Genomic DNA, 96673 nt, shown 5'->3' with positions numbered 1-96673 from the left:
GGTCCGGGTACGCCGCCGCCTCCGCCTCCGCCGCCGGGTGTTCCGGGTGGGGGTACGCCTCCGGGCGGGGTCGCGCATGCCGCGACGATGCTCGCGCAGCCCAGCCAGATGGGTGGCCCGGCCGGGCCGCCTCCGCCGCCGGGACCCGCGCCCGCGCCGCTCGGGCAGCCCGGGCCGCCGCCCGGACCGCAGCAGGCGGGCCCCGGTGGTGCGTACGGCTATCCGCAGCCGCAGCCGACCGGTCTGCCGACCGTCGGCCCCGGCTACCAGGCGGTGCTGCGCTACCGCGCGCCCGACGGTTCGGAGCAGCAGATCATCCGCCGCTCTGCGCCGGGCACCCCGCACCCCGAGTGGCAGATCCTGCACGAGCTGCGCGCCATGAACGTGCCGCCGCAGCAAGTGCTCGAACTGCACACGGAGTTGGAGTCCTGTGAGCTGCCGGGCGGTTACTGCGCGCGGATGATCCGGGAGACCTGGCCGCAGGCGCGGATCACCAACATCGCGCCGTACGGCCGGGATCACGCCGGACGCCAGCAGGGCATGCGCCAACTGCTCACCCATCAGGGCGAGTTGCACCAGGTCGCGGACGGCCCGGCGCGCCCCGCGCCGGTGCGGGCGCCGCTGCCGCAGGTGCAGCCGGCCCCGCCGCTGCCGCCGGACGGCGTGGCGCAGGAGCTGGCCGGGGCGTTCGGCCCGGGCGTCCTGCGCTTCGACCAGCGCGCGGTGTCCCGGCAGGGTGTGCCGGAGGTGGTGGCGGTGACGCTCGTGTGGGCGGGTCTGCCGGCCGACTTCGGTCCGTTCTTCTGGGCGCAGCCGGCGATGCCGGTGGTGCCGACGCTGGCGGAGCTGGCGGCGCAGCGGCAGGTGCAGCCGGCGCCGGACGCGAGCTCGTACCTGGTGCTCGGTTCGGACTTCGGCCGGGCGATCTGTGTCCAGTACGGGACGGCGAACATCGTGGCCGTGCGGGTGGAGGCCGGTCCGGGCGGGCAGTCGGTGCCGCCGCAGTTCGTGAACACCGGGCTTCCGGAGTTCACGCGCTGCCTGGCGCTGCTCGGCCGGATGTGGCGGCTGCGGTTCGGGCTCAACCCCGAGCAGGCGGGCCGCTGGACGGTCGACTTCCAGGCGCAGCTGGCGATGCTGGACCCGGCGGCGCTCGCGTCGCCGGAGAACTGGTGGTCGGTGCTCCTGGAGCAGATGTGGGACGGTCTGCTCTGACCAGGACCGCCGCGTCGTCGTAGACGCAATGTGACGAAAGGCGCTCGATGCGTATCCGTATCGAGCGCCTTTTGTCCGTTCTGATGCCGCATCCTTGATGTTTGAGGACATAAGGGAGTCGAAGGGGCGTCAGGAATGAGTTTCTCCGTCGGATTCTCCGGAGCATTCGGGCGCGGGCGCGGCTACCGGCCCGAGCAGGTCGACCGCTTCCTGGCCGCCCTGTCCGCGGAGCGCGACGCGGCCCATGAGCGGGCGGCCCGGCTCGCCGTCCTCGCCGAGGAGACGGAGGCGGAGGCGGCCCGGCTGCGCGAGGCGGTCGCGGCGCTCGCCCCGCAGCGCTACGAGTCCCTGGGGGCGCGGGCCCGCGAGATCCTGGAGCTCGCGGAGGCCGAGGAGGAGGCGCTCGTACGGGACGCGGAGGCAGCGGCGCGGGAACTCGTCGGGGCGGCTGAGGCGGCCGGCCGGGAGGCGGCCGAGGCGGCGCAGGCGTACGCGGAAGGGGTCCGCTCGGCGGCCGACGCGGCGGCCCGGGCGACCCTGAAGGCCGCCGCCGGGCGCGCCGAGGCGCTGACCACGGCCGCCCGCCGCGACGCCGAGGAGCAGCGGGAGGAGGCCCGTACCGCCTTCGAGGCCACCGAGCGCGAGGCCGCCGCACTCCTGGCGAAGCAGCACGAGGAGCACACGGCCCGGCGGGAGGAGGCCGACCGCGCGGCGGCGGCCCGGCTGGCCGCGCAGCAGGCCCGGCACGCGGAGCTCGACGAACGCGCCGAGGCCGTACGGGCCGAGGCCGACCGGCAGCTCGCGGAGACGGCGGAGGCGGCCCGGCACGGGCAGGAGGACGCGGAGGCCGCCGCGGCGGAGCTGCTCGCCGCGGCGCGGCTCGAACGGGAGCGGATCGAGCGGGCGACGGAGCGGGTGCTGCGCGAGCACGAGGAGGCGCGGGACGAGATCCACGCGCACATGGAGCACATCCGCGCCTCCCTCGCGGCCCTGACGGGCCGGGTGGCGGGCCCGGACCCGGACCCGGAGCCGGGGGACTGAGGCTTACGGCTTGGGGCCGGCCGGCTCGGGATCCGCGGTCTGCTCCTTCAGGACCGGGAAGCGGCGCGGCGCGATCGTCAGGAGGACGACGAGGGCCAGGGCGGCCGCGCCGGCGGCGCCCAGGTAGACGTAGTCGACGGCGGTGTCGACCGCGCGGCGGATCCGGTCGGTGGTGTTCAGGGCGCGGGCGAGGGTGTCGAGGTCCGTGTCGGCTCCCAGGCGCGCGGCCAGGACGCCGTTGGCGACGGCGCCGAAGAGCGCGGCGCCCACGCTCTGGCCGACCTGGCGGACGAAGAGGACGGAGGCGGTGGTGGTGCCGCGCTCCTCGTACGGGACGGTCGACTGCACGCCGACCATCAGCGGCAGCTGGAACAGGCCGAGGGCCGCGCCGAGCAGCAGCATCAGGAGCGTGGGCTGCCAGGGTTCGCCGGGGAACGGCAGCAACGGGAAGGCGAGCAGCAGGAGCAGGGCGAGGGAGATGCCCAGGATCGCCGTGTTGCGGAAGCCGATGCGGGTGTAGACCCGGTTCGAGAAGGCGGCGCTGATGGGCCAGCTCAGGGTCCAGGAGGACAGGACGAAGCCGGCGGCGATCGGGCCGAGGCCGAGCACGGACTGCGCGTACGTCGGCAGGAAGACGGTCGGCGCGACCATGAGCAGGCCGAGGGCGCCGAGGGAGAGGTTGACGGCGGCGATCGTGCGGCGGCGCCAGACCCAGCCGGGGATGATCGGTTCGGCCGCGCGGCGCTCGATCACGACGGTGAGGGCGGCGAGGGCGGCGGCCGCGCCGAGCAGGCCCAGGGACGGCGCGGACAGCCACGGCCAGGCGACCCCGCCCTGCACGAGCGCGGTGATGAGCACGGCTCCGGTGGCGAAGATCGCGAGCGCCCCGGCCCAGTCGATCCGCACGCGCGCGTGGGACGGGGTGCCGGCCACGCGCGCGTGGGGCGCGGTGTGCGCCTGGGGCGTGGAGGGTGCGGTGCGGGCGGGTGCCGCCAGGTGGCGGGCGATCAGCCAGAGGGCGAGCAGGCCGACGGGCACGTTGACGAGGAAGATCCAGCGCCAGTCGGCGTAGCCGGCGAGCACGCCGCCGACGGCCGGTCCGGCCACCGAGGAGGCGGCCCACACGGAGGACAGGCGTGCCTGGATCCGCGGGCGTTCCTTCAGCGGGTAGAGGTCGGCGGCGATCGTCTGGACCGTGCCCTGGAGGGCGCCGCCGCCGAGGCCCTGGACGACGCGGAAGGCGATCAGGGAGCCCATGTTCCACGCGGAGGCGCACAGCACGGAGCCGATCAGGAAGAGCACGATGCCCGCGATCAGCACCGGCTTGCGGCCGAAGGTGTCGCTGAGCTTGCCGTACACCGGGAGCGTCACCGTCACGGCGAGCAGATAGCCGGAGAACAGCCAGGAGAAGACGGAGAGCCCGCCGAGGTCGCCGACGATCTGGGGGACGGCCGTGGCCACGATCGTGCCGTCGAGCGCGGCGAGCGCCATGCCCAGCATCAGGGCCGCGACGACCGGCCCGCGCCGGGTGCCGTCCGCCCCCGCCGTCGTCCTCGCCTGCCGTCTCGTGGTCGCCTCGGACACCCGGACCGCTCCTCTCCCGCCCCGTACGCCAGACGGATGCTTCGTACATCTAAGTGCGCCCGGATCAGCCTCTCACCCCGACCAGGGGTGGAGGAACCCCTAGGGGCTTCTCCCCCATACAGCCCAGGGGCGCTTCGTTCCGGCGGAGGACGAGCCGGAGCCCGTTCCGTCCTTAGCTTGTTCTTACGAAGAGCGGTGCTCCGCCGGTGCGGCCCTGTGGATATCCCCAGGACGAAAAGTGCGCCTGGCACCAGTGCCCCGGCCCCCGCTCCCCGACCAGACTCGAACGCGGAACACCAGCGCGTATACGCAGACATAGGAGACATACCGTGACTTCGGCTGTGACCATCCCCGCGCACGGGGGTACGGGAGGGCGGACGGCCGTCGCCGCGCGGGCGCGACAGGTCGTCAAGGCCTACGGGACCGGCGAGACCCGGGTCGTCGCGCTCGACCACGTCGACGTGGACATCGACCGCGGCCGGTTCACCGCGATCATGGGGCCCTCCGGCTCCGGCAAGTCCACCCTCATGCACTGCCTCGCCGGCCTCGACACCGTGTCCTCCGGGCAGATCTTCCTCGACGAGACCGAGATCACCGGGCTCAAGGACAAGAAGCTCACCCAACTCCGGCGCGACCGCATCGGGTTCATCTTCCAGGCCTTCAACCTGCTGCCCACCCTGAACGCCCTGGAGAACATCACGCTGCCCATGGACATCGCGGGCCGCAAGCCGGACCGGGAGTGGCTGCGGCGGGTCGTCGACACCGTCGGCCTCGCAGGGCGCCTCAGCCACCGGCCCAGCCAGCTCTCCGGCGGCCAGCAGCAGCGCGTCGCCGTGGCCCGCGCGCTCGCCGCCCGGCCCGAGATCATCTTCGGCGACGAGCCGACCGGAAACCTCGACTCCCGCGCCGGCGCAGAAGTCCTCGGCTTCCTCCGCCAGTCCGTCGACGAGCTCGGCCAGACCATCGTCATGGTCACCCACGACCCCGTCGCCGCCTCCTACGCCGACCGGGTCCTCTACCTCGCCGACGGGCGCATCGTCGACGAGATGCACTCCCCGACCGCCGACCAGGTCCTCGACCGGATGAAGGACTTCGACGCGCGCGGGCGGACCTCATGAGCGGCACCGTCCTCAAGACCTCGCTGCGCAACTTCTTCGCGCACAAGGGCCGCATGGCGCTCTCCGCCGTCGCCGTCCTCCTCTCCGTCGCCTTCGTCTGCGGCACCCTCGTGTTCAGCGACACCATGAACACCACCTTCGACAAGCTCTTCGCCACCACCGCCTCCGACGTCACCGTCAGCCCCGCGAACGCCGCCGCGAACGACGAGATCCCGCAGACCGGCCGCCCCGCCACGCTGCCGGCCGCGCTCGTCGAGCAGATCAAGGGCGTCCCCGGCGCCCGCGACGTCCGGGGCGCGGTCAACTCGATGTCGGTCACCGTCGTCGACGCGGCCGGCGAGAACGTCGGCCCGACCTCCGGCGCCCCCACCATCGCCGCCAACTGGACGCCCAACGAACTGCGTTCGGTCGAGATCGCCTCCGGCCACGCACCGCGCGGCCCCACCGAGGTCCTCGTCGACTCCGGCACCGCCGACAAGCACCACCTGAAGATCGGCGACGAGCTGCGCACCATCGCCGTCACCGGCGACTTCACCGCGAAGATCTCCGGCATCGCCGAGTTCAAGGTCACCAACCCCGGCGCCACCCTCGTCTGGTACGACACCGCCACCGCCCAGCGCGAACTCCTCGGCAAGGAGGGTCTGTTCACCCAGATCACGGTCGAGGCGGCGGACGGCGTCAGCGACGAGACCCTGAAGGCCGCCGTCGCGAAGAAGCTCGGCGACGCCAAGGGCGGTCCCCAGGGCGGGCACTACAAGCTGCAGACCGCCGCCGAGGCCACCGACGCCGGCCGCGAGGACGTCGCCGGCTTCCTCGACGTCATGAAGTACGCGATGCTCGGCTTCGCCGGAATCGCCTTCCTCGTCGGCATCTTCCTCATCGTCAACACCTTCTCCATGCTGGTCGCCCAGCGCACCCGCGAGATCGGCCTCATGCGGGCCATCGGCTCCAGCCGGCGCCAGATCAACCGCTCCGTCCTCGTCGAGGCGCTGCTCCTCGGCGTCGTCGGCTCGGCCGCCGGTGTCGCCACCGGCGTCGGCCTCGCCGTCGGCCTGATGAAGCTGATGTCCCAGATGGGCATGGAGCTGTCCACCCAGGACCTCACCGTCCGCTGGACCACCCCGGTCGTCGGCATCGTCCTCGGTGTCGTCGTCACCCTCCTCGCCGCCTTCGTGCCCGCCCGCCGGGCCGCCAAGGTCTCCCCGATGGCCGCCCTGCGCGAGTCCGGCACCCCCGCCGACGCCCGGGCCGGCAAGGTCCGCGGCGTCCTCGGTCTCGTCCTGACCGCCGCCGGCGCCGGCGCGCTGTTCGCCGCCACCCGCGCCGAGGAGTCCGCCCCCGGCTCCATGTGGCTGGGCCTCGGCGTGGTCCTCTCGCTGCTCGGCTTCGTCGTCGTCGGACCGCTGCTCTCCGGAGCCGTCGTCCGCGCCCTCGGCGTCGTCGTCCTGCGGATCTTCGGCCCCGTCGGCCGGATGGCCGAACGCAACGCCCTGCGCAACCCGCGCCGCACCGGCGCCACCGGCGCCGCCCTGATGATCGGCCTCGCGCTGGTCGCCTGCCTCTCCGTCGTCGGCTCCTCGATGGTCGCCTCCGCGACCGAGGAGCTCGACAAGTCCGTCGGCGCCGACTTCATCGTCCAGTCCACCAACGGCCAGCCCGTCGTCCCGCAGGCCCAGGCCGCCGTGGAGAAGGCCGCCGGCCTCGACCACGTCACCGAGTACAAGTGGGTCGAGGTCACCGTGACCGACCCGCGCGGCAAGGCCGAGAAGACCGGCCTGGTCGCCGCCGACCCCTCGTACGCCCAGGACGTGCGCCGCGACACCACCGCCGGCACGCTCTCCGACGCGTACGGGCCGGGCGCCATGTCCGTCGGCAGCAAGTACGCAGGCGAGCACGGCGTGAAGCTCGGCGACCGCCTCACCGTCGCCTTCCCCGGCGGCCGGCAGGCGACGCTGCGGGTCGCGGCGATCACGTCCGACGACAACAACATCGACAAGGGCGTGAAGTACACCAGCATCGCCACCGCGGCGCAGTACGTGCCGGCGGAGCAGCTGCCCCGCAGCATGATCGTCTTCGCCACGGCCGAGGACGGCCAGGAGGAGGCCGCCTACAAGTCCCTGAAGGCCGCCCTCAAGCCGTACCCGCAGTACAAGGTCGCCGACCAGGCCGACTACAAGAAGGACCTCCAGGACCAGGTCGGCCAGCTCCTCAACATGGTGTACGGGCTGCTCGCCCTCGCGATCGTCGTCGCCGTCCTCGGGGTCGTGAACACCCTCGCCCTCTCGGTCGTCGAGCGGACCCGCGAGATCGGCCTCATGCGCGCCATCGGCCTCTCCCGCCGCCAGCTGCGCCGCATGATCCGCCTGGAGTCGGTCGTCATCGCCCTCTTCGGCGCGCTTCTGGGCCTCGGCCTGGGTCTCGGCTGGGGCACGGCGGCCCAGCAGCTCCTCGCCCTGGAGGGCCTGGGCGTCCTGGAGATCCCCTGGCCGACCATCGTCGGCGTCTTCGTCGGCTCGGCCTTCGTGGGCCTCTTCGCCGCCCTGGTCCCGGCCTTCCGGGCGGGCCGGATGAACGTCCTCAACGCGATCGCGACGGAGTAGATGACGGAGTAGGTACGGACGGGGTACGACCCCGAGGCCCCGGTCCCGCCCCCATGCGCCGCGCGCGTACGGGGGCGGGACCGGCCCCGTTCCTCGGCGGGTGTCGGTGGGGCGACGTAGGCTGGGAACCCCCGGCCCGTACGACGTGTCGGGCGGTTCGCGTTGCCCACACGCCGGGATGGCGTAGCCCACACGCCGGGATGGAAGACCCATGAGCCTGCACGGTCTGCTTGACGTCGTCGTCCGAGACGCCGCCCTCGCCGAGGCGGTGACGGCCGCCCGCGACGGCAACCGCATGCACGTCGACCTGGTCGGCCCGCCCGCCGCCCGCCCCTTCGCGGTCGCCGCGCTCGCCCGCGAGTCCGGTCGTCCGGTGCTCGCCGTGACGGCGACCGGCCGGGAGGCCGAGGACCTGGCGGCGGCGCTGCGCTCGCTGCTGGACCCGGACACGGTCGTCGACTACCCGTCCTGGGAGACCCTGCCGCACGAGCGCCTGTCGCCCCGCTCCGACACCGTCGGCCGCCGCCTCGCGGTGCTCCGCCGGCTCGCCCACCCGTCCGCCGACGACCCGGCGGCCGGGCCGGTCAGCGTCGTCGTCGCGCCCATCCGCTCCGTACTTCAGCCGCAGGTCAAGGGCCTCGGCGACCTGGAGCCGGTGGCGCTGCGGACCGGGCAGACCGCGGACCTGGAGGAGATCGTCGCGGGCCTGGCGGCCGCCGCGTACTCCCGGGTGGAGCTGGTCGAGAAGCGCGGCGAGTTCGCCGTCCGCGGCGGCATCCTCGATGTCTTCCCGCCCACCGAGGAGCACCCGCTCCGGATCGAGTTCTGGGGCGACGACGTCGAGGAGATCCGTTACTTCAAGGTCGCCGACCAGCGCTCCCTCGAAGTCGCCGAGCACGGCCTGTGGGCCCCGCCCTGCCGTGAGCTGCTGCTCACCGATGTCGTACGGGAGCGGGCGGCGGCGCTCGCCGAGCAGCACCCGGAGCTGGGCGAGCTCCTCGGCAAGATCGCCGAGGGCATCGCCGTCGAGGGCATGGAGTCCCTGGCGCCGGTCCTCGTCGACGACATGGAGCTGCTGCTCGACGTCCTGCCCAAGGGCTCGATGGCCGTCGTCTGCGACCCCGAGCGGGTGCGGACCCGGGCCGCCGACCTGGTGGCGACCAGCCAGGAGTTCCTGCAGGCCTCGTGGGCGGCGACGGCCGGCGGCGGCGAGGCGCCGATCGACGTCGGCGCGGCCTCGCTGTGGGGGATCGCGGACGTACGGGACCGGGCGCGCGAGCTGGACATGATGTGGTGGTCGGTGTCGCCGTTCGCGGCGGACCTCGCCGACGAGACCGTCGGTGCGGACACCCTCAAGCTGGGCATGCACGCCCCGGAGACGTACCGCGGCGACACCGCCCGCGCGCTCGCCGACACCAAGGGCTGGCTGGCCGACGGCTGGCGCACGGTGTACGTGACGGAGGCGCACGGCCCGGCCTCCCGCACGGTCGAGGTGCTCGGCGGCGAGGGCATCGCCGCCCGTCTCGACGCGGACCTGGCCGAGATCGCCCCGTCCGTCGTGCACGTCGCCTGCGGCTCGATCGACTACGGCTTCGTCGACCCGGCGCTCCAGCTCGCCGTCCTGACGGAGACCGACCTGTCCGGGCAGAAGGCGGCCGGCAAGGACGGCCAGCGGATGCCGGCCAAGCGCCGCAAGACGATCGACCCGCTGACCCTGGAGGTCGGCGACTACATCGTGCACGAGCAGCACGGCGTCGGCCGCTATCTGGAGATGGTGCAGCGCACCGTCCAGGGCGCCACCCGCGAGTATCTGCTCGTCGAGTACGCCCCCGCCAAGCGCGGCCAGCCCGGCGACCGCCTCTACATCCCCACCGACCAGCTGGAGCAGGTCACCAAGTACGTGGGCGGCGAGGCCCCGACCCTGCACCGGCTCGGCGGCGCCGACTGGACGAAGACCAAGGCGCGCGCGAAGAAGGCGGTCAAGGAGATCGCCGCCGACCTCATCAAGCTCTACAGCGCCCGGATGGCGGCCCCCGGCCACGCCTTCGCCCCCGACACCCCCTGGCAGCGCGAGCTGGAGGACGCCTTCCCGTATGCGGAGACGCCCGACCAGCTGTCGACGATCGCCGAGGTGAAGGAGGACATGGAGAAGACGGTCCCGATGGACCGCCTGATCTGCGGCGACGTCGGCTACGGCAAGACGGAGATCGCGGTACGGGCGGCCTTCAAGGCCGTCCAGGACGGCAAGCAGGTCGCCGTCCTCGTGCCGACCACGCTGCTGGTGCAGCAGCACTTCGGCACCTTCTCCGAGCGGTACTCCCAATTCCCGGTCAACGTACGGGCGTTGTCCCGCTTCCAGACCGACACCGAGTCGAAGGCGACCCTGGAGGGGCTGAAGGACGGCGCCGTCGACGTCGTCATCGGCACCCACCGCCTGTTCTCCTCCGAGACCAAGTTCAAGGACCTGGGCCTGGTCATCGTCGACGAGGAGCAGCGCTTCGGCGTCGAGCACAAGGAGCAGCTGAAGAAGCTCCGCGCCAACGTCGACGTGCTGACGATGTCCGCGACCCCGATCCCGCGCACCCTGGAGATGGCGGTGACCGGCATCCGCGAGATGTCGACGATCACCACCCCGCCGGAGGAGCGGCACCCGGTGCTCACCTTCGTCGGCCCGTACGAGGAGAAGCAGATCGGCGCGGCCATCCGCCGTGAACTGCTGCGCGAGGGCCAGGTCTTCTACATCCACAACCGCGTCGAGTCCATCGACCGGGCGGCGGCGCGGCTGCGCGAGATCGTGCCCGAGGCGCGGATCGCGACCGCGCACGGCCAGATGTCGGAGCAGGCCCTGGAGCAGGTCGTCGTCGATTTCTGGGAGAAGAAGTTCGACGTGCTCGTCTCGACGACGATCGTCGAGTCCGGCATCGACATCTCCAACGCCAACACCCTGATCGTGGAGCGCGGCGACAACTTCGGCCTCAGCCAGCTGCACCAGCTGCGCGGCCGGGTCGGCCGTGGCCGCGAGCGCGGCTACGCGTACTTCCTCTACCCGCCGGAGAAGCCGCTCACCGAGACCGCGCACGAGCGGCTCGCGACCATCGCCCAGCACACCGAGATGGGCGCGGGCATGTACGTGGCGATGAAGGACCTGGAGATCCGCGGCGCGGGCAATCTGCTCGGCGGCGAGCAGTCCGGCCACATCGCGGGCGTCGGCTTCGACCTGTACGTACGGATGGTCGGCGAGGCCGTCGCCGACTACCGGGCGTCGCTGGAGGGCGGTGTGGAGGAGGAGGCCCCGCTGGAGGTCAAGATCGAGCTCCCGGTCGACGCGCACGTCCCCCACGACTACGCGCCGGGCGAGCGGCTGCGCCTCCAGGCCTACCGCGCCATCGCCTCCGCCAACTCGGAGGCCGACATCAAGGCCGTACGGGAAGAGCTCACCGACCGCTACGGCAAGTTGCCCGAGCCCGTCGAGAACCTCCTCCTCGTCGCCGGCCTGCGCATGCTGGCCCGCGCCTGCGGGGTCGGCGAGATCGTCCTCCAGGGCCCCAACATCCGCTTCGCCCCGGTGGAGCTCCGCGAATCGCAGGAGCTGCGCCTCAAGCGCCTCTACCCGCGCACGGTCATCAAGCCGGCCGTCCACCAGATCCTGGTGCCGCGCCCGACGACCGGGAAGATCGGCGGGAAGCCGGTGGTGGGGCGCGAACTGCTGGCGTGGACGGGCGAGTTCCTGACGGAGATCCTGAGCTAGGCGGTGGTGTACGAGGTACGGCGAGGGGGCGCCCCCGCCGTACCTCGTACGTCCGTACGGTCAGAGCTCGTCGAGGTCCAGCGCCCCGGCCATCGCGGTGTACCCCGCGTCGCCCGGGTGGAGGTGGTCGCCGGAGTCGTAGGCGGGCAGGATGCGGTCCGGGTCGGCGGGGTCGGCGACCGCGCGGTCGAAGTCGACGACCGCGTCGTAGGCGCCGGAGGTGCGGACCCAGTCGTTGAAGGCCTCGCGCTTCGCCTCGTTCTCCGGGGTGAAGTAGAAGGAGCCCTTGATCGGGGTGAGGGTCGCGCCGACGACCTTGATGCCGTGGGCGTGGGCCTGGCGGATCAGGGCGCGGTGGCCCTCGATGAGCCGGTTCACGGAGACGTCGGGGGTCGGCCCGCCGGGGAAGGACGGGCCGCTGCCGCCGATGTCGTTGATGCCCTCCAGGAGGACCACCGTGCCGACGCCCTGCTCGGTGAGCACGTCCTTCCGGAAGCGCGCGACCGCCGCCTCGCCCGCCCAGCTGACGTCGTTGGTGACCTGGTTGCCGCCGATGCCGTGGTTGAGGACGGGGCGCGGGCGGCCGGTGGCGGCGAGGCGCTCGGCGAGCTCGTCGGGGTAGCGGTCGTCGGCGTCGTTCGTGGCGCCGACGCCGTCGGTGATGGAGTCGCCGAAGGTGACGATGCCGTCGCGGCGGTGCGGCCGGGCGGCGGCGGGGCCGCCGGAGACCTCGACGCCGGACAGGTAGTACCAGGAGGTGCTGGTCTCGGTGAAGGCCGCGCCGGACGCGTCGGAGCGGTGGTCGCCCGCCGCGCGGTAGCTGGTGGCGCCCGCGAAGTGGTGGAAGGTGGCGGGGCCGGTGGGCCCGGCGAGGTAGAGGGTGACGGTCACCGACTCCAGGGCCCGGGTCCTGAACGGCACGCCGTCGCTGAGCAGGGTGCCGCCGGCCGGGATCGTGACGGAGCCGCGGCCCCCGCCGAAGGTGAGCGGCCGGACCGAACCGGGCTCCACCGCACCGCCCTTGGCGGTGCGGGCGACCGTGGCGCCGGTGATCCGCAGCGGGGTGGAGCCGTAGCGGTTGGTGAGCTCGATCCGGGCCTTGGTGCCGCCCGCCGTGAGCCGTACGGTCTGGCGCAGGGTCTGGTCGGCGAAGCCCTCCGTCGACCAGTTGGGGCCGAACGGCGCCGTCGGCGCCTGCGGGGAGGCGGCCCAGACGCCGTGCCAGGCGGGCTGTGCGGCGGGCTGCGGTGCGGGCTGCGGTGCGGGCTGCGGGGCCGCGGTGGCGGGTGCGCCGGTGAGGGTGAGGCCGGCGAGCAGGGCGATCCCCGCGCTGCGAAGGGTGGTGCGGCTGCGGTTGGTCATGTCTGGTCCCCCGTTGCTGTCGTGACTGCGTATGACAGGGAGAAGGCATGATCGACTCGGGCTATTCCCGTTCGATGTCGGCGAGTTGACCGGAACCGAGCAGTCCGGCAAGGGCCCGGAACACCTCGCCGGGATCCCGTCCGTCCAGCGGGGCGTCGAGGTTGTGGGTGAGCAGCAGGGTCGCGAAGCCGTGGGCCATGGACCAGGCGGCGACGCCGGTGTCGCGCGGGTCGGGGGAGCCGGGGGAGCCGGGGGAATCGGATGACCGGGCGGCGGGAAGTGTGACGACGCCGGCCCGGAGTTCGGCGGCGGCCAGCTCCTTGGCGGCGAGCAGCTCGGGGTCGTCGGCCCGGTCCCGGTACAGCTCGGGCTGGAACATCACCTGGAAGTGCGCGGGGTGCGCGACGGCGAAGCGGACGTACCGCACTCCGCGCTCCCGTAGATCGGGCGCGTCGGTGAGGGCGGCGGCGAGGAGCTCGTACCCCTGGGCGGCGATCGCGGTGAGCAGCCCGGTGCGGTCCTTGAAGTGGTGCGCGGGGGCGGCGTGCGAGACGCCGGCGCGGCGGGCGAGGTCGCGCAGGCTGAGCGCGCCGGGGCCGTCGGTGGCGATGACGTCGAGGGCGGCGGCGAGGACGGCCTGGCGCAGGTCGCCGTGGTGGTAGCCGCGGCGGATGCTCCCGGTGGTGGTCATGACAGCAGCGTACGCCGGATCTAGTCATTGACAAGTTGGGGGCGGCGGAGCAATCTAGTCGCTGACAAGATGTTCGGGACTGCCGAGGAGAGCGAGGCGGCGTCATGACCGTGGAAACCCTGGCTGTGGAACCGGGCCGAGTCCGGCAGATGTGGCACCTGCTCGAACCGCTGCACGCGGTGCTCTACTACGCCCCCGAGGCCTTCGAGGAGGCCGCCGCGCTCGGGTACGACGTGACCGAGCGCTGGCCGAGCTACTTCGCCTGGCGCGCCGCACCCCTCGGGCCGGCCGGGGCCGGGCCGGTCGCCTCCGCCTTCTACTCCTTCAGCCCGCAGACGGTCGGGCGGTACGTGCCCGGGGTCTGGGCCACCGCCGCGCCCGAGGCGGTGCTCGCCGCCCGGCTGCGCGCGGTGGACCGCACCTACCGCGCGCTGCTCGGCGACGAGGCGGTCGCAGGGCCCGAACTCGCCGAGGCCGCCGCCCTCGCCCGCCGGGCCGCCGAGGCCGCCAGTACGGCGGGGCGCCCGCTCGCCGCCGCCAATGCCGCGCTGCCCTGGCCCGAGGCCCCGCACCTCGTCCTCTGGCAGGCCGCCACGATCCTGCGCGAGCACCGCGGCGACGGGCACCTCGCGGCACTGCTCGCCGCCGGGCTCGACCCGGCCGAGGCCCTGGTCTCCTTCGCCGCCGTCGGCGCCGCCGCCGAGACCACCTTCGCGAGCCGCGGCTGGCCCCCGGCCGAGTGGACCGCCGCCCGCGCCCGCCTCGCCACCCGCGGCCTGGTCCACCCGAACGGCACCGCCACCGACGCGGGCCGCGCCCTCCGCACCGAGGTCGAACACCGCACCGACCTCCTCGCCACCACCCCCTGGTCCACCCTCGGCCCCGACCCGACCGCCCGCCTCGCGGAACTCCTCGGCGGCCCGTGGCTCGCGGTCATCGGCTCCGGCCTCCTGCCGTCCGAGAACACGCTCGGCATCGGCAAGGTGTGACCCCGGAGGGCGACTTGGGCTCCTCGGGGAAAAATCGTTACGCCTGCTCCTGGACGCGCCGTTAGCCTCGCCCGCATGGACGTGCACATCACTACGCTCGCCGAGCGCCCCGCCCTCGCCGGGAAGCTGTGGCAGATGAAGGACCTCTGGCCGGAGTTCATGATGTACGACCCGGTGGGGTGGAGCCACATCGGGCGGATCGTGGCCGAGTTCCCGGAGTACGTGCTCGTCGCGACCGACGGGCCGGACGGTGAGGACGTGGTGGCGCGCGGGTTCAGCGTGCCGTTCCAGCTGGCGGCCGAGGGGCGCGGGGAGCTGCCGGACACCGGGTGGGACCAGGTGTTGCTGTGGGCGTTCTCCGATCTGCGGCACGGGCGGACGCCGGACACGGTGAGCGCGATCGAGATCACCGTCGACACCAGCGCGCTCGGCAACGGGGTCTCGCACCGGATGCTCGCGGCCATGCGCGACAACGCCCGCCGCCTCGGGCACACCCAGCTCGTCGCCCCGCTGCGGCCGAACGGCAAGCACCTGGAGGCCGAGGGCTCGATCCACGAGTACGCGCTGCGCACCCGCGAGTCCGACGGGCTGCCGCACGACCCGTGGCTGCGTGTGCACGTGCGCGCGGGCGGCGCCGTCGTGAAGGTGGCGCCGGCGTCGATGACCATCGGCGGGTCCGTGGCGCAGTGGCGGTCCTGGACCGGGCTGCCCTTCGACACCGACGGACCGGTCGAGGTGCCCGGCGCCCTGGTGCCGGTGCACTGCGACACCGCCCGCGGCTACGCGGTCTACGTCGAGCCGAACATCTGGGTCCGGCACCAGCTCTGAGAGCGACACACACGAAAAGGCGTGACGGCCGCCCCCCTCCGGAGGCCGTCACGCCTTTCGCTTTCCGCCGGCCGACGCTCGGTCAGCCGAGGTCCTTCTCGTCCAGCACGTCCTTCTTCGCCGGCGCCGTCGCCGTGACCGGCTTGTCGTAGCCGGACAGGGCGATCGTGCCCGGCTCCTTCCCGCCGGTCGTGACGATCTTCAGCAGGTACGGCTTGCCCTCCGTGGCCACGTAGAACGTGTCCTTCTCGCCGCCCTTGTACGTCTGCGTGAGCGTCAGCGCCTTCTTGCCGCCGACCATCGTCTCCTCGCCCTGCACCGTGCCGGCGGTGTCCTGCTCGAAGTCGGCGAGCAGCGCCTTCAGGTCGCACAGCTCGACCATGTCCTTGGTGTCCGGGTCCTTGGCGTCGGTCTTCAGCCAGCGGCCCTTCATCTGCTTGAGCACGGCCGCCTGCACCTCGGGGGACTCGCCCTTGGACTGCTCCTTGAGGAACGCCTCGTCGTAGCGGAGGTAGACCGCCTTGTCGTCGGGGCGGATCAGTTCGGCGGTGCCGGTCGTGTCGATCGTCATCGTGCCCGCGCACCTGCCCTGCAGGTCGGTCGACACGAAGGCCTTGATCGGGCCGTCGGTGGTCTTGAGGTCGAGGTCCATGCTCAGGGACTTCGCGGTCTTCGTCGTCGCGATCGCCTTGTCGACGATCTGCGGGCCGGTGAGTTCCCCGAAGGGCCCGGAGGCCTTGGGCTCGGCGTCCCCGAAGGGCCCGCAGGCGGTCGCGCCGAGCGCGACGGCGGCGCAGAGGGTGGCGGCGAGGGCGGCCCGGCGGCGGATCCGGTGGCGGGCGGGGGCGGGGACGGTGGCAGACATGGTGAATCTCCGAGGGGGATCGGGGTGGTGCTGGGTTACGGGGTGGTGCGGGGGTTACGGGGGAGCGCTGGGCTTACGGGCCGGGGTCCGGCTCCGTGGCCGGGGCGGCGGGTCAGCCGATCTTCAGGTCCCACTGCGCGGCGTCGTGCTCCAGGCCCATGGCGGGCTGGATCTCGACAGTCAGCACCTTGGCGGCGGCGGGCGCGTCGAAGGCGAAGGTCTTGGTGACCTTCTTGCCGGGCAGGACCGAGCCCTCGAAGGCGACGTCGAGCTTCTCGCCGAGGATCATCTCCGCGTCCGCGCCGTCCTTGCCGGCCCGGGCGTTGGGCAGGGTGCCCGAGGTGTCGAAGGCCTTCTTGCCCTTGTTCTCGATGGTGACGGTGACCTTGTACGCCTTGTTGCCCTCGGTGTGGCCGACGGCGAACTCGTCCGGGGTGAACGCCTTGGGCGCGGAGACCGTGACCTCCAGGCCGTCCTCGTACGCGGCGGTCTCGTCGGCCGCGAGCGGCTTGTCCTTCTTGCTCTCGCCCTTGCCCTTGGCGCTGCCGCCCGGGGTCGCCGGGGCGCTGGTGGCGCTGTCCTTGAGCGTCTTGTCGATCTCGTCCACCGCGTCGCTGACCGCGGTGAAGGTGATGACCGCGCCGACCACCGAGAGGACCAGGGACGCGAGGCCCAGGATCGTGCCGGTCACGGCGACGCCCTTGTTGTTCGCCTCGCCGCGCTTGACCCGGCCGGTGCCGACCAGGCCCAGGATCAGCGCGATGACGCCGAGGATGCCGGCCAGCCAGAAGAACAGCGGGATGAAGCCGGACAGGGTGCCGATGATGCCGAGGATCAGGGCCGCGGTGCCGAGCCCGTTCCGCATGACCGCCGGGGCGGGCGTCTGCGGGTGCGGGAGCTGCGTGTCGTACGACATGAGTGTGTCCTCCCGGACAGTGAGTTTGTCTGGCGCGATGGATCAATGACAGCAGAGCCTGTGAACCGAGTCAACACGGTTCACGAAAAACAGATCCGCTCACGCTGTGAAGGGACGCCTCTTGCGTTCGTCGGTAGGATCGGCGTCACACGCCAGGCGGGACTGAAGCGGGCTGACGAAGCGGACTGAAGAGGAGCGGCCGGTGCCGGACAACGCAGCAGAGGTGACCGCCGCGGGGATCGCCCGCCTCGCGGGCGTCGGCCGGGCGGCCGTGAGCAACTGGCGCCGCCGCCACGCCGACTTCCCCCGGCCGGTCGGCGGCACGGAGACCAGCCCGTCCTTCGCCCTCGCCGACGTCGAGGACTGGCTGCGCGCCCAGGGCAAACTCGCCGAGGTCCCGCTCGGTGAGCGGGTCTGGCAGCAGATCGCCGCCCACCCCGCCGGCGCCGTCACCGCGCTCGTGCACGCGGGCTGCGCCCTGCTCCTGGTCCGCGACCGGGCCGCCGCCTGGCCCACCCTCGCCGCGGCGCCCGACACCCGCCTCGCCGAACTCCTCCCCGTACCCCTGGAGGAGACGCTGACCGAGCGGTTCGGCGTCGAGCGGGCCGTCCGCACCCCCACGGCGCGGGCCCTCGCCCCCTCCGTCCCGCTCGTGCGCGGCGCGGCCGAACTGGCCGCCGAGAGCAGCCCCGGCGAGGCCTTCGAGTTCCTGCTCGGCCGCCACCTGGACGCCAACCCCCGGCAGTACACGCTCACCCCGCCCGGCCCGGCCGCCCTCATGGCCGCGCTCGCCGGACCCGCGGCCACCGTCCTCGACCCCGCCTGCGGCACCGGCGCCCTCCTCCGCGCCGCCACCACGGCCACGGTCGTCCACGGCCAGGACGCCGACGGCGACCTCGCCGCGCTCACCGCGCTGCGCCTCGCGCTCACCACCGACCGGACCACCGACGTCCGCGTGCTCCCCGGCGACACCCTGCGCGCCGACGCCTTCCCCGCGCTCACCGCCGACGCCGTGCTGTGCCACCCGCCGTTCAACGAGCGCAACTGGGGCCACGACGAACTCGCCTACGACCCGCGCTGGGAGTACGGCTTCCCGGCCCGCACCGAGTCCGAACTGGCCTGGGTCCAGCACGCCCTGGCCCGGCTGCGCCCCGGCGGCACCGCCGTCCTGCTCATGCCGCCCGCCGCCGCGTCCCGCCGCTCCGGCCGCCGCATCCGCGCCGACCTGCTGCGCCGCGGCGCGCTGCGGGCCGTCGTCGCCCTGCCGGCCGGCGCGGCACCCCCGTACGGCATCCCGCTGCACCTCTGGGTGCTGCGCAGGCCCGTCCCCGGTGAACGTCCGCCCGCCGAACTGCTCCTCGTCGACACGGCGACCGAGACCAGCGCCGCCGGCCGCGACCGGCTCGACTGGCCCGCCGTCGAGACCGCCGTCCTCGACGCCTGGCGCCCCTTCCTCCAGGACGGCACGCTCGCCGAGACCCCCGGCGAGAGCCGCTCGGTCCCCGTCATCGAACTCCTCGACGACGACGTCGACCTGGCGCCCGCCCGCCATCTGCCGCCGCCCGCCGCCGCCGAGGGCGCGGCGCAGCTGGCCGGCGTGCGCGAGCGGCTGACCGAGACCCTGCGCCGCACCCGCGAGCTGACCCCGCCGCCCGCCACCGACTCGGCTGCCGGCTCCGGAGCCCCTGGTCTCCCCGGCGTGCACCGGACCGCGACGACCGTCGGCGAACTCGCCCGCGCGGGCGCCCTCACGCTGCACGCCGGGGGCGCCGGTTCGGCCGCCGCCGGCGCCCCCGTACGGGTCCTCACCGACACCGACGTCCTCGCCGCCCAGGCCCCCTCCGGCAGCCTCCCCGAGGCCCCGCCCGGCGGGCCCGCCGAGGAGCCGGTGCTGCTCGCCGCCGGGGACGTCGTCGTCCCGGTGCTCGGCGGCGGCGCGGTCGCCCGCGTCGTCGACCCGGCCACCGCCGGCGCCGCCCTCGGCCGCAACGTGCACCTGCTGCGCCCCGACCCGGCCGCCGTCGACCCCTGGTTCCTGGCCGGCTTCCTGCGCGCCACCGCCAACAACCGGCAGGCCAGCTCCTACGCCTCGACCGCCACCCGGCTCGACGTACGGCGCCTCCAGCTGCCCCGGCTCCCGCTCGCCGAACAGCGGCGCTACGGCGCCCGTTTCCAGGCGCTCGCCGAGTTCGAGGAGGCGCTGAGGCTCGCCGGACGGCTCGGCGAACAGCTGGTGCAGGGCATGTACGACGGGCTCGCGGACGGCACGGTGACGCCCTGACCGACGGGCCGCGCAACGGCCCGAACACGGTTATGCACAACCCCTGGGTGGCTGTCGGAGTCGGTGTATACGCTCATCTCCGACAGTCGGGCTTTTCAGGTCACCAGGAGCAGGAATGTACGGCCAGGGCTATCCGCCGCCCGCCACACCGCCGCAGCGGCAGGGTGTGCCGGCGTCGGTCATTGTGCTGCGGGTGCTGTTCGCCATGCTGCCGCTGCTCAGCATCGGGTTTCTGACGTGGGCGACGGCGCTGCGCATCGCCCTGCTGACCCGCCGGGTGGTCGACTGGATCCTGTTCGTCGCCTCGATCGTGCTGATCATCGTCTGCATGGTGCTGATGCCGGACGACGTCGAGACGACCCGGGCCGACGTCGTCATGGCGACGATCCTGCTCAGCGCGGCCGCCTTCACCGGGTACTACCTGGCGGTGGACATCCGCCACGACCGGATACGCCTGCACGGCCCGGTCCCGCCGCCCGCGCCGTACAACCCGTACGCTGCCACCGTGCCGCCGCACCGGCACCAGGTCCCGCAGCAGCCCCAGCAGGGTTATGGCTTCCCGCCCGTCCAGCCGCAACCGCAGCCCCAGCCCCGCCCCCAGCCCCAGCCCCAGCCCCAGCCCCAGATCACCCCGCCCAGCCCCCGCATCGACCAGGTCCGCGCCGAGCTCGACGAGCTCAGCGACCTGCTCCGCAAGGACAAGGACCCCCGGGACGGCGGTAGGTGAACGGCCGGGTCGTCGGCGGGCGTTACGAGCTGGCCACCCTGATCGGCCAGGGCGGCATGGGCCAGGTGTGGACGGCGTACGACGGCCGGCTCGACCGCCGGGTGGCCGTGAAGCTGCTCAACCCGGCTGCCATCAGCGGCCCGGCGACCGCCGCCGACGAGCTGCGCCGCCGCTTCGTGCGCGAGTGCCGGGTGACCGCGCAGGTCGACCACCCGGGCCTGGTGACCGTCCACGACGCCGGCAGCGACGGCGACGAGCTGTATCTCGTCATGCAGTACGTGGAGGGCGCCGACCTCGCCGACCACCTCGCCGAGCACGACCCGTACCCCTGGCCGTGGGCGGTGTCCGTCGCCGCCCAGCTGTGCGCGGTGCTCGCCGCCGTGCACGCCGTGCCGATCGTGCACCGCGACCTCAAGCCGCGGAACGTGATGGTCCGCCCCGACGGCACGGTCACCGTGCTCGACCTGGGCGTCGCGTCCGTCCTCGACAGCGACACCACCCGCCTCACCCACACCGGCTCGCCCATCGGCACCCCCGCCTACATGGCGCCCGAGCAGGCGATGGGCGGCGCCGTCGGCCCGTACACCGATCTGTACGCGCTCGGCGTGCTGCTCCACGAACTCCTCAGCGGAAACGTGCCGTTCGCCGGCTCCACCGCGCTCGGCGTGCTGCACCGCCACCTCCACGAGTCGCCGCTGCCGGTCCGCCGGCTGCGGCCCGAGGTGCCGGACGCCCTGGAGGCGCTGGTGCTGCGGCTGCTCGCCAAGGACCCGCAGGACCGCCCCTCCGACGCGCAGGAGGTCTACGAGCGGCTGCTGCCGCTGCTGCCCGCGCCCGGTGTGGCCGCCGCCGGGCCGGGCGCCGGGCCGCTGGACCCGACCCGCCCGTTCCGCCGCCCGCACGCCCCCTGGCCCGACCGGGCGGCCGCCCAGGCCGCCGTGCCCGCCCCGCCGCCGGTGCCCCCGGCGCCCGGCAAGCCCGATGTGGCCGCCGCCGTCGACGAGGTGAAGCGGCTCCTCGGCGAGGGTTCCATCACCCAGGCCGTGGACGTCCTCGGCGGCATCCTCCCGGCCGCCGCCGCCGAGCACGGCGAGCGCTCGCCGGTCGTCCGCATCCTGCGCAAGCAGTACGCGACGACGCTGATGGACGACGGCCAGTACCGCCGCGCCCTGCCCGAGCTGCGCCGCCTCGCCGAGGACCGGTCCGCCGAGGCCGGCCCGTACGACCCGCAGACCCTGCGCTTCCGCTACGACGCGGCGCTGTGCCTGGAGCAGCTGGGCGACCCGGCCGCCGCGCTCGCCGAGTTCCGTGCCCTCCTGCCGTACCACGACCAGGGCGGCGCCGCGGACCCCGAACTGCGGCAGCGCGCCTTCGACATCCGCCACCGCATCGGCCTGCTGATGCTCGCCACCGGCGAGCAGGCGGGCGCCGTCTCCCACCTGGCGACCCTGCTCTACGACGTGGAGCGCGACCAGGGCCCGTACCACCCGCTCGCCGCGGACCTGCGCCGAGTGCTCGACCGCCAGCGGCAGATGGACCCGCGGCTTCCCCGGGCCTGACCTCGGGCTGCCCCTAGGGCTGCCCCTAGGACTGGAGCGCGGGTACGGCGGGGGAGGACACCGGCATCGGGTCGTGGCGCAGGCGCTCCGGCGGCAGGCCCGCCTCGGTGAGGTGCCAGGCCGTGGCGGCGACGAGGCCGGTGGGCCCGCTGACGTAGACGAGCTGCCGGGACCGGGACCAGTCCGTGGGGGACGTACGGGAGCCGAGAACGGCGTCCAGGAGGGCGCCACGGCCGTCGGGGCCGCTCGGACCGCCGTCGACCACACGGGTGACGCCGAGCCACGGGCAGCGGGCCTCCAGGCGCTCCAGGGCGGCCTCGTCGTAGAACGCGCCGGCGTTCCGGGCACCGAGGAAGAGACGGGCCGTCAGACCGGCCGGGCGGCGCCGGGACAGCTCGTCGAGGAGCGCCTTGGCGTGCGCCCAGCCGGTGCCGCCCGCGACGATCAGGACGTCGTCGGTCAGCTCCTCGTCGAGCGTGGCGGTGCCCTGCGGCGGGCCGAGCCGCAGCACGTCCCCGACCCCGGTGTGCTCGACGAGCGCGTCGCTGACCCCGCCGGGCGCCGTGCGCCGTACATGGAACTCCAGCTCGTCGCCGGGCACACCGGCCGGGGTGTACGGCCGCCAGGTGTGCGGCAGCAGTGGCGTCTCCACGCGCGCGTGCTGCCCGGCGCGGTACGGATACGGCTCGGCCGGCCGTACCCGCAGCAGCGCCAGGTCGGGGTCGACGCGCTCGTGCGCGGTGACGGTGGCGTTCCAGGCCACGGGCTCGCCCAGGGCCTCGTTCGCGCCCGCCACCATGGCGGCGGAGACATGCCGGTGCATCCGCACCCACGCCGCCTCGGCCGCCCCGCTCCACGCGCCGCCCGCGCACAGCCGCAGCCCCTCGACGAGGGACGACTCGAACACCTCGTAGTGCACCGGCAGCACGCCGAGCCGGCGGTGCTCGCGCCCCAGGCGGGCGAAGTCGGCGGCCAGTTCGGCGGGCCGGTCGAGGTGGTCGATCATGTGCCAGAAGGCCCGCTCCAGGTGCGAGCGCTGGAACTCCATGGAGTCGGGGAAGAGGCGCCTCAGATACGGGTGGCGGCCGAACATCGACTCGTAGAGCCGGTCGATCAGCTCCCCGAAGGGGGTGACGGCCGCCAGGTGCCGCAGGATGAGCGCCTGGTCGGCGGCGCCGGCGTCGTCGTCGTACGCCCCCGGGACCGCCCCCGGCCCCGGCGCCGACCCCGGCGTCGTCGCTCTCGTGCCGCCCGCGGGCGAGAGCAGCCGGTTGCGCAGCCGCATCGCCTCGTGCCGTGCGACCAGGGCGTGGTAGTCGTCCTGATGCCCGCTCGTCCCCACGGTCAGAGCCTCCTGAATGCGTTCCGGTGGACAGTTCTCCGTCGTGATCCGATCACGGGGGAGGGGGTCGGCGGGGAGGGCCGTTCGGCCCTGGCCGGGGGCTTTTCGGCGGTTTCCTGACGGGTCGGCAGAGTCACGAGTCCGTACCGGATTGGGAAACGAGGCAGAACCGTCCGATTTACCTATTTTGCACTGTGTAACGTGCCCGTTCGATCATGTCCACGCCGTTCCCCCGTCAAGGATCCGAGATGACCACGCCTCAGCCGTCCGACCCGTTCGCCGCTGCCCAGGGTGCCCCGGTGCCCCAGCCCGAGCAGAAGAAGGGCGGCCTGCTGAAGAAGATCGGTGGCTTCGTCGTCCTCGTGATCGTCGCCGTCGCCGTCAAGGTCGGCCTCCCGCACCTGACCGGTGACGCCCCGGTCCACGCCGAGGTCAACGACTGCGTGACCGTGACCGGCCCGGAGAACGACCCGAAGGTCGACACCCAGGACTGCGCCTCGGGCAAGGCCGACCTCTACAAGGTCCTCCAGGTGGTGGACAACACCTTCGACGTGAACAAGTGCGAGGTCGGCGAGGTCGCGCTCGCGCAGCAGCTGAACTCGGACAAGTTCGTGCTCTGCCTCGACCCGGTCAAGAAGGCCTGACGCCCGTCCGTCACGCCACTCACGTAAGGGGCCGTCCCCAGGGGACCGGCCCCTTACGCATGCGCCGGGTAAAGGGGTTGCGGGGGGCGGTGGCCCCTTCTTAGGTTGGGCTACATGTCAGCCTTCAGCACCGCCGCCATCGGCGGCTTCGGCGCCGTCTTCATCCGCCTGCGCAGCGACCGGCCCCAGGCCCGCTAGCGGACGGACGCACACCCTTCACACGTCCGCGGGCGTGCCCAGGGCCCTTCGAGATTGCGATCCTCATTCCTCTCGAAGACCCCGAAAGGGCAGCCGCAATGGCGAACAACTTCAACTCCCGCAAGCACGGTTACGGGAACTTCTCGCACAACACCCGGGGCAGGGCCGTCCCGGGCGCCCAGCGCAGCCCGCGCGACCGCGCCCACCAGGCCGTGTCCCCGTACGTGCTCGTCGACCCGGCCACGATCGGCCGGCTCGTGGCGACCGCCGCACCGGCGGCCCACGGCCACGTCCTCGTGCCCGCCGCCGGCGACGCCGCGCTCCTCCGAGCCCTGGCCGCCCACGGCGCCCGGGTCACCGCCTACGAGCCCGACCCGGCCGCCGCCGGAAGGCTTTCGGCGCGCACCCGCGACGAGCCCGGCATCCGCGTGCTCCGCGCCGACTTCACGAAGGCGAGGACCCCGCGCGAGCCCTTCGCCGTGGTCGCCGTGGCCCCCACCACGGCCCCCGCGATCCTCGACTGGTGCCTGCGCGCCCCGGCCCTGACCTCGGCGACCCTCCTCGTCACCCAGGAGTACGCCGACGCCGCAGCCGACCAGGCATCAGGCTTCACCGGAACCCTCACGCCCCCCGTCCCCGCCGACGCCTTCCGCCCCGCCACCCCGACGTCCTGCACGATCCTCCACCTCACCCGCCCCTGACACCCCACGACCGGGCGCCCCACTCCCGGGGCGCCCGGCCCCTATTCGTGCTCACCCTCGCTGCCCTGCTGCTTGCCCCGTTCTCTCAGCCCCAGTCCTGCAGCTGCTGGAGCAGGTCGACGTCGCCCTCCATCCGCAGCGAGCCGGCCGGGATGCGCATGTACATGAGCAGGGCCATCTCGCTCGCCGTGCCGTAGAGGGCGGCGGTGGGTTTGCTCTCGGCGGCCTCCGCCGCAGTGAGGCGGGTGAAGCGGGAACCGGCGGCGTCCACCGTCTGGCGCCAGGAGCCGGCCTCCGCTGCGTGGTAGTCCATGGTGGCGGGCTCGCCCGGCCACGGGACGGTGACGGTGCAGACGGTGGCGAGGAACTCCTCGATGGCGTCGACCGCCTCGGTCGTCGGCAGCTCCTGCGGGGCACCGGAGGCCAGCTGGGCGTCGTAGGTGTGGATCAGCGACTCCGGGACGCGGCGGCGGGCCACGGCGGCCACCGTGTGCGGCGAGGCCAGCGGCTCCCACCAGGCCCAGCAGCCCCGGTCCGGGCCGGCCTCGCGCAGAGCGGTGAGCAGCTGCTCCGTCGAGTCGGCCAGCCAGGTGATGAGGGCCTCGCGCTCCCTGGGCGCCGCCAGCCCGTCCTTGCTCGGCCGCTCGTCGCCCGGCGCGGTGTTCAGCACGATGTGGGCCCAGAAGCGGTCCCCCTCGCTGAGGTGGTTCGCCAGGTCGTACAGCGTCCAGCCCGGGCAGGACGGGACGTCGGCGTCGAGGCTGGGGGCCGCGGCGACGGCGGCGCGGAACGCGGCGGACCGCTCGTCGATCATCCGCAGCAGGGTGGGGAAGGAGGGATGCTCAGTCACGCGGACCTTGTATCACCCGGACCGGGAGTCTCACACTCGATTAAGACCGCCCAGCACGCCTACTGCCAGGCGCTCTAGGCGAGTTCGGCTTCGGCAGGGTAGAAAATTTTGGCTGACAGTGCGTGCGCTGCGCGCCGTGCTCGTGGCGGTGCTCACCGGCACGGCTTAGGTCTTCACCCTCATCCGCCTGAAGGAGGCGCCCTGACAGAGCTCTGGGATCCGCACGGCAGCCTGCGCCGGATGCTGTGGATCGGCGGTGCGCAGTGGGCCGGCAAGACGACCGTGTCCGAACTGCTGGCGCGGGACTTCGGCGTGACGGTGTATCACTACGACTACCACGATGCCCGGGGCCATCAGGACCGCCGGATCGCGCGGCGGGTGGCGCTGGGGGAGCCGGTGGCGGACCCGGAGCCCGAGCAGGTCTGGACGGGGCGGAGTCCGGAGGAGATGGCGGCCGAGACGCTGGCCGGTTTTCCGGTGCGGTTCGAGTGGGCCCTGGACGACCTGCGTGCCCTGTCGACCGGCCGTTCGGCGATCGCCGAGGGGTGGGGCCTGCGGCCCGAGCTGGTCGCGCCGTTGATCGACTCGGTCCGGCGGATGGTCGTCCTCGTACCCACCGAGGACTTCCGGCAGCACCAGATCCGTACCCTCCGCCGCGCGGGCGCCCTGGGCGTGCCGGTCGGTGACCCGGCGCGCGCCCAGGCCAACCGGATCGCCCGCGACCGCCTCGTCGCCGAGGACGTGGTGCGCGGCGCCCGGCGCCTGGGCATCCGCGTGATCGAGGTCGACGGGACGCGGGACGCGGCGGGTGTGGCGACGCTGGTCGCCGAGCAGTTCGGCCCCTGGCTGCGGGCCTGATCCGCGGGGCGGGCGGCCCGGGGCGGCCAGGCCGGCCAAGGGCGGCCAAGATGAGGACTTGAACGTGTTCAAGTTTCGTGTCAGGGTACGGCATGCGTTCTTGAGCCCAGAGGTGAAGCGTGTCGCGCTACCGTCGAACAACAGCCCTGATCCTGCCCGCCGTGGCCCTCGCCCTGACGGCCTGCGGCAGGCTCTACGAGCTTCCGCCGCCCGAGGGCGACCCCATCATCCTGAAGCCCGCCGAACTCGCCACCACGTGGACCGACGCCGACGACGGCACCCTCACGCTGAAGCCGGACGGCACGTTCGTCGCCGACAAGATCTGCGTCGCCGTCAGCTGGGAGGAGGGCTTGACCTGGTCCGGAACAGGCACCTGGAAGCAGGGTTCCAACACGAAACAGAGCATCCTCGCTCTGTCCTTCGACGCCGATCACCCCGTCAACGCCTATCACCCCGAAGAGGTCGAGCGGGAGCCCGACCCCTACGCCGCCTTGAAGTACGGCAAGGTCCTGAAGCTCTGGACCCGCGTCGGCGATCCGGACCACGACCTCCCGCACTGCACCCTGACCAGGCCGGCGGGCTGACCCGAGGCGGGGTGTGCGAGCATCCGCGCGTGAACGATCTTCGTATCCGCCTCGCCGCCGAGTCCGACCTCCCCACCCTCGTACGCCTCCGCGACGCCGCCGCCCGCTGGATGCTCGCGCGCGGCGTGACCCGCCAGTGGCAGCCCGGAGAGCTCGACGAGGACCACTTCCGCCGTGTCATCGCCGGGGACGGCGAGGTCTGGCTCGCGGAGTCGGAGTCGGAGTCGGCGGACGGGGGCGCGGTCGTCGGGGCCTGGGAGCTGTGGTGGGACGACGAGGCCGCATGGGGCGCCCAGCCGCCCATGGCCGGCTACATCCACCGCCTCATGATCGACCGCACCACCGCCGCTCCCGGCACCGGCCGCCGCCTCCTGACCGCCGCCGAAGCCCGCGTCGCGGCGACCGGCCGCACCCACGCCCGCCTGGACTGCCTCGCCGACAACGCGCCCCTGAACGCCTACTACCGGGACGCCGGTTACCGCCCCGTCGGCCTCGTGGAGGGCAAGCCGCAACCGGGCGGCCCGCCCAAGTCCTTCACCCTGATGGAGAAGGCCCTCACGTCGTAAGGGGGGGCACATTCAGGCGGACAGTGCGCTTCCCACGAGCCAGTCGAGCAACCTGATCAGCACCAGAACGTTGAACACCACCGCGCAGATGAGCGCGCCGCTGCGTACGCGCCGCAGGAACAGCCGGACGCCCAGCCACACCCCGTATCCCGTCAGGCCGGTCGACACCAGCAGGATGAGGATCTCAACGGCTGCCCCCGCACCGTTCTCCTTCGCGATGTACGCGACGGTGTAGGCCAGCATCGCCTGCGGAAACCCGAGCAGCAGAATGTTCCGCACGTCCGCCGCACGCGGCACCTGGACGGGAGCGGCGGCGGGCCGGGGAGGGTACGACGGCGGCGCGGGAGCCGAAGCGGCGCGCCGACGGGCGGCCGGCTCAGGCGGCAGCGGGCTGCTGCTCTGCGGCGCCTGAAGGGCCCTGGCCACGCGCTCGGCGAACTCCGGGTCCGCCCGCAATTCGTCGGCGAGTACGGAGGCCACGATGCCCGCCGACCCCTCGCCGGGCTGCTCATGCAGCCGCGCCAACGCCGAGGCGCCCAGAGTGCTTCCCCCGAGGCGGCCCCAGACCAGTTCCTGCACCGCCTTCTTCTGCGCCGCCGCGACCGGAGCCCCTCCGGTCGCCACCCGGACTGCCGCGGTGGCTAACTCCGATGCCTGCATCGCCGATCCCCCCGGACTACGTGGCCGACTTGATCCCGTCCATGAAAGCGGACCAGGCGGCGGCCGGGAAGAGGAGGACGGGGCCGGTGGGGTTCTTGCTGTCCCGGACCGGGACGAGGGGGAGGTCGTCCGCGACCTCCAGGCACTCGCCGCCTTCTGCGTTGCTGTACGAGCTCTTGCGCCAGGTGACCGTGCTCAGATCGACGGCTCGCACTGTGCTTCCTCCAACGTACGCATGATGAACTTCCGTGAATCCGCCGGGGAGAGGGCCAGATCGCGAACCCGATCGTAACGGAGCTGCAGGAGGTCCACGTCGGCTGATTGTTCGACCAGGCTTCCCGAGTAACTGGTCTCGACCCAGGCCACCACGCGGCTGTCCGCGAGCCTCAGGAACGTCGTCTGGGCGCTGTGCAGCGCGTATAGCCCAGCGGAGTGTGGAACTACGTGGATGGTGACGTTTCGGCGATCGTCCATCGCGAGGAGGTGCTCCAACTGCTCCTGCCACTGAGTCCGGTCCGGAAGCGGTGTGCGGAGCACGGTCTCCGACAGGATCGTGCGGAAGTTGAGCGGGTTGGGCCCGGTCAGCAGCTCGTGTCGCCCGACGCGTGCTTCGACCTGGCGGTCCAGTTCTTCGCCCTTGTGGAGGCCCGTCTCCATCAGCGTGCGCGCGTAGGCCTCCGTCTGGAGCAGGCCCGGCAGCACGCAGGTGGCGTGCTGCCAGAGGCTCACCGCCTCCGCCTCCAGAGCCATGTACTGGCGGTACTTCTCGCGGAACTGCGACTGGTCGCCCGCCGCCAGCTCCCACAACACCAGTAACAGGTCCGACGTTCCGTAATACGTGTCCAATGCCTGGGCGACCTCAGGCCCACCGATCGTCTCGCCCTTCTCCATCTTCGAGAACAGCGTCGCGTCCCAGCCCAGCGCCGACCCCAACGCCCGGAAGCTCAGCTTGCGTTCCAGCCGCAGCTTGCGCAGCTCCTCCGTGAAACGCTTGCGCGGCTCCTGGCTGCGGCCGGTGACCACTCGTCTCGGCGGCATCAGCACTCCTTCCCGGAAGGTGTGGAAGTACCGGAACGACGACGGGGAACAACGGCCGCGAAACCGGCCTCCCCAACCTGCCCCGGGTTCATCCTCGACATGCCCCATTACGGAGGGTAGTCCAACACCTGGAGCTGTTGTCATGGAATGCGGCGCTTTTGTGTACGACGAAGTCGCTGGCGTGGTAGGGGAGTTCCGGGGTCACGCCGGGCCTCACGTGATGCTCCGGCCCCTCGGTGGCGGGCGCGAATGGCAGGCCGACCCCGCCCACATCCGGCTCGCGACGCAGGACGAGCGGCTGAGCGCCGGGGTGCGGGCGGTGAACGAGCGGGCGCGGGCGGCGGCGGTGGCGTTCCTGGACGTGGCGTTGCCGCCCGCGCCCGTCCCCGTAGCGGGGTGTGCGGAGTGTGACGGTCTGGCGGGCCGTCGCCGCGCGGCGCGGGTCGCGTACGACGGGAGTGCGGAGGCGGACGCCAACGTGCTCCTCCGCCGGCATCTGGCGAAGGAGCACGAGGGCGTCACGGGTGAGGGGGGCGGTCAGGCGAACTGGCCGACCTGGTAGTCGCCGCCCGGGACCTGGAGCAGGACGTTCATGCGGTTGAAGGCGTTGATCAGGGCGATCAGGCCGACGATGCCGAGGAGCTGCTCCTCGTCGTAGTACTTGGCCGCGTTCTGCCAGACGTCGTCCGGGATGCCCGTGCCGTCGGCGATACGGGTGCCCAGCTCGGCGAGTTCGAGTGCGGCGCGCTCGGCGTCGGTGAAGACCTTCGCCTCGCGCCAGGCGCCGACCATGATCAGCCGCTGTGTGGTCTCGCCGGCCGCCTCGGCCTCCTTGGTGTGCATGTCGAGGCAGAAGGCGCAGCCGTTGATCTGGCTGGCGCGGATCTTCACCAGTTCCTGGGTCAGGACGGGCACTCCGGACGCGGTGACGGCGTTGCCGGCGGCTGCGAGGTGCTTGATGAGCTTGCCGGCGGTCGGGCTGGTGAAGGGGTTGAGGCGGGGTTCCATGATGGGCTCCTTTTGTGCCGTTCTCATCGTCGCTACACCCCTATGACGAGACGGCCGGAGCGTCTGTGACAGGCTCTGGTGTGACCTGAGTCACACTGTCGGGCGATGTGCTCCTCCGACTTGAGGACTATTGGTCGCGGCGATGTATGCGGCGGTGTGTCCGCATGCCTCGTGTCGGCTCGGTGTGGCTTGATCGGCGGAGTTTCCGGTAGGGACCGGAACGTCCCCCCCGTGCGGCACCCCCTTGTCGAGGAGTCCCGAGCGTGAGACTGACCATGCATCATGCGGTATCCCCACGACGTGGCGCCCTGCTGCTCGCCGCGGCGGCGCTGCCGGCCGCGCTGGTGGGGCCCCTGGCGGCACCCGCCCAGGCGGCGCCCGTGAGCGTCACCTTCACCCCCGGCGCGAACCAGCCCTTCACCGTCCCGGCAGGCGTCACCCAACTGACCATCTCCGCCACCGGCGCCGCAGGTGGGAACGGGGCCTTTGGAGGAGTGGGCGGAGACGGCTCAACCGTCACCGGCACCGTCAACGTGCCGTCAGGCACGACCACCCTCTATGTCAACGTCGACACAGGCGGAGGCGCATCGGGTGGCGACGGCAACGGCGGCAGGGGCGGCGGAGCCAGCGACGTGCGCACCTGCGACTCCACCAGCCCCGGCTGCAACCTCACCGGCGTCAGCGCCACCGACCCCCGGCTCATCGTCGCGGGCGGCGGCGGAGGCGGCGGAGCCGGCGGCGACTCCTCCCCCGCTCCCGAGTTGACCGGAGGAGACGCCGGAGTCACCGGTCAGACGGGTGGCAGCAGGCCCAGCAGCGGCGGAGGGGGAGGCGGGGGAACCCAGACGACCCCCGGCGCGGGTGGAGCGGCATGCCCCGAAGACGGCCCCCTGCCCGGCCCCCCTGTGCCCGGCACCCCCGGCGGCGCCGGTACGGGCGGCAACGGCGGCGAGCCCTTCTCCGGCGGAGGCGGCGGAGCCGGCTGGTTCGGTGGCGGCGGAGGCGGCGGCTGCGAGGGGATTACTGACGGGGCCTTTGGGCCCGGCGGCGGCGGTGGCGGATCCAACCGCGTCCCGGCGGGCGGTACGTCCGGACCTGCCACCGGCCCGGCTTCGGTGACCATCACCTACGAACAGACGGGAGGGAACAACGGAGGAGGCAACGGCTCCGGGTCGATCCTGCCCATCAACCTCAGCGGCGTCCTGCCGATGTTCAACAACATCAGCGTCAACAACAACATCAAGAGCCCCGGCGCCAGCAACACCACCACGCAGAACCTGAACACGCCCTGATGCACGCATAGGGTGTCGGCATGTCACTGGGTCGCATCGTCCTCACGTCCGGTCGTTCGATCGAGCTCACCGAGCTGCGGATGTCCGAGACGTACGGGGGGATGCTGGAGGGCTACCCGTGCAAGCGGGTCAACGACCGCAGGGTCGACTGGTTCCAGCGGCTCGCGGAGCGGGCGTATTCCTCCCTGCCGGTGCACCTCGTGGAGCCCTCCCGCGAGTACCCGGACGATTCCGTCGGCGGCGGCGCCTTCGGTCCCGTCGAGGTGCTGCCCGGCGTGGCCTGTATCGGTGTCTTCGATTCCGCGGCGCTCGACCGGGCGATGGATGGTTCCTCCCTCGTCGTCGTCTGGTTCCAGCCGGAACCGGTGGTGCCGGCGGGCGAGGACGCCGATCTTGCGCTGCGCGGCATTCGCTGGGAGGAACTGGCCCAGGACTACGAGCTGTAGCGACGCCGTGTCCACAGCACCCACCCCGCCAGCGCCAGTACCGACGCCCCCGCCGCCGCCAGGCCGAGCCGCAGGCCCGGCGGGCGGAAGGCGCACGTCACCTCACCCCGGTCCGGTGTCACCGGGACGGCGACCAGGCCGCCGTACGACTCCGCCGACCGGCCGTCGCAGTGCCAGCCGGGGATGCTCGGCGCCGACAGGACGAGGGTGCCGGTCGTGCCTGGGCGCAGGGTGGCGTGGAAGCCGGTGGAGGTGACGTCGACCGTGGGCGGCGCGGAGGCCCGGAGCGCGGTGACGGCGGCGCGCAGGCGGGTGTGGTCCAGGCAGGCGAGTTCGCCCTTGGCGGGGATGCGGGGCTTCAGGCCCGGCACCCGCTGGACGCCCAGCGAGACCAGGGCCGCGCGCCACTTCAGCAGCTGGCCGCGCAGCTTCACCGTACGGCCGGCGAGGGAGGCCGGGCCCGTGTAGTCGGGGGACCAGAAGAAGACCTCGGTGCCGACGCGGCAGGCGCCGGAGGGCGTCGGGGGCTCGTACACCCGGGCGCCCAGGAGGAGTTCCTGGTTGCGGAAGGGGGAGGGGCCGTAGGCCGGGGGCGGGCCCGGGGGCCGGAGGGTCACCAGGGGCGCCGGCGGGGTGGCCGTACGGACGAGGCCGCCGTCCCGCAGGCGCGCGCCGACCGCGAACAGGGCGTCCGTGACCGGGTTGTCGAGGCTCTGCAGGTTGCGCCCGCGCGAGGTCCAGCCGACGCCGAGCGCCGCCATGGTGCGGGTGAGGACGTCGGGGGTGAGGCTGCTGTAGTAGGCGCCGCCCTGGCCGCCGAGCATCATCGGCTCGTTGCCGGTGGTCTGCGGCCGGCCGGAGTCCACGCGGTACGCCGGCCAGCCGTCGGCCCGGTCGAGCGCCTTGTACCGTCGGGTGTCGGCGGCGCTCCACGCCGGGTAGTCGTCGAGCCGCCGCAGCCGCTCCTTGTCGCCCCACGCCGTGGTCGCGGCGGCCTGCGCGACGAGGACGGCGGCGAGGAGGGGCAGGGCCAGGCGCCGGTGCCGTACGAGCACGACCGCGAGGCCCGCCGCGAACAGCGCCCAGCCCCACGGCGTCGCCTCCCCGCTGCCCAGCGCGCCGAGCGCGAGCACCCCGACGACGGCGACGCCGCCGAGCAGCGAGCGCCGGTCCGGCGGGCCGTCGGCGACCGCCGCCCACGCGGCGATCACCAGGACGCCCGCGAGGACGAAGGTCTGGCGGTACGGGCTGCCGTTCGGCGTCGCAAAGACGTGCCACACCAGGTGCGTCGGCCCGAACTGGAAGGACAGCGCGACGCCGGTCACGACCGCCGGCCACAGCCACTCGCGCCGGAAGAGGAGGGAGGCCGCAAGCACCGGGACGGCCGTGAAGACGAACAGGGCCGGCGTGGAGAAGCCGTACGTGGCGGGCATCAGGCGGGCCGCGAGGTCCGCGCCGCCGGCCGGTGCGAAGTCCCGGACGACGCCGGGGTAGGCGTACCGCGTCCCCAGGGACACCGGCACCAGGACCGGCGTCGCGAGGCCCACGCCGAGGAGCACGGTGAGGGCACCGCGCAGGATCACCCGCCGGCGCGGGGCGGTGACGATCAGAACGAGCGCTGCGCCGAGGGTCGCCATGTAGGCGGTGTAGAAGTTGGCGGTCCAGCAGAGCGCGACGACCAGCGGGCCGAGCAGCGGCCGCCGCCCCTCCCGTACCCACACCCCCACGAGGCAGAGCAGCGGGAACGCGATCAGGCCGTCCATCCACATGGGGTTGTAGACGGCCTCCAGGATCGCCCAGCCGCACAGGCCGTACGCCGCGCCGAGCACCCCCGGCACCCACCACGGGGTCCGGCCCCCGGCCACCGGCCGGAGCCTGGGCAGCAGGAAGGCCATCGCGGCCGCGGCCGTCGCCGTCTTCAGGACGGTGATCGCGTACAGCGCGTACGCCAGGTCGGCGCGCGGCGCGAGCGCCACCAGAGGGGCGAACGGGCTGGTCAGATAGGTGCCCAGATCGGGCAGGAAGCTGGTGCCCCAGCCCGACTGCCAGTTCAGGAGCAGCCCGCCGTCGGCCCGCCCGTGCAGCAGGTCCCACAGGCGCGCGTGGAAGGGCAGGAACTGGTTGCCCAGGTCGTTCACGCTGCGCCGGTGGTGGCCGAACGGGAAGGTGGTGGCGACCGCGTCCCCGGCGCACACGGCGACGACGGTGAGCAGCGCCGCGAGCGCCGAAGGGCCGCCGCGGCTTTTCCCGATCCTGTTCCCGATCCGGTGCCTGATTCTGTTCCCGCTGATGTTCATCGTGGTGTCGAATATGGCAGGGCAGATCATGAAATCGTCCCCGGCGGCGGGCAGTTCATTCAATGGTCGCCTCGTGGTCACCGGTGGAATCCGGCGGCGACATCCGGACCGGTTGTCGTGTGATCCGTGCTGCTCTCGATCGTGGTCCCGTGCTTCAACGAAGAAGAGATCATCGGTCGCTTCCACGACCAGGTGACGGCCGAACTCTCCCGTTTCGACGGAGAATTCGAGATCGTTTACGTGGACGACGGAAGCCGTGACCGAACGCTCCCCCTTCTGGAGGGGATCGCCGACGGCGATCCCCGGGCGCGCTATGTCTCCTTCAGCCGCAACTTCGGCAAGGAGGCCGCCATGCTGGCCGGCCTCCGGGCCGCCGCCGGCGACGCCGTCGTGATCATGGACGCCGACCTGCAGCACCCGCCGGAGCTCGTGCACCGCATGCTGGCGCTGCACACCGAGGGATACGACCAGGTCATCGCCCGGCGCACGCGCACCGGCGACCGGGTCACCCGCACGCTCACCGCCCGCGCCTACTACTGGGCGATCAACCGCCTGGTGGACGTCGAGCTGGTCGACGGCGTCGGCGACTTCCGGCTGCTTTCCCGCCGCACGGTCGACGCCGTTCTCGAACTGACCGAATACAACCGTTTCTCCAAGGGGCTCTTCGCCTGGGTCGGATTCAAGTCGACGACCTTCGAGTACGAGAACGCGGTGCGCGAGCAGGGCCGTTCGAAATGGACGTTCGGAAAGCTGCTCAACTACGGTCTCGACGGCCTTCTCTCCTTCAACAACAAGCCGCTCCGGGCCGCCGTATATCTCGGAATGATCCTGGTCGCGGTGGCATTCGCGTACGCCGCCTGGATCGTCGGTGTCGCCTTGGTGAACGGCGTGGACACGCCCGGTTATGTCACCCTGCTCGTGACGGTCACGGCGCTCGCCGGCGTCCAGATGGTGATGCTCGGCCTGGTCGGCGAGTACGTGGGCCGCATCTACTACGAGGTGAAGCGCCGCCCGCACTATCTGGTCAAGGCCACCAACACGCGCGTCCCCGCGCCCCGGGAAGAGCAGGAACTCGTCCGCCGATGACGACACGGCCCATGACGCCGAGTACCACGAGGAACACCGTCGGGCAGGTGGTGCGGTTCGGCCTGGTCGGCGTCGTCAACACCGGCACGTACTACGGGCTCTACCTGCTCTTCGGGCTGTGGGTGCCGTACATCACCGCCCATGTCCTCGCCTTCGCGCTGTCCATGGTCGGCTCCTTCTTCCTCACCTCGTACTTCACCTACCGCACCCGCCCCACCTGGAAGAAGTTCCTGCTGTTCCCGCTGACCAACGCGGCGAACTTCGTCATCACGACCGTCGGCGTCTACGTCCTCGTCGACCTCATGGACGTCGACAGCACCTACGCACCGCTGATCGCCGCGGCGGCGGCGATCCCGGTCACCTTCGTGCTCTCCCGGACGATCATGCTGGGACCCGACACCACCCGAACACGTGAGTCGTTGACCGAAACAGTCGTCACGAAGTAGTGGCCCGCGCCACGACGACTGCCTAACATCGATCACCGCACGGTCGTTCCACTGACGCACGACCCACGCCGGGAGGCTCCTTTGCACCGCCGCACTGCGCTCTCCGTCTCCGCCGCCGCGACGCTGCTCGCCGCGGCCCCGCTGCTCACCGCCTGCGGCAGTGACGCCCATCCGGGCGCGGCGGCCGTCGTCGGCGGACAGCGGATCGACGTGTCCAGCCTCCAGGCCCAGGTCGCCGACGTGCGCACGGCGCAGCAGGCCTCGCCCAACGCGGAGCAGCTGATCCGCGAGACCGGCGACCTCAGCCGCCAGAAGCTGCACGACATGATCTTCGACCGGGTGGCGCGGAAGGTCGGCGAGGACAACGGGGTCACCGTCAGCCGCGCCGAGGTCCAGCAGGCCCGCAGCGACTTCGTCCGGCAGAGCGGCGGCGAGCAGCAGATGGCGACCGCCCTGCTGCAGCAGCGCGGGGTGGCGCCGGACCAGATCGACGACGTGGCCCGCCGGGCCGTCCTCATGAACAAGATCGCGTCCAAGCTGGGGATCACCAACACCCCGGAGGGGCAGAAGAAGCTCACGGAGGCCTTCAGCAAGGCGTCCAAGGAGCTGAAGATCGACGTGAACCCGCGCTACGGCAGCTGGGACGACGAGAAGATCCAGCTGGGGACGTACACGGCGCCGTGGGTACGGCAGATCACCAAGCCGGCGGCCGTGGAGGCCGGGGCCTGAGCCTGGGCCTGGGCCCGAGGCGCCTTCCGGCGACGGGGTAGGTTCGAGGTGTGAACGCTGAGAACCGTGGTCGTGTCGTCCTGCTCACCGCCAGCCACCGGGTGGCGCCGGGCCTGCTCTCCTGGCCGGCCTGGCAGGCGCTGCACGGGGCGGACCGGGTGCTGTGCCCGGACGCGGACCACCCCCAGCTGCCCTACCTGAAGGAGGCCGGGGTCACCGTCGAGGTGCTGCGGCCGACGGCCGAGGAGCTGGTCGAGGCCTGTGCCGGGGGCCGTACGGTGCTCGTGCTGCCGTCCGGCGAGGGCGACCGGGCGCTCACCGACGGGCTCGCCCGGCTCGCCGGTTCGGGCCGGGTCGCCATGCCCGACCTGGAGCTGCTGCCCGGCTCGTACGACCTGCCGGGCGCCCGGTTGCTCGACCTCGTCCAGGTCATGGACCGGATCCGCCGCGAGTGCCCCTGGACCTCGCGGCAGACGCACCCGGGCCTCGCGAAGTACGCCATCGAGGAGGCCTACGAGCTGGTCGAGGCCATCGAGGACGAGGACCGGGAGGCGCTGCGCGAGGAGCTCGGCGACGTGCTGCTCCAGGTGGTGTTCCACGCCCGGATCGCGGAGGAGGACGCCGAGGAGCCGTTCTCGGTGGACGACGTGGCCGGGACGATCGTGGAGAAGCTGATCCACCGGCACCCGCACGTCTTCGGCGACGCGACCGCCGAGACCCCGGAGGACGTCAAGGAGCACTGGCTGCGCACCAAGGCCGCGGAGAAGCGGCGCGACTCCGTCACCGACGGCGTCCCGCTCGGCCAGCCCGGCCTCGCGCTCGCCGCCAAGCTCGCGGGCCGCGTACGGACCGCCGGGCTCGACGTGCCGCTCCCGGCCGCCGACGGCATCGGCTACGAGCTCCTCGCCCTGGCCGTACGCGCGGAGGCCGCCGGCGTCGACCCGGAGGCCGCCCTGCGCGCGGCGGGCCGCCTCTACCGGGACGCGATCCGCGCGGCGGAGGGCCTGGAAACCCCGTAGGACATTGCTAGGGCTCGCGCGGGGCGCGGGCGTCCGGGTTGTGCCACTGGAGCTGCGGCGGGCTGAGGAGCCACTCCGCGCGGGTGGCCGGGCGGGTCCGGAAGCGGCCGACGGACGGCAGCCGGTCGTGGAAGATCCGGACCGGGTCGGTGCCGAGGCGGGCCAGCTCCTCCGACACCTCGTCGAGCAGGCCGGGCGGGCCCGCCAGATAGACGTCGTGGGCGGGCCAGTTCACGCCCGCCCGCAGGACCTGGACCAGGCGCTCGGTGGCCTGGTCGCGGGGTCGGCCGGGGGCCGCGGTGATGTAGGTGACGTGCAGGCCGGGGAGCAGCCCGCACAGGCGCTGCGCGTCGGCCCGCCCGTACAGGTACTCCTTGGCCCGGGCGACCACGAACAGGCGCCCCTCAAGGCCGGGTTCGTCCCGCGCCGCCTCTTCGAGCAGCGCCCGCACCGGCGCCCAGCCGGTGCCGCCGGCGATGTACGTACGAGGCTTGCCGGGCGGGGTACGGGCGGTCAGCGCGCCGCCCGGGGAGCTCAGCCGGACCGTCTCGCCGACCCGTAGCCGCTCGGTCAGGGCGGTGCTCATCAGCCCGCCCCGGATCCGGCTCACATGCAGCTCCAGGGTGCCGTCCGGGCGCGGCGCGTTGGCGAGGGAGTAGGTGCGCCAGACCCGGGGCAGGTGGAGCGTGCTCACGCTCGCGTACTGCCCGGCGGCGTACGGGTAGGGGCGGCGCGGGCGCAGCGTGAGCAGCGTCAGGTCGTCCCCGTACCGCTCGTGGCCCACGACGTCCGCGTCCCACCAGGCCGGCTCCCCCTCCGCGACGGCCTCCTCGGCGCCCGCCTGCATCAGGTCGGCGACCCGCCCGTACGCCTCGGTCCACGCCTTCTCGGCCTCGATCGTCCACGCGGCGCCGGCGGTGTGCGCGAAGGCGGCGAGCAGGCTCGCGCCGACCGCGCAGTAGAGCGGGGGCGTGGCGAGGAACTTGCGGTGGTCCCGGCCCAGCTGCCCCAGGTAGTGCGCGAGCCCGGGGTCCTCCACATGCGTCACCACATGGGTGAGCGCGGCGAACAGCCGGTCCCGCTGGGGTGCCAGGTCGGCGGGGAACAGCTCGCGCATGCCCGGGTTGTGCCAGAAGAGATGCGAGTAGAAGAAGGCGACGGCGTGCTCGGCACGCCGCTCGACGACCGCGAACACGCTTCTGAGCAGCTGGGCATCCACGCGGTGAATCTAAGCCCCGGAGTGTCACCGCACGGGTGGACTTCGGCATTCGCCTGCGGATCGGCCCTCCGTATGTCAGCTCCGGCGTCAGCCCTGTGGCGGCGAGCTGCCGGGCGCCGGGGCTCAGGCCTGAGCGCCTCGCCGCCGGTTCACGGCGGTGAGATCGATGTCGATCTCGAACGGGAGGGTGACCTTGAGCCGGTCGTGGTGGATGCCGGTGACCGCGTAGTTGTTGGTTCCCGGGTCGAGCTCGTAGACGTACACCACGGGCAGCCCGTAGTTCTGCTCCACCCGCCAGAAGTGGGGAATGCGGGCGGCGGCGTACTTACGGGGCTTGATCTCCCGGTCGCGCTCCACCGACTCCTCGGAGACGATCTCGACGGCGAGGAGAATATGGCTCGGGTCGTACCAGGTCTGCTCGGGGCCGGTGAGGGCGCCTTCCCTTACCACCATCAGGTCGGGCTCCGGCCGGTCCCGCTCGCCCAGCTTGGTGGTCATCTCGCGGATGACGCACAGGTCGTCCGGTGCGCAATCCAGCAGGGCGTTCTCCAGCAGGCGCAGGGTGGCCATGTGGAAGTAAGTCTGCGGACTCACGAAGAACAGTCCTCCGTCGATCAGCTCGGTGTGCGGCGGGAGACCCGGAATCCGGTCGAGGTCGTCCGCAGTCCACCCACCGGCCGGCGGCGTCGGAAATGCGTACTGCTCTGCCCGCTCGTCATCGGCTGCGGCACTCATCAGCGCTCCCATGCGACGGAGTCTGGCGCGTACGGTAAGCCTACCCACCAGGAACGCGAGGGGGTCCGCCGAACGAGTGAACGGTCGGCGGGCCGGTTACGGTCGGGGCATGCACGAGCAGCCGTCGACCCCCGCGCCCGAGCTCTTCACCTGGGAGTTCGCCACCGATCCGTACCCGGCGTACGCCTGGCTGCGCGAGCACGCGCCCGTGCACAAGGCCACCCTGCCCAGCGGGGTCGAGGCCTGGCTGGTGACCCGGTACGCGGATGCCCGGCAGGCCCTCGCCGACCAGCGGCTGTCGAAGAACCCGGCGCACCACGACGAGCCGGCGCACGCCAAGGGGAAGACGGGGATCCCGGGGGAGCGCAAGGCCGAGCTGATGACGCATCTGCTCAACATCGACCCGCCGGACCACACCCGGCTGCGCCGGCTGGTGTCGAAGGCGTTCACGCCGCGCCGGGTCGCGGAGTTCGCGCCGCGCGTGCAGGAGCTGACCGACCGGCTCATCGACGGCTTCGTGGAGAAGGGGAGCGCGGACCTCATCCACGAGTTCGCCTTCCCCCTGCCCATCTACGCGATCTGCGACCTGCTCGGCGTGCCCGCCGAGGACCAGGACGACTTCCGGGACTGGGCCGGGATGATGATCCGGCACGGCGGCGGGCCGCGCGGCGGGGTGGCGCGCTCGGTGAAGAAGATGCGCGGCTATCTCCTCGAACTCATCCACAAGAAGAGGGAGGAGCCGGGCGAGGACCTGATCTCCGGGCTGATCCGCGCCTCGGACCACGGCGAGCACCTCACCGAGAACGAGGCCGCCGCGATGGCCTTCATCCTCCTCTTCGCCGGTTTCGAGACCACGGTGAATCTGATCGGCAACGGGGTGTACGCGCTGCTGCGCAACCCCGGGCAGCGTGCCGTGCTCCAGGACTCGCTCGCGGCGGGGGAGACGGGGCTCCTGGAGACCGGGATCGAGGAGCTGCTGCGGTACGACGGTCCGGTCGAGCTGGCGACCTGGCGGTTCGCCACCGAGGCGCTGAGCATCGGCGGGCAGGACATCCCGGCCGGCGATCCGGTTCTGGTGGTGCTCGCCGCCGCCGATCGGGACCCGGCGCGCTTCGCGGAGCCGGACACCCTGGACCTGGCACGGCGCGACAACCAGCACCTGGGGTACGGGCACGGCATCCACTACTGTCTGGGCGCCCCGCTGGCGCGTCTTGAGGGACAGACGGCGCTCGCGACCCTGCTGACTCGCCTGCCGGACCTGCGACTTGGGGCCGATCCGGCCGAACTGCGGTGGCGCGGCGGGCTGATCATGCGTGGCCTGCGCACGCTTCCGGTGGAGTTCAGCGCTTCCCACAAAACCGCGCGGAACTGACGGACCATCAAGAATGTGATCTTCGCGTGATCTGCGCTGCATCGACTTGTGACGTGCGTTCGAATGCCGCTACGTTCACCCGCAGTCTCAGCAGTCACGCGAAAGGCACTCCGCATGCGCTCCGGGAACGGACGACACCGCAGACCCCGCCAGGCCCCCGCACTCGTCGTCGCGGCGGGAGTCACCGGCTCGGCCATGGCACTGCCGCTGCTCGCCACCGGCTCCGCCTCCGCTGCCGACGCCCAGACCTGGGACCGGGTGGCCGAGTGCGAGTCGGGCGGCGCGTGGAGCGCCAACTTCGGCAACGGGCTCTACGGCGGCCTGCAGTTCACCCAGGAGGGCTGGGAGCGGCACGGCGGTCTGGCCTACGCGCCGAGCGCGGACCAGGCGAGCCGGGCGCAGCAGATCGCCATCGCGGACAGGGCGTTCGCGGCCGGTGACAATCAGTGGGCCACCTGCGCCCCGATCGCCGGCCTGAAGAAGGACGGCAGGACCCCGGCCGTCGACCCGGGCCCGGGCGTCACGCCCGAGGAGTCCACCGGCCCGGCGCCGGAGTCCAACCGCACCGACGGTCTGCCCGCCACCGGCTCCACAGGTTCCGCCGACGCCACCGCCGACCCCTCGGCCGGCGCGACCGCTCCGGCGACGCCGGCGACCCCGGCCACCCCTTCCACCGGTACGCCGACCACGCCCGGGTCCTCGACCGCCCCCGCCACCCCGGCGACCCCCGCCACGCCCGCGACCCCCGGCGGCTCCGTAACGCCGGGCACGCCGGACGAGTCCCTTCTGCCCGGTCTGCCGGGAACGCCCGGTGCGACCGGTACGCCCGGATCGCCGGATGCGACCACGCCCGGCACCGGCAAGCACCGTGGTGACGCCGCGACAGATGAATCGGGCGCAGCGGACAGCTCGTCCGATTCCGGACGGCATGCCGCGCCGGCTGACGGGGCGACGGACGGCACGGCCGGCGGCGCCACCGGTGGCGGCGAGACGGGTGATTCGGGCACCTCGGACAATGTGGACGAATACACCGTCAAGCCGGGTGACAGTCTGTCGGGCATTGCGCGGGACAACGGTCTCGACGGCGGCTGGTCCGCCCTCTATGACGCCAACAAGAAGACGGTCGGCTCCGACCCCGACCTCATCCTCCCTGGTCAGAGCCTTGAGTTGAGGCTCGGACTCGGCGACGCCGAGAAGTAGTTCGCGGCTGAATGTCCGGTTCTGTCCAAGTGAGACATGGGTCTCTCTTGCCGAACTGGCGTGTCACGTCCGCAAACTTTGCTCACCGCACTCCTCACCTGCGCAAACAGGGCCTGACGGAGTGCAAGTAGGGGCGATTTTTCCGGGTTGATGGTCTTTGAACTTCTCCCGGGTCTATGTCTACGGTCGTCACCGCTCGCCACCGCGGGCCCCGTCGACCGGTACGCCGAATCCTGCCGCCGACCGATGGGAACAGTCGTCGCGTCGAGCGCCGAAGGCAGGAGCGGGGGACCCAAGGTACGTGCCGGCCCCGGCCGCCCAACACGGGCGGCCGGCGAACGGCTTGGGGTGGAGTCGCGTGCTAGGACACGCGGCCGGGCAACTCACTCGCCCGAACCCGACAGCTCACCTCGTAGGCGTCGGTGAGGAGAACTTCCATGCTGCTTTCCGGCAAGGGCAAACACCGTCGTGCCGCCAAGGCCACCCGCGCCGTCGCGCTCGTCGGCGTCGCCGGCGTCGCCGTCGCCGCCCCGCTGATGACCGCGGGCTCCGCCTCGGCCGCCACCAGCTCCGAGTGGGACGCCGTCGCCCAGTGCGAGTCCGGCGGCAACTGGTCCATCAACACCGGCAACGGTTACTACGGCGGCCTGCAGTTCTCGGCCTCCACCTGGGCCGCCTACGGCGGCACCGCCTACGCGGCGCGCGCCGACCAGGCCTCCAAGTCGCAGCAGATCGCCGTCGCCGAGAAGGTCCTCGCGGGCCAGGGCAAGGGCGCGTGGCCGAGCTGTGGCGTGGGCCTCTCCGGCGCCTCGTACGACGGCGGCTCCGCCGAGGCCCCGACCTCGGCCCCGGCTCCGAAGCGCACCGCCGAGCAGCCGACCACCCGCAGCGAGCAGCGCACCGCGCCGAAGCCCGCCGCGCCGAAGAAGACCGAGTCGAAGAAGACCGTCACCACCCCGACCGGCAAGAAGGTCAAGAAGGGCGACGGCGAGTACAAGGTCGTCGCCGGCGACACCCTCAGCAAGATCGCCCAGGCGCACCACGTCAAGGGCGGCTGGGAGAAGCTCTTCGAGCTGAACAAGGACATCGTCCAGGACGCCGACCTGATCTACCCGGGTCAGCAGCTCCACCTGAAGTAAGGCGAGATCCGGGAGCGAAACCCGGAGTCAAGGAAGGACGGGGACGGTCCGGCGGTCGTCCCCTTCCCCCGCCCTCCCCGCGGTGACCGGGAGACCGGCCCGGAGCAGCCCGCTCCGGGCCGGTTTCGTACCGGTAAGTAACCGACTCGACCGCGGGGTCTTTCGTCCTCGTATGCATGCCCTCGGGTCCTTTTTCGTCCCAGGGGGCGGGCGCCCGGCTGGCCGGAGGCCCCGAGCCGGTTAGGCTCTTGTCGCAAGGCGAACGAGACCTTGCCGCATGCGTCACAACCAGCGTCACATCCCAGAAGGAGATGCTCGTGCCGTCCATCGACGTCGTCGTAGCCCGGGAAATCCTGGACTCCCGAGGCAACCCCACGGTCGAGGTCGAGGTCGGCCTCGACGACGGCAGCACCGGCCGTGCTGCCGTTCCCTCCGGTGCCTCCACCGGTGCGTTCGAGGCCATTGAGCTCCGCGACGGGGACCCCAACCGCTACCTCGGCAAGGGCGTCGAGAAGGCCGTCCTCGCCGTCATCGAGCAGATCGGCCCGGAGCTCGTCGGCTACGACGCCACCGAGCAGCGGCTGATCGACCAGGCGATGTTCGACCTGGACGCGACCGAGAACAAGGGCTCGCTCGGCGCCAACGCCATCCTCGGCGTCTCGCTCGCCGTCGCGCACGCCGCCTCCGAGGCCTCCGACCTCCCGCTCTTCCGCTACCTGGGCGGCCCGAACGCGCACCTGCTGCCCGTTCCGATGATGAACATCCTGAACGGCGGCTCGCACGCCGACTCCAACGTGGACATCCAGGAGTTCATGATCGCCCCGATCGGCGCGGAGTCCTTCTCCGAGGCGCTGCGCTGGGGTGCCGAGGTCTACCACACCCTCAAGAAGGTCCTGCACGCCAAGGGCCTGTCCACCGGCCTGGGCGACGAGGGCGGCTTCGCCCCGAACCTGGAGTCCAACCGCGCCGCGCTCGACCTCATCGTCGAGGCCATCAAGCAGGCCGGCTACACCCCGGGCAAGGACATCGCGCTCGCGCTCGACGTCGCCGCGTCCGAGTTCTACAAGGACGGCAAGTACGAGTTCGAGGGCCAGTCCCGTTCGGCCGCCGAGATGACCGAGTACTACGAGGAGCTCGTCTCCGCGTACCCGCTGGTCTCCATCGAGGACCCGCTGTACGAGGACGACTGGGCCGGCTGGAAGGTCATCACCGACCGCCTCGGCGCCAAGGTCCAGATCGTCGGCGACGACCTCTTCGTCACCAACCCGGAGCGGCTGGCCCGCGGCATCGAGGAGGGCACCGCGAACGCCCTGCTCGTGAAGGTGAACCAGATCGGTTCGCTGACCGAGACCCTCGACGCCGTCGAGATGGCCCAGCGCAACGGCTTCAAGTGCATGATGTCGCACCGCTCCGGCGAGACCGAGGACGTCACCATCGCCGACCTCGCCGTCGCCGTGAACTGCGGCCAGATCAAGACCGGCGCCCCGGCCCGCTCGGACCGCGTCGCCAAGTACAACCAGCTGCTGCGCATCGAGGAGATCCTCGACGACGCCGCGGTCTACGCCGGCCGCAGCGCCTTCCCGCGCTTCAAGGGCTGAGCCTCTCCGTAAGGCAGCTTCCGTACGTCCCCGCACTCGGTCCCGTACCGTGTGCGGGGACGCACGTTTGATGAGGTGATCTGGGGAGGCACTGGACATGGCCGTGAAGAACCGGGACCGGGACCGGTTCTCGACCGCGACCCGGATCAGGCTGCTCGGCGAGCAGACCGCCGCCCGTGTCTACCGCTCCCAGACCCGCCGCCAGGCCCGCCGCTCCCGGCTCACCGGCCGCGCGGCCTTCCTGGCCCTCGTGGTCTGCTCGCTCGTGGTGGCGCTCGCCTATCCGATGCGGCAGTACGTCTCCCAGCAGGGCGAGATCGCCGACCAGGAGCGCAAGGCCGCCGAGGCGGCGAAGCGGGTCGAGGAGCTGCGGGACGAGAAGGCCCGTCTGCAGGACCCGGCCTATGTGCGCCGGCTCGCCCGCGAGCACCTGCACTACGTGCTGCCCGGCGAGACCGGCTTCACCGTGAACGACCCCGAGGCGGAGCACCGGCCCCGCACCGACCAGGACGCGACGGACGACCGCCCCTGGTACGACAACCTGTGGGACGGCGTCGACAACGCCGACCGCCGCTGACTCCTCCGTATCGACATCACCGACGACACCGACGACACCAACGACGACGAGCAAGGCAGACATGGAAACGCCCCCTCCGCAGACCGCACGCACCGAGCCCACCGACGTGGACGTCGCCGCGTTCGAGGCCCAGCTCGGCCGGCCGCCGCGCGGCCTGCGCGCCATCGCGCACCGCTGCCCGTGCGGCAACCCGGACGTCGTCGAGACCGCGCCGCGGCTGCCCGACGGCACGCCGTTCCCGACCACGTACTACCTGACCTGCCCGCGGGCCGCCTCCGCCATCGGCACCCTGGAGGCCAACGGGGTCATGAAGGAGATGCAGGCCCGGCTCGCGACCGACCCCGAGCTCGCCGCCGCCTACCGGGCCGCGCACGAGGACTACATCGCGCGCCGCGACGCCATCGAGGTCCTGGAGGGCTTCCCCTCGGCCGGCGGCATGCCCGACCGGGTCAAGTGCCTGCACGTGCTCGTCGGCCACTCGCTGGTCGCCGGCCCCGGCGTGAACCCGTTCGGCGACGAGGCCCTCGCGATGCTGCCCGAGTGGTGGGCCAAGGGCCCGTGCGTGAACCCGTGCGCGGAGAAGAACGACGAGGGCGGGGCAGACAAGTGACCCGGGTCGCCGGAATCGACTGCGGTACGAACTCCATCCGCCTGCTCGTCGCGGACCTCCACCCGGAGACGGGCGAGCTCGTCGAGCTGGACCGGCGGATGACGATCGTCCGGCTCGGCCAGGGCGTCGACAAGACCGGCCGGCTCGCGCCCGAGGCGCTGGAGCGGACCTTCGCCGCCTGCCGCGAGTACGCCGAGGTGATCAAGGAGTTCGGGGTCGGCACCGACCGGCTGCGCTTCGTCGCCACCTCCGCCTCCCGCGACGCCGAGAACCGCGAGGACTTCGTCAGGGGAGTCGTGGAGATCCTGGGCGTGGAGCCCGAGGTGATCACCGGCGACCAGGAGGCCGAGTTCTCCTTCACCGGCGCGACCGGCGAGCTGCACGGCGCCGACCGGCGCCTGGTGGTGGACATCGGCGGCGGCTCGACCGAGTTCGTGGTCGGCAACAAGCACGTCGAGGCCGCCCGGTCCGTCGACATCGGCTGCGTACGGCTGACCGAGCGGCACGTCCGGCACGACCCGCCGGCCGCCGAGGAGGTCGCCGCGATCCGCGCCGACGTGCGCGCGGCGATGGACCTGGCCGCCGAGACCGTGCCGATCACCGAGGCCGAGACCCTGGTCGGGCTCGCCGGTTCGGTCACCACGGTCGCCGCGATCGCCCTCGGGCTGCCGGAGTACGACTCCGAGCGCGTCCACCACTCCCGGATCTCCCGCGCCCAGGTCGACGAGGTCGTCGCCCGGCTGCTCGGCTCCACCCACGACGAGCGCGCCGCGATCCCGGTGATCCACCCCGGGCGGGTCGACGTGATCGTCGCCGGAGCCCTGGTCCTCGCCGAGATCATGGAGCGCACCGGTGCCGCCGAGGTCGTCGTCAGCGAGCACGACATCCTCGATGGGATCGCGCTATCCGTCGCATAGCGGGCGGCTATGAGCCCCTGTGAGAGGCCTGCGAGGGGCCTGTGACGGCCCTCCGGGGACCCTCTTGGGGCCCCTGGAGGACCCCTTCGCCAAAAGGTTCGTGAAGTTCTTCACAAGGAAAAGGGCCCTGTGGGGGCCGTTGGAGGGCCTTTGGTCCCTCCGAGGGGTTCCGCGGGGCCCTTTCGCAGGCGTGGAGGCCACTTCGCTCGTTGTTTCCATCGTGTGAACGTGCCCTGCGGTTCAGCGTTAAAGAAGGCTCTCCGGTCCAGTTCACAGGGGGTGAACAACGTTCTCCCCGGCACCGTGGTTCCTTTGCTGGACCATGACCTGGGTCACGTGGGCGGCGGAGTGTAGCAGAGGTGCCTCGGAACCTTGTGAAGGGGCGCACGAGCCACCCCTCCCAAGGGGGTGGATACTCGGATGCATGAGCACCACGGAGCGTCCCAGGATCCTCGTAGTAGGCGGTGGGTACGTAGGCCTGTACGCAGCTCGGCGCATCCTCAAGAAGATGCGCTTCGGCGAGGCGACCGTCACGGTCGTCGACCCGCGGTCGTACATGACCTACCAGCCCTTCCTCCCCGAAGCCGCCGCCGGCAGCATCTCCCCGCGTCACGTCGTCGTCCCGCTGCGACGCGTCGTGCGCGGTGCGGAGGTGCTCACCGGCCGGGTCACCACCATCGACCAGGACCGCAAGGTCGCCACGATCGCGCCGCTCGTCGGCGAGGCGTACGAGCTGCCGTTCGACTACCTGGTCATCGCGATGGGTGCCGTCTCCCGCACCTTCCCGATCCCCGGCCTCGCCGAGCAGGGCATCGGCATGAAGGGCATCGAGGAGGCCATCGGCCTGCGCAACCACGTCCTCGAGCAGCTCGACAAGGCCGACTCGACGACCGATGAGGAGGTCCGCCGCAAGGCGCTGACCTTCGTCTTCGTGGGCGGCGGCTTCGCCGGTGCGGAGACCATCGGCGAGGTCGAGGACATGGCCCGCGACGCGGCGAAGTACTACACGAACGTGAAGCGCGAGGACATGCGCTTCATCCTCGTCGACGCCGCCGACAAGATCCTTCCCGAGGTCGGCCCGAAGCTCGGCCAGTACGGCAAGGAGCACCTCGAGGGCCGCGGCATCGAGATCTACCTCTCGACGTCGATGGACTCCTGCGTCGACGGCCACGTCGTGCTGAAGAACGGCCTGGAGGTCGACTCCAGCACCATCGTGTGGACCGCCGGTGTGAAGCCGAACCCGGCGCTCGCCCGCTTCGGTCTGCCGCTCGGCCCCCGCGGCCACGTGGACACCTCCGCGAAGCTGCAGGTCCAGGGCATGGACTACGTCTGGGCCGCGGGCGACAACGCCCAGGTCCCGGACCTGGCCGCGATCAAGGCCGGTGTCCCGGCCGAGCGCGCCTGGTGCCCGCCGAACGCCCAGCACGCCCTGCGCCAGGCCAAGGTCCTCGGCGACAACGTGGTGGCCGGCATGCGCGGCTTCCCGCAGAAGGAGTACGCGCACTCCAACAAGGGCGCCGTCGCGGGTCTCGGCCTGCACAAGGGCGTCGCGATGATCGTCATGGGCAAGATGAAGATCAAGCTCAAGGGCCGGCTCGCCTGGTACATGCACCGTGGCTACCACGGCATGGCCATGCCGACCTGGAACCGCAAGATCCGCATCTTCGCCGACTGGACCCTCGGCATGTTCCTCAAGCGCGAGGTCGTCTCCCTGGGTGCCATGGAGACCCCCCGCGAGGAGTTCTACGAGGCGGCCAAGCCCGCCCCGGCGCCGGCCGCCCCGGCGCAGGAGAAGGCCAAGGCCTCGTAAGACCCCGCAGGACCGGCAGTACCAGCAGGACCAGCAGTACCGGCAGTCCCGTACTGCCCCGTAGTACACGCAAGGCCGTAAAAGGGCCGTCCGCCATCCGTGGTGCGGACGGCCCTTCGCGTGTTTTTCACGCTGTTTACGCACGCGGCGGGATGGCATCGCCTACGGACGGTGTTCCCATGGTGACGAGCATTTCTGGGGCACGAGATCACGGAGGTGTTGCACCATGGCCGACGCCGCGTCGCGGCTGACCGCCCTTGCCGAGGACGTCCTGGGAGCGAAGCTCCCGGTGCGCCTGCGGGCCTGGGACGGCAGCGAGGCCGGTCCTGCGGACGGCCCCGTACTGATCGTGCGCGAGCGCCGCGCCCTGCGGCGGTTGCTGTGGAAGCCGGGGGAGCTGGGGCTCGCCCGGGCCTGGGTGGCCGGGGAGATCGATGTCGAGGGCGACCTCTACACGGTCCTGGACCGGCTGGCCGGCTTCCTCTGGGAGCGCGACGCGGAGACCCGCGGCGCCCTGGAGACCGTGCGCGACCCGAAGGTCAGGGCGGCGGCGAAGACGCTGCTCAAGCTGGCCGGCCCGTTCCCGCCGCCGAAGCCGCCCGTGGAGGAGATGCGCGGGCGCAGCGGCACCCGGCACAGCAAGCGCCGGGACAAGCAGGCGATCAGTCACCACTACGACGTGGGCAACGAGTTCTACGAGCTGGTCCTCGGCCCGTCGATGGTCTACTCGTGCGCCTACTGGACGGACACGGGCACCCTTGAGGAGGCCCAGCGCGACAAGCTGGACCTGATCGCCCGCAAGCTCGCGCTCAAGGAGGGCGACCGGCTGCTCGACGTGGGCTGCGGCTGGGGCTCGATGGCGATCCACGCGGCGAAGGAGTACGGGGCGCGGGTCGTCGGCATCACCCTCTCCCGCGAGCAGGCCGCCTACGCCCGCAAGCGGATCGCCGACGAGGGCCTGACCGACCGGATCGAGATCCGCGTCCAGGACTACCGGGACGTCAGCGACGGGCCGTTCGACGCCATCTCCTCCATCGGCATGGCCGAGCACGTCGGCGCCGTGCGGTACCGGGAGTACGCGGACATCCTCTTCCGGCTCCTGAAGCCCGGCGGGCGGCTGCTCAACCACCAGATCGCGCGCCGCCCGGAGCCCGACGAGGAGGCGTACGAGGTGGACGCCTTCATCGACGCGTACGTGTTCCCGGACGGCGAACTGGCCCCGATGGGCCGCACCCTGACGACCCTGGAGGAAGCCGGGTTCGAGGTGCGGGACGTCGACGTGCTGCGCGAGCACTACGCACTGACGCTGCGCCGCTGGGTGGCCAACCTGGAGGCGCACTGGGACCAGGCGGTCCGGCTGACCTCGCCCGCCCGGGCCCGGATCTGGCGCCTGTACATGGCGGCCTCGGCGGTCTCCTTCGAGCGCAACCGGATCGGCGTCAACCAGTTCCTGGCGGTGAAGACCCCGGCCTCGGGCGCGAGCGGGCTTCCGCGGCGCTCGCGGGAGTGGACGGAGGCGTAGGACGACGTACGCGTGAGGGCCGGGCTCCCCCAGGGGAGCCCGGCCCTCGTCGCACCACGCGTGTGCTACTCGGCCTTGATCGCGGCCAGCATGTTCAGCTTCGCCGCGCTGCGCGCCGGCCACAGGGAGGCGAGCACGCCCACCAGTCCGGCGAGGAGCAGGAAGATCCCGATCCGGCCCCACGGCAGGACGAGGGCGTAGTCCGGCAGGCTGGCCCTCAGGGTCTCGCCGATCGCCCAGCCCAGGAAGGAGCCGAGGGCGATGCCGACCACCGCGCCGAACAGCGAGATGACCACGGCCTCCAGACGCACCATCCGCTTCACCCGGCGCCGGTCGAGACCGATCGCCCGCAGCATGCCGATCTCCTGCTGCCGCTCGAAGACCGACATCGCCAGGGTGTTGACGACCCCGAGCACCGCGATGATCAGGGCCATCGCCAGCAGGCCGTACATGATGTTCAGCATCATGTTGATGACGCCGCCGAACTGGTCGCGGATGTCCTTCTGGTCCATGACCGTCATGGCCGGGTTGTCGCCGAGCGACTTCGTCACGGCCTTCTCGGCCGCGGCCGACGGGCCGCCGTCCATCTTCACGAAGATCTGCGGGATGTACGGCTTGGGGTCGTGCGCGTTGAGGACCTTGGTGTCGAGCATCAGCGGCGAGACGAACTCGCTGGCCTCGTAGACCGCGCCGACCGTCAGCTCGCCCTTCTTCTTGTCGGAGAACTCCACCGGCAGCTTCGAGCCGACCTTCCAGCCCTGCTTGTCGGAGGTCTTGTCGTCGACGGCGACCTGACCCGCGGCGAGGGTGCCGAGGGAGCCGTTGACGACCTTGACGTTGAGCACCTTCTCGATGTCGCCCGGGGTGACGCCGGAGACGGACTTGAAGGTGCCCTTCACCTGGACCCAGCCGGCCTGCTGCGGGGAGACGGCGGTGGCGCCCGGGGTCTTCTTCACGGCGTCGAGCGCGGCCTGGTTGAGGCCCTCGCCGCTCGCCATGGTGATCATGTAGTCGGCCTTGATCTGGTCGGTCGTCATCCGGTCGACGGCCGAGCCGACCGTGGCGCCGAGCACCGAGAGGCCGGTGACCAGGGTGAGGCCGATGGCGAGCGCGGAGGCGGTGGCGCCGGTGCGGCGCGGGTTGCGGACCGCGTTGAGACCGGCCAGCGTGCCGGCCACGCCGAAGGCCTTGAGGACCGGGCGGGACAGCGCGATCACCGGGCGGGAGAGCAGCGGGATCAGCACGATCACGCCGATGAGGGCCAGGAAGGCACCGCCGGCGATCATCATCCGGCCGTCCTCGCCGCCCTTGGAGGCGCCGAGGGCGATGGCGCCCACGCCGAGCGCGGTGACGATCGCGCCGATGGTGTTGCGGACGACCAGGGACTTGGTGGTGGCGACCGCGTGGACGCTGCTCATCGCGGCGACCGGCGGGATCTTCGCGGCGCGGCGGCCGGGCAGCCAGGCGGCGAGCACGGTGACGAGGATGCCGACCGCGAGCGCCGAGACCAGCGGGGTCGCGCCGATGACCAGCTCGCCCGCGGGGACCTTCAGCCCGAAGGCGTTCATGCCGGAGCGCAGTCCGGCGGCGAGCCCGATGCCGAGGACGAAGCCGATGGCCGAGGCGACCAGACCGACCAGACCGGCCTCGATGAGCACGGAGCGGGTGATCTGCTTGCGCGAGGCACCGACGGCGCGCATCAGCGCGAGCTCCTTGGTGCGCTGGGCGACCAGCATGGTGAAGGTGTTGGAGATCAGGAAGATGCCGACGAAGAGCGCGATGGCGGCGAAGCCGAGCAGCATCTGGTTGAGCGCGCTGAGCCCGGCCTCGATGTCCTTGGCCTGCTGGTCGGCGAGCTCCTTGCCGGTCTGGGCGTCGGCGGTGTCGCCGACGACCGGCTTCACGGCGGCGAGGATCTTGTCCGCGTCGGCGCCCGCCTTGGCGCTGACGTTGATGTCGGAGAAGAAGCCGGGCCGCAGGAACAGCTTCTGGGCGACGTCGGTGTCGAACAGGACGAGGCTGCCGCCCGCGTTGACGGCGCCGTCCTCGGTGGTGAAGACACCGGCGAGGGTGTAGGTCTCGACGGGGCCGTTGGTGGCCACCCGGACCTGGTCGCCGACCTGGTAGGCGCCCTTGGCGGCGGTCTCCTTGTCGAGCGCGATCTCGTCGTCCTTCACCGGGCCCTGGCCGGTGGTGAAGGCGTACGCGGAGTCCTTGCCGTCCTTGCCGGGGGCGAAGTTGCCGCCCTTGTTGGACCAGCCGGTGCCGATCAGCTTGCCGTCCTTGTCCGGCACGCCGGCGAAGCCGCTGACACGGCCGGTGGCGTCGGCGACGCCGTCGATCGCGGCGATCTTCTGCCGGGTCTGCTCGGACAGGCCGGGCGTGGAGTTGGGGTCCTTCTGGTTCGGCGCGGCGCTGACGGCCACGGCGACCTGGTCGTAACTCTTGGCCGACTGGTTGCGGAAGGCGTTGGACAGGGTGTCGGTGAAGACCAGGGTGCCGGAGACGAAGGCCACGCCGAGCATCACGGCGAGCACGGTCATCAGCAGCCTGGCCTTGTGCGCGAGCACATTGCGCAGGGCGGTACGGAACATGGAGGTGTCCTGGGTACGGAAGGTGGGACGGCGGACGGGGAGGAGGCGGGCCCGGGGCCCCGGGCTCAGCTCGTGCGGCCCTTGGCGTCGAAGGCCTTCATGCGGTCGAGCACGCCGTCCGCCGTCGGGTGGAGCATCTCGTCGACGATCCGGCCGTCCGCCAGGAAGATCACGCGGTCCGCGTAGGAGGCGGCGACCGGGTCGTGGGTCACCATCACCACGGTCTGGCCGAGTTCGCGCACCGAGTTGCGCAGGAAGCCGAGGACCTCGGCGCCGGAGCGCGAGTCGAGGTTTCCGGTCGGCTCGTCACCGAAGATGATCTCGGGCTTGGAGGCCAGGGCGCGGGCCACCGCCACGCGCTGCTGCTGGCCGCCGGAGAGCTGGTTGGGGCGGTGGCTCAGCCGCCCGGACAGGCCGATCATGTCGATGACCTGCTGCACCCACTGCTTGTCGGGCTTGCGGCCCGCGATGTCCATCGGCAGCGTGATGTTCTCGAGCGCGGTGAGCGTCGGCAGCAGGTTGAACGCCTGGAAGATGAAGCCGATCTTGTCCCGGCGGAGCTGGGTGAGCTGCTTGTCCTTGAGGCTGCCGAGCTCGGTGCCGCCGATCCGGACCGAGCCGGAGGAGAAGGAGTCGAGGCCGGCGACGCAGTGCATCAGGGTCGACTTGCCGGAGCCCGAGGGACCCATGATGGCGGTGAACTCGCCCTGCCCGAAGCTGACGCTGACCCGGTCGAGGGCGACCACCTGGGTCTCGCCCGACCCGTAGACCTTGCTGAGGTCGGTGGCATGGGCGGCCACCGCGGTCGAGCGGTGCACGGTGGGGGTGGTGGTCACGACGGCGACTCCTGTCACTGCGACGATTCGGGAACCACTCCATCGTGTCGTTCGTACCGCGCCGGGACGTCCGTCCACGTGCCCGTTCGAGGGGCCCTCTGGAGTCGGACCGCCGGGCCGCCCCGTCATCCTGAGGTATGACGGTGACCCCGAGACGCCGGACCGGTGCGGAGGCCGCCGCGGAGGGCACCCGGGAAGGTGACGGAGTCCGGCCCTGTTCTGCGGCGAGTTTTCGTCATTCCACCCCCCTCGTCTTTGCTGGCGCGACCCTGGTCACACTTCGTCACAAGGCCCCCCACCTGCGCTGACGCACCCTCAGGTGTCAATAAAATAAGACAACATCGGGCCAGCGTTCGACTGAACGGGCGAACGCGCCCCGATAGGCTCCTGTGCCAACGCGGAGCTTCGCGCACGCCCGGATGGTGGAATGCAGACACGGCGAGCTTAAACCTCGCTGGCCTTCGGGCCGTACCGGTTCGAATCCGGTTCCGGGCACTCCTCGGCGCCCTCGCGGCGCCGCCTCGGCCGACTCCCGCTCGACACGATCGTATAAAGATCCTCCCCGAGCACGAGGGAGTTCCTTTTGCCTTCCTATTACTCTTGACGCAAGGCCGCGCAGTGCGGCCATGGAGGAGTGAGATGAGGAGCAGCAACCCGGTCTTCTCGCGACGGGGGTTCAGCCGCGACAACGCCTACGCGGGCGCGCAGCAGCCGCAGGCCGGGGGCGTCGGAACCAACCCGTACGCCACCGGCAACCCTTACGCCGAGGGTGCCGCCAACCCGTACGCGACCAACCCGTACGCGCCGCAGGACACGCAGTTCGGCGCGCCGCAGCAGGTGCGCGGCAATGTGATGACGATCGACGACGTGGTGAGCCGTACGGCGATCACGCTCGGCACCGTCGTCGTGACCGCCGTGCTGTCCTGGCTGCTGCTGCCGGTCGACCCGGCCAACCTGAACAAGTCGTACGCCATCGGCGTCGGCGCTGGTCTGGTGGCCCTCGTCCTGTCGCTCATCCAGTCCTTCAAGCGCAAGCCGGTCCCCGCGCTGATCCTCGGCTACGCGGCCTTCGAGGGCGTCTTCCTCGGCGTGATCTCCGCCGCGGTGTCGACGTACATCGCGGACGGCGTGGTCGCGCAGGCGGTGCTCGGCACCATGGCGGTCTTCGCCGGTGTGCTGATCGCCTACAAGATGCGCTGGATCCGCGTCACCCGCCGCTTCTACGGCTTCGTGATGGCGGCCGCGATCGGCTTCGTGCTGCTGATGGCGGTCAACCTGCTGTTCGCCGTCTTCGGCGGCGGTGACGGCCTGGGCTTCCGCAGCGGCGGCCTCGGCATCATGTTCGGCGTCATCGGCATCATCCTGGGCGCCTGCTTCCTGGCCCTGGACTTCAAGCAGGTCGAGGACGGCATCACCTACGGCGCTCCGCGCGAGGAGTCCTGGCTGGCCGCCTTCGGTCTCACCATGACGCTGGTGTGGATCTACATGGAGTTCCTGCGTCTGCTGTCGATCCTGCAGGGCGACGACTGACGCACCGTGTGATCACGGCGTGAACTGAGAGAAGGGCCCGTCCGGCAGCCGCCGGGCGGGCCCTTCCGCGTTCTCCGGTGTCGCTCAGTCCACGTACGCGTCGAGCAGCACCCGCGCCGCGTCCTTGGCCTGGGAGGCCGGCTCGGAGGTGCCGTTGATGCCGGCCACGACCATGGCGCCGTTGGCGAGCAGGGCGAGCTGGTCGGCGAGGGCGGGCGGGGCGTTCATGGCCCCGGTCTGCTCGGCGAAGTAGTCCCGCAGGGCCTGCTTGTGGCCGCGGGCGAGGCCGGCGATGTCGGGGGAGATGCCGCCCATCTCGCCGAAGGTGTTGATGAAGGCGCAGCCCCGGAAATCGGGCTCGGCGAACCAGGCGCCGAGGTAGTCGAAGACCGCGAGGGCCCGCTGGTACGGGGTGGTGGCGTGGGTGGCGCCATGGGCGGCGATGGCCTCGCGCACCGCCTTGTCGCGGCGCTCCAGGACCGCCCAGACGAGATGGTCCTTGGACGGGAAGAGCTGGTAGAGGCGCTTGAGGGAGACGCCGGAGGCGCCGCGGATGGTGTCCATGCCGACGGCCTGGACACCCTTCTCGTCGAACAGTGTCTCGGCCGTCTGAAGGAGCTTCAGCTCCGCGGTCTCCGCGTCCATCACCGATCACTCCTCGGAAAGCGCCCTTGCGGGGAGAACCATCGTTCTCCTACTCTGCAGGGTATCGGGAGAACGATCGTTCTCCACTGTCCGGGGAGGTCCCATGTCCGCATTCGCCCTGCGCGCCCGCACCGAGACCATCGACGGCCTGGAGGTCTTCTACCGGGAGGCCGGCGACCCCTCCCGGCCCACCCTGGTGCTGCTGCACGGCTTCCCGAGCAGCTCGCACATGTACCGGGGCCTGATGGCCGCGCTCGCCGACTCGTACCACCTGATCGCACCCGACCACATCGGCTTCGGCGCCTCCGCCGCACCCGCCGTGGACGCCTTCGAGTACAGCTTCGAGAAGCTCACCGAGATCACCCTGAAGCTGCTCGACCGGCTCGGCGCCGACCGCTTCGCGCTCTACGTCCAGGACTACGGCGCGCCCATCGGCCTGCGCATCGCCGCCCGGCACCCCGAGCGGGTCACCGCGATCGTCACCCAGAGCGGCAACGCCTACCTGGAGGGCTTCACGCCCTTCTGGGACGTGCTCTTCGCCCACGCCAAGGACCGCGAGGCCAACGAGGCCGGGGTACGCGCGCTGCTCACCCCCGAGGCCACCCGCTGGCAGTACACCCACGGCGTGCCGGCCGACCGGCTGGACCGGATCGGCCCGGAGGCCTGGACCCTCGACCAGGCGGGCCTCGACCGGCCGGGCAACCAGGAGATCCAGCTCCAGCTGTTCTGGGACTACCAGTTCAACCTGGACGGCTACCCGGCCTTCCAGGAGTACTTCCGCACCCACCGGCCGCCGCTGCTCGCCGCCTGGGGCCGCGGCGACGAGATCTTCGGCCCGGCCGGCGCCGAGGCCTTCGCCCGCGATCTGCCGGACGCCGAGATCCATCTCCTCGACGCCGGGCACTTCGCCCTGGAGACGCACGGCGAGGAGATCGCGGAGCTGGTCCGCGACTTCCTCGGCCGGCACGTCGGGAAGTGAGCCGCCGCGGCTGTGCGGCAGGCGGTGCTACAGCATGCGGTGCTACAGCATGCGGCGGGCGGCCCTCCGCAGGTCGTACTCGTGGATGATCGCCTTGGCGTGCCCGTAGGCGAGCCCGTGCTCGCCGCGCAGCCAGCTGACCTTCTCCTCGAAGCGGATGAGGGACGGACCCTCCTCGACGGCCTTCAGCCAGTCGGACACCTCACGACCGGTGCAACGGGGGATGCGGGCCAGCAGATTGCGATGGGTCTCTTCGGAGAATGTGCGGGACATCGGCGCCTCCGGACGCGTTGTGCCTGTGCTCCTTCACGTCACCGTGCCCGAGCGTTCGCCCGTTGGCAATGGTCCCCGGACGGCGCGTAGGGTCGCGGGGTGCGCGATACGACCGAACTGACCGCCGCCGCCGAGCGCTTCGCCGACCGGCTGCGGGCCGCCCCGCAGAGCCGCCTCCAGCGCGGCGCCGCCGCCGAGGGCCTCGCCCTGGCCAGGGAGTTGGCGGCCCGGGCGCAGCGTCTGGAGGACCCGGAGCGGGAGCCCCGGACCATGCCCGACGCCGGGGTGTTCGTGGTCGCCGACCAACTCGCGGTCGCCGCCGCGGATCTGGCCGAAAGCATGCGTACGGCCCCGGCAGGAGCCCCCGGAGGGGACCTGGACGAGGCCGTGGAACTCGTACGGGCGGCACAGGCCCGCGCGGGCCTGTAGGGGCCGTACAGCGCCCCCAGGGGCCCTACATGCTGGCGATCACGCGGTCCGCGAGGATGTAGACGTTGTCCTCGGGCGCCTCGCCGCAGGAGAAGGTCAGGGCGTAGGCGCCGGAGACGCCCGAGCCGCCGAGCAGGACGGGGGTCTGTCCGGCGCGCAGGGCACCGGCGAGGCGCTCGGCGGTCTCGCGGTGGCCCGGGGTCATGCACAGCGTGGTGCCGTCGGCGAACACGTACACGTCCAGGGTGCCCAGCGGGCCGGGACGGACGTCGGTCAGCGCCGTACGGGTGTCGGCCAGCTCCTCGAGACGCGCCACCGTGCGCTCGTGGTCGGTGACCACGGGCGTGCGGACCGGCACGAAGTCCGGGTGCGAGGGGTGCCGGCGGCGGGCCGCGGCCAGCTCGGGGGAGTCCTCGGGGTACTCGCCGGCGCCGGCCGGCTCACCGGTCAGCTCGCCCGCGAGCTCACCGGCGAGCTCGGGGAACTCGTCGAAGGTCTCGAAGGTGTCGAACGTCGTGTCGAAGGTGTCGAAGAGCTCCGTCGGGTCCTGCGGCGCGGCCTCGCGGCCCGGCCCGTCGAGCGCGGCGGCCTCCGCCTCCATGGCCTCCAGGGCCATCGCCTCCAGGCCCGTGAAGTCGGCCTGGCGCGGGACGAAGTAGGGGCCGTCCTCGCCGGGGCCGGCCAGACCGCCGAGCAGCGACGGGGCGTCGGCGGCGTCCCGGGCCTCCTGCGCGGCCCAGAAGGCGCGCGCCTCGGCCAGCTCGCGCTCGCGCTCCTCGGCCAGGGCCTCGGCGACCGCGGCCCGTATCTCGGCGGCGGGCGTCTCGCGGGCCTGCTGGGGGACGGACGCGCCCTGTGCGGTTGCGATCTCGCCACGCAATGCGATGATCTGCTTACGGAGAGCGTGGGCGGAGTGCAGGGCCGCGGCGCCCACGGCCGTGGCAGCGGCGGTGGTCACCAGCAGGGCAAGAGACAGAGCGCTCACTGACGTACTCCCGATTCCGAGTCGATCCCCCGACTTCCTACATCAGAGTGTCCTGAGGTCGCGCGTCCTGTCAGTGCATTACGTCACGAAATGGACAGGTATTTCGGCCGGGCGTTTAGTCCCGAAACCCCTGTGACCTGGGAAAACAACTCTCCCCCGGGATGTATGTCACATCCTGGGGGAGATTCGGTCACGGCTTGGACGCGGGGCGGTTAGTCCGCGCGCCCGGGAGGCACCGGCTCAGCCGCTCGTCGAGCCTCAGCTCAGGCGCTCGATGACCATGGCCATGCCCTGGCCACCGCCCACGCACATGGTCTCCAGGCCGAACTGCTTGTCGTGGAACTGGAGGCTGTTGATCAGGGTGCCGGTGATGCGGGCACCCGTCATGCCGAAGGGGTGGCCGACGGCGATGGCGCCACCGTTGACGTTCACCTTGTCCAGGTCGAAGCCCAGGTCGCGGTAGGACGGGATGACCTGCGCGGCGAAGGCCTCGTTGATCTCGACCAGGTCGATGTCGCTCGCGGTGAGGCCGGCGCGCTTGAGCGCCTGGTTCGACGCCTCGACCGGGCCCAGGCCCATGATCTCGGGGGACAGGCCGGAGACGCCGGTGGAGACGATCCGGGCCAGCGGGGTCAGGCCCAGCTCGCGCGCCTTGGTGTCGGACATGATCACGAGCGCGGCGGCGCCGTCGTTCAGCGGGCAGCAGTTGGCGGCGGTGACCAGGCCGTCGGGGCGGAAGACCGGCTTCAGGCCGGAGACGCCCTCCAGGGTGACGCCGGCGCGCGGGCCGTCGTCCTTCGAGACGACCGTGCCGTCCGGGAGCGTCACCGGGGTGATCTCGCGCTCCCAGAAGCCGTTCTTGATGGCCTGCTCGGCCAGGTTCTGCGAGCGGACGCCGAACTCGTCCATGTCCTGGCGGGTGACGCCCTTCCAGCGCGCCAGGTTCTCGGCGGTCTGGCCCATGGCGATGTACGCGTCGGGGACCAGGCCGTCCTCGCGCGGGTCGTGCCAGGTGGAGCCCTCGGAGGCGGCGACGGCGGCCGTACGGGCCTCGGCGTCGGCGAAGAGCGGGTTGTGCGTGTCGGGCAGCGAGTCCGAGTTGCCCTTCACGAAGCGGGACACCATCTCGACACCGGCCGAGATGAAGACGTCGCCCTCGCCCGCCTTGATCGCGTGCATCGCCATGCGGGAGGTCTGCAGCGAGGAGGAGCAGTAGCGGGTGATCGTGCAGCCCGGCAGGTGGTCCATGCCCATCTGTACGGCCACGATGCGGCCCAGGTTGTTGCCCTGCTCGCCGCCGGGCAGACCGCAGCCGAGCATCAGGTCGTCGATGTCGCGCGGGTCCAGCTCGGGGACCTTGGCCAGGGCGGCCTGGATGATCGTGGCGGTGAGGTCGTCGGGCCGCAGGTCCTTCAGGGAGCCCTTGAAGGCCCGGCCGATCGGCGAGCGGGCGGTCGAGACGATGACGGCTTCGGGCATCACGGCTCCAGGAGGATGCGGAGTGGGCGGACAGAAAGGGAAGTTACCTGCACGTACCGCGCGGGTCACCGGCCACGGTGTGTGATGCGGACCTCTTTTCTAAGCGCCCGCTCAGGACCGGCTCAGTCCTGAGGGAGGGGTGTGGAGGCGTCCCGCTGTCCATTGTCCCGCCCGTTCTCCTCCGGTACGGGGGTGCCGCCCGGCAGCGGCAGCCGGCGCCGCCTGCGGTGCTTGAGCAGCGCCCAGGGCGCGCGGGCGCCGATGACCTCGGTGCCGGCCTCCCGGACCGCCTCCGCCGCCGCCTTCGCCACCGGCAGCATGTTCTCGCGGCGCGCCACGTCGAGCCGGTCGGCTTCCGGCCAGACCCCGAGCGCCGCGCAGACGGTCGGAAGGACCGCCATCGCCGCCGTCGCGTACCCCTCCGCGGAGGGGTGGAAGTTGTCCACGCCGAACATCTCGCGCGGGTTCTCCGCGAACTCCGGCCCGAGCAGGTCGCCGAGCGACACCGTCCGCCCGCCCTGCTCGACCACCACGATCGTCTGGGCCGCCGCGAGCTGCCGCGAGGCCCGCCGGGCCAGCCAGCGCAGCGGCTGGTAGACCGGCTCGATGGTGCCGAGATCCGGGCAGGTGCCCACCACCACCTCGGCGCCGGCCGTGCGCAGCCGCCGTACCGCCGCCGACAGACAGCGCACGGACTGGGTGGCCGGCATCCGGTGGGTGACGTCGTTCGCGCCGATCATGATCACGCACACGTCCGGGGGACCCGACGGCGCGGCGAGCAGCAGCGACACCTGCCGCTCCAGATCGTCCGAGCGCGCCCCGGACAGCGCCACGTTCCGCAGGTCCACCGGGCGCTCGGCCACCGCCGCGAGCCCCGAGGCGATCAGCGCCCCCGGGGTCTGCCCGACCCGCCGCACCCCTTGCCCGGCCGCCGTGGAATCACCCAGAAGGGCCAGCCGCAGCGGCTCCTCGGGGCCGAACTCCCGCCCGTACCGGCCGTCCGACCCGGGCGGCAGCGGCGCCACCCCGCCCCCGACCGACTTCTTGGCCAGCGCGACCTCGGCGAGCAGCACGCCCACGGCCGCCACACCGAGCAGACCGATGCTCCCGCCGCCGTACGCCGCGCCCGCCGCGATCCGCCGCGCCACCCTCGCCCTGGACATCCGGGCCGCCACCTCCTTCAGGCCGCATCCGAGCCGTCTCGGTTACTCCTGCCCCGTAAGCGGCTCCGGCTACGCATTCCACGGAATACGCTGGCTGCACCATTACGGAGACCCCGGAGACTACGGTGCAATTCCACGACTCGATGATCAGCCTCGTCGGCAACACCCCGCTGGTGAAGCTCAACAGCGTCACCGCCGGCATTCAGGCGACCGTCCTGGCCAAGGTCGAGTACTTCAACCCGGGCGGCTCGGTCAAGGACCGCATCGCCCTGCGCATGATCGAGGCGGCCGAGGAGAGCGGCGCGCTCAAGCCCGGCGGCACCATCGTCGAGCCCACGTCCGGCAACACCGGCGTCGGCCTGGCGATCGTGGCCCAGCAGAAGGGCTACAAGTGCATCTTCGTCTGCCCGGACAAGGTGTCCACGGACAAGATCAACGTGCTGCGGGCGTACGGCGCCGAGGTCGTCGTCTGCCCGACGGCGGTCGACCCCGAGCACCCGGACTCGTACTACAACGTGTCGGACCGGCTGGTGCGGGAGACCCCCGGCGCCTGGAAGCCCGACCAGTACTCGAACCCGAACAACCCGCGCTCGCACTACGAGACCACCGGTCCCGAGCTGTGGGAGCAGACGGAGGGGAAGATCACCCACTTCGTCGCGGGCGTCGGCACCGGCGGCACCATCTCCGGCACCGGCAACTACCTGAAGGACGCCTCAAAGGGCAAGGTCCAGGTCATCGGCGCCGACCCGGAGGGCTCGGTGTACTCCGGCGGCTCCGGCCGCCCGTACCTGGTCGAGGGCGTCGGCGAGGACTTCTGGCCGACCGCCTACGACCAGAACGTCGCCGACCGGATCGTCGCGGTGTCCGACAAGGACTCCTTCCAGATGACCCGCCGCCTCGCCAAGGAGGAGGGCCTGCTCGTCGGCGGCTCCTGCGGCATGGCGGTCGTCGCCGCCCTGGAGGTCGCCAAGGAGCTCGGCCCCGACGACGTCGTCGTGGTGCTGCTGCCGGACTCCGGCCGCGGCTACCTGTCGAAGATCTTCAACGACGAGTGGATGGCCGACTACGGCTTCCTGGAGGACACCTCCACCGCCACCGTCGCCGACGTCCTGACCCACAAGTCGGGCGACGTGCCCTCGCTCGTCCACATGCACCCGGACGAGACCGTCGGCCAGGCCATCGAGGTGCTGCGCGAGTACGGCGTCTCCCAGATGCCCATCGTGAAGCCGGGCGCCGGCCACCCCGACGTGATGGCCGCCGAGGTCGTCGGCTCGGTCGTCGAGCGCGAGCTGCTGAGCGCGCTGTTCACCCAGAAGGCGTCCCTGGAGGACCCGCTGGAGGACCACATGTCCGCCCCGCTGCCGCAGGTCGGCTCGGGCGAGCCGGTCGCCGACCTGATGTCGGTGCTCGGCGACGCGGACGCGGCGATCGTGCTCGTCGAGGGCAAGCCGACCGGTGTGGTCAGCCGCCAGGACCTGCTGGCCTTCCTCGCCGCGAGCGGCGGCGGCCGCCAGCACTGACGTCCCTGAGGCCTGCTGCGGGTCCGTTCGCGCAAACGGTACGAGCGCGACACGTACCCGCAGCACCCCCTTAACAAGGCCACGGCAGAGTCTTACCCGTCGGCGTCACGGACCTCCGGAGCGGCTCCCGGACCTCCAGACGACGCCGCCGGACGCGGACCGGCCCTGACCCGGGCCCGTGTCCCTCGCGGGGACCGCCGTCGTCCCGCCCCCCGGAAACGGGGGTGCGGCGGTCCCCGCGCAACCCTTTCCCCGTGCCCCTCTGCTTGCCTGTCTGCATATCCTCATGCAGAGTTCCAGGTGACTGAATAGATGGACGGGTGGAAGGGGGACGGCAGGCATGAGCGACAGCCCGGCCGGACGGCTGCAGGCGCTCTTCGAGGGGCACCGGCTCACACCGACCCAGCGCCGCATCGCGCACTGCATGGTGCGCCGCGCCGCCGACGTGCCCTTCCTGTCCAGCGTCGAGCTGGCCGAGCTCGCCGGCGTGAGCCAGCCCTCCGTGACCCGCTTCGCCGTGGCCCTCGGCTTCGACGGCTACCCGGCGCTGCGCAAGCACCTGCGCGACAGCGTGCCCGCGGTCGCCGAGGAGCACACCGAGCACAACGAGTACCAGCAGGCCGTGCTCGGCGAGATCGAGAACCTCAAGCACCTCGCCGCGCTGCTCGCCGACCCGACCCCGGTCGAACGGGCCGGGCGGCTGCTCGCCGGCTCGCGCCCGCTGCCCGTGCTCGGGCTGCGCGCCGCCTCCTCGCAGGCCCGCGGCTTCGCGTACTTCGCCGGCAAGGTGCACCCCGACGTCCGGCTGCTCGACGAGGGCGGCTCGATGCTCGACGACCGCATCGACGCGGCCGTACGGGCCGGGGCCTCGGCCCTGCTGTGCTTCGCGCTGCCCCGGCACCCGCGCGAGGTGGTCGACGCCCTCGCCCACGCGCGGGCGGCCGGCCTGCAGGTGGTGACCGTCGCGGAGTCCGCCTTCGCGCCCGTCGCCGCCCACAGCGACCTGCTCATCCCGGCCGCCGTCGGCACCGGCCTCGCCTTCGACACCGCCTGCGCCCCGATGCTGCTCGGCCGGGTGCTCCTGGAGGCGATGGCGGACGAGCTGCCGGACGCCCAGGCCCGCCTGGAGGAGTTCGACACGAAGGCGGCGGCGCGGGGCCTGTTCGTGGACTAGGGACCGTCCTTCGACGGTTCTAGCCCCGGCTCTCCACCGCCCGCGCCATCTCGTCCAGGTCCTTGCCGAGGGCCCGGGCGACCGCCCGGGAGCCGAACCGGTTGAGGAGCCGGGTCAGCACGCCCGGGTTGCGGTCGTGGGAGGGGCGGGCCGTGAAGGTCATCCGCAGGACGGTCGTGGTGGCCGCCGCAGCGGGGCCCTCGGGGTGGAGGGTGAGCTCGGAGACGTAGTGCATGCCGTGGGAGTCGGCGACCGTGACGTACCGCTCGGGCGGTTCGCAGACGGTCACCGTCATCTCCTCGGTGGCGGCCTTGCCGAGCATCCGCCGGGTCTCCCGCCAGCGGGTGCCCACCGCGAAGCCGCCCTCGGTGAGCACCTCGACCTTCTCGACGCCGGAGAGCAGCCGGGGCAGCTCGGGGAGGTCGGTGATCGACTCCCAGACGCGGCCGGGCGAGGCGGCGACACGGCGTTCCACGACGACGGAGGTGCCAGCTGTCATGCCTCCATGTCAGCATCCGGCGCCGGATCGCGCACCGGATCGCGCATCGGTTCGTGCACCAGGACGCCGGACCGGGCGCCGCCGGACTCGGCCACGATCTCGTCGAGGGTCTGGGCGGGGCGCACGGCGACGAAGACCGTCCCGCCGTCGTCCGTCGGGGTGAAACCGTGCACGGCAGGCCGGGGCAGGCTGTTGTACGCGTAGTGGTGGGCGAAGTAGTAGGCGCCGGTGTCCGGCACCGCCACCACGTCGCCGGGGCGCAGCGGCGGCAGGGCGCGGCCGGTGGCCAGCAGGTCCCCGGCGAAGCAGGCGGGCCCGGCCACGTCCTGGACCACCGGCTCGCCGGTGCGGGGCCGGCCCTCGGCGTCGTACGCGAGGATCCGCAGCGGCCAGGACCCGGGCGCGTAGACGGTGCGGGTGGCGATCTGGACGCCCGCGTGGGTGACGGCGATGGGGCGGCCGCCGGAGGTCTTGGTGTATTCGACCCGGGCCAGGACCGTGCCGTGCTTGGCGAGCAGCGAGCGCCCGAACTCGGTGACCAGCGCGTAGCGCCCGTCGAGCAGTCCGGGGACGGTCGCGGCGAGCAGCCGGGCGTAGTCGGCGTAGGTCGGGGTCTCCTCGTCGGAGGCGAAGTTGACCGGGAGCCCGCCGCCGATGTCGAGGGTGTCGATCTGCTGCCGGCCGGCCTTGGCGTTGATCTCCTCGGCGAGCGCGTACGCGGCGGCGACGCCTTCGGCCATCAGGGCGAGCGGGATGCCCTGGGAGCCGGTGTGGGTGTGCAGGCGGGTGAGCCAGGGCCGGTCCAGATAGGCCTGGACGACGGCCTCGCGGGCGCCCTCGTCGCGCAGCGCCACGCCGAACTTGGAGGTGGCGGTCGCGGTGGAGAGCGCGCCGATGGAACCGGCGCCGACCTGCGGGTTCACCCGCAGTCCGAGCGGCGAGGCGGTGGGCGCGGAGGCGACCAGGGCGTCGATTCTGGCCAGTTCCTGGAGGTTGTCGGCGTTGACCGCGATGCCGAGCGCGAGGGCCTGGCGCAGCTCGGCGTGGGTCTTGGCGGGGGAGTCGAGGACGGTGCGGGAGGGCGGGATCCCGGCGGCGCGGGCGAGCGCCAGCTCGCCGGGGCTCGCGACCTCGACGCCGAGCCCCGACTCGTACAGGAGGCGCAGCACGGGCACGAGCGGGCAGGCCTTGACGGCGAAGGCGTGCAGCACGGGGGCGCTGGTGACGGCGGTGAATGCGCTGGTCAGGGCGGTGGTGGAGGCGCGGATGCCGGTCACGTCGAGGAGTGCGGTGACGGGCTCGGCGGGGGAGAGGAGTCCTTGCTCGACGGCGGCGCGGACGGCCCGGTCGCGTTCGGAGAGCGTCATGCGTCCATGGCACCACTCGGCGGGTCGGACGCGCAGCTGTTGACTAAGTCTATTCAGACGGTCAGGATGTGAATATCTGAACCACATTCGAGGAGGCACCGCCATGTCAGGACCCCGACCCGTACGGGCACCGCGCGGTACGGAACTGAGCGCCCTGGGATGGCAGCAGGAGGCCGCCCTCCGGATGCTCCAGAACAACCTCGACCCCGAGGTCGCCGAGCACCCCGACAAGCTCGTCGTCTACGGCGGCACCGGCAAGGCCGCCCGCGACTGGCGCTCCTTCGACGCCATGGTCCGCACCCTGCGCACGCTGAAGCAGGACGAGACGATGCTGGTCCAGTCCGGCCGCCCGGTCGGCGTCATGCAGACCCACGAGTGGGCCCCGCGCGTCCTCATCGCCAACTCCAACCTGGTCGGCGACTGGGCCAACTGGGAGGAGTTCCGGCGTCTTGAGGCCCTCGGCCTCACCATGTACGGCCAGATGACCGCCGGCTCCTGGATCTACATCGGCACCCAGGGCATCCTCCAGGGCACCTACGAGACCTTCGCCGCCGTCGCCGCGAAGAAGTTCGGCGGCACCCTGGCCGGCACCATCACCCTGACCGCCGGCCTCGGCGGCATGGGCGGCGCCCAGCCGCTCGCCGTCACCATGAACGACGGCGTCGCGATCTGCGTCGACTGCGACCCGCGCGCCATCGAGCGCCGCATCGAGCACCGCTACCTGGACGTCAAGGCCGACAACCTGGCCCACGCCCTCCAGCTCGCCACCGAGGCCCGCGACGCCCGCCGCCCGCTCTCCATCGGCCTCCTCGGCAACGCCGCCGAGCTGCTCCCGCAGATGCTCGCCGAGGGCGCCCCGATCGACATCGTGACGGACCAGACCTCCGCCCACGACCCGCTGTCCTACCTCCCCGTCGGCGTCGCCTTCGAGGACATGGCCGACGCCGCCGCCAAGGACCCGGCCGGGTTCACCCAGCGCTCCCGCGAGTCCATGGCCAAGCACGTCGAGGCCATGGTCGGCTTCATGGACGCCGGCGCCGAGGTCTTCGACTACGGCAACTCCATCCGCGGCGAGGCCCAGCTGGCCGGCTACGACCGCGCCTTCGCCTTCCCCGGCTTCGTCCCCGCCTACATCCGCCCGCTGTTCTGCGAGGGCAAGGGCCCGTTCCGCTGGGCCGCGCTGTCCGGCGAGGCGAGCGACATCCACAAGACGGACAAGGCGATCCTCGACCTCTTCCCGGAGAACGAGTCCCTGCACCGCTGGATCAAGATGGCCGGCGAGCGCGTCCACTTCCAGGGCCTGCCCGCCCGCATCTGCTGGCTCGGCCAGGGCGAGCGCGACAAGGCCGGCGCCATGTTCAACGACATGGTCGCCGACGGCACCCTCGCCGCCCCGCTCGCGATCGGCCGCGACCACCTCGACTGCGGCTCGGTGGCCTCCCCGTACCGCGAGACCGAGGCCATGCTCGACGGCTCCGACGCCATCGCCGACTGGCCGCTGCTCAACGCCATGGTCAACGTCGCCTCCGGCGCCTCCTGGGTCTCCATCCACCACGGCGGCGGCGTCGGCATGGGCCGCTCCATCCACGCCGGCCAGGTCTCCGTCGCCGACGGCACCAAGCTCGCCGGCGAGAAGATCCGCCGCGTGCTCACCAACGACCCGGGCATGGGCGTCATCCGCCACGTCGACGCCGGCTACGACATCGCCGAGCGGGTCGCCGACGAGAAGGGCGTCCGCGTCCCGATGCGCGAGGGTGATTCCGCGTGACCTCGTCCCACGACGCCGCCGAGGCGCCCCGCGGCTCCGCCCGGGCCGCCTCGGCGGGGCGGGGGGACTCCCCCTCGTTCCACGCGATGTGGCGCAGCCTGCACGGAATCGGCCGCAACACGGACTCCGGCGGCTACCGCCGCTACGCCTGGACCGCCGCCGACGCCGACTGCCGCCTCTGGTTCCGCATGCAGGCCGAGGCCCGCCGGCTCGACGTCGAGACCGACCGCAACGGCAACCAGTGGGCCTGGCTCGGCGACCGCACCGCGGGCGACGCCGTCGTCACCGGCTCCCACCTGGACTCCGTGCCCGACGGCGGCGCCTTCGACGGCCCGCTCGGCGTCGTGTCCGCCTTCGCCGCCCTCGACGAACTCCGCGCCCGCGGCGTCTCCTTCAAGCGGCCCCTCGCCATCGTCAACTTCGGCGACGAGGAGGGCGCCCGCTTCGGGCTCGCCTGCGTCGGCTCCCGGCTCACCTCCGGCCAGCTGACCAAGGAGAAGGCCTTCGAGCTGCGCGACGCGGACGGGATCTCGCTGCCGCAGGCCATGGAGGCCGCCGGCCACGACCCCGAGGCCATCGGCCACGACCCGGAGCGGCTCGCCCGCATCGGCGCCTTCGTCGAGCTCCACGTCGAGCAGGGCCGCACCCTCGACCTGTCCGGCGACCCCGTCGGCATCGCCTCCGCCATCTGGCCGCACGGCCGCTGGCGGTACGACTTCCACGGCGAGGCCAACCACGCCGGCACCACCCGGCTCGTCGACCGGCGCGACCCCATGCTGCCGTACGCCGAGACCGTCCTCGCGGCCCGCCACGAGGCCGAACTCGCGGGCGCCGTCGCCACCTTCGGCAAGATCGCCGTCGAGCCCAACGGCGTCAACGCCATCCCCTCGCTCGTCCGCGGCTGGCTCGACGCCCGCGCCGCCGACCAGGAGTCCCTGGACGCCGTCGTCGCCGGCATCGAGGCCGCCGCCCGTGACCACGCCGTCCGCCGGGGCGTCGACCTCGCCGTCGTACGCGAGTCGTTCACGCCGGTCGTCGAGTTCGGGCACGCCCTGCGCGAGGAGCTCGGCCGGCTGCTCGCCGACGCCACCGGCACCAAGGTCCCGGTCCTCGGCACCGGCGCCGGACACGACGCGGGTATTTTGTCCGCCTCGATCCCGACCGCCATGCTGTTCGTGCGCAACCCCACGGGCGTCTCGCACTCCCCGGCCGAGTTCGCGGCCGAGGACGACTGCGTGGCGGGCGTCCACGCACTCGCCGACGTACTGGAGGGCCTCGCGTGCAGGTGACGTACTGGCTGGAGCATGCCTGGCTCGACACCCACGTCGAGCCGGGCGTGGTGCTCGAAGTGGCCGACGGCCGGATCACCGCCGTACGGACCGGGGCCGAGGCCCCGCCGCCCGGCGCGGTCGTCCTGCGCGGCCTGACGATCCCGGGCCTCGCCAACGCCCACAGCCACGCCTTCCACCGGGCCCTGCGCGGCACCGTCCAGGTCGGCTCCGGCACCTTCTGGACCTGGCGCGAGGTCATGTACGGCGTCGCCCAGCGGCTCACCCCCGACAGCTACTTCGCACTCGCCCGCGCCGTGTACGCGGAGATGGCCCTCGCCGGCATCACCGCCGTCGGCGAGTTCCACTACCTCCACCACGCGCCCGGCGGCACCCCCTACGCCGACCCCAACGCCATGGGCGAGGCCCTGATCGCGGCCGCCGCCGACGCCGGCATCCGTATCACCCTCCTCGACACCGCCTACCTCTCCTCCGGTTTCGGCGCCGCCCCCGAGCAGCACCAGCTCCGCTTCTCCGACGGGACGGCCGACGCCTGGGCCGAGCGGGTCTCGGCGCTCAAGGAACGCGACGGCGTACGGATCGGCGCCGCCATCCACTCGGTGCGCGCCGTCCCCGCGGACCAGCTGGCGACCGTGGCCCGCTGGGCCCAGGACCGCCAGGCCCCGCTGCACGTCCACCTCTCCGAGCAGACCGCGGAGAACGACGCCTGCCGGGCGGCCCACGGCCGCACCCCGACCCAGCTGCTCGCCGACCACGGCGTGCTCGGCGCGCGCACGGTGGGCGTCCACAACACCCACATGACGGACGCCGACATCGCGCTGATCGGCTCGACGGCCACCGGCACCTGCATGTGCCCGACCACCGAACGCGACCTCGCCGACGGCATCGGCCCCGCCGTCGCCCTCCAGCGGGCCGGCTCCCCGCTCTCGCTCGGCAGCGACAGCCACGCCGTCATCGACCTCCTGGAGGAGGCGCGCGCGATGGAGCTCAACGAGCGCCTGCGGACCAGGACCCGCGGCCACTGGACCGCGGCGGCGCTGCTCCGCGCGGCCACGGCGGACGGTCACGCGGCCCTCGGCCGGCCCGACGCCGGCCGCCTGGAGACGGGCGCGCTCGCCGACTTCACGACGATCGCGCTCGACTCCGTCAGGACAGCGGGACCGGTACCGCGTCTGGCAGCCGAGACGGCGGTATTCGCAGCGTCGGCCGCGGACGTACGCCACACGATCGTGGGCGGGCGGCAGGTCGTCCGGGACGGGACCCACGTATCCGTTCCCGACGTGGCCCGGGCCCTCGCGGATTCGATCGCCGCCCTGCGCGGCTGAGCTGACTGAAGGAGAGACGCCTCACCTTGGCTTCTTCCCCCTCGTGGACGAGGGGGATTCTCACGGCTTGCGCCGTGAGGGTTTCTGCTTCGTCGCCGACTGCCCGCCTGGAGTTCTCCGTTGAGGTCTTACACCAGCTCCACAGACTGTCACCGCCAGCCCGGCGGCCAGAAGGTTACGAGCCGCGTTCACGTCCCGGTCATGGGCCGTGCCGCAGCTCTCGCACGTCCAGGTGCGGACGTTGAGCGGCATCCTCTTCGCGAGGGTGCCGCAGTGGGAGCACAGCTTGGAGGAGGGGAAGAAGCGGTCGACCGCGATCACTTCCCGTCCGTACCAGGCTGCCTTGTACTCCAGCAGGCTCCGGAACTCCGCCCACGCGGCGTCATTGACGGCGCGGGCGAGTCTCCGGTTCTTGACCATGTTGCGCACGGTCAGGTCCTCGATCACGAGCGTTTGGTTCTCACGCACGAGACGAGTGGTCAGCTTGTGCAGGCCGTCGCGCCGGCGGTCGGCGATCCGGGCATGGATCCTGGCGACCTTGCGGCGGGCCTTGGCCCGGTTGGCGCCGTCACCCATAGCCTTGCGCGACAGCTCCCGCTGAGCGCGTGCGAGCCGCGCACGGTCCCGGCGTTCGTGCCGGGGGTTGGCGATCTTCTCACCCGTGGACAGGGTCAGCAGGTGGTCAAGTCCTACATCGATACCCACGGCGTCGTCGTTCACCGGCAGCGGCTTGACGGTCGAGTCCTCGCACAGCATGGAGACGAACCAGCGCCCGGCCGCGTCCTGCGACACAGTCACCGTGGACGGCTCCGCGGCCTCGGGCAAGGGCCGGGACCACACGATGTCCAGAGGCTCGGACATCTTCGCCAGGGTCAGTTCGCCGCCTCGGAAGCGGAAACCGCTGGTTGTGTATTCGGCGGACTTCCTCGACCTCTTCTTCGACTTGAAGCGCGGGTGCTTGGCCCGCTTGCCGAAGAAGAGGGTGAACGCCGTCTGCAGGTGCCGCAGGCACTGCTGCAACGGCACCGAGGACACCTCGTTCAGGTAGGCGAGTTCCTCGGTCTTCTTCCACGCCGTCAGCATCGCCGACGTGGCGTTGTAGTTGACCCGCTCCTGCCGCACCCACGCCTCTGTACGCGCGGCCAGCGCCAGGTTGTAGACCTTCCGCACACACCCGAACGTGCGCGACAGCTCAGCCGCCTGCGCATCGGTCGGGAAGAAGCGGTACTTGAACGCCCGCTTCACACACGTCACGGTCATTCTCACAAGCTAGTGATGCGATTTGTGAAGATCAAACCTGCTGGTCAGGGCACGGCCTTCCGTACCGGGGGCGAAACCCTGCTTCATGTCCTGCTCCGCAGGAGTCCGATCCCCCTCCCCGTCGAATCGGGGATTTTCCTCGGAGGTATCCGATGAACGGCCCCGCGGCGACGAACAACCCGGCGGCGAGCACCGGACCCACGAGCGCGAACAGCGCCGTGGCGGCGACCGCCACGGTGATCACCAACATCGCCAGTCTCGTCACCAACGACCCCTCCCTCGGTGATGGTTCGCCACTCGGTCTGATCCAGGACGCGGCCGTCGTCGTCGACGGCGACCGCGTCGTCTGGGTCGGTGAGACAAGCAAAGCACCGGCCACTGACAACCGGGTCGACGTCGGCGGCCGGGCGGTGATCCCCGGCTTCGTCGACTCCCACTCCCACCTCGTCTTCGCGGGCGACCGGACAGCGGAGTTCAACGCCCGGATGTCCGGCCAGGCGTACAAGGCGGGCGGCATCCGCACCACCGTCGCCGCGACCCGCGCCGCCACCGACGCCGAGCTGTCCGCCAACGTCGCCCGCTACATGTGGGAGGCGCTGCGCCAGGGCACCACGACCTTCGAGACCAAGTCCGGCTACGGCCTCACCGTCGAGGACGAGGCCCGCGCGCTGCGCATCGCCGCCGAGCACACCGACGAGGTCACCTACCTCGGCGCGCACATCGTGTCGCCGGACTACGCGGACGACCCCGCCGGGTACGTGAAGCTGGTGACCGGCGCGATGCTGGACGCCTGCGCGCCGTACGCCCGCTGGGTCGACGTCTTCTGCGAGAAGGGCGCCTTCGACGGCGACCAGGCCCGGGCGATCCTCAAGGCCGGCCAGGCGAAGGGCCTGCAGGCCCGGGTACACGCCAACCAGCTGACGTACGGCCCCGGCGTGCAGCTCGCGGTCGAGCTGGACGCGGCGAGCGCCGACCACTGCACCCACCTCACGAACGCCGACATCGACGCGCTCGCGCAGGGCAACACGGTGGCGACGCTGCTGCCGGGCGCCGAGTTCTCCACCCGCGCCGAGTGGCCGGACGCGCGGCGGCTGCTCGACGTGGGCGTGACGGTCGCGCTGTCCACGGACTGCAACCCCGGCTCGTCCTTCACCTCCTCGATGCCGTTCTGCATCGCGCTCGCCGTCCGCGACATGCTGATGACGCCCGACGAGGCGCTGTGGTCCGCGACGGCCGGCGGCGCGGCGGCGCTGCGCCGCACCGACGTGGGCCGGCTCGCCCCCGGCGCCCGCGCGGACCTGATCGTCCTCGACGCGCCGTCGCACGTGCACCTGGCGTACCGGCCGGGCGTGCCGCTGGTCGCGGAGGTCTGGCGGAAGGGTGTGCGGACCGTCTGAGGGCGCCGCTAACCGCGGCGCCCATGACGTCGACTCCGCAGACCCCTCCGAAGAAGATCCGGCCGAGCAGCTTCCGCGAGGAGTCCGGCCTGGACGACTGGCGGGTCCTGGGCGAGGGAGCCTGCGCGTACTACCGCACCGGCACCTTCGCCGAGGGCGCCGCCTTCGTGTCCGCCCTCGCCACCCTCCCCACCTCCCCCGACGTGGACCTGCGGCCCGACGGCGTGACGGTCCGCCTGATCACGGCCACCGCCGAGCTGTACGGCCTGACCGAGGGCGACCCCGAACTCGCCCGCCGCATCTCGGCCCCTGGCCGCCGAACTCGGCCTCACCGCCGACCCGTCGGCCCTCACCGGCGCCCAGGTCACCATCGACGCGCTCGACATCCCCGCGGTCACCCCCTTCTGGCGCGCCCTCCTCGGCTACACGCACCGCGCCGGCAGCCCGGAGGACCTCATCGACCCGCACCGCCGCAACGCCCCCTTCTCCTTCCAGCAGATGGACGCCCCCCGCCCCCAGCGCAACCGCCTCCACATCGACGTCTGGGTCCCCCACGACGAGGCCGAACCCCGCATCACCGCGGCCCTCGCCGCCGGCGGCCACCTCGTCACCGCCGAACACGCCCCCTCCCACTGGGTCCTGGCGGACCCGGAGGGCAACGAGGCGTGCGTGGGCACTCTGTGACGTACGAGGAGTTCGTCCGCCTCGCTACGGCGGATCCGGCGGTCGTGGGTCTCGTCCTCAAGGGCTCCCAGGCCCACGAGGGCATGCCCACGGCCCACTCGGACCACGACCTCTACGTCGTCCTCGCCGACGGCGCGCCCTCCGACCTCACCCGCTTCGCGGGCCACCGCACCCCCGAACTCGACCTGGTCGTCATGTTGTTGAGCGCCTTCCGGGCGGTGGGTATGCCGGGCTTCGAGCGCTACGGGCTCGCCCGGGCACGGGTGGTCCTGGACCGCCTTGACGGGGAGATCGCCGCGATACTCGCCGCGAAGGCCGTCCTCACGGAGGCGGAGTCCGCCCGCCTCGCCACCACCCCCGCCCCGACCCTCCAGCGCACCCTCTTCGCCCGCGTGGAAACCGCCGCCCGCGCGGCCGGCCACGGCGCGGTCCTCGACGCCTGGGGCGAGGACCTGGAGCTGATGCGGCCGCAGTGAGCCTGAACCGCGTGCTCACGCCAGCCACAGGGCCGAGCGGCGGTGGCGGTACGGCGGGATGTCGAGGGTGTCCGTCACCGTCGGGTCGGTGTTCGCCAGGCGTACGGCGGCGGCCAGGGCGGCACGGAGCCGGGCGCGGGCGCGGCGTTCTTCGACGGCCGCCCAGCGGCCGACCGTGGCGTCGTGCTGGTGGCGGGGGAAGGAACGGAACGCGACCTCGCGGCGGGTCCCGTGGCGCGGGTCGCGGAGCACCACGACATGCCAGGGCGCGCCGGGGCGCTCTGGCCGCTCGGCGTGGGCGGGCGGGATGTGATGGGCGGTACGCGACACGGGCACTCCTCCGGCAGCGACCACCAGGACTCTCCTGGCGGGGCTACCGGAAGCCGGTGGGGCCGGTGGCGCGGGCGTGAGCGGCGTGAAGCACCGTGATATCCAACCGCATCGGTGACCGCTCGCGTGCGAGATTGGCGGCATGGGACATTCGCGGGCCTATCCCGTCTTCCGGAGCGACGACGCTGACGCCGCCTACGCGCGGGCGCAAGCGCTGTGCCGTGGCCTTGAGTTCGTCGAGGACGAGCGGTGGGTGGAGGCGCTGGTCGGGGACGCCGAGCGGGTGCGGGCGGTAGCCGGGGTGGTGCCCGGGGCGTTGTTCGAGGGGGCCGACAAGGAGGCGTACGACCCCTGGGGCGACCGCCGGGCCGCATGTTTTCCGGTGTGGGTGTTCGAGGAACACGCCTCCGCAGACGTGGAGTTGCCGTTCCTGCGGGCCGTCGGGGAGGACCCGGCGATGATCGGATGGCGGGGGCGGTGGCCCGGGGCGCACGGGCGGGACCAGTACGACGGGGTGCAGGTGTCGTTCCACAGCGATGACGTCGAACTGGACCCGGACAGCGGTCCCGTCGGCACGCACACCGTCTTCCTGCACGTGGACAAGGGCTGCCCGTCCGAGCGGGTCCGGGAGCTGGCTGCCCGCGCCGGGTCGGAGCTGCTCGGCGCGGCGCGGATCGGCTGGTAGCTGGGGCTACCCGGCCAGGGTGACGATCAGCTCCCCGGCCGCCGGGATCGACGCGCGTTCCGGCTCCGACAGGTGCGGGTCCCGGGCGCGGAAGGCGGTCGCCTGCGGGACGTACGGGGTGACCTGGGTCGGGAGGTGGGACAGGAGGGTGGTCAGGGCGGTGTGGGCGCCGGGGGCGTAGGGGGCGGGGGAGAGGGCGGCTTCCGCGAGGAGGAGGGCGGACATCGCGCGGTCCAGGCCCGCCGGGCCCTCGCGGGCGGTGCGCCAGTCGATGACGACGGGGCCCGCCGGGGTGAGGACGACATTGCCCGGGTGCAGGTCCAGATGGATCCACGGGGTCGCGTGGAGGCGGACGAGGAGGTCCGCGAGCAGGGCGCCCGCCGCCTCCGGGGTGACCGTGCCGGTCACGGCGGCGTCCAGGAGGGTGGGGCCGGTGAGGCGCTCCATGACGAGGTCGGGGCCCTCCGCGTGGGCCACCGCCGGCACGGGGTAGCCGTGCGCGGCGAGCTCGCGCATGATCCGGGCCTCCGGTGCGGCGTCGCCGCCGTCGCGGTAGCGCCGCAGGACCCGGCCGTCCCCGGCCTCGTACACATCGGCCGAACGGCCCGTACCGATCAGCGCGCCGCCCATGGCCATGGGCCAACTGTACGCAGCCGGCCGGGCGTTGGGCCTACTCCTCCGTCGTCAGGCCCCTGCGCAGCCGCGCCAGCGTCCGCGAAAGCAGCCGCGACACGTGCATCTGCGAGATGCCCAGCTCCTCGCCGATCTCCGACTGGGTCAGCCCGGCCGTGAAGCGCAGCGACAGGATGCGGCGTTCGCGGGCCGGCAGCGAGGCGATCAGCGGCTTGAGCGACTCGACGTACTCGATGCCCTCCAGGCCGTGGTCCTCGTAGCCGAGCCGGTCGGCGAGCGTCGCGCCGCCGTCCGCCTCGGCCTCCTCCGGCGGGGCGTCCAGCGAGCTCGCGGTGTACGCGTTGGCCGCGGCCATCCCCTCGACGACCTCGTCGGTGCCGATGCCCAGTTCGCGGGCCAGCTCGTCGACGGTGGGCGCCCGGTCCAGGCGCTGGGCGAGTTCGTCGCCGGCCTTGGCCAGGTCGAGGCGGAGCTCCTGGAGCCTGCGCGGGACGTGCACCGACCACGAGGTGTCGCGGAAGAAGCGCTTGATCTCGCCGATGATCGTCGGCATCGCGAAGGTGGGGAACTCGACGCCGCGGGCCAGTTCGAAGCGGTCGATCGCCTTGATGAGGCCGATGGTGCCGACCTGGACGATGTCCTCCATCGGTTCGCTGCGGGTGCGGAACCGTGAGGCGGCGAACTTGACCAGGGCCAGGTTGAGTTCGATCAGGGTGTTGCGGACGTACGCGTACTCGTGGGTGCCCTCCTCCAGGTCGCCCAGCCGGGCGAAGAGGTTCTTCGAGAGGGCGCGCGCGTCGAGCGGCGCGATCTCGTCGAGGGGCGGGATGTGCGGCAGTTCCGCGCGTTCCGCCACCTCGATGGGTACGAGGGATACGTCGAGGCGGGGGGACATGGGTCTCCTCCAGTGGTGGTCTCTGTGTCTCTGCTGCGGTTTGCGGCGCCTCCGAAGCCGGCCGTGGGAACGTGTTCCTTACTAGCCCTACCTGCTCGACCCTGATGGTTGCAAGTGGCAATTGTCTGCTTTGGCATGGTTTGGGGTGGAGCTTGTGTGCGGTGCACGCGGGTGCGCTTGTATGGTTCGACGCATGTACCGCCAGCACATCGGCAGCGCACCCGAACGGTTTCGGGTCGAGGTCCGGACCGTGGGGGCGAGCGAGGTGCTCACCCCCGTGGGTGAGCTCGATCACCACACCGCCGAACTGTTGCGTGCGCCACTCGACCACGCACTCGACGAAGGTCGTACACGCCTCGTACTCGACTGCTCACGCCTCGAGTTCTGCGACTCGACCGGACTGAACGTCCTGCTGGCCGCCCGCCTCCGGGCGGACGCCGGCGGTGGCGGGGTCCATCTGGCCGCGATGCGACCGCCGGTCGCGCGGGTCTTCGAGATCACCGGGGCGGAGGCCGTCTTCACCCTCCACGACACGCTCGAATCCGCGCTCCCGCATCCCGGCTGAGCGTCGGCCGAGCGCACGGCCCTCCGCCCCCTGGGCCCGGCGCCCCCGACCCCGGCCCGCCGGGCCCCCTGTCCTGAACTCGTCAAGCGATTGCATCGGTATCGGTGAGGTGAAGCGTTGAAGGAGACCGCCTCCGGCGACCCCGAGGTCCGCACCCTCGCCCTTGGGTCGGCCAGTGGCACCGTTCCGCTCGCCCGCGACTTCACCAGGCAGCTGCTCCACGAGTGGGGCTGGCTGCCGGCCGCCACCGCGGACCGCCGGGCCGCCGCCGAGGACGTCCTCCTGGTCGTCTCCGAACTGGTCACCAACGCCTGCCTGCACGCCGAGGGCCCGGAGAGCCTGCGCGTGCTGCGCCTCGCCGAGGTGCTGCGCCTTGAGGTCGCCGACCGCGGCGCCGGCCAGCCCGCCCCGCGCACCCCGCACCGGGCCGGCCGCCCGGGCGGGCACGGGATGTTCATCGTGCAGCGGCTCTGCCGCGCCTGGGGCATCGACCGGGTCCCGGGCACCCCGGGCAAGACGGTCTGGGCGGAACTTGCCGCCCCGGCGTAAGCACCTCCGTACTTTCACAACGCTCTCTCTTCCCTCCACAAGGCACCGGGCGTACCTTGACGGCCAATCTGAAAGACCGTCAGTAACTGTGCGGTGAGGGGTGCTTGAGGTGCCGAACGTGCCGAACCGGAGAAGAGTGGCCCGTGCGCTGACGGCGGCGGTGGCGATGGCCGGCTCGGCCGTGCTGGTCTCCGCGCCCGCCGCCCACGCCACCGTCGTCGACGTCGACTACGCCTGCGAGACGAAGATCGGACCCAAGAGCGCCGTCTCGCCCGTCGACATCAAGGCCGAGAAGAGCGGAAGCTCGTACACGATCACGATGTCCTTCGAGAAGGGCGTCTCGGACAGCCCGGTCGAGCTGCCCAAGGGGGTCATGACCCCGCGCGCCGAGCTGGTGCTCGGCGGCGCCGACAGCGGCAGGGTGCAGGTCAAGGGCGTGCCGAACGCGGTCGCGATCCCGCCCAACACCCCTATCAAGATCGGGCAGTTGACGGGCACGTACACCCCGAAGAAGAGCGGAAAGGTCACCTTCACGGCCGGCACGCTCATCGTCCACGCGCTCGGCATGGACGCCGCCACCTGCAAGCCCACCAACAACCCCAAGCCCGCCCTGGAGCTGGACGTGACCGCGGCCGGCGGCTCGGGGGGCTCCGGTGGGTCCGACGGCTCCGGCTCCTCCGGCGGTACGGACGCGGGCGGCGGGCAGCTGCCCAAGACCGGGCCCCTCGACTCCGCCACCGCGCTCGGCACCCTCGGCGGCACCGTGCTGCTGACCGGCACGGCCGGCGTGCTCTGGCTCACCCGGCGCTCGGCCCGGCACACGGCACGTTGATGCGGGGGGTACGGGCGGGGCTCGGGGCCGTCGCCCTCCTCGGCGTGCTCGCGGCCGCCCCGCCGCCCCACGCCGACGCGGGCGCCAGGGCCGACGCCGGGGCCTGGACCGCCGCGCCCGCCGCCGGCCGCCCGTACGTCTATCTGGAGGGCGCCGCCGGCAGCGTCCTGCAGGACACCCTCTCCGTCACCAACCCCGCCCCGCGCCCGCTCACCGTCACGCTCACCGGCCAGGGCGGCACGCCCGTCGCCTTCGCCGCCACGACCGTGACCGTCCCCGCCCGTACCCGCGCCGACGTGCCCTTCGCCGTCACCGTCACCGCCGACACCCCGCCCGGGGAGCACCGCGGTGCGGTACGGGCCGAGGCCGCCGGGCACACCACCGTCGTCCCGCTCCACCTGCGGGTGAGCGGGCCCCGGCTGGCCGCGCTGACCGTCGAGGACGTACGCGTGGAGCGCTCCGGCACCCGGTGCACCCTGCGCTACACCCTGGTCAACCGCGGAAACACCGTGCTCGCCCCGCGCCTCGCCGTACGCGCCGAGGGCCTCTTCGGCACGGTCCTGGACCGCCCCGAGCAGGCCCTGCCGGTCACCCTGCGCCCCGGCGAACGCGTCACCCGCACCGCCCCCTGGCCCGACCCGCCCGCGCTCGACTCGGTCACCGTGCGCCTGACGGCCGCCGCCCCCGGCGCGGCGCCCGCGACCGCCCGCGCGGACGCCTCCTTCGCCTCCCCGGCGGGCGTCGGCGGGCTGGCGGCCGCCCTCCTCGCGGCGGCGGGCACGGCCACGTACGCGATACGACGGAGGAGACGATGACGTACCTGCGTACGGCGGCGGGCGCGCTGCTCACCGCGCTGCTGCTCGCCCTGCCACTCGCCCTTCTGCCGACCACGGCCACCGCCACCGCCGCCGAGGCGCCCCGGATCGCGCTCTCGCGGACCGAGGGCGGCAAGGGCGGCGAGATCACCGTCAGCGGCTCCGGCTGGAAGCCGGGCGCCCTGCTCATGCTGCTGGTCTGCGGACAGTCGGCGCCCGGCAAGGGCGTCATCGGCGGCACCAACTCCTGCGCCAACACCGACGGCCGCGCGGCCACGGTCGACGCCAAGGGCTCGTTCAGCGCGAAACTCCCGGTCGCCGAACCGCCCGTGCCCTGCCCCTGCGTGGTGCACGTCGCTGGGGTGACCGGCCAACAGGACTCCGTGGACGCCGCGTTCACGGTCGCCGGGCACCCCACCGCCCCACTGCCCGAGACCGCCGGCACGGGCCGGCTCGCCGTCCTCACCTCGGCCCGCCTGGAGGGTTCGAGCGGGGTCCTGGTGTGGTTCGGCGCCCCGGCCCGGCGCGAGGTCGTCGTGACGCTCGGCAACCTCGGCCAGACACCGGTCAAGGACCCCGTCTTCGAAGTCGGCACCAGCCACGGGGTGTTCGCGCCGCAGTACGAGGAACGCCAGTGGCGCGGCACGATCGAACCCGGCCGCAAGGCCCTGGTCAGACTGCCGGTCGAGCTGACCGCCGGCGCGCACGGCGACTACCAGGTGTCCGTGCGCTTCGGCGGCAAGGTTCTCGTCGAGCAGCCCTGGGGCGTCGGCCGCCCCTGGGGCGTGACCCTGTTCTGGGTGCTGCTCGCGCTCGTCGTGCCGGCCGCCCTCTTCCGTATCGGCATGGCGGTCGTGGACCGGGTCCGCCCGGCGGCCCGCGTCCCCCGGGGCCGCCGGGCCCGTGCCCGTACATCCGCCCCCGCCTCCGCGTCCGCCCCCGTATCCGTATCCGAACCGACGGCGGTCCTGCCGTGGTTCACCCCTGACTCCGCACCGTCAGAGACCAGTCCGACGACGAAGGGACAGGCGTGAGTACGACACGCACGACGACACGGAGGATCGGTGCGACGGGCGTCGCGCTGATCCTCGGCGGGGCGGGGATCCTGCTGACCGCCGCACCCGCCCTGGCGGCGGAGGTCTCGTACAAGACCGAGTGCATCCCGCCCGCCATCTCCGGCCTCCCGCCGGTCCAGGGCACCACCAAGGTGCAGATCACCGCGCCCGCCGAGGCCAAGGTCGGCGACGAGGTCGAGGTCGTCTGGAAGACGGTCGAGGCCGCGTCCAAGAACCCGGACATCCTCGACCTCGACAAGGACACCGTGAAGCCGACCGGCGTGATCAGGATCGGCGGCGCGGCGAGCGGCACGCTGGCCATGGAGGGCCCCCGGCAGAACCCGCCGATCCCGAAGAACAGCCCGATGGTCCTGCCGGACATGAAGGGCAAGCTGAAGCTGGAGAAGGCGGGCGAGATCACGCTGACGCCGGACAAGTACACGATCAACGTCTCCAAGCCGATGTCGACGGACACCAAGTGCTCCCCGAAGGAGACGGTCGCGGTCGGCGCCACGATCAAGGTGACGGACGGCGGTGGCGGCTCCTCGTCCGGCGGCGGCTCCTCGTCCGGCGGTACGACCACGAGCGGTGGCACGACGACCAGCGGTGGTACGACGACGAGTGGCGGTACGACCACCAGCGGCGGCACCACCACCTCGGGCGGGTCCACCACCACGTCCGGCGGCGGCACCACCACCTCCGGCGGTTCCGGCGGGCAGACCGACTTCCCCGGCAAGGAGGTCTCCGTCGCCTTCGCCTGCCAGGCCCCCGGCCCGGCGTCCATCAACTCGAAGGTGACCATCAACGCCAAGAAGAACGGCGGCTCCTACGCCCTCACCGTCAAGACCGCCAAGGGCGTCATGAACAGCCCGGCCGCCCTCCCCAAGGGCGCCCTCAAGCCCTCGATGGCGGTGAAGATCGGCGGCGCGGACAGCGGCACGGTCACCGTCACCGGCGCGCCCAACCCCGAGCCCCTGGAGGCGGGCAAGCCGGTCGACCTGACCGACATGACCGGCACCTACAAGCCGGGCGCGAGCGGCAAGGCCACGCTGAGCCCCGGCAAGCTGACCATCAGCGTCTCGCTCGGCGGCTCGCCGATCGTCATCCCGTGCGAGGTCAAGGGCTCCGTACAGGCCTCGCTGACCCTGGACACCGAGAAGCAGGCGGGCGGCGCGGCCGGCGGCAGCGGCGACGGCGGCGCGTCCACCACGTCCGGCTCCTCCTCCGGCGGCGGTTCCGGCTCCGGCGGTGGCGGGCTCGCCGACACCGGCGCCGACGACGGCGGTGCCCTGCACGCCCTCGCCCTGGTCGCCGGCACGGTGATCCTGCTCGGCGGCGCGGTGTTCACGTTCACCCCGTGGGCGCGGCTGAAGCGCTAGGGACTGTCCGGCGCGAGGGGGGAAACGGCGGAGGCCGCCGCACCGGGATCGGTGCGACGGCCTCCGCCTCGTGCGTGAGGACGCGTCAGTGGACGTCGCCCATCAGCGCCTGGACCTTGTTGCGGTACATGTAGATCGCGAATCCGGCGACCACGGCCAGCGTGGCCTGCAACGCGATGATCCCGGTTCCGTTGAGGTCCACGCCCGCGATGGAGAGCAGACCGGTGGTGCAGTCACCGGCGGTGACGGCGAGGAACCAGACACCCATCATCTGGGAGGCGTACTTCTTCGGCGCCATCTTCGTGGTGACGGAGAGGCCGACCGGGGAGAGGCACAGCTCACCGATGGTCTGGATCATGTAGATCGAGACGAGCCACATCGGGGAGACCAGGGTGCCGTCACCGGCCATGTTCATCGGGACGATGAAGATGAAGAACGACGCGCCGACCGCGACGATGCCCATCGCGAACTTCACGATGGTGTTGGGCTCCTTGTTGCGGCGGGCGAGCCACAGCCACAGCCAGGCGAAGACCGGGGCGAGCGCCATCACGAAGAGCGGGTTCAGCGACTGGTACCAGGTGGCGGAGAAGCCGAGGCCGAAGACGGAGTCGGCGGTCTTGTCGTCGGCGAACAGCGACAGGGTCGAGCCACCCTGGTCGTAGATCATCCAGAAGACGGCGGCGGCGACGAAGAACCAGATGTAGCCGGAGACCTTGGACTGCTCGGCCTTGTCGAGGTCCTTGTCGCGCTTGATCCGGGCCAGGACGGCGATCGGGATGATCAGGCCGGCCAGGGTCAGCGGTACCAGGGCCCAGTTCAGGGTGTACAGGCCGAGGGCGACGACCGCGCCGTAGAACACGGCGGCGGCGACCAGGACCAGGCAGACCTTGACGAGGACGTTCCTGCGCTCCTCGGCGGACAGCGGGTTCGGGACCTCGCTGCTCTTCGGGTTCAGGCTCTTGCCGAAGGCGAGGAAGACGGCGAGGCCGAGGCCCATGCCGACGGCGGCGAGGGCGAAGCCCACGTGCCAGTTGACTTCCTTGCCGATCGTGCCGATGAGCAGCGGCGAGACGAAGGCGCCGAGGTTGATGCCGATGTAGAAGAGCGTGAAGCCACCGTCACGGCGCGGGTCGTCCGGGCCGTTGTAGAGGTGGCCGACCATCGTCGAGATGTTGGCCTTGAGCAGACCCGAACCCACGGCGACGAGTGCCAGACCCACGAAGAACATCGCCTGGCCCGGCAGGGCGAGGGAGATGTGACCGGCCATGATCACGAAACCGGCGATGGCGACCGTCTTGCGGGCGCCCCACACGCGGTCACCGAACCAGCCGCCGGGCATGGCCATGAGATAGACCATCGACACGTACACGGAGTAGATCGCCGTGGCCGTCGCGGCCGTCATGGCGAGACCGCCGCCCTGGCTCCCCTTGGCGGCGTCGACGCCACCGGAGACCAGGTAGTACACCAGCAGGGCCCTCATGCCGTAGTAGGAGAAGCGCTCCCACATCTCGGTGAAGAAGAGGGTGGTCAGACCTCGGGGGTGCCCGAGGAACGTCTTCTGGTACCGGGGCATCCCGGTCGAAGCCGTCGTCATGCTCGACGCCATGTCGATCCTTGCTCTGTCGGGACGCGCGCTTCGTGAGCGGGGTGCGCCCGGTGGGGGAGGCCGGCACCGGCGGGGAGCGGTCGCACCCCTCCGGGATCCACGCCCTGACGCGTCAGCGCGTCGTAGGACCCGGCCCACAGGTCGTTCACTGTCCTCGAGACGGCCGACGGCCGCCTCGTGCAGAAAAGAGACCCTTGGCGTGCTGGCGTACCAACCCGGCCAAAGGTCCCCGTTTACCGCTACAGAACTCTCGACACCATACGACACGACACTGCCGGATATGGAAGGACTTGAGAGATGGATCACAGGTGACCGTGGAACCAACTTCCTTCATTCCAAGGTCATGAGCAAATTCCAGACCAAGATCAAAGGGGGATGGTCCACCCCTGTGGATCACGCCCCGGCACCGCGCCGGTGCGGACTACCATCACCTCATGACCCGTGTACTGCTCGCCGAGGACGACGCATCCATCTCGGAACCGCTGGCCCGCGCCCTGCGGCGGGAGGGATACGAGGTCGAGGTCCGCGAGGACGGTCCCACCGCGCTCGACGCCGGACTCAAGGGCGGGGTCGACCTGGTCGTGCTCGACCTGGGCCTGCCCGGCATGGACGGACTCGAGGTCGCCCGCCGGCTGCGCGCCGACGGGCACACGGTGCCGATCCTGGTGCTCACCGCCCGCGCCGACGAGGTCGACACGGTGGTGGGCCTCGACGCCGGCGCCGACGACTACGTGACGAAGCCGTTCCGGCTCGCCGAGCTGCTCGCCCGGGTCCGGGCCCTGCTGCGGCGCGGCGCCGCCGAGCCGGCCGCCGCACCGACCACCCACGGCGTGCGGATCGACGTCGAGTCGCACCGCGCCTGGATGGGCGACGAGGAGCTCCAGCTCACCGCCAAGGAGTTCGACCTGCTGCGGGTCCTGGTCCGCGACGCGGGCCGGGTGGTCACCCGCGACCAGCTGATGCGCGAGGTCTGGGACACCACCTGGTGGTCCTCCACCAAGACCCTCGACATGCACATCTCCTGGCTGCGCAAGAAGCTGGGCGACGACGCGGCCAACCCGCGCTACATCTCCACCGTCCGGGGCGTGGGCTTCCGCTTCGAGAAGAGCTAAGACTTGATCCGTACATCACCAGAGGGTGTGTTGCGGACTGCACGCCGTTCGGGTGCCGGGCTTCCCAGCGTGGTCGCGCACGTGGCGCGGCTCATCTGGGGTCGCTCGGTCCCGTCGTGCGGCGGTTCGGTGAGCAGAGGTCCCGTGCTGACGCGGGACTGCCACGCGACCAGCACCCTGAGGGGCGTTCTGGCAGGGTGTGGTTGACTCACGCAGGGCCTCTTCCAGCCCTTCTCCGTACGTGATCTGTGCGTGCCGCGACCGGGCGGAGCTCAGCCGGGCGGTCTTGGGCTCGTCGGGGTCGGCCAGGTCCACGAACGCGGCCAACGCGGCGGAGACGAGATCTCGTTTGCCGACGAGACCACAGGCGCTGCATTTGTGTTCCCGGTCGCGGAGGGTCTTCGTGGCGCGCTCCCCGCACAGGCAGTACTGGGACAGCGCGGTGGACCAGGTGGAGGCACGCACCAGGCGGCCACCGGCGGCCTTGCATTCGATCTCCAGGGCGGAGATCAACATGCCCGGCGTGGTCTGGGAGAGGCGCTTGCCCCACAGCCGGTACCAGGTGCGGATGTCGCAGTCCTCCACGGTCAGGTAGGGGCCATGGACCGCGATGATGTCGCGGGCCACGGCACGGGCGCGGTGGCGCCGGTACTCGGCAGCTGAGGCGGCGGCTTCGGCCTGGCGGGCGCGCAGCTCCCGATAGCCGCTGGACAGCCGGTCGCGGCGAAACGCCTGCTTCGGCACCCCATCGGCCCGGGAATCGCGGGCGCCGCCCGGCACCGTGACCTTCTTGGGCTTCAGACCCTGAGCGGCCCGGCGCTCGGCGCGGGCGCCCTGCCGCTTGGACAGCCCGTACTGCGCGGTGTTCGTGGACCGGCGCGACCGTTCCAGCGCCCGAGCCCGACCCCGCCGCTTCTTCGCCTCCCGCTCCAGCCGCGCCCGCTCCTGATCGGTCAGCACGATCTCCGACGAGGCCGGGGCACCGTCGGCGGGGTCTGGGCCGGCGGGGAAGGAGACGATGGACAGGTTCGAAACGTTGCCGTCTACCCCGCCGATCCGGTCCAGCTCAGCGGCCCGCTGCCGCATCTGCCGGACAGCCGGGGAGGCGTAGCCGGGGCCGAGGACCATCAGGTGCGCCTCGTACGCCCAGCCGCCCGGCGCACCGGACTTGCGGCGGCGTACCAAGTCCACCTTGTGCCAGCGGTCGTCAGCCTCAAGGAAGTGCCGTACGTGGTCCGCCTGGCCCGGTCCCTGGGGAATGCGGACGGGCAGGACGAGGTCACCGCGCCTGCCGTCCGGGCCGCCCGCGAACACCACGGCGAGCGGGCCGGTGTGGTCCCACCAGTTAGCTTTGCGAGCACCCCTGCCGGTGGGGATCCTGCCGTCCGGCTTGGCCGGTGCCGGTATCCGGCGCGGCTGCATCAGGGCGTGCCGGCCCCCGTCGACGTAGGTCGTGGCATGACCGTGGAAGGTGCCGACCAGGCGGAAGGTCTCCCACTTGTTCACGATGGTGTGGGAGCGGGCACGGCCCGGAATCCGGGTGAAGTCGTGCCAGCGACCCACGCGGGGGCGGCCGTGGCGGCTTCCCGTGCTATCGGCGAACAGGTGCCGCTGCACGCCGTTCCACACCTCGTCGGCCATGTGCATGGCCAGGGCCTTGGAAGCGTGATGTTTGAGATGCCCCGCATCCTCAAGATGCTTGTACGCGCACCGCTCCAGGCCTTCACGGGACAGGCCGAGTCGCTGCCGCACGGCCTTCGCTCCCTGCTGGTTCCGCTCGCGGAATGCGGCCCAGTACGCGTCAACCTTGGCGCGGGCGTCGCGCTGGACGGCCCGCTTGACCGACCACATCGCACCGAACAACGTCTCCAGCCGGGCCCGGTCTGCCGGGTCGGTGACGGCCAGCGGCAGCACCATCACGGACACGATCCCGTCATCGGGCTTGGTCCATTTCGGTGCCTTGTTCTTCCCCCGGCACTTCCGCTGTGTCTGGGCGCACTTCATGGCCATCACCTCCTTTCAAAATTAGCCGCACGGAGAACCGGTTCGTGGCCGGTGACCACACGCCGGTGGTGGGTCGGGTCCTGACGGTCGGTCTGCCCTCGGGGGCGCTGACGTACTACCAGGGCAAGTACCGCCGACTGGGGTGACGGCGGTGCGTGGCGGCCCGCAAAGGGCACGCACCCCTCGGTCACGGCCCCGGGCAGCCGAGGCCCCCTGCGTCTCGTGCGGGTCATGAATCCGGACCCCCTTCCGACGGTTCCTCGGCGGGCGATGCCTCACTCCACAGGGCGGGCCCGATGTTGTCGACCGCCGTCGTCCAGGCGACGCCGGTGGCGGGCTGGACGTAGGCGATACGCAGGAGTCGGCCGCCGTGCCACTCGTGAACGACGGCCGTCAACACTCCTTCACCACGGCTGGCGATGTCGCGAACCCTCTGGCGAAGGAGGGGGTGACCATCCCCGCCCTCGCCGCCCGGCGCGCTCAACGTTCGGACTCCTCGCAGGCGGCGAACCACCGGTCGAGGAACTTCTGCCACCCGACTTCGGCACGAGCTCGGAGAGCCGGGCTCAAGCCCTCCGGCGGTACGGGAACACCATGCTGCGCTTCGTCAGCATCCGTAGCTTCCATGCCGTAACCTTAAGTGCAACAGCCTTTAAGTCGCAAGTGCTTAAGGTTAGTTTTCTGGCGGGAGTGAGCAAGTAGGGTCACTGACAACAGTGAGCCGGAGGTAGGAACATGTCGGGCGATGCATGGATCAGCGAGACCGCGCCATACCTGGCCCCGCGCAAGCCCGGCCAGAGCGACGCGTGGACCGATGAGGCCGCCCGCCGTGGGCGCCGAGGCGGCCAACGCCTCCTCCAGGCAGGCGAAGCGGACGCCCCCGACACGGTCCGCGCCGCCCTGCGGTTGTCCGCCTCCGAGCGCGTGATCGTCAGGCGTCGGCTGATCCTCCTCGACGACCAGCCCGTGGAGCTGGCCGACTCCTACTACCCCGTCGCCATCGCCGCAGGCACGCCCCTGGCGGAACCGGGCAAGGTGCCCGGCGGCGCCGTCACCCTGCTCAAGGAGCTCGGGTACACCGGCGCCGAGGTCGTCGAGGACGTGAGTGCCGCCCTCGCCACCACCGAGGAGCGCGAGCACTTGGGCCTGCCTGAGGGCGGCGCCGTCCTTCACCTGCTCCGCCTGACGCGGACCGCCGACGGAACACCGATGGAGGCGTCCCTGATGACCATGCCGGCCGACAGGCACCTCACGTACCGGCTCGGAAAGCAGGGCGCGTGATGGCGAAGGAGTTCAAAGATCCGAGATCGCCGCACCAGAAGATCGCGGCGGAGCTACGACGTCAGATCACCCGCGGTGACCTCCCTCCGGGAAGCAAGCTGGGCTCGACGGCCGAGCTGATGGAACAGTACGGCGGCGTGGCCAACACGACCGTCCAGAAGGCCCTCCAGGCACTGAAGGCCGAGGGACTCCTCGAAGGGCTCCCGGGCAAGGGCGTATACGTACGGCAGCACGCGCAGCAGTCCGTCGAGCCGATCGCCTACATGAGGCCGGCCGGGCCGTGCGAGCCCTACCCCTGGATGTCCGAGGCCGCGAAACGACGGCAGGTCGGCAGATCCCAGCTCCTTGCCGTCGAGGTCGTCGTCCCGCCGAAGGAGGTGGCCGAGGCCCTGCAGTTGGAGGACGGTGAGCGAGCTGCGCTTCGTAAGCAGGTTCTCTTCCTGGACGAGGAGCCGACCGAACTCACGAGGTCGTACTACCCGCTGAGCCTGGTCGAGGGCACGGCCATCCTGGAGAAGAAGCGGATTCGCGGCGGTACTCCGGCGCTGCTCGACTCCATGGGTTTTCCCCCGCGCGAGTTCGTCGACGAGCTGTCGTCAGAGATCCCGACGGAGGAGGAAGTCGTGGCGCTGGAGCTCCCGAAGGACATGCCCGTACTGGTGGCCTTCCGAGTGGTCTATTCCGACGCCCGGCGTCCGATCGAGGTCACACTGATGACGAAGGCTGCGCACCGTTACCGGATGCGCTACAGGCTGCCTGTGACATAGGTACGTCCTCGCCGGCCTCCCCGCGACCATGCCCAACCACTGACCTCTTCCCGAACGGGAAGCCCCCGCGTCCCCTCAGGGCCTCGCCGTACTGGTCCTCGTCAAGTCGCCTTCCGGAGGATCCGTGCGCCGCCGTCTGATCAACTCCACGCTCGCCGTGGTGCTCGTCGTCATCGCCGTCTTCGGCGGCTCGCTCCTGATCGTGGAGACCCGCACGGTCTCGTCCAGCGCCCAGGAGCGGGTGGACACGGAGGCGGTGCGGATCGCCTCCATCATCGACAGCCGGCTGATCGGCGGCGAACCCGTCAACCCGGACATCCTGGCCGACCAGAGCGGCGGCCGGCGGTACGCGATCATCCGCATCCCCGGCCGCGACCCCATCGAGATCGGCTCCCGCCCCGGCGGCAGCGTCATCCGCGGCTTCGCCCAGGGCGAGCGCGGCGAGACCGTGGTCGTCGAGGAGGCCCGTTCGGTCGTCATGACCGAGGTGCGCCGCACCCTGCTGATCATCCTGGCCGTGGCGCTGCTGTGCGTGGTGGCCGCGGTGCTCCTCGCCGTACGGCAGGCCAACAAGCTGGCCTCCCCGCTCACCGACCTCGCCGAGACCGCCGAGCGGCTCGGCTCCGGCGACCCGCGGCCCCGGCACAAGCGGTACGGGGTGCCCGAGCTCGACCGGGTCGCGGACGTCCTGGACGCCTCCGCCGAGCGGATCGCGCGGATGCTCACCGCCGAGCGCCGGCTCGCCGCCGACGCCTCCCACCAGCTCCGTACGCCGCTCACCGCGCTGTCCATGCGCCTGGAGGAGGTCGCCGTCGCCGACGACCTGGAGACGGTCCGGGAGGAGGCGACGATCGCGCTCACCCAGGTGGAGCGGCTCACCGACGTCGTCGAGCGGCTGCTCACCAACTCGCGCGACCCGCGGACCGGCTCCGCGGTCGCCTTCGACCTCGACGAGGTCGTCAAGCAGCAGCTGGAGGAATGGCGGCCGGCCTACCGCAGCGCGGGCCGGGCGATCGTGCACTCCGGCAAGCAGGGCATGCGGGCCGTCGGCACCCCCGGCGCGGTCGCCCAGGTCCTTGCCGCGCTGATCGAGAACTCCCTGATGCACGGCGGCGGCACCGTCGCCCTGCGCACCCGGGTCACCGGCAACCAGTCGGTGATCGAGGTCACCGACGAGGGACCGGGCGTGCCCGTGGACCTCGGGGCGCGGATCTTCGAGCGGGCGGTCAGCGGCCGCTCCTCGACGGGCATCGGCCTCGCGGTGGCCCGCGACCTCGCGGAGGCGGACGGCGGGCGGCTCGAACTGCTCCAGCAGCATCCGCCGGTGTTCGCGCTCTTCCTGAGCCGCGAGGTCAGGAGCCGTACGGAACCGGAGCCGGAGCGCCCGGTCCGGTAGCGACGCCCGGTCCGGTAGCGACCCCCGGTCCGGTAGCGACGCCCGGACCGGCAGAAGCCGTGATCAGCGGTCTCGGACCCGGTCGGGACTAGACCCGGTCCGGCTGCTTGCGGCCGGCCCGGGAGGCCTGCCGCGGCGCCTGCTCCAGGAACGATTCGGCGGCCTGCACCGCCTCCTTCGCCGGCAGCGCCTGGAACACCCAGGTGCGGTACGACCAGAAGCGGAACAGCGTCGCGACGCCGATGCCGAAGAACTTGAAGAAGTTGCTCTGCAGCGGGGTGTCCCAGCCGAAGCCGTACGTCGCCGTGTAGAGCACGCCGTTCTCGATCACCAGGCCGACCGCGCTGAACAGCAGGAACAGCACCAGTTCCTTCGTACGGCCGGACTTGTCGCGGTCGCGGTACGTGAAGTAGCGGAACCCCACGTAGTTGAAGAGGATCGCCACGACGGTGGCGATGATGCTCGCCCGCACCACCGGAAGCTCGGTGACATGGCGCACCAGGTTGAAGACGAGCAGGTTCACCAGGACGCCCAGACCGCCGACCACGCCGAATTTGGCGACCTCGCGGACGAGCCGGTCCACTCGCGTGCGCAGCGCGCCGGGTTCACTCATCGTGATCGCTCTGTCCTGTCCGTTCCGGAGGCGTTCCGGCCGACGCCGTGGCGGCGTCAACCCAGCCATGCTAACCAGCCCTCCGCACACCCGCCCGGGATGTGCGCGATCCGTGTGCGAGCACACCCCGGCTGTGACAAGACACAGCCGGACGAGGCTCCGGAACTTGTGCGGATACCCTAAGAGGGTGACGTTCCCGGTAGTCGGCATGGTCGGCGGCGGTCAGCTCGCTCGTATGACGCACGAGGCAGGCATCCCGCTCGGCATCCAGTTCAAGCTCCTCAGTGACACCCCGCAGGACTCGGCGGCCCAGGTGGTGAGCGAAGTCGTCCTCGGCGACTATCGCGACCTGGACACGCTGCGTGACTTCGCGCGCGGCTGTGACGTGATCACCTTCGACCACGAGCACGTGCCCGCGGAGCACCTCGCGACCCTGGAGGCGGACGGCGTCGTCGTCCGCCCGGGCCGCGCGGCCCTCGCGCACGCCCAGGACAAGGGGGTGATGCGGGCGAAGCTCGACGAGATCGGCGCGCCCAGCCCGCGCCACCGCATCGTGGCCGACCCGGCCGACGCGGTGGCGTTCGCCGCCGAGGGTGCGGGGGAGGGCGGGGGCGACGGCTTCCCGATCATCCTCAAGACCGTGCGCGGCGGCTACGACGGCAAGGGTGTGTGGTTCGTGCGCTCGGAGGAGGACGCCCACGACGCCTTCAAGGCGGGCGTGGCGGTGCTCGCCGAGGAGAAGGTCGACTTCGCGCGCGAGCTCGCCGCGAACATCGTCCGCTCCCCGCACGGCCAGGCGGTGGCCTACCCGGTGGTCGAGTCCCGTCAGGTCGACGGCGTCTGCGACACCGTGATCGCGCCCGCTCCGGAGCTCTCCGATGAGCTGGCCGGGCAGGCGCAGGAGCTGGCGCTGCGGATCGCCAAGGAGCTGGACGTGGTCGGCCACCTGGCCGTGGAGCTGTTCGAGACCCGCGACGGGCGGATCCTCGTCAACGAGCTCGCCATGCGTCCGCACAACTCCGGTCACTGGACCCAGGACGGCGCGATCACCTCGCAGTTCGCCAACCACGTCCGGGCCGTGCTCGACCTTCCGCTGGGCGACCCGCGCCCCCGCGCGAAGTGGACCGTGATGTGCAATGTTCTGGGTGGCGACTACCCGGACATGTATCAGGGGTATCTGCACTGCATGGCCCGGGACCCGCAGCTCAAGATCCACATGTACGGCAAGGACGTGAAGCCGGGCCGCAAGGTGGGCCACGTCAACACCTATGGCGACGACCTGGACGAGGTGCTGGAGCGCGCCCGCCACGCCGCCGACTACCTGCGAGGGACGATCGTTGAGTAATCCGGCCGCGTCGAATGTGAACTCGTCGAGCCCGCTCGTCGGCATCGTGATGGGGTCCGACTCGGACTGGCCCGTCATGGAGGCCGCCGCGCAGGCCCTGGACGAGTTCGAGATCCCGTACGAGGTCGACGTCCTCTCCGCGCACCGCATGCCGCGCGAGATGATCGCGTACGGCGAGGAGGCCGCCGACCGCGGACTCAAGGCGGTCATCGCGGGCGCCGGCGGCGCGGCCCATCTGCCGGGCATGCTCGCCTCCGTCACCCCGCTGCCGGTGATCGGCGTGCCGGTGCCGCTGAAGTACCTCGACGGCATGGACTCCCTCCTCTCCATCGTGCAGATGCCGGCGGGCGTGCCGGTCGCGACCGTCTCGGTCGGCGGCGCGCGCAACGCGGGCCTGCTCGCCGCCCGGATCCTCGCCGCGCACGACCCCGAACTGCTCGCCCGGATGAAGGAGTTCCAGCAGGAGCTCAACGACCAGGCGACGGAGAAGGGCAAGCGGCTGCGGCAGAAGGTCGAGGGCACGGGCGCTTTCGGATTCGCCAAGTGAGCGCGGCGACGGAGCGCCTGGCCGAGGCGCGCGAACTGCTCGCCGCCACCCCGGTCGTGGACGGGCACAACGACCTGCCGTGGGCGCTGCGCGAGCACTGCGGCTACGACCTCGACAAGCTCGACATCGCCGGCGACCTGTCCGCCTCCCTGCACACCGACCTCGCCCGGCTGCGGGCCGGCGGCGTCGGCGCGCAGTTCTGGTCGGTGTACGTGCCGGGCCGGCTGACCGGCGACCACGCGGTCAGCGCCACCCTGGAGCAGATCGACGCCGTCGACCGGCTGGTCGAGCGGTACGCGGCGGACCTCGCGCCCGCGCTGACCGCCGACGCCATGGAGACGGCCCGCAAGGAGGGCCGCATCGCGTCCCTCAAGGGCGCCGAGGGCGGCCACTCGATCAACAACTCCCTCGCCACCCTGCGCGCCCTGCACACCCTGGGCGTGCGCTACATGACGCTCACCCACAACGAGAACAACGACTGGGCGGACTCGGCCACCGATGACCCCCGGCACGACGGGCTCACCGCCTTCGGCCGCGAGGTCGTCCGCGAGATGAACCGCTGCGGCATGCTCGTGGACCTCTCGCACGTGGCGGCGTCGACCATGCGGGACGCGCTGGACACCAGCGTCGCGCCGGTGATCTTCTCGCACTCCTCGTCCCGCGCGGTCTGCGACCACCCGCGCAACATCCCGGACGAGATCCTGGAGCGGCTGCCCGCCAACGGCGGTGTGGCGATGGCGACCTTCGTGCCGAAGTTCATCCTGCCCGCGGCGGTCGAGTGGACCAACCGCGCGGACGAGAACATGCGCGTCCACGGCTTCCACCACCTCGCCACCACCCCGGACGCGATGGCCGTTCACCGCGCCTTCGAGGCGGAGAACCCGCGCCCGCTCGCGACGGCCGCCACGGTCGCCGACCACCTCGACCACATGCGCGAGGTCGCCGGCATCGACCACATCGGCATCGGCGGCGACTACGACGGCACGGCCTTCACCCCGGCCGGCCTGGACGACGTCGCCGGCTACCCGAACCTGATCGCGGAGCTCCTGGTCCGCGGCTGGTCGCCGGCCGACCTGGCGAAGCTGACCTGGTCCAACGCCGTACGGGTGCTGCGCGACGCGGAGTCGGTGGCGCGGGAGCAGCAGGCGCTGCGGGGCGCGTCGATCGCGACGATCGCCGGCTTCGACGCGTAACGACTGCTTGGTGGACGAGATGTGACGTCACGTCAGCGAGGCCCCCGCCCCGGCGGGGGCCTTCGCGCTGCTCGTACGGGCATCCCCCGGACGGCCTAGCCCGCCGCGCCGCGCGTCGGGGGCGGTGGCACGGTTGCCGTACTGCCTCAGTAGTACGGAGTTGAGTCACCCATGGCAGATCTGCTGGACGATCCCACCACCACCTTCACCGTCGCCCACGCCGTCTCGGCGGGCGACGCCGATCCCCCCGAACATCCCCGGCCCCTCGACGAGTCGACCCGCGCCCGCGCGCTGCTTGCCGCGCAGCCGGTCGTCGAGGGGCACACGGAACCGCCGCGCGTCACCGAACCGGACCCGGAAGACCTTCCGCCGGTACGGGCCGCGGAGGCGGGAGCACAGCTCTGGTCCCTGCGCGTCGACGCCGACGAGGGCGTCCTCGGCACCCTGCGCCGGATCGACGCGGTCCGCGCCCTCGTGGCGGCCTGCCCCGAGGACCTGCGCCTCGCCCACACCACCTCCGAGATGGACCACGCCCGCAACTGCGGCCGGGTCGCCGTCGTCCTCGGACCGGTGAGCTGGTCGGCCGTCGGCGGCTCACCCGCCACCCTCCGGGCGTACCACGCGCTCGGCGTACGGGCGGTGAGCCTCACCCGCTACGACCGCTTCGCCCGCGAGGCGGTCCGCGAGATGAACCGGCTCGGCCTGGCCGTCGACCTGGCCGGCGCCGACACCGACACCGTCCGCCAGACCCTCGCGGTGAGCCGGGCCCCGGTCCTGCTCACCCAGGCGGACCCGGACGGCATGCCGGACGAGGTGCTGAGCCTCCTCGGCGAGAAGGACGGCGTGTGCATGGTGCCGGTCACTCCCGACGCCTCGGCCACCGCCGACACCCTCGACCGCCTCCGCGCCCTCGCGGGCCCCCGCTCTCTGGGCCTCTCTCACGCGGAACACCCGCCCACCGGCTACGTCCCGCTCTTCGCGGAGCTCCTCCGCCGCGACTGGCCGGCGTCGGACCTGGTGTCCCTGTCCCACGGCAACATCACGCGCGCGCTGCGGGACACGGAGTTCAGGTCGCGGGTGACGCGGCTGAGAGCGGCGTAGCCGTCCCGTTGTGGGCATTCGTCCCGCCGGGCGTGGGGGTCCCCCCCCCAGGGGCGAAGCCCTAGGGGGAGGGTGGGCACACGGGACGGCGCCCATGCGGGCGCGTTCCGCTCCCGGGCCTGGACCCGCACCACCAGCGCGGCGCGCTCTTGGTGCCCGTTCAGGCCCGCGGGCGGCCCATCGCCCGGTACGTCCAGCCCGCCTCGCGCCACCGCCCCGCGTCCAGCGCGTTGCGGCCGTCGAGGATGACGGCCGACGAGACGACCTCCGCCAGCTCCGCCGGGTCCAGCGCGTCGCGGAACTCGCGCCACTCGGTGAGGTGGAGGACGACGTCCGCGCCGCGCACCGCGTCGAGGGCGGTCGGCGCGTACGCCAGCGTCGGGAAGAGCCGGCGCGCGTTGTCCATGCCCTTGGGGTCGTAGACGGTGACCTGGCCGCCCTGGAGGTGGATCTGGCCGGCCACGTTCAGCGCGGGCGAGTCGCGGACGTCGTCCGAGTCGGGCTTGAAGGTCGCGCCGAGCACCGCCACCCGCTTGCCGAGGAAGCCGCCGCCCAGCGCCTCCCGGGCCATCTCGACCATGGACGCGCGGCGCCGCATGTTGATGGAGTCGATCTCGCGCAGGAAGGTCAGCGCCTGGTCCGCGCCGAGCTCACCGGCGCGCGCCATGAAGGCCCGGATGTCCTTCGGCAGACAGCCGCCGCCGAAGCCGATGCCGGCCCGCAGGAACTTGTTGCCGATCCGTTCGTCGTGCCCGATCGCCTCCGCGAGCTTGGCCACGTCGCCGCCGGCCGCCTCGCAGACCTCCGCCATCGCGTTGATAAAGGAGATCTTGGTGGCGAGGAAGGAGTTGGCGGAGGTCTTCACCAGCTCGGAGGTCGGGTAGTCGGTCAGCACGAACGGCGAGCCCTCCGCCACCGGCACCGCGTACACCTCGCGCAGCAGCTTCTCGGCCCGCTCGCCGCGTACGCCCTCGGCCACGCCGACCACGATCCGGTCCGGGTGCAGGGTGTCCTGCACGGCGAAGCCCTCGCGCAGGAACTCCGGGTTCCAGGCCAGTTCGACGCCCTCGGGCAGCACGCCCGCGAGCCGCTGCGCCGAGCCGACCGGCACGGTCGACTTGCCGACGACCAGCGCCCCGTCCCGTACGACCCCGGCGAGCGAGGCGAAGGCGGCGTCCACGTAACTCATGTCGCACGCGTACTCGCCGTGCTTCTGCGGGGTGTTCACACAGACGAAGTGGACGTCGCCGAAGGCGCCCGCCTCCTCCCAGGAGGTGGTGAAGCGCAGCCGGCCGCTGGAGCCCTCGATCCCGGCGACGTGCCGCGCGAGCAGCTCCTCAAGGCCCGGCTCGTACATCGGGACCCGGCCGCCGGCCAGCATCTCGATCTTCTCGGGGACCACGTCCAGACCGAGTACCTCGAAGCCGAGCTCCGCCATGGCCGCGGCGTGGGTGGCGCCGAGGTAGCCGGTGCCGATCACGGTGATCTTGAGGGCCATGCGGTCTCCATGAGGAGTCGAGGTCGGGCGAATGCCTGCCCGAGCATAGTCGTGCCCTGGCCCGGGGCCCGGTCTCGCCCTACCCTTTGAGTTACTTAACGGTAGTTAGCAAGCGTGGGAGTGTGTGACGGTGGCCGGTTCGGCTGATTTCGATCTGTATCGTCCGTCGGAGGAGCACGAGATGCTCCGGGAGACGGTCCGTGCGCTGGCGGAGGCGAAGATCACGCCGTTCGCGGCCGCGGTGGACGAGGAGGGCCGGTTCCCGCAGGAGGCCCTGGACGCGCTGGTGGCCGCCGACCTGCACGCGGTGCACGTCCCCGAGACCTACGGCGGCGCGGGCGCCGACGCCCTGGCCACCGTGATCGTGATCGAGGAGGTCGCCCGCGCCTGCGGCTCGTCCTCCCTGATCCCGGCGGTGAACAAGCTGGGCTCGCTCCCGGTCATCCTGTCCGGCTCGGAGGAGCTGAAGCACAAGTACCTCGGCCCGCTCGCCAAGGGCGACGCGATGTTCTCCTACTGCCTGTCCGAGCCCGACGCCGGCTCGGACGCCGCCGGCATGAAGACCCGCGCCGTCCGTGACGGCGACTTCTGGGTGCTCAACGGTGTGAAGCGGTGGATCACCAACGCCGGCGTGTCCGAGTACTACACCGTCATGGCGGTCACCGACCCGGAGAAGCGCTCCAAGGGCATCTCCGCCTTCGTCGTCGAGAAGTCGGATGAGGGCGTCTCCTTCGGTGCGCCGGAGAAGAAGCTCGGCATCAAGGGCTCCCCGACCCGCGAGGTCTACCTCGACAACGTCCGCATCCCCGCGAG

The 96673-nt window shown here is 72.0% G+C and carries 89 protein-coding genes, 1 tRNA gene, 1 pseudogene and 1 riboswitch; of the genes and pseudogenes, 60 read left to right on the top strand and 31 right to left on the bottom strand.

What is annotated here, in order from left to right; genetic code table 11:
• Both KV205_RS32360 and KV205_RS32355 read left to right on the top strand, forming a co-directional pair.
• A partial coding sequence (locus KV205_RS32360) for an SUKH-4 family immunity protein (protein ID WP_265868403.1) occupies nucleotides 1-1215 on the top strand: 1215 nt, incomplete at its 5' end.
• Between the two features lie 135 nt (nucleotides 1216-1350).
• Nucleotides 1351-2256: a cellulose-binding protein gene (locus KV205_RS32355; RefSeq protein WP_265868402.1), complete on the top strand. Its 906-nt coding sequence runs from the start codon at nucleotides 1351-1353 to the stop codon at nucleotides 2254-2256.
• A 3-nt stretch (nucleotides 2257-2259) separates the two neighbouring features.
• Here KV205_RS32355 and KV205_RS32350 read toward each other — a convergent pair whose 3' ends face one another.
• Nucleotides 2260-3840: an MFS transporter gene (locus KV205_RS32350; protein WP_265868401.1), complete on the bottom strand. Its 1581-nt coding sequence runs from the start codon at nucleotides 3838-3840 to the stop codon at nucleotides 2260-2262.
• Between the two features lie 329 nt (nucleotides 3841-4169).
• Here KV205_RS32350 and KV205_RS32345 point away from each other — a divergent pair, with 329 nt between their 5' ends.
• From KV205_RS32345 to mfd, 3 genes are all read left to right on the top strand, one after another.
• Nucleotides 4170-4958, top strand: coding sequence for an ABC transporter ATP-binding protein (locus KV205_RS32345; protein ID WP_265868400.1), 789 nt, complete (start codon nucleotides 4170-4172; stop codon nucleotides 4956-4958).
• The gene (locus KV205_RS32340) at nucleotides 4955-7558 is read left to right on the top strand and encodes an ABC transporter permease (protein ID WP_265868399.1); all 2604 of its coding nucleotides are present in this window, start codon (nucleotides 4955-4957) and stop codon (nucleotides 7556-7558) included. The genes KV205_RS32345 and KV205_RS32340 overlap by 4 nt, the downstream gene beginning before the upstream one ends.
• A gap of 211 nt (nucleotides 7559-7769) precedes the next feature.
• Nucleotides 7770-11306 carry a transcription-repair coupling factor gene (gene mfd / locus KV205_RS32335; protein ID WP_265868398.1) on the top strand — a complete coding sequence of 1179 codons (3537 nt, stop codon included), beginning with the start codon at nucleotides 7770-7772 and terminating at the stop codon, nucleotides 11304-11306.
• Nucleotides 11307-11366: 60 nt separating this feature from the next.
• On the opposite strand, the gene KV205_RS32330 is transcribed toward mfd, so the two are convergent.
• Both KV205_RS32330 and KV205_RS32325 read right to left on the bottom strand, forming a co-directional pair.
• Nucleotides 11367-12668 carry an SGNH/GDSL hydrolase family protein gene (locus tag KV205_RS32330; RefSeq protein WP_265868397.1) on the bottom strand — a complete coding sequence of 434 codons (1302 nt, stop codon included), beginning with the start codon at nucleotides 12666-12668 and terminating at the stop codon, nucleotides 11367-11369.
• Nucleotides 12669-12729: 61 nt separating this feature from the next.
• Nucleotides 12730-13359 (bottom strand): TetR/AcrR family transcriptional regulator, encoded by a 630-nt coding sequence (locus KV205_RS32325; RefSeq protein WP_265868396.1) that lies wholly within the window; start codon nucleotides 13357-13359, stop codon nucleotides 12730-12732.
• 104 nt (nucleotides 13360-13463) lie between these two features.
• Between KV205_RS32325 and KV205_RS32320 the strand changes: the two genes are divergently transcribed.
• Nucleotides 13464-14348, top strand: a complete 885-nt coding sequence (locus tag KV205_RS32320) for a hypothetical protein (RefSeq protein ID WP_265868395.1) — start codon at nucleotides 13464-13466, stop codon at nucleotides 14346-14348.
• Nucleotides 14349-14423: 75 nt separating this feature from the next.
• Nucleotides 14424-15176, top strand: a complete 753-nt coding sequence (locus KV205_RS32315) for an N-acetyltransferase (protein WP_265868394.1) — start codon at nucleotides 14424-14426, stop codon at nucleotides 15174-15176.
• A gap of 82 nt (nucleotides 15177-15258) precedes the next feature.
• Here KV205_RS32315 and KV205_RS32310 read toward each other — a convergent pair whose 3' ends face one another.
• Nucleotides 15259-16041, bottom strand: a complete 783-nt coding sequence (locus KV205_RS32310) for a hypothetical protein (protein WP_265868393.1) — start codon at nucleotides 16039-16041, stop codon at nucleotides 15259-15261.
• 112 nt (nucleotides 16042-16153) lie between these two features.
• A complete protein-coding gene (locus KV205_RS32305) occupies nucleotides 16154-16957 on the bottom strand; it encodes a DUF4190 domain-containing protein (protein WP_265868392.1) in 804 nt (267 codons plus the stop codon).
• A gap of 202 nt (nucleotides 16958-17159) precedes the next feature.
• Between KV205_RS32305 and KV205_RS32300 the strand changes: the two genes are divergently transcribed.
• The 3 genes from KV205_RS32300 (at nucleotide 17160) to KV205_RS32290 (ending at nucleotide 21524) form a co-directional block, all read left to right on the top strand.
• Complete coding sequence (locus KV205_RS32300; protein WP_265868391.1) at nucleotides 17160-19238, top strand: N-6 DNA methylase; 2079 nt, start codon at nucleotides 17160-17162, stop codon at nucleotides 19236-19238.
• 115 nt (nucleotides 19239-19353) lie between these two features.
• Nucleotides 19354-19965: a hypothetical protein gene (locus tag KV205_RS32295; RefSeq protein WP_265868390.1), complete on the top strand. Its 612-nt coding sequence runs from the start codon at nucleotides 19354-19356 to the stop codon at nucleotides 19963-19965.
• Nucleotides 19962-21524, top strand: coding sequence for a serine/threonine-protein kinase (locus KV205_RS32290; RefSeq protein WP_265868389.1), 1563 nt, complete (start codon nucleotides 19962-19964; stop codon nucleotides 21522-21524). Before KV205_RS32295 ends, KV205_RS32290 begins: the two co-directional genes overlap by 4 nt.
• Before the next feature lie 25 nt (nucleotides 21525-21549).
• On the opposite strand, the gene KV205_RS32285 is transcribed toward KV205_RS32290, so the two are convergent.
• Entirely contained in the window at nucleotides 21550-22866 is a 1317-nt protein-coding gene (locus tag KV205_RS32285; protein ID WP_265868388.1) for a globin domain-containing protein, read from the bottom strand.
• Between the two features lie 248 nt (nucleotides 22867-23114).
• Here KV205_RS32285 and KV205_RS32280 point away from each other — a divergent pair, with 248 nt between their 5' ends.
• Both KV205_RS32280 and KV205_RS32275 read left to right on the top strand, forming a co-directional pair.
• On the top strand, nucleotides 23115-23510 hold the full coding sequence (locus tag KV205_RS32280; RefSeq protein ID WP_265868387.1) for a hypothetical protein: 396 nt from the start codon (nucleotides 23115-23117) through the stop codon (nucleotides 23508-23510).
• A gap of 296 nt (nucleotides 23511-23806) precedes the next feature.
• Nucleotides 23807-24409 (top strand): rRNA adenine N-6-methyltransferase family protein, encoded by a 603-nt coding sequence (locus KV205_RS32275; protein WP_265868386.1) that lies wholly within the window; start codon nucleotides 23807-23809, stop codon nucleotides 24407-24409.
• 85 nt (nucleotides 24410-24494) lie between these two features.
• Here the strand turns inward: KV205_RS32275 and KV205_RS32270 are convergent, their stop codons facing one another.
• On the bottom strand, nucleotides 24495-25259 hold the full coding sequence (locus tag KV205_RS32270) for a maleylpyruvate isomerase family mycothiol-dependent enzyme (RefSeq protein ID WP_265868385.1): 765 nt from the start codon (nucleotides 25257-25259) through the stop codon (nucleotides 24495-24497).
• A 240-nt stretch (nucleotides 25260-25499) separates the two neighbouring features.
• On the opposite strand from KV205_RS32270, the gene KV205_RS32265 reads away from it, so the two are divergent.
• The 3 genes from KV205_RS32265 to KV205_RS32255 all read left to right on the top strand — a co-directional run bounded on the left by KV205_RS32265 (nucleotide 25500) and on the right by KV205_RS32255 (nucleotide 27267).
• On the top strand, nucleotides 25500-26117 hold the full coding sequence (locus KV205_RS32265; RefSeq protein ID WP_265868384.1) for a hypothetical protein: 618 nt from the start codon (nucleotides 25500-25502) through the stop codon (nucleotides 26115-26117).
• Nucleotides 26118-26236: 119 nt separating this feature from the next.
• Nucleotides 26237-26701, top strand: coding sequence for a hypothetical protein (locus tag KV205_RS32260; RefSeq protein ID WP_265868383.1), 465 nt, complete (start codon nucleotides 26237-26239; stop codon nucleotides 26699-26701).
• Nucleotides 26702-26730: 29 nt separating this feature from the next.
• Complete coding sequence (locus tag KV205_RS32255) at nucleotides 26731-27267, top strand: GNAT family N-acetyltransferase (protein ID WP_265868382.1); 537 nt, start codon at nucleotides 26731-26733, stop codon at nucleotides 27265-27267.
• Nucleotides 27268-27279: 12 nt separating this feature from the next.
• Here KV205_RS32255 and KV205_RS32250 read toward each other — a convergent pair whose 3' ends face one another.
• The 3 genes from KV205_RS32250 to KV205_RS32240 are packed head-to-tail and all read right to left on the bottom strand — an operon-like array spanning nucleotide 27280 to nucleotide 28965.
• A complete protein-coding gene (locus KV205_RS32250) occupies nucleotides 27280-27927 on the bottom strand; it encodes a hypothetical protein (protein WP_265868381.1) in 648 nt (215 codons plus the stop codon).
• Nucleotides 27928-27943: 16 nt separating this feature from the next.
• The gene (locus KV205_RS32245) at nucleotides 27944-28141 is read right to left on the bottom strand and encodes a DUF397 domain-containing protein (protein ID WP_265868380.1); all 198 of its coding nucleotides are present in this window, start codon (nucleotides 28139-28141) and stop codon (nucleotides 27944-27946) included.
• A complete protein-coding gene (locus KV205_RS32240) occupies nucleotides 28123-28965 on the bottom strand; it encodes a helix-turn-helix transcriptional regulator (RefSeq protein ID WP_265868379.1) in 843 nt (280 codons plus the stop codon). Before KV205_RS32240 ends, KV205_RS32245 begins: the two co-directional genes overlap by 19 nt.
• 220 nt (nucleotides 28966-29185) lie before the next feature.
• On the opposite strand from KV205_RS32240, the gene KV205_RS32235 reads away from it, so the two are divergent.
• Entirely contained in the window at nucleotides 29186-29527 is a 342-nt protein-coding gene (locus KV205_RS32235; RefSeq protein ID WP_306806364.1) for a hypothetical protein, read from the top strand.
• On the opposite strand, the gene KV205_RS32230 is transcribed toward KV205_RS32235, so the two are convergent.
• On the bottom strand, nucleotides 29503-29973 hold the full coding sequence (locus KV205_RS32230) for a carboxymuconolactone decarboxylase family protein (protein WP_265868377.1): 471 nt from the start codon (nucleotides 29971-29973) through the stop codon (nucleotides 29503-29505). The two genes, KV205_RS32235 and KV205_RS32230, sit on opposite strands and share 25 nt — an antisense overlap.
• Nucleotides 29974-30236: 263 nt before the next feature.
• Here KV205_RS32230 and KV205_RS32225 point away from each other — a divergent pair, with 263 nt between their 5' ends.
• Together KV205_RS32225 and KV205_RS32220 are read left to right on the top strand one after the other, a co-directional pair.
• The gene (locus tag KV205_RS32225; protein ID WP_265868376.1) at nucleotides 30237-31265 is read left to right on the top strand and encodes a hypothetical protein; all 1029 of its coding nucleotides are present in this window, start codon (nucleotides 30237-30239) and stop codon (nucleotides 31263-31265) included.
• Between the two features lie 20 nt (nucleotides 31266-31285).
• Complete coding sequence (locus tag KV205_RS32220; protein WP_265868375.1) at nucleotides 31286-31711, top strand: hypothetical protein; 426 nt, start codon at nucleotides 31286-31288, stop codon at nucleotides 31709-31711.
• On the opposite strand, the gene KV205_RS32215 is transcribed toward KV205_RS32220, so the two are convergent.
• Nucleotides 31699-34038: a YfhO family protein gene (locus KV205_RS32215; protein ID WP_265868374.1), complete on the bottom strand. Its 2340-nt coding sequence runs from the start codon at nucleotides 34036-34038 to the stop codon at nucleotides 31699-31701. The genes KV205_RS32220 and KV205_RS32215 overlap by 13 nt on opposite strands.
• Nucleotides 34039-34134: 96 nt before the next feature.
• Here KV205_RS32215 and KV205_RS32210 point away from each other — a divergent pair, with 96 nt between their 5' ends.
• The 4 genes from KV205_RS32210 (at nucleotide 34135) to KV205_RS32195 (ending at nucleotide 37288) form a co-directional block, all read left to right on the top strand.
• Nucleotides 34135-35094 carry a glycosyltransferase family 2 protein gene (locus tag KV205_RS32210; protein ID WP_265868373.1) on the top strand — a complete coding sequence of 320 codons (960 nt, stop codon included), beginning with the start codon at nucleotides 34135-34137 and terminating at the stop codon, nucleotides 35092-35094.
• An 11-nt stretch (nucleotides 35095-35105) separates the two neighbouring features.
• On the top strand, nucleotides 35106-35540 hold the full coding sequence (locus KV205_RS32205; RefSeq protein WP_265868372.1) for a GtrA family protein: 435 nt from the start codon (nucleotides 35106-35108) through the stop codon (nucleotides 35538-35540).
• An 81-nt stretch (nucleotides 35541-35621) separates the two neighbouring features.
• A complete protein-coding gene (locus tag KV205_RS32200; RefSeq protein WP_265868371.1) occupies nucleotides 35622-36269 on the top strand; it encodes a SurA N-terminal domain-containing protein in 648 nt (215 codons plus the stop codon).
• Between the two features lie 50 nt (nucleotides 36270-36319).
• Nucleotides 36320-37288, top strand: coding sequence for a nucleoside triphosphate pyrophosphohydrolase (locus KV205_RS32195; RefSeq protein WP_265868370.1), 969 nt, complete (start codon nucleotides 36320-36322; stop codon nucleotides 37286-37288).
• A 7-nt stretch (nucleotides 37289-37295) separates the two neighbouring features.
• On the opposite strand, the gene KV205_RS32190 is transcribed toward KV205_RS32195, so the two are convergent.
• On the bottom strand, nucleotides 37296-38507 hold the full coding sequence (locus tag KV205_RS32190) for a globin domain-containing protein (protein WP_265868367.1): 1212 nt from the start codon (nucleotides 38505-38507) through the stop codon (nucleotides 37296-37298).
• Between the two features lie 123 nt (nucleotides 38508-38630).
• The gene (locus tag KV205_RS32185; RefSeq protein ID WP_265868364.1) at nucleotides 38631-39254 is read right to left on the bottom strand and encodes a Uma2 family endonuclease; all 624 of its coding nucleotides are present in this window, start codon (nucleotides 39252-39254) and stop codon (nucleotides 38631-38633) included.
• Between the two features lie 97 nt (nucleotides 39255-39351).
• Here KV205_RS32185 and KV205_RS32180 point away from each other — a divergent pair, with 97 nt between their 5' ends.
• From KV205_RS32180 to KV205_RS32140, 9 genes are all read left to right on the top strand, one after another.
• Nucleotides 39352-40614 carry a cytochrome P450 gene (locus KV205_RS32180; protein WP_265868362.1) on the top strand — a complete coding sequence of 421 codons (1263 nt, stop codon included), beginning with the start codon at nucleotides 39352-39354 and terminating at the stop codon, nucleotides 40612-40614.
• Between the two features lie 114 nt (nucleotides 40615-40728).
• Nucleotides 40729-41814: a transglycosylase family protein gene (locus tag KV205_RS32175; RefSeq protein WP_265868361.1), complete on the top strand. Its 1086-nt coding sequence runs from the start codon at nucleotides 40729-40731 to the stop codon at nucleotides 41812-41814.
• A gap of 259 nt (nucleotides 41815-42073) precedes the next feature.
• A riboswitch (cyclic di-AMP (ydaO/yuaA leader) is annotated at nucleotides 42074-42248 on the top strand.
• Nucleotides 42249-42251: 3 nt separating this feature from the next.
• On the top strand, nucleotides 42252-42953 hold the full coding sequence (locus KV205_RS32170; protein WP_265868359.1) for a transglycosylase family protein: 702 nt from the start codon (nucleotides 42252-42254) through the stop codon (nucleotides 42951-42953).
• 311 nt (nucleotides 42954-43264) lie between these two features.
• Nucleotides 43265-44551 (top strand): phosphopyruvate hydratase, encoded by a 1287-nt coding sequence (eno, locus tag KV205_RS32165; protein ID WP_265868357.1) that lies wholly within the window; start codon nucleotides 43265-43267, stop codon nucleotides 44549-44551.
• Nucleotides 44552-44648: 97 nt separating this feature from the next.
• A complete protein-coding gene (locus KV205_RS32160) occupies nucleotides 44649-45128 on the top strand; it encodes a septum formation initiator family protein (RefSeq protein WP_265868355.1) in 480 nt (159 codons plus the stop codon).
• Between the two features lie 61 nt (nucleotides 45129-45189).
• Nucleotides 45190-45738 carry a DUF501 domain-containing protein gene (locus KV205_RS32155; protein WP_265868354.1) on the top strand — a complete coding sequence of 183 codons (549 nt, stop codon included), beginning with the start codon at nucleotides 45190-45192 and terminating at the stop codon, nucleotides 45736-45738.
• Entirely contained in the window at nucleotides 45735-46655 is a 921-nt protein-coding gene (locus tag KV205_RS32150) for a Ppx/GppA phosphatase family protein (protein WP_265868353.1), read from the top strand. The genes KV205_RS32155 and KV205_RS32150 overlap by 4 nt, the downstream gene beginning before the upstream one ends.
• Before the next feature lie 424 nt (nucleotides 46656-47079).
• Nucleotides 47080-48465, top strand: a complete 1386-nt coding sequence (locus KV205_RS32145) for an NAD(P)/FAD-dependent oxidoreductase (RefSeq protein WP_265868352.1) — start codon at nucleotides 47080-47082, stop codon at nucleotides 48463-48465.
• Nucleotides 48466-48691: 226 nt separating this feature from the next.
• Nucleotides 48692-49987: a cyclopropane-fatty-acyl-phospholipid synthase family protein gene (locus KV205_RS32140; RefSeq protein WP_265868351.1), complete on the top strand. Its 1296-nt coding sequence runs from the start codon at nucleotides 48692-48694 to the stop codon at nucleotides 49985-49987.
• Nucleotides 49988-50052: 65 nt separating this feature from the next.
• On the opposite strand, the gene KV205_RS32135 is transcribed toward KV205_RS32140, so the two are convergent.
• Together KV205_RS32135 and KV205_RS32130 are read right to left on the bottom strand one after the other, a co-directional pair.
• A complete protein-coding gene (locus KV205_RS32135; RefSeq protein ID WP_265868350.1) occupies nucleotides 50053-52581 on the bottom strand; it encodes an ABC transporter permease in 2529 nt (842 codons plus the stop codon).
• Nucleotides 52582-52646: 65 nt separating this feature from the next.
• Entirely contained in the window at nucleotides 52647-53417 is a 771-nt protein-coding gene (locus KV205_RS32130) for an ABC transporter ATP-binding protein (RefSeq protein WP_265868348.1), read from the bottom strand.
• Nucleotides 53418-53830: 413 nt separating this feature from the next.
• Between KV205_RS32130 and KV205_RS32125 the strand changes: the two genes are divergently transcribed.
• Both KV205_RS32125 and KV205_RS32120 read left to right on the top strand, forming a co-directional pair.
• A tRNA-Leu gene (locus tag KV205_RS32125) sits at nucleotides 53831-53912 on the top strand.
• Nucleotides 53913-54056: 144 nt separating this feature from the next.
• Nucleotides 54057-54947, top strand: coding sequence for a Bax inhibitor-1/YccA family protein (locus KV205_RS32120; RefSeq protein WP_265868346.1), 891 nt, complete (start codon nucleotides 54057-54059; stop codon nucleotides 54945-54947).
• A gap of 84 nt (nucleotides 54948-55031) precedes the next feature.
• On the opposite strand, the gene KV205_RS32115 is transcribed toward KV205_RS32120, so the two are convergent.
• The gene (locus KV205_RS32115; RefSeq protein ID WP_265868345.1) at nucleotides 55032-55592 is read right to left on the bottom strand and encodes a TetR/AcrR family transcriptional regulator; all 561 of its coding nucleotides are present in this window, start codon (nucleotides 55590-55592) and stop codon (nucleotides 55032-55034) included.
• A gap of 103 nt (nucleotides 55593-55695) precedes the next feature.
• Between KV205_RS32115 and KV205_RS32110 the strand changes: the two genes are divergently transcribed.
• Entirely contained in the window at nucleotides 55696-56571 is an 876-nt protein-coding gene (locus KV205_RS32110) for an alpha/beta fold hydrolase (protein ID WP_265868344.1), read from the top strand.
• 42 nt (nucleotides 56572-56613) lie between these two features.
• On the opposite strand, the gene KV205_RS32105 is transcribed toward KV205_RS32110, so the two are convergent.
• On the bottom strand, nucleotides 56614-56844 hold the full coding sequence (locus KV205_RS32105; protein ID WP_265868343.1) for a DUF4287 domain-containing protein: 231 nt from the start codon (nucleotides 56842-56844) through the stop codon (nucleotides 56614-56616).
• 99 nt (nucleotides 56845-56943) lie between these two features.
• Between KV205_RS32105 and KV205_RS32100 the strand changes: the two genes are divergently transcribed.
• On the top strand, nucleotides 56944-57273 hold the full coding sequence (locus KV205_RS32100) for a hypothetical protein (protein WP_265868342.1): 330 nt from the start codon (nucleotides 56944-56946) through the stop codon (nucleotides 57271-57273).
• 25 nt (nucleotides 57274-57298) lie between these two features.
• Here the strand turns inward: KV205_RS32100 and KV205_RS32095 are convergent, their stop codons facing one another.
• From KV205_RS32095 to KV205_RS32085, 3 genes are all read right to left on the bottom strand, one after another.
• The gene (locus KV205_RS32095) at nucleotides 57299-58258 is read right to left on the bottom strand and encodes a hypothetical protein (protein WP_374214760.1); all 960 of its coding nucleotides are present in this window, start codon (nucleotides 58256-58258) and stop codon (nucleotides 57299-57301) included.
• 258 nt (nucleotides 58259-58516) lie between these two features.
• Nucleotides 58517-59737 (bottom strand): acetyl-CoA C-acetyltransferase, encoded by a 1221-nt coding sequence (locus KV205_RS32090; RefSeq protein WP_265868341.1) that lies wholly within the window; start codon nucleotides 59735-59737, stop codon nucleotides 58517-58519.
• 122 nt (nucleotides 59738-59859) lie between these two features.
• Nucleotides 59860-60900, bottom strand: a complete 1041-nt coding sequence (locus KV205_RS32085) for an SGNH/GDSL hydrolase family protein (RefSeq protein WP_265868339.1) — start codon at nucleotides 60898-60900, stop codon at nucleotides 59860-59862.
• Between the two features lie 125 nt (nucleotides 60901-61025).
• On the opposite strand from KV205_RS32085, the gene KV205_RS32080 reads away from it, so the two are divergent.
• Nucleotides 61026-62420, top strand: coding sequence for a cystathionine beta-synthase (locus KV205_RS32080; protein WP_265868338.1), 1395 nt, complete (start codon nucleotides 61026-61028; stop codon nucleotides 62418-62420).
• A gap of 340 nt (nucleotides 62421-62760) precedes the next feature.
• A complete protein-coding gene (locus KV205_RS32075) occupies nucleotides 62761-63594 on the top strand; it encodes a MurR/RpiR family transcriptional regulator (RefSeq protein ID WP_265868337.1) in 834 nt (277 codons plus the stop codon).
• 19 nt (nucleotides 63595-63613) lie between these two features.
• Here the strand turns inward: KV205_RS32075 and KV205_RS32070 are convergent, their stop codons facing one another.
• On the bottom strand, nucleotides 63614-64093 hold the full coding sequence (locus KV205_RS32070) for an SRPBCC family protein (RefSeq protein WP_265868336.1): 480 nt from the start codon (nucleotides 64091-64093) through the stop codon (nucleotides 63614-63616).
• Entirely contained in the window at nucleotides 64090-65460 is a 1371-nt protein-coding gene (locus KV205_RS32065; protein WP_265868335.1) for a diaminopimelate decarboxylase, read from the bottom strand. Before KV205_RS32065 ends, KV205_RS32070 begins: the two co-directional genes overlap by 4 nt.
• A gap of 103 nt (nucleotides 65461-65563) precedes the next feature.
• Between KV205_RS32065 and hutU the strand changes: the two genes are divergently transcribed.
• The 3 genes from hutU to KV205_RS32050 all read left to right on the top strand — a co-directional run bounded on the left by hutU (nucleotide 65564) and on the right by KV205_RS32050 (nucleotide 69842).
• Entirely contained in the window at nucleotides 65564-67228 is a 1665-nt protein-coding gene (hutU, locus tag KV205_RS32060; RefSeq protein WP_265868334.1) for a urocanate hydratase, read from the top strand.
• 86 nt (nucleotides 67229-67314) lie between these two features.
• Nucleotides 67315-68517, top strand: a complete 1203-nt coding sequence (locus KV205_RS32055; RefSeq protein ID WP_265868408.1) for an allantoate amidohydrolase — start codon at nucleotides 67315-67317, stop codon at nucleotides 68515-68517.
• The gene (locus tag KV205_RS32050; RefSeq protein WP_265868333.1) at nucleotides 68508-69842 is read left to right on the top strand and encodes a formimidoylglutamate deiminase; all 1335 of its coding nucleotides are present in this window, start codon (nucleotides 68508-68510) and stop codon (nucleotides 69840-69842) included. Before KV205_RS32055 ends, KV205_RS32050 begins: the two co-directional genes overlap by 10 nt.
• 60 nt (nucleotides 69843-69902) lie before the next feature.
• On the opposite strand, the gene KV205_RS32045 is transcribed toward KV205_RS32050, so the two are convergent.
• Entirely contained in the window at nucleotides 69903-71102 is a 1200-nt protein-coding gene (locus KV205_RS32045; RefSeq protein ID WP_265868407.1) for an RNA-guided endonuclease TnpB family protein, read from the bottom strand.
• A 152-nt stretch (nucleotides 71103-71254) separates the two neighbouring features.
• Here KV205_RS32045 and hutI point away from each other — a divergent pair, with 152 nt between their 5' ends.
• The 3 genes from hutI (at nucleotide 71255) to KV205_RS32030 (ending at nucleotide 73659) form a co-directional block, all read left to right on the top strand.
• Nucleotides 71255-72499, top strand: coding sequence for an imidazolonepropionase (gene hutI / locus KV205_RS32040; protein WP_265868332.1), 1245 nt, complete (start codon nucleotides 71255-71257; stop codon nucleotides 72497-72499).
• A gap of 309 nt (nucleotides 72500-72808) precedes the next feature.
• Complete coding sequence (locus KV205_RS32035) at nucleotides 72809-73183, top strand: VOC family protein (protein WP_274711102.1); 375 nt, start codon at nucleotides 72809-72811, stop codon at nucleotides 73181-73183.
• Nucleotides 73165-73659 carry a hypothetical protein gene (locus KV205_RS32030; protein WP_265868330.1) on the top strand — a complete coding sequence of 165 codons (495 nt, stop codon included), beginning with the start codon at nucleotides 73165-73167 and terminating at the stop codon, nucleotides 73657-73659. The genes KV205_RS32035 and KV205_RS32030 overlap by 19 nt, the downstream gene beginning before the upstream one ends.
• Nucleotides 73660-73674: 15 nt before the next feature.
• On the opposite strand, the gene KV205_RS32025 is transcribed toward KV205_RS32030, so the two are convergent.
• Nucleotides 73675-73989, bottom strand: a complete 315-nt coding sequence (locus tag KV205_RS32025; protein WP_265868329.1) for a hypothetical protein — start codon at nucleotides 73987-73989, stop codon at nucleotides 73675-73677.
• Between the two features lie 142 nt (nucleotides 73990-74131).
• On the opposite strand from KV205_RS32025, the gene KV205_RS32020 reads away from it, so the two are divergent.
• Complete coding sequence (locus tag KV205_RS32020) at nucleotides 74132-74674, top strand: hypothetical protein (RefSeq protein ID WP_265868328.1); 543 nt, start codon at nucleotides 74132-74134, stop codon at nucleotides 74672-74674.
• 6 nt (nucleotides 74675-74680) lie between these two features.
• Here the strand turns inward: KV205_RS32020 and KV205_RS32015 are convergent, their stop codons facing one another.
• Both KV205_RS32015 and KV205_RS32010 read right to left on the bottom strand, forming a co-directional pair.
• Nucleotides 74681-75310, bottom strand: a complete 630-nt coding sequence (locus KV205_RS32015) for a phosphotransferase (RefSeq protein ID WP_265868327.1) — start codon at nucleotides 75308-75310, stop codon at nucleotides 74681-74683.
• Nucleotides 75311-75344: 34 nt separating this feature from the next.
• On the bottom strand, nucleotides 75345-76202 hold the full coding sequence (locus KV205_RS32010) for an RNA polymerase sigma factor SigF (RefSeq protein ID WP_265868325.1): 858 nt from the start codon (nucleotides 76200-76202) through the stop codon (nucleotides 75345-75347).
• Nucleotides 76203-76395: 193 nt separating this feature from the next.
• Between KV205_RS32010 and KV205_RS32005 the strand changes: the two genes are divergently transcribed.
• The 6 genes from KV205_RS32005 to KV205_RS31980 all read left to right on the top strand — a co-directional run bounded on the left by KV205_RS32005 (nucleotide 76396) and on the right by KV205_RS31980 (nucleotide 81397).
• Nucleotides 76396-76767, top strand: a complete 372-nt coding sequence (locus tag KV205_RS32005; protein WP_265868324.1) for an STAS domain-containing protein — start codon at nucleotides 76396-76398, stop codon at nucleotides 76765-76767.
• Between the two features lie 117 nt (nucleotides 76768-76884).
• Entirely contained in the window at nucleotides 76885-77316 is a 432-nt protein-coding gene (locus tag KV205_RS32000; protein ID WP_265868323.1) for an ATP-binding protein, read from the top strand.
• 166 nt (nucleotides 77317-77482) lie between these two features.
• Nucleotides 77483-78148, top strand: coding sequence for a peptidase (locus KV205_RS31995; protein WP_274711100.1), 666 nt, complete (start codon nucleotides 77483-77485; stop codon nucleotides 78146-78148).
• Nucleotides 78148-78963 (top strand): hypothetical protein, encoded by an 816-nt coding sequence (locus KV205_RS31990; protein WP_265868321.1) that lies wholly within the window; start codon nucleotides 78148-78150, stop codon nucleotides 78961-78963. The genes KV205_RS31995 and KV205_RS31990 overlap by 1 nt, the downstream gene beginning before the upstream one ends.
• A complete protein-coding gene (locus KV205_RS31985; protein ID WP_265868320.1) occupies nucleotides 78960-79997 on the top strand; it encodes a hypothetical protein in 1038 nt (345 codons plus the stop codon). The genes KV205_RS31990 and KV205_RS31985 overlap by 4 nt, the downstream gene beginning before the upstream one ends.
• Nucleotides 79998-80023: 26 nt before the next feature.
• Complete coding sequence (locus KV205_RS31980) at nucleotides 80024-81397, top strand: hypothetical protein (RefSeq protein WP_265868405.1); 1374 nt, start codon at nucleotides 80024-80026, stop codon at nucleotides 81395-81397.
• A gap of 85 nt (nucleotides 81398-81482) precedes the next feature.
• Here KV205_RS31980 and KV205_RS31975 read toward each other — a convergent pair whose 3' ends face one another.
• Nucleotides 81483-83003, bottom strand: coding sequence for a peptide MFS transporter (locus tag KV205_RS31975; RefSeq protein WP_265868319.1), 1521 nt, complete (start codon nucleotides 83001-83003; stop codon nucleotides 81483-81485).
• A gap of 434 nt (nucleotides 83004-83437) precedes the next feature.
• Between KV205_RS31975 and KV205_RS31970 the strand changes: the two genes are divergently transcribed.
• A complete protein-coding gene (locus KV205_RS31970) occupies nucleotides 83438-84115 on the top strand; it encodes a response regulator transcription factor (RefSeq protein ID WP_265868318.1) in 678 nt (225 codons plus the stop codon).
• A 15-nt stretch (nucleotides 84116-84130) separates the two neighbouring features.
• Here the strand turns inward: KV205_RS31970 and KV205_RS31965 are convergent, their stop codons facing one another.
• The gene (locus KV205_RS31965; RefSeq protein WP_265868317.1) at nucleotides 84131-86119 is read right to left on the bottom strand and encodes a zinc ribbon domain-containing protein; all 1989 of its coding nucleotides are present in this window, start codon (nucleotides 86117-86119) and stop codon (nucleotides 84131-84133) included.
• 26 nt (nucleotides 86120-86145) lie between these two features.
• Here KV205_RS31965 and KV205_RS31960 point away from each other — a divergent pair.
• From KV205_RS31960 to KV205_RS31940, 4 genes and pseudogenes are all read left to right on the top strand, one after another.
• Nucleotides 86146-86265 (top strand): annotated as a pseudogene (locus tag KV205_RS31960) (flavin reductase); the annotation flags it as partial.
• Nucleotides 86266-86854: 589 nt separating this feature from the next.
• Nucleotides 86855-87400, top strand: a complete 546-nt coding sequence (locus KV205_RS31950; protein WP_265868315.1) for a GntR family transcriptional regulator — start codon at nucleotides 86855-86857, stop codon at nucleotides 87398-87400.
• Entirely contained in the window at nucleotides 87400-88167 is a 768-nt protein-coding gene (locus tag KV205_RS31945) for a GntR family transcriptional regulator (RefSeq protein ID WP_265868314.1), read from the top strand. The genes KV205_RS31950 and KV205_RS31945 overlap by 1 nt, the downstream gene beginning before the upstream one ends.
• A 124-nt stretch (nucleotides 88168-88291) precedes the next feature.
• On the top strand, nucleotides 88292-89563 hold the full coding sequence (locus tag KV205_RS31940; protein WP_265868313.1) for an ATP-binding protein: 1272 nt from the start codon (nucleotides 88292-88294) through the stop codon (nucleotides 89561-89563).
• Nucleotides 89564-89651: 88 nt separating this feature from the next.
• Here the strand turns inward: KV205_RS31940 and KV205_RS31935 are convergent, their stop codons facing one another.
• Nucleotides 89652-90176: a GtrA family protein gene (locus KV205_RS31935; RefSeq protein WP_265868312.1), complete on the bottom strand. Its 525-nt coding sequence runs from the start codon at nucleotides 90174-90176 to the stop codon at nucleotides 89652-89654.
• A gap of 208 nt (nucleotides 90177-90384) precedes the next feature.
• On the opposite strand from KV205_RS31935, the gene KV205_RS31930 reads away from it, so the two are divergent.
• The 4 genes from KV205_RS31930 (at nucleotide 90385) to KV205_RS31915 (ending at nucleotide 94362) form a co-directional block, all read left to right on the top strand.
• A complete protein-coding gene (locus tag KV205_RS31930) occupies nucleotides 90385-91521 on the top strand; it encodes a 5-(carboxyamino)imidazole ribonucleotide synthase (RefSeq protein ID WP_370416758.1) in 1137 nt (378 codons plus the stop codon).
• 49 nt (nucleotides 91522-91570) lie between these two features.
• Nucleotides 91571-92068, top strand: a complete 498-nt coding sequence (gene purE / locus KV205_RS31925) for a 5-(carboxyamino)imidazole ribonucleotide mutase (RefSeq protein ID WP_265868404.1) — start codon at nucleotides 91571-91573, stop codon at nucleotides 92066-92068.
• Nucleotides 92056-93261: a dipeptidase gene (locus tag KV205_RS31920; RefSeq protein ID WP_374214761.1), complete on the top strand. Its 1206-nt coding sequence runs from the start codon at nucleotides 92056-92058 to the stop codon at nucleotides 93259-93261. Before purE ends, KV205_RS31920 begins: the two co-directional genes overlap by 13 nt.
• Before the next feature lie 171 nt (nucleotides 93262-93432).
• Nucleotides 93433-94362 (top strand): membrane dipeptidase, encoded by a 930-nt coding sequence (locus KV205_RS31915; RefSeq protein WP_265868309.1) that lies wholly within the window; start codon nucleotides 93433-93435, stop codon nucleotides 94360-94362.
• Nucleotides 94363-94522: 160 nt separating this feature from the next.
• Here the strand turns inward: KV205_RS31915 and KV205_RS31910 are convergent, their stop codons facing one another.
• Entirely contained in the window at nucleotides 94523-95860 is a 1338-nt protein-coding gene (locus KV205_RS31910; RefSeq protein ID WP_265868308.1) for a UDP-glucose/GDP-mannose dehydrogenase family protein, read from the bottom strand.
• Nucleotides 95861-95990: 130 nt separating this feature from the next.
• Here KV205_RS31910 and KV205_RS31905 point away from each other — a divergent pair.
• Nucleotides 95991-96673: acyl-CoA dehydrogenase family protein (locus KV205_RS31905; RefSeq protein ID WP_265868307.1), on the top strand; the 683-nt coding region annotated here is incomplete at its 3' end.

The sequence above is a fragment of the Streptomyces sp. SKN60 genome (assembly GCF_026236535.1).
In the GTDB taxonomy this organism is placed as follows: Bacteria; Actinomycetota; Actinomycetes; order Streptomycetales; family Streptomycetaceae; genus Streptomyces.
This window is presented reverse-complemented; position numbering and strand designations above follow the sequence as displayed.

Bases quoted from the DNA above. Each gene is read 5' to 3' on its own strand.
- KV205_RS32355 (WP_265868402.1), top strand. From the start codon at position 1,351: ATGAGTTTCTCCGTCGGATTCTCCGGAGCATTCGGGCGCGGGCGCGGC.
- KV205_RS32340 (WP_265868399.1), top strand. From the start codon at position 4,955: ATGAGCGGCACCGTCCTCAAGACCTCGCTGCGCAACTTCTTCGCGCAC.
- mfd (WP_265868398.1), top strand. From the start codon at position 7,770: ATGAGCCTGCACGGTCTGCTTGACGTCGTCGTCCGAGACGCCGCCCTC.
- KV205_RS32330 (WP_265868397.1), bottom strand. From the start codon at position 12,668: ATGACCAACCGCAGCCGCACCACCCTTCGCAGCGCGGGGATCGCCCTG.
- KV205_RS32325 (WP_265868396.1), bottom strand. From the start codon at position 13,359: ATGACCACCACCGGGAGCATCCGCCGCGGCTACCACCACGGCGACCTG.
- KV205_RS32320 (WP_265868395.1), top strand. From the start codon at position 13,464: ATGACCGTGGAAACCCTGGCTGTGGAACCGGGCCGAGTCCGGCAGATG.
- KV205_RS32315 (WP_265868394.1), top strand. From the start codon at position 14,424: ATGGACGTGCACATCACTACGCTCGCCGAGCGCCCCGCCCTCGCCGGG.
- KV205_RS32310 (WP_265868393.1), bottom strand. From the start codon at position 16,041: ATGTCTGCCACCGTCCCCGCCCCCGCCCGCCACCGGATCCGCCGCCGG.
- KV205_RS32305 (WP_265868392.1), bottom strand. From the start codon at position 16,957: ATGTCGTACGACACGCAGCTCCCGCACCCGCAGACGCCCGCCCCGGCG.
- KV205_RS32295 (WP_265868390.1), top strand. From the start codon at position 19,354: ATGTACGGCCAGGGCTATCCGCCGCCCGCCACACCGCCGCAGCGGCAG.
- KV205_RS32280 (WP_265868387.1), top strand. From the start codon at position 23,115: ATGACCACGCCTCAGCCGTCCGACCCGTTCGCCGCTGCCCAGGGTGCC.
- KV205_RS32275 (WP_265868386.1), top strand. From the start codon at position 23,807: ATGGCGAACAACTTCAACTCCCGCAAGCACGGTTACGGGAACTTCTCG.
- KV205_RS32265 (WP_265868384.1), top strand. From the start codon at position 25,500: ATGCTGTGGATCGGCGGTGCGCAGTGGGCCGGCAAGACGACCGTGTCC.
- KV205_RS32250 (WP_265868381.1), bottom strand. From the start codon at position 27,927: ATGCAGGCATCGGAGTTAGCCACCGCGGCAGTCCGGGTGGCGACCGGA.
- KV205_RS32240 (WP_265868379.1), bottom strand. From the start codon at position 28,965: ATGCCGCCGAGACGAGTGGTCACCGGCCGCAGCCAGGAGCCGCGCAAG.
- KV205_RS32235 (WP_306806364.1), top strand. From the start codon at position 29,186: ATGCTCCGGCCCCTCGGTGGCGGGCGCGAATGGCAGGCCGACCCCGCC.
- KV205_RS32230 (WP_265868377.1), bottom strand. From the start codon at position 29,973: ATGGAACCCCGCCTCAACCCCTTCACCAGCCCGACCGCCGGCAAGCTC.
- KV205_RS32220 (WP_265868375.1), top strand. From the start codon at position 31,286: ATGTCACTGGGTCGCATCGTCCTCACGTCCGGTCGTTCGATCGAGCTC.
- KV205_RS32215 (WP_265868374.1), bottom strand. From the start codon at position 34,038: ATGATCTGCCCTGCCATATTCGACACCACGATGAACATCAGCGGGAAC.
- KV205_RS32205 (WP_265868372.1), top strand. From the start codon at position 35,106: ATGACGCCGAGTACCACGAGGAACACCGTCGGGCAGGTGGTGCGGTTC.
- KV205_RS32185 (WP_265868364.1), bottom strand. From the start codon at position 39,254: ATGGGAGCGCTGATGAGTGCCGCAGCCGATGACGAGCGGGCAGAGCAG.
- KV205_RS32180 (WP_265868362.1), top strand. From the start codon at position 39,352: ATGCACGAGCAGCCGTCGACCCCCGCGCCCGAGCTCTTCACCTGGGAG.
- KV205_RS32175 (WP_265868361.1), top strand. From the start codon at position 40,729: ATGCGCTCCGGGAACGGACGACACCGCAGACCCCGCCAGGCCCCCGCA.
- KV205_RS32170 (WP_265868359.1), top strand. From the start codon at position 42,252: ATGCTGCTTTCCGGCAAGGGCAAACACCGTCGTGCCGCCAAGGCCACC.
- eno (WP_265868357.1), top strand. From the start codon at position 43,265: ATGCTCGTGCCGTCCATCGACGTCGTCGTAGCCCGGGAAATCCTGGAC.
- KV205_RS32160 (WP_265868355.1), top strand. From the start codon at position 44,649: ATGGCCGTGAAGAACCGGGACCGGGACCGGTTCTCGACCGCGACCCGG.
- KV205_RS32155 (WP_265868354.1), top strand. From the start codon at position 45,190: ATGGAAACGCCCCCTCCGCAGACCGCACGCACCGAGCCCACCGACGTG.
- KV205_RS32145 (WP_265868352.1), top strand. From the start codon at position 47,080: ATGAGCACCACGGAGCGTCCCAGGATCCTCGTAGTAGGCGGTGGGTAC.
- KV205_RS32140 (WP_265868351.1), top strand. From the start codon at position 48,692: ATGGCCGACGCCGCGTCGCGGCTGACCGCCCTTGCCGAGGACGTCCTG.
- KV205_RS32135 (WP_265868350.1), bottom strand. From the start codon at position 52,581: ATGTTCCGTACCGCCCTGCGCAATGTGCTCGCGCACAAGGCCAGGCTG.
- KV205_RS32120 (WP_265868346.1), top strand. From the start codon at position 54,057: ATGAGGAGCAGCAACCCGGTCTTCTCGCGACGGGGGTTCAGCCGCGAC.
- KV205_RS32115 (WP_265868345.1), bottom strand. From the start codon at position 55,592: ATGGACGCGGAGACCGCGGAGCTGAAGCTCCTTCAGACGGCCGAGACA.
- KV205_RS32110 (WP_265868344.1), top strand. From the start codon at position 55,696: ATGTCCGCATTCGCCCTGCGCGCCCGCACCGAGACCATCGACGGCCTG.
- KV205_RS32105 (WP_265868343.1), bottom strand. From the start codon at position 56,844: ATGTCCCGCACATTCTCCGAAGAGACCCATCGCAATCTGCTGGCCCGC.
- KV205_RS32090 (WP_265868341.1), bottom strand. From the start codon at position 59,737: ATGCCCGAAGCCGTCATCGTCTCGACCGCCCGCTCGCCGATCGGCCGG.
- KV205_RS32085 (WP_265868339.1), bottom strand. From the start codon at position 60,900: ATGTCCAGGGCGAGGGTGGCGCGGCGGATCGCGGCGGGCGCGGCGTAC.
- KV205_RS32075 (WP_265868337.1), top strand. From the start codon at position 62,761: ATGAGCGACAGCCCGGCCGGACGGCTGCAGGCGCTCTTCGAGGGGCAC.
- KV205_RS32070 (WP_265868336.1), bottom strand. From the start codon at position 64,093: ATGACAGCTGGCACCTCCGTCGTCGTGGAACGCCGTGTCGCCGCCTCG.
- KV205_RS32065 (WP_265868335.1), bottom strand. From the start codon at position 65,460: ATGACGCTCTCCGAACGCGACCGGGCCGTCCGCGCCGCCGTCGAGCAA.
- hutU (WP_265868334.1), top strand. From the start codon at position 65,564: ATGTCAGGACCCCGACCCGTACGGGCACCGCGCGGTACGGAACTGAGC.
- KV205_RS32055 (WP_265868408.1), top strand. From the start codon at position 67,315: ATGTGGCGCAGCCTGCACGGAATCGGCCGCAACACGGACTCCGGCGGC.
- KV205_RS32045 (WP_265868407.1), bottom strand. From the start codon at position 71,102: ATGACCGTGACGTGTGTGAAGCGGGCGTTCAAGTACCGCTTCTTCCCG.
- hutI (WP_265868332.1), top strand. From the start codon at position 71,255: ATGAACGGCCCCGCGGCGACGAACAACCCGGCGGCGAGCACCGGACCC.
- KV205_RS32020 (WP_265868328.1), top strand. From the start codon at position 74,132: ATGGGACATTCGCGGGCCTATCCCGTCTTCCGGAGCGACGACGCTGAC.
- KV205_RS32015 (WP_265868327.1), bottom strand. From the start codon at position 75,310: ATGGCCATGGGCGGCGCGCTGATCGGTACGGGCCGTTCGGCCGATGTG.
- KV205_RS32010 (WP_265868325.1), bottom strand. From the start codon at position 76,202: ATGTCCCCCCGCCTCGACGTATCCCTCGTACCCATCGAGGTGGCGGAA.
- KV205_RS32005 (WP_265868324.1), top strand. From the start codon at position 76,396: ATGTACCGCCAGCACATCGGCAGCGCACCCGAACGGTTTCGGGTCGAG.
- KV205_RS31995 (WP_274711100.1), top strand. From the start codon at position 77,483: ATGGCCGGCTCGGCCGTGCTGGTCTCCGCGCCCGCCGCCCACGCCACC.
- KV205_RS31990 (WP_265868321.1), top strand. From the start codon at position 78,148: ATGCGGGGGGTACGGGCGGGGCTCGGGGCCGTCGCCCTCCTCGGCGTG.
- KV205_RS31985 (WP_265868320.1), top strand. From the start codon at position 78,960: ATGACGTACCTGCGTACGGCGGCGGGCGCGCTGCTCACCGCGCTGCTG.
- KV205_RS31975 (WP_265868319.1), bottom strand. From the start codon at position 83,003: ATGGCGTCGAGCATGACGACGGCTTCGACCGGGATGCCCCGGTACCAG.
- KV205_RS31970 (WP_265868318.1), top strand. From the start codon at position 83,438: ATGACCCGTGTACTGCTCGCCGAGGACGACGCATCCATCTCGGAACCG.
- KV205_RS31965 (WP_265868317.1), bottom strand. From the start codon at position 86,119: ATGAAGTGCGCCCAGACACAGCGGAAGTGCCGGGGGAAGAACAAGGCA.
- KV205_RS31950 (WP_265868315.1), top strand. From the start codon at position 86,855: ATGTCGGGCGATGCATGGATCAGCGAGACCGCGCCATACCTGGCCCCG.
- KV205_RS31945 (WP_265868314.1), top strand. From the start codon at position 87,400: ATGGCGAAGGAGTTCAAAGATCCGAGATCGCCGCACCAGAAGATCGCG.
- KV205_RS31935 (WP_265868312.1), bottom strand. From the start codon at position 90,176: ATGAGTGAACCCGGCGCGCTGCGCACGCGAGTGGACCGGCTCGTCCGC.
- KV205_RS31930 (WP_370416758.1), top strand. From the start codon at position 90,385: ATGGTCGGCGGCGGTCAGCTCGCTCGTATGACGCACGAGGCAGGCATC.
- purE (WP_265868404.1), top strand. From the start codon at position 91,571: ATGGGGTCCGACTCGGACTGGCCCGTCATGGAGGCCGCCGCGCAGGCC.
- KV205_RS31915 (WP_265868309.1), top strand. From the start codon at position 93,433: ATGGCAGATCTGCTGGACGATCCCACCACCACCTTCACCGTCGCCCAC.
- KV205_RS31910 (WP_265868308.1), bottom strand. From the start codon at position 95,860: ATGGCCCTCAAGATCACCGTGATCGGCACCGGCTACCTCGGCGCCACC.